This window comes from Flavobacterium sp. (assembly GCF_965657075.1).
Taxonomy (GTDB): Bacteria; Bacteroidota; Bacteroidia; order Flavobacteriales; family Flavobacteriaceae; genus Flavobacterium.
In genome coordinates this window covers 1-115,343 of the sequence record NZ_CBFHMV010000002.1, presented here as the reverse complement: position 1 = coordinate 115,343, position 115,343 = coordinate 1, and the positions used below count along the sequence as shown (strand labels likewise).

Below are 115,343 nucleotides of genomic sequence, written 5' to 3'. Positions count from 1 at the left end.
ACTTATAAAATATACCAACCTGATAACTATTTTGGTGAAAATATTGTTACTTCTGGACAAAATTTTGACAGTTTAAATGCCAGTTGGTTGGAATTAGTTGGTGGATTAAAAGCGGAACTTTTTTCTAACTTTTATGCTGGATTTTCTGTTCGATTGAATTATTTAATTTCCAATAAAAAACCAGATAATTTTGATAATTTATACATACCTGGTTACAACAGAACTTATGACGGTAAATTTGGAGTTGGTTTCAATTATACCATCAGTTACATGATTCCTATTTTTAAGAAAGATAAAAAGTAGTTTCAACTCAAAACTAATGTTATTAAATTATAAATTGTTTGGTAAAATTATTAATTTACAATAAATCTTGTGTAGCTTTACCTAAATTTTAGACCTAAATGAACAAAAAAATCAATATTTTTCGAAGAAAATTAACCAAATCATTAACGGGTAATATAGGAAATCCACTAACATCTTTATCTCAATTAAATAAGATTGAAGATGTTTCCAAAATAAAAAAAATAATTATCATAAGACCTAATCATCGTTTAGGAAATATATTATTAATTACACCTTTGGTTCAAGAAGTTCAAGAAATTTTCCCAAATGCATCTGTATCATTTTTTGTAAAAGGTGGTGTTACTCCAATTATCTATCAAAATTATCTAAACATAGACGAATATTTGATTCTTCCAAAAAAACACTTTAAAGAATTTTTTACTTATATAAAGAGCTGGTTTACACTTATTACAAAAAAATATGATTTAGTCATTAATATCGATTCTGGTTCTTCTTCTGGTAAGTTAGCGACTAAATTTTCAAAAAGTAAGTATAAATTTTTTGGAAATGAATTTGATAATTTAATTGAATTTTCTGAGGAACAAAGACATTTTGCTAAATTTCCAGTTTACAAATTGAGAAATTACATTTACAGTTCAAACCATGATATCAATGAAAAACCAATAAAAGAATTAAATTTAAAACTGAATGAAACGGAATTGAAGCATGGAAAAAGTCAATTAAATACTATCATTTCAGATTCATCAAAAGAAACAATAGCAATTTTTACTTTTGCTACAGGTTCTAAATGCTATGATGAAACTTGGTGGAATGAAATGTATTCAAAACTATTGGCAACATTTCCAAATTATAATATAATTGAAGTTTTGCCTGTTGAAAATGTTTCGCAAATTAATTTTAAAGCACCAACATTCTACAGTAAAGATATTAGAGAAATTGCTGCATTTATTGCTAATACAAAACTATTTCTTGGAGCAGATAGCGGAATGATGCACTTAGCATGCACCACTGAAACTGCTGTCATTGGATTGTTTTCTGTTACTGATGTAAATAAATATAGTCCTTTTGGAAAAAATAAATTTGCCATCAATACCAACGAAAAATCAATAGATCAATGTATTGAAATGATTGAAAAAACACTAGAAAAATAATGCTATTTTAATTCTCTAAGTCCTTTTATAAAAATCCATTTCATGAAAAGTTTTTCGCCTTCATTAGTATTTACAGTTTGAAATTTTGGAGCTAAAATAGTTGAAATTACAAAACTTGTGACAGCAATCCAAAGTCCTTGCAAACCACCAAATGTCATGATTAATGCATAAGCTATGATGTAGAAAAATGAAAAACCTAAAAGGTTAAATAAAAATGCTTTTGTCTTTTTACTCATTTTTGAATGTTGATAGTTAGTTGTTAATAATTTATTGTTATCTGAAAATCTAAAAAATATCTTAATACTTAATACTCAAATCTTAATACTAATCAACTTGAAACTTCGTTCTCTTGCTTCCAGCGTACATTTCGTATTTTACTAATCTTGCTTCTAATTTTCCATTAAATAATTTGATTTTTCTTGAAGGCCTTAATCCTACAAATTTCAAAGCTTCTAAATTAGCTGTGATAAACCAAGCATTGGTATTAGAATAATTATTTTTCAAAGTATCTCCAATTTCTCTGTAAAAACGTTCCATTTCAATATTCAAACGTTCGCCATAAGGTGGATTAAAAACCATGTGTAATGGACCTTCAGTTTGTTTTTCAGTTTCAAAAAAGTTGGCTTCTTTAATTTTTACAAACTCGTCTAAATTAGCATTTTTTATGTTGTCTTTAGCTTTGATTACTGCACTTGGAGCTTTATCATAACCTGTAATGGTGTAATGAAAATCTCGAGTTTTCTTTAATAACGATTCTAAAATGGTATCAAATAATTCGCTATCCCAATCGCTCCATTTTTCAAAAGCAAATTCTTTTCTGTTAATATTAGCTGGAATATTACATGCAATCATAGCAGCTTCAGCCAAAATAGTTCCACTTCCACACATCGGATCAATAAAATGAGAAGTTCCATCCCAACCTGATAACAACAACATTCCTGCTGCTAACACTTCGTTTATTGGTGCAATATTTGTAGCTGTTTTATAACCTCTTCTGTGTAAAGATTCTCCTGAAGTATCCAAAGAAACAGTAACCAAATCTCTATCGATATGTACATGAATTTTTACGTCTGGAAAATCTTTATCAATGTCTGGTCGTGTTCCTGTTTTTTCTCTAAATTGGTCTACAATCGCATCTTTTGATTTTAAAGCCACAAACTGACTATGATTAAAATGATCCGAATGCAATGTAGTTTCGATTACAAAAGTTTGATGTTGAGTTAAATACTTACTCCAATCGATTCTTTGAATTCCATCGTACAAAGATTTATCATTAAAAGCTTTGAATTCATGAATTGGTTTTAAGATTTTTAAAGCCGTTCTTAAAGCTAAATTCGCTTTGTACATGAATCCTTTATCACCATAAAACGTCACAACACGTGTACCAACTTTAACTTGTTGAGCACCTAGTTGCGTTAATTCCTTTTCTAACAGTTCTTCAAAACCAAATAAGGTTTTGGCTACCATTTTAAAATTATCTTCCATCGATAAAAATTCCAATTATTAAATTTCAAATCCCAAATAAATCATAAATCATAAACATCAAACTTAAATTTGGAATAAGTTCAGCAAAAATACACTAATTTTGCCACTTGAAAGAAATGAAATCAGAATAAATGTCAGAAATCAACAATCAGCAATCAGCAATCAACAATCAACAATCATCTAGTTGGTTTGCCTCATGGTTTGATACCAAGTATTACCACATTCTATATAAAGATAGAGATTATAAGGAAGCACAAGTTTTTATGGATAATTTAACCCATTATTTGAACTTGCCAGAGGAAGCTAAAATATTGGATTTAGCCTGTGGAAAAGGCCGACATTCCATCTATTTAAATTCTTTAGGTTATGAAGTAACGGGTGCAGATTTATCAGAAAACAGCATTAAAGAAGCTTCTAAACATGAAAATGAAAAATTGCATTTCAAAGTGCATGACATGCGTGATGTTTGTGATAGTAAATACGATGCTATTTTTAACTTATTTACAAGTTTTGGTTATTTTGAAAATGATGAAGATAACCTTACCACTTTAAAAGCTATTAAGCATAGTTTAACTGAATACGGATTTGCATGTATTGATTTTATGAATGCAGATTATGTCATTGAAAATTTAGTTCCTGAAGAAGTAAAAACCGTTGAAAATATTGATTTTAATATCAAAAGATACGTAAAAGACAATCATATTTTTAAAGAAATTTCTTTTGAAGATGAAGGTAAACATTTTCATTTTACAGAACGAGTACAAGCTTTACGATTATCAGATTTTGAAAGAATGATGGAAGAAGCTGAAATTTATTTACTAGATATTTTTGGAAACTATAAATTACAACCTTTCTACAAAAATCAGTCAGAACGTTTAATTTTGATTTTTAAATAATGAATTACTCCATTTACATATTTCCATTTATCGCTGTTTTAATTGGTTATTTGATAGCTAATTTCATTCAACCTAAAAACAAAAAAAATCTAAAATTACTGTTAGCTTTTAGTGGTGCTTTTTTACTTTCCTTAACAGTAATGCATTTATTACCAGAAGTTTACGAATCGGAAAGTCTTTTACATGAAGGACATAATCACGAAGGACATTCCCATGGAACAAATACTATTGGAATTTTCATAATGATTGGTATTGTATTTCAAATTATTTTAGAATATTTTTCAAAAGGAGCAGAACACGGTCACGTTCATGGTCATGACAAAATGAATACGATACCTTGGTTGTTGTTTTTTAGCTTGTGTTTGCACGCATTGTTGGAAGGAATGCCAATAAGTCAACACAACGAATTAGCTTACGGAATCGCAATTCACCACTTCCCTATTGCTATAATTTTAACTTTGTTTTTCATAAATGCAGAACTGAATAAAAAAGCCATCTTATTCTTCATGTTGATTTTTGCTTTTATGACTCCTTTAGGAACATATATTTCCTCAAATTTAAGTTTTTTGACCGAATATTATACGCAGATTTCTGGTGTTGTAATTGGTATTTTATTTCACATATCTTCAACCATTATTTTTGAAAGTAGCGAAGGACATAAATTTAATTTAACCAAACTTATTGCTATAATTTTAGGAATAGTTTTGGCTGTTTTTGTTTAAACAATGAAAATATTTTTAAATGCAGTAATGTTGAGCACAATTATACTTTTTTTAATCGTATTTTCATTTATTTTCCTTGGAGATGAAGAAGAAATGCCTGAAATAAAAGAGAATTCTTTAATTAAATTTATATTTATAAGATTTCTAATTAACTTATTTATTATTTGCATTGGTAGTATTTTACTTTATACAATTAATAGATATATTTTTGAAAGTAAAACTGATTTGAATTATTATAAAAATATGTTTGTAGTACTGAATCTGATTTCAATTTTAATATTAATTTACATTTATGTTTTCTAAACATTGACATGTCTATGAGTAAATCGAACTTCACTAAAACCACAGAACAAAATTCCAAATACGAACATTTAGAAAAAATGTCGGTATCGGAATTACTTTCCAATATCAATAACGAAGATAAAACTGTTCCACTAGCTGTGGAAAAAGCCTTACCACAAATTGAAAAATTAGTTGAAAAGATAGTTTCTAACATGAAAAATGGTGGTCGTTTGTTTTACATCGGAGCAGGAACATCTGGCAGACTTGGAATTGTTGATGCTTCGGAATGTCCTCCAACTTTTGGTGTTCCGTTTGATATGGTAATAGGATTGATAGCTGGTGGTGATACTGCCATTAGAAGAGCTGTTGAAAATGCAGAAGACGACACCCAACAAGCTTGGCATGATGTAAAGGAATGTATGATTACAGACAAAGATGTTGTGGTTGGAATTGCTGCTTCTGGAACAACTCCTTATGTAATTGGTGGTTTGGAAAAATGCAACGAAAATAACATCACAACTGCTTGTATTACTTGTAATGAAGGAAGTCCATTAGCAAAAGTGGCTAAATTCCCAATTGAAGTTGTAGTTGGACCAGAATTTGTAACAGGAAGCAGTCGAATGAAAGCAGGAACGGCACAAAAATTAGTTTTAAACATGATTTCGACTGCAACAATGATTCAGTTAGGAAAAGTTAAAGGAAACAAAATGGTGGACATGCAATTGAGCAACAACAAATTGTTTGATAGAGGAGTGAAAATGATTATGGAAGAAATTAATATAGAGTATAAATTAGCATCTGTTTTGCTTAAAAAACATGGTAGTGTAAGAGCTGCTGTTGAAAATTATAAACCTTAAATTATATACCTTTATGAACAAGCTATTATTTATTTTAATTTTAATGCTTTCAAGTTCCAATTATGCTCAAGAACTTAAGTATGAAGACGGAAAGTTTTATCAAAATGGAAGAAAAATTTCTAAAAATGAAATAAGAGAAAAATTAGAAACTTACAATAAATCAATTGAGCTTTACTTAAAAGCTAAAGACAAAGGCACTACTGGTGGTTTCCTTTTAGGGTTTGGAATTGGATTAATAGCCACAGATTTAACATTAGGTTTAACTCAATATAATTACGAATATCCTAAAGCTAGCACATTTATAGGTTTAGGAGCAATAGCAATTTCAATTCCGGTTTTATCAGGTAGAAAAAAAATGATTCAAAAGAGTTTAGATTTATATACAGAATATAGAAAAGAAATGAATATGGATAGTGGTTATAACTATAATGTAGATTTTGTAACAAATCATAACGGTATCGGATTAAAAATTCAATTTTAAAAAATGTCAATTAAAAGAAAAATACTCATCAAAGGAATTAAATATTTATCTGGTGCTTTGCCACTTTTTTTTATGGGTCCAATTGTGATCAATAGTGCTTTTAAAAATAAACAACATATTATGTTTGAAGTCGTGTTAATTTTGGGCATTTTTCTTTGCTCATTATCTGTTTATTTTACTTTTAAAGGAATAAAAACTATTGTTAACGGAATGTTTGATGGAGATAAATAATTTATGCTTCAATTTCAAAATTTAATTAAATATTCAACTATGAAATTCAACCTAAAACCTATAACCTATTACCTTTTTGCAATAACCTTTTTACTAACTTCCTGCTACAATCAAGAACGCAATTGCAAAGATTTTAAAACTGGAAAATTTAAGTCCGAAATTGAAATTAACGGAAAAAAAATGGTATCTACTTTTGAACGTAATGATTCAATTCAAATAGAGAATTTTAACGGAATAACTGACACCTATGATGTACGTTGGACCAACGATTGTGAATATGTAATTAAAAACAGTAAACCAAAAAATAGAGCTGAAAAAAAAGCCATTCAAATGAAAATTTTGACAACAACAAAAAATTCTTATACATTTGAATACAACTTTATTGGCGAAACCTTAAAACAAAAAGGAATTGCTTACAAACTAGATTAAATATAAAAATTAACCCTCAATCAAATGGAAGTTTTTTTAAATGCTGATGCATGGATTGCCTTGTTAACCTTAACTTTTTTAGAAATTATTCTAGGAATAGATAACATCATTTTCATTTCAATAGTTACTGGCAAATTACCCGAAGAAAATCGTAAAAAAGCAACAAGAATTGGATTATTCTTAGCCATGTTCATGCGTATAGGTTTGCTGTTTGGTATAACATTATTAATTGCAATGAAAGCGCCTTGGTTTAGCTTTGATATTGGTTGGTTTTCGGCTCAAATTACTGGTCAAGCCATGATTTTATTGTTTGGTGGACTTTTCTTAATCTATAAGAGTACAAAAGAAATTCATGAAAAGGTTGATTATAAAGGTGAAGAAGAAAAAGAATTAAAAACCTCAGTTACAAAGTCATTTGCTAGTGTAATTGGGCAAATTTTATTGATAGACTTGATATTTTCAGTAGATAGTATACTAACAGCCGTTGGAATGACTAATGGTTTAGAGGGTGCTTTAACTATTATGATTACTGCTGTTGTAATTTCTGTAGGTATAATGATGCTTTTTGCTGTTCCAGTTGGAACTTTTGTTAATAAAAATCCATCCATTCAAATTTTAGGATTGGCTTTCCTAATTTTAATTGGTTTTATGTTAATTACAGAAAGTATGCATTTATCCAATGCAGAATTAGCGGGTCAGCATGTTGGTGCAGTTCCAAAAGGCTATTTGTATTTTGCCATAGCTTTTTCTTTAGCGGTTGAATTTATTAACATGAAAATGAGAAAAAGAAAATAATTGATCATGAAAAAAATAATTATACTTTTTTTATTAGTATATATAAAATCATTTGCTTGTTTAAATGGTGATACAAAAGTTTTGACTAATGGTGTTTTTATATATGAAGACCGAGAAGGAATAATTCCTTATGGTCATTTTTTTTATGCAGAAAATTTTGAAAAACTAAAAAAAGAACTAGACAGTTTATATACCAAAACTAACAATTTGGACTATCTATCTGATATTGGATATGTATTAACCGTTGAAAGAAAATATAATGAAGCTATACATTTATTTTTAGAGATTGAAAAAAAACAACCAAACAGATATTCCACTGCATCAAACATTGGAACTTTATATGAGCTCATAGGAAATAATGAAGAGGCTTTAAAGTGGATTACTAAAGCCGTAAAAATAAATCCAGATTCCCATAATAATTCAGAATGGTTACATGTTAATATTTTAGAAGCAAAAACCAAAGGAGCCACATTTTATAATGGATTATTTTTAATAGATGTAAATTTTGGAATTTATGATAAGCCTATTTCAACTTTAAGTTCAAATAAGGAAAATTCTTTAATTAATGCTCTCTTCTATCAGCTAAATGAGCGTATCACATTTATAAAAGATAAGGATGTAATTATTGCCAACCTCCTTTTTGAACTAGGAAATCTATGCATGATTCAAGAGCGATATAAAGATGCTTTAGAAATTTTTAAAATGTCCAAAGAATATGGTTTTACAAATCAAATAATAGATATTCGAATTTCATTTATTAATGGATATTTAGAAGCTAAATCTAATGGCTCAAATAATCATGTTAAAACTGTTTATTCTAAAGAAAAATACAATATCGAAAAAACTATTCTTCTTTTACTTTCAATTTGTATTGGATTAGGAGTTATACTTTATTTATTCAAAAGAAAAAAAGCTGTTTAACAAAACTTTTTAATACCATTTTGTTCTTAATTCAGTTCCTATTGGCATTTTTTCGGGCTTAAAATCGTAGCTATAAATCATTCCGAAACTTTTGTTTGACAAAACCGAATCAATCTCAATTAAAAACACTCCATCATATGTTTCAAAGGTCAATCGATTATAAATTCTGTCTATTTCTCCCTTATCTAGTTCAATTTTCCAAAAAATGTTTTCTTCATCATTTGGATCAATTATTTTTTTAATGCTTTTTACTCTTACAGAAATTGGCTCTTTTAGAAAATAACTTTGCCACCTTTCAGGGATTTGTTTTAAATCAAACTCTGATGTGATAGAATCTTTAGTTTTATTAACTAAATACATTCCATTTATTTTTGGCTCAAGACCTTTATTTAGATTGTATGCAAATCGTATATAATCGTTTTCTTTATCAGTACTCCAATCTAAATCATAGCTATCTGAAAATAAATATTCATTATTTTCCCATTTAACAACATGAAATTCAGTTTTGATTTTCAGTGAGTCAATTCCGTATTTAATTTTCGTAGTTTTTGGTTTTAGTCCGCTATATTCTGAATATACCATAAACTCTATACTTTCTGGATTTAAAGTCAGTTTTAAATTATCCTTTATATAGGTTCCAAAAACTTTTTTTACTTCTCCACCTCCCATACAACTAAACAAATAATTTTCATTGATAAAACGACCATCACTTAACAAATCCAATTTATTACCACTATTAAATCCGTCATAAGAATATCTCAATGTGTCTATATTTTGTGATAAAAATTTTTCTTCATTAGAGTTATTTTTATTACTAGTACAGCTAAAAATTGAAAACAATATAAAAATTGCAAGATATTTCATGTCTTTAATCAAATATTAATAATAACTATATACTTTTCTCAATATTTTGAAATTTTCACTTCTTTATATTTAGATTTATTTACAACGTTATTCCAAAGACAAAGTAATTTGACCATCATTATCTAAATCCGTTTTGATATCATCTGAAACATTGTCTTCACCATTTACTTCCATTTCTTCAGGAATTTCCTCCACTGGTTCTTCAAAAGGTAACGGTTCTAATAAATTGATTTGTTTCACCTTATCGGTTGTCAATTGATTTCCTAGAGCTTTTATACCTTTAACAGCAATAAAATCCTCCAAATTAACTTGAATAGTTTCTTTCTGTTCGCCTTTAACTTTGGCAAAAATAACCTCAGCCATAGGTTTCCAATCGGTTGAAACGATTTCTAATTGTGACTTATCATGTTCTGAAATAAAAACTTCTTCCTTGTTCTCATTCTCTACCAAGAAACGTTTTACATAATAACGATCTTTTTCTCCATCATAATAAACAGCTGAAATAGGCTTATTAGGATTCCATTTTTCCAAAATAATCATATCTTCATCAAAATGGGTTGATAATTCTGGTATAATGGTTTTTAATTTTCCAGCTTGATTGATAATTAACAATCTATCATTAGGTCTAAATTCACCCAACAACTCACCTCTTCCATCTACATTTAATCTTTGAACGGTGTCATCAAACCAAACTTTTCTTGGTCGAAGCGTTGAAATACCTTTCTCTTTTAATTCAATTTTCTTGATTGGATATTTAGTCACTGTGTTTCCTTTTGAACTTCTTCCTTTGATTAGAATTTCAGAAAAATCCATGTCCCATTTTAATTTCTTAACACTTCCAACTTGACGTAACAAAATAGTAACTGTTTCTGCTTCACCATTTGGATTAGCTGTGAAATATAAGATTTGTGAACCTGGTTTTTCTTGCGTTAAATGATAATCTTTATCACGAGTAACACCTGAAACATTAAAACGTTTTACAAAAGAAGCTCCGTTTTTTCCATCACGATAAATCACGTTGTAAATAGTTCGTTTATCATTTTTATCAAAAATAGCAGTGTGAATGATGTCTTTTCCAACGAATTTTTTCTCATCTACTTTTGTAATAATCATTCGACCATCACGCAAGAAAACAATCACATCATCAATATCTGAACATTCTCCTACGTATTCATCTTTTTTCAAACCTGTTCCTAAGAAACCTTCTTCTTTGTTTACATAAAGTTTTGTGTTTCTTAAAACTACTTTTGTTGCTTCAATGTTTTCAAAACTTCTCAATTCGGTTTGACGTTCGCGACCTTTTCCGTATTTGTCTTTCAACATTTGGAAAAAAGCAATGGTATAATCGATAATATGGTCCAAATCATGTTTCACCTTTTCCATGTCAGCTTCTAACTTGGCAATAGCATCATCTGCTTTATCAGAATCGAATCGTGTGATACGAATCATTGGAATTTGAGTTAACTTCTGTAAATCATCATCATTAATTTCACGAACAAAATCCTTTTTGAAAGGCTCAAAACTCTTGTATAAATATTGATATAATGTTTCTCTGTCAGAATATAATTTGAAGTCAATGTACATTTCTTCACGAATGAAGATTTTTTCTAAAGTAGAAAAATGCCATTTATTTTCGAGTTCATCCAACTGAATTTCAAGTTCACGCTTTAACAACTGAACGGTTCTGTTGGTCGAAATTTTCAACATATCAGAAACACCAATGAATAAAGGCTTATTGTTTTCAATCACACATCCTAAAGGAGCAATCGAAGTTTCACAGGCTGTAAAAGCATAAAGTGCATCAATAGTTTTATCTGGAGAAACACCTGGATGCAAATGAATTAAGATTTCAACCTCAGCAGCAGTGTTATCTTCAATTTTTTTAACTTTAATTTTTCCTTTTTCGTTAGCTTTCAAAATACTATCAATCAAAGTTGATGTATTGGTTGAAAACGGAATTTGATTAATGACTAAAGTTTGTTTGTCTAATTGCGAAATTTTAGCACGAACACGCACTCTTCCACCACGTAAACCATCGTTGTAATTAGAAACATCAGCAATTCCAGCTGTTGGAAAATCGGGATAAAGTGTAAAAGGTTTTCCTTTTAATATTTTGATAGACGAATCTATTAATTCATTGAAATTGTGTGGCAAAACTTTTGTGGAAAGTCCCACCGCAATTCCTTCTGCACCTTGCGCTAAAAGCAACGGAAACTTTACAGGAAGATTTATGGGTTCTGCACGACGACCATCATAAGACAAACCCCATTCGGTAATTTTTGGAGAAAACAAGATATCGTGACCTAATTTTGAAATTCGAGCTTCAATATAACGAGAAGCTGCTGCAGAATCACCTGTTAGGATATTTCCCCAGTTTCCTTGCATATCAATAATCAAGTCCTTTTGACCAATTTGCACCATCGCATCACCAATACTTGCATCACCATGAGGGTGATACTGCATGGTGTGTCCTACGATATTTGCTACTTTATTGTAACGACCATCATCCAACTCTTTCATAGAGTGCATAATACGACGTTGCACTGGCTTAAAACCATCTTCAATAGCTGGAACAGCACGTTCTAGAATTACATAGGAAGCATAGTCCAAAAACCAATCTTTGTACATTCCGGTTACTTTCGTAATCGTATCTTCTGGATTTTCGTTATTCTCATAGAAATGATGTCCTGATGAAACGTGAATATCATCAAAACCTTCCTCATTGATGGAATTATCTTGATTAGCTGAATTTTCGTCTTCGTTTGGAATGATGTTGTCTTCTTCTTCGTTCATTTATTCTGAATTTATTTCAGTTTTTTGGTAAAAAATTTTTCCGACACGATTAACGTGTTCAATTAAACTTTCAGATTGCAATTCATTATAAATGGAAATATCAAACAAATAAGGAATATAACTTTCGTCTAATTCATTTAGCAGTTGCATTAATTCATTATGTTTAATTGTTCCAAAAAGTATTAAATCAATATCTGAACCTTCTTTGTGATTTCCTTTTGCCCTTGATCCATAAATAATTACTTTTTCAATACTTTCATATTTTTGAAAAATTGAAATAATTTCTTTAAAAGAATTAGGATATAAACCGAACATTATAAAAAAGTTTTCATTTTGGTTTCAAAATCTTTAAAAATGGGTAAATATTCATTAAAAATGATTTCAAGAATCTTCAAAATTTCGCTTTCATCGTAAATATGAGACGTTTTATTTCTACTTTCAATTGTTTTTAACCATTGCTCACCATTAGAAATTAATCCCACATTAAAAGCTTCTCGCACTACAGTTTTACTACCAAATAAATCTGTTTTTCCTTGTAATTCTAAAAAATCTTTCATCACTTTCCAAGATAATTCTTGTGTAACCTCAAAAGCTTGCACTGCACCTTGGAGCTCCAATTCTGAAAACGATCTTTCTTTTCTTAAATCGTTGGCGTTATTCAATTGTCTTAATGCACCTAAAAAATGTTCAAATCTTTGTTTCCAACGAATATCTTGTTTATCCATTTTTTAATTATTTTTTTCAATCACATCTAATTCCACCTTCAAGTTATTAATAATAAACTCTTGACGGTCTGGTGTATTTTTACCCATGTAAAATTCCAGTAACGTTTCAATAGATGTGGCTTTGTCTAACATGATTGGATCTAATCGAATGTCTTCTCCGATGAAATGTTTGAACTCATCTGGTGAAATTTCTCCTAATCCTTTGAATCGGGTGATTTCTGGTTTTGGTTTTAGTTTTTCAATCGCATTTACTCGTTCTTCATCGCTGTAGCAATAAATCGTTTCTTTTTTATTACGAACTCTAAATAAAGGAGTTTGCAAAATATATAAATGTCCGTCTTTAATCAATTCTGGAAAAAACTGCAAAAAGAAAGTAATCAATAATAATCGAATGTGCATTCCATCGACATCGGCATCGGTTGCGATTACGATATTGTTATAACGCAAATCGCCCATGTCTTCTTCAATGTTTAGAGCTGCTTGCAATAAATTGAATTCTTCGTTTTCATAAACAATCTTTTTCGACATGCCATAAGAATTCAAAGGCTTTCCACGTAAACTAAAAACTGCTTGTGTGTTTACATCACGACTTTTAGTTATGGAACCAGAAGCCGAATCTCCTTCAGTAATGAAAAGTGTACTTTCTAAACTTCTTGGATTTTTGGCATCTGTTAAATGCACTCTACAATCTCTTAATTTTTTATTGTGAAGACTGGCTTTTTTGGCTCTGTCTTTAGCTAACTTACGAATGCCTGATAATTCCTTACGTTCTCTTTCAGCTTGTAAAATCTTACGCAATAAAGCATCAGCAACTTCTGGATTTTTGTGTAAGTAGTTATCAAACTTGGTTTTGATGAAATCATTGATGAACGTTCGAACCGTTGGCCCATTTGGACCTATATCAGTCGAACCCAATTTGGTTTTCGTCTGACTTTCAAAAACAGGTTCTTCTACTTTTACAGAAACCGCTGAAACAATCGATTTACGAATATCTGAAGCTTCAAATGGTTTGTTGTAAAATTCCTTGATAACTCTGACAATCGCTTCTCTAAAAGCACTTAAATGTGTTCCTCCTTGTGTGGTATTTTGTCCGTTTACAAACGAATGGTATTCTTCTGAATATTGCGATTTACTGTGCGTTACGGCAATCTCAATATCATCACCTTCCAAGTGAATGATTGGATACACCATATCCTCTTCAGCAATGTTTTCTTCCAATAAGTCTTTTAAACCATGTTCAGAAACGTATTTTTCTCCGTTATAATAAATGGCTAAACCACGATTTAAGTAACAGTAATTTTTAAGCATCTTGATGATGTACTCATTGCGATACTTATAATTTTTGAAGATGGTTTCATCCGCTACGAAAGAGACTTTCGTTCCTTTACGTTTGGTTGACTCTTGAACTTCTTCTTCTATGGTAAGATTTCCAGCAGAAAATTCGGCTGCTTTTTGTTGGTTATCTCTAACTGATTCTACTCTAAAATAATTGGAAAGTGCATTTACGGCTTTGGTTCCGACACCGTTTAAACCTACTGATTTTTTGAAGGCTTTGGAATCGTATTTTCCACCAGTATTCATTTTGGAAACTACATCTACTACTTTTCCTAATGGAATTCCACGACCATAATCGCGAACGGTAACCATTTTATCTTTGATGCTGACTTCAATGGTTTTTCCTGCACCCATGACAAATTCATCGATACAGTTGTCGATTACTTCTTTGATTAAGATATAAATACCATCATCTGGAGACGAACCATCACCGAGTTTTCCGATATACATACCAGGACGCATTCGGATATGCTCCTTCCAATCGAGTGAACGTATGTTGTCTTCGTCGTATCTAATTTCTACTGCCATGTGTTGTATAGGAATTTGTGCTAATATACTCAAATTGACTCCAATTTTAAAGGCTTTAAACTATAAGATATTAAGAATGTTATTCACAATTTTGAAGTCAGAAGTTAGAAGTTTGGATTTAGAAAAAAGAGGAAAGAAGCAAGAGAAAAGATTTTTGGATTGTAAAATTGTTTATATTTGGAGGTAATAACTTACAGATGATTATAAATTTTTCTATTAGTTTTAAATAATTAAATTAAATAATTTTATTAAAAAAATATGAAACCAAGAATTTTTGTTAGCTCAACATATTACGATCTCAAACATGTAAGAGAAAGACTTGAAAAGTTTATTGATAATTATGGTTTTGAATCTGTTCTCTTTGAAAGTGATAAAGTTACTTATGAGCTTGAAAAACCAATTGATGAATCTGCATATAATGAAGTTACATTATGTCATATAATGGTATTAATTATTGGAGGAAGATATGGTACTAATGTGAGTAGTGATAAAATTGAAGACCATAAAAAATATGAGCAAGAATATATTTCAATTACAAGAAGAGAATTTGATACTGCATTAAGTAAAAATATTCCAATTTTTATATTTGTTGACAAGAATGTATACTCTGATTATGAGACTTATAAGGAAAATCAAAATTTTTTCGAAAATTTTGAAGATTCACAAAAAAAGGATTCTAAACTTAAATTCAAATTTGCTCATGTAGATTCAATAAATATTTTTAAATTTATTGATGATGTTAAATCTAAACCCATAAAAACATTTGATAAAGTTGAGCAAATAGAAAACTATCTTCAAAATCAATTTGCTGGGCTATTTTACTTATATTTAGATGGTCTACAAAAGCAGAAAGAAGTTCAAAAAGTTTTGGACAGTGTAACGGAATTAAATAGTATATCATTAAGAATGAATGAAATGCTAAATAGTGTTGGAAAAAAAATACTAGGAACTGATCATGAAGAGTATGAAAATGTTATAAATACTCAATTAGAAATGATTGTTGACTTTTTTTGTAATCAAATTTATGATATGATTTCTATAAAGTTACAAGATGAAGAAAAGCCTGTTGAATTTGAAATTGAAGTATACAATAAAATAGCTGATGAGTTTTATAACGAATTTTTAAAAAATCTAGTAGAATTTAACACTAAGTCTAGAGTTGAGAGAAACAAGTCCATACAAAATTATAATATAGAAATGTCTGAGCGCATGGATTCAATATTAGCTTCAAATGGATTTCAATCATATAAAGTAGAAAAAGGACGTTTTTTTCAAGCAAATTTTTTATACCATAGAAGAGTTCATCCTTTTATAAAAACAGACAAACATCTAGAGATACTTTTAAATAGGTTTAGACAAGAATTTTATTTGATGATATAAATAATTAATAGAAACTTTTTTGTATATATTGAAAAACCTGCAATCAAAATCGCAGGTTTCTCATTCTTCCTTTCTCTTGCCTCTTTCTTCTAAGATTGCTATCAATTTATCTCCAACTTATACCCTACTCCATGAATATTTATTAATTTGACCGATTCATCTGCTTTCAGTTTAATGCGAAGTTTTGAAATATAAGTATCCAAACTTCTTCCCACAAAAACACCGTGATCTTCCCAAACCTTTTTAGTTAGTTCGTCTCTTTTTATCACTTGATTGGGTTGTTCCATAAAAATGGTTAACAACTGATATATAAAACGAAATTATCAAACCAAAAAAAAACCTGCAATAAAAATCACAGGTTTCTTGTCTTAATACTTAATACTCTAATCTTAATACTAATTACACATTAAAACGGAAATGCATCACATCACCATCTTTAACGATATATTCTTTTCCTTCTACTCTTAGTTTTCCAGCTTCTTTTACTTTGGCTTCTGTACCGTAAGTTACATAGTCTTCGTAGGCAATTACTTCTGCTCTAATGAATCCTTTTTCAAAATCGGTATGGATAACTCCAGCAGCTTGTGGTGCCGTGTCTCCAACGTTTATGGTCCAAGCACGAACTTCTTTAACTCCAGCCGTGAAATACGTTTGTAAGTTTAGTAATTTATAAGCAGCACGAATTAAAACCGCTGAACCAGGTTCAGTTAATCCCATATCTTCTAAGAATACTTGTCTTTCTTCGTAGCTTTCTAATTCTGTAATATCAGCTTCTGCTCCTACTGAAAGGATGATTACTTCCGCTTGTTCGTCTTTTACCAATTCACGAACTTGTTCTACGTATTTATTTCCGTTTACTGCAGAACTTTCATCTACATTGCATACATATAAAACTGGTTTTGTAGTAATCAATTGAAATTCTTCCATCAAAGCTTCTTCATCTGCATTTTGAGGAACAACAGTTCTTGCCGATTTTGCTTGCAATAAAGCTTCTCTAATTCTGTCTAATAAAGCTTTTTCAGTTTGTGCTTCTTTGTTTCCAGTTTTTGCTGCACGATTGGTTTTTTCTAGACGTTTTTCAACCGTTTCTAAATCTTTTAATTGCAATTCAATATCAATGGTTTCTTTATCGCGAATTGGATTTACGTTTCCGTCAACGTGCACAATATTATCGTTATCAAAACAACGCAACACGTGAATGATTGCGTTACATTCTCTAATATTTCCTAAGAATTGATTGCCTAAACCTTCTCCTTTACTTGCTCCTTTCACTAAACCTGCAATATCCACGATATCAACCGTTGCCATTTGCACACGTTCTGGTTTTACTAGTTCTTCTAGTTTTGCTATTCTTGGATCGGGTACATTTACTACTCCAATATTAGGTTCTATGGTACAAAAAGGAAAGTTAGCACTTTGCGCTTTTGCATTTGATAAACAATTAAATAAAGTTGATTTTCCTACGTTTGGTAATCCTACAATTCCTGCTTTCATATAATGCTGAATTTATTTCAGTATCTTTCGATGCTAATTTATTTTTTAAAAGTGTGCAAATATAGAAAATGTAAAATTACTTTTGAATCTTTTCTAAGATATCTTTTTCTGCTTGAGTTAATGCAATTCCTGAATCTAGATTCCAAAAATCAGTTAAAATGGTGTCAAATTTGTTAATCAACGATTTATCTTTAAAGGTTTCCATTTCGTCGTATTTAAAAATTTGAGTTCTAAATTCACTTGTAATGAGGTTGTTTTTGACTTCAATTTTAACTTCTTTATCGTCTTTAATTGCAGTAAAACCAATTACTTCTTGTGAATTGGCTAAGTAATAATCTTTATTTTCAATTCGATAAAAAGTTTTGAATTCCGATTTAAAAACCTTTCTGTTTTTGTAATCCAAAATACGTTTTTGTTTGTCTATTCTATCTTCTGGCAAGTACGAACTGACTTCAATAATCAGCTTATTTTTGACATCATAAATTATAGTGTATACGGACAAAGGTCCTTCAGATGTAGTGTATGGTCTGACAATCATTTTATTGATCGTACCATCTTTAGAGTGTTTTTCGATACTGAAATCGTATTTCTTTTTGGCATTTGAACCCAAAATTTCATCCAAATACTTGAATTGATAATAGTTTTCCATCAAATTATTGAGATTGTACCCTAAAATATCAAAATCTTTTTCATCAAAAAAACCAATGGAACGATTTTGTTCGACTAAAATATCTGTTGTGATTTTTTTGTAATCGCCTAAAATTTGAAAATTCATTAAACCATCATTAAAGTAGGTGTATTGGTCGTTTATTTTAAAAAATTCCCTTGTGTAAACTCTCAAATTACAAGGTACTGTGAGCTTTTTAGAAGAATTTTTAATTAACGAAATCAATGTTTTTTGAGAATCTTCTCCACCTAAAATAATTTCATTCAATTCAGTTCCAGAAAAATCCATAAAAACTTCATTTACATCTTCTTTAAGTGTACTGGATTTGATGTTTACTTTTTTGTAATCCGTATGATAAATTTCAATTAATGAAGGTCGATCCAAATTAAGAACAAAAACCCCTTCGTCATTACTAATCAAGCCTTGATTTGTTCTAAGAACAGTTATGGTAGCATTGGAAACAGGAATATTACTTTTGGAATCTAATAAAATAACAGTTATTTCTTTAGATTGAGAAAAAACAGAGAAGGAAAATAATACTAAAAAATAACAATATATTTTATTCATATTAATCGTACAGTTTGTATCAAATGTATAAAAAAAATACTATAACACAAACAATAGTAACTATTATTAAAAGAGTAAAAAAAAACTCTTCTAAAAAAGAAGAGTTATACTTTATTCGTTGTGTAAAAAAGATTGTCTGCTAAGAAGTGTTTCTTCACTTTCCACGTGATTGTCATCAGGAACACAACAATCTACAGGACAAACCGCAGCACATTGAGGTTCTTCGTGAAAACCTTTACATTCGGTACACTTTCCAGGAACAATATAATACAAATCGTCAGAAATAGGAGTTTGAGCAGCATCAGCATCTACTTCTGTTCCGTCAGGTAAAACTATTTTTCCAGAAAGTTTTGTTCCATCTTTATATCTCCAATCATCAGCACCTTCATAAATTGCAGTATTTGGGCATTCAGGTTCACAAGCACCACAGTTAATACATTCGTCAGTTATTATAATTGCCATCTGTTATTGAGTTAGAAATTAAAAGTTAGAATTCAGAAGTATTTATAATTACATCATAACCTTCCAACTTTATTGCTTATTTTTGTGCAAAATTACAATGTTATCTATTTAAAAACAAGTTACAGATGTTACAAAATGAATTAAAAAATAATTTTATTGCATTAGGAAAGTTCTTGAAACAGTTTTCTTTGGAAGGAAATAAGAAAGATGAAACTGTAAAAAATGAAGGTTCTTTTTTTAATGATTTTGAAGCACTGATTAACTTATCTCAATCCCATAACGGTTGGTTTACACCTGAACAAGTTTATTTTTCAATTCAATCTTGGGCGAATGCCTTAACGGAAGAAAACCTTACCCAATGGCTTTCTTCTTATGATTTTAAAAAAACTGATCCTAAAAAAATAGGCTTAATTTTAGCTGGAAATATTCCCTTAGTTGGATTTCATGATTTTTTAACGGTTTTAATTACAGGGAATGATGTTTTGGTTAAAACATCATCCAACGACCAACATTTATTAAAATTTTTAGCGCAATATTTAGTCAGTTTAGATCAAAGATTTAGTAAAAAAATAACTTTTGTTGAAGGGAAATTAGAAGGTTTTGATGCTGTTATTGCTACAGGAAGTAACAACACTTCAAGGTATTTTGATTATTATTTTAAAAATGTTCCCAGCATCATTCGTAAAAACAGAAATTCGGTTGCCATTTTAACAGGAAATGAAACCAAAGAAGATTTAGAAGATTTAGGCGAAGATATTTTTAGGTATTTTGGATTAGGCTGTAGAAATGTATCCAAGTTGTTTGTGCCTAAAAATTACGATTTCAAAGCTTTTTTTGAAGCCATTTTTAAATATAAAGATGTTATCTTTTATGAAAAATACGCCAATAATTACGATTACAACAAGGCTGTATTTTTAATGAGTTTATACAAATTATTGGATAATGAATTTTTAACACTTAAAGAAGATGAAAGCTATTCATCACCAATATCAAGTGTTTTTTACGAATTTTACGAGGATTTAGAAGCACTAAAATTAAGGTTAAAAGCGGACGAAGAACAAATTCAGTGTATTGTTTCTAATCATTTAGTTGAAAATAGTATCACTTTTGGGCAAACGCAAAAACCTAATTTATGGGATTATGCAGATAATGTTGACACGATAGCTTTTTTGAATAATTTATAAAAAACAAAAGAGAGTTTTCTTTCGAAAACTCTCTCAAAACAAAAAAACAAAACCTAACAGCCTTTATGATTTTGGTGTTACCACTGCATCAATAACATGAATTACTCCATTAGATTGATTAACATCTGAAATTGTTACGTTTGCTGAATTACCGTTTTCATCAGTAATTTTGATACCACTACCTTCCATTGAAGCCGTTAGTGTACCGCCGCTCACTGTATTAAGTGTAGCTTTTCCGTCTCCTTTTTTAATTGCAGCTGTAAGATCGCTTGCACTCATTTTACCCGAAACAACATGATAAGTCAAAATTGTTTGTAATAATTTTTTATTTTCTGGAATTAATAAAGCTTCAACCGTTCCTTCTGGAAGTTTGTCAAAAGCAGCATTTGTTGGAGCAAAAACGGTGAATGGACCAGCTGACATTAAAGTTTCAACTAAGTCAGCCGCTTTTACTGCAGCAACTAAAGTGGTATGATCTTTTGAGTTCACAGCATTTTCTACAATGTTCTTAGATGGATACATTGGAGCACCTCCAACAGTAACTGTTTTTTCTTTTTGTGCAAATGCATTTACTGAAATCATAAATGTTAAAGCAAGAAATGTAATAGATAAAATTTTTCTAGTTTTCATATTTTTTTATTTAAGTTATAATTGCATTTACGACGTATTCTTTATTTTGGTTTTAAAAAAAGAATTAAAAAAATAATATGTCTTTTTTGTTAAACTATAACGATATTGTTAATAAGATGGTGTTATTATTGCCTACTTTACCATTAATTTTCAGTAGGTATTTACGAAATTTGCAATTCAACATTAACTACTTTACATCATTTATAATGAAAAAACACAACTATAGCGCAGGACCTTGTATTTTACCACAAGAAGTTTTTGAAAAAGCATCTCGAGCCGTTTTAAATTTTAATAATTCAGGATTATCTATATTAGAAATTTCACACAGAAGTAAAGATTTTGTAGCTGTTATGGATGATGCAAGAGCTTTAACATTAGAATTACTAGGATTAGAAGGCAAAGGTTATCAAGCTTTATTTTTACAAGGTGGTGCTAGTTTAGAATTTTTAAGAGTTCCCTACAATTTAATGAAAACAGACGGAAAAGCAGCATATTTAGATACAGGAACTTGGGCAAGTGGCGCCATGAAAGAAGCTAAGCCTTTTGGGGAGACAATTGCTGTGGCTTCATCTAAAGAGAGTAATTATACATTTATACCTAAAAACTATAGTATTCCAATTGATGCAGACTATTTTCACTGTACTTCTAACAATACTATTTTTGGCACTCAAATGAAATCTTTTCCAAATACCAATGTACCCGTGGTTTGTGATATGAGTTCTGATATTTTTTCTAGAGTTTTAGATTTTTCTAAATTTGACATTATCTATGCAGGTGCCCAAAAAAATATGGGGCCAGCGGGAACTACTTTAGTGGTAATTAAAGAAGAAATTTTAGGAAAAACAGGTAGAAATATTCCAAATATTTTAAATTACGAACAACATATTGCTAAAGAAAGCATGTATAATACACCTGCCGTTTTTGCTGTTTACACTTCTTTATTAACATTACAATGGTTAAAAAATAAAGGAGGAATTGCTGCAATTGAAAAAGAAAACGAAGCAAAAGCAGCATTATTGTATAATGAAATTGATAGAAATCCTTTGTTTAAAGGAGTTGTAGCTACTGAAGATAGAAGCGTTATGAATGCTACTTTTACACTCAACAACTCCGAACATCAAGAAACTTTTGATGCACTTTGGAAAGCAGCAGGAATTTCTGGAATCAATGGACATCGTTCTGTTGGTGGCTATAGAGCTTCCATGTACAATGCCTTACCAATTGAAAGCGTTCAGGTTTTAGTTGATGTCATGAAAGAATTAGAAAATAGAGTTCAGTAAATAGTTTGCAATTGCAATTTACAGAAAAAAATAATTAACATTAAATACTTTGTGCCCTTGTGCCTTGGTAGAAAAAAAATAAAAAATGAAAGTATTAGCCAACGATGGAATTTCAGATAGTGGAATAAAAGCACTAGAAAAAGGAGGGTTTGAAGTAATTACAACAAAAGTAGCTCAAGAACAAGTAGCCAATTATATTAATACAAACCATATTGATGTAATTTTAGTAAGAAGTGCTACTAAGGTAAGACAAGATATTATTGACAACTGCCCAAGTATCAAAATTATTGGTCGTGGTGGTGTTGGAATGGATAATATTGATGTTGAGTATGCACGAAGCAAAGGAATACATGTAATTAATACACCAGCATCTTCATCGGAATCTGTAGCAGAATTAGTTTTTGCTCATTTATTTACAGGAGTACGTTTTTTACATGATTCTAACAGAAATATGCCTTTAGAAGGCGATACGAATTTTAATGGATTAAAAAAAGCTTATGCAGACGGAATAGAATTAAGAGGTAAAACAATAGGAATTATTGGTTTTGGAAGAATTGGTCAAGCTGTTGCAAAAATGGCTCTTGGTTTGGGAATGAAAGTTATTGCATCGGACAAATATGTTGGAGAAGCAGTAATTCGTGTTGATTTCTACAACGGTCAATTCATCAATGTTGATATCAAAACGGAACCAATGGAAGACTTATTAAAACACTCGGATTTTATTACATTACACGTTCCAGCTCAAGATGGATATGTAATTGATAAAGAAGAATTTGCAATTATGAGAGATCATGTAGGAATTGTTAATTGTGCTCGCGGTGGAGTTATTAATGAAGTTGCATTGGTGGAAGCTTTAGATAACAATAAAGTACTTTTTGCAGGTTTAGATGTTTTTGAAAACGAACCAACGCCGGCAGTACAATTATTAATGCATCCTAAAATTTCATTAACACCACATATTGGTGCTGCAACAAACGAAGCCCAAGACCGCATTGGAACAGAATTAGCAGAACAAATAAAAAGTTTACTTAAAAACTAAATCTAAAAAAGGAATGTATTTTGAAATACATTCCTTTTTTTATTCAAACAATAATTTAATATTCTCATAAGAATTTTCTAAAAGCTTTGGAATATCTCTTGGATGAATCCATTCTACTTTTTCAATTCCTTCATCTGCTTGTCCTTCTGGAGTTCCTTCAAAAGTTGACTTCATTTCGTACCAAGTCGTAATTTTCAACTTGTAACGTCCATTGCGTTTAAATACATGATACGTTTTTTGTAATTTTTCAACAATAGACAAACCATTTACACCAGTTTCTTCTTCCACTTCACGCATGGCTGTTTCTTCCATGGTTTCATTTTTTTCTGTTCCACCTTTAGGTAAATCCCATTTTCCATTGCGATAAATGAATAAAATTTCACCATTTACATTTTTCACCAACCCACCACCAGCTTTTACAACAGGTATTTTGGCCTTCAAAGTTTTTAACAACAAGGATTCATCTGGATGATACAAAAAGGCTTTTTGAATTTTATTTTGGAATATTTTAACTATAAGCTTCTTAATGTCAATGCTTTCTAAAAGAAATAATTGAAAGTCGGTTTCTTTTTCTATTTTATTTGTTAAAAAAAGAGGCTTATCGTTCACAAAAACTTTATACATTTGCAATATGATTTTTAATAACAACACCGCTCAAAAAACAGCCGAATTGCTTTTACAAATAAACGCAATTAAATTAAATACTGAAAATTATTTTAATTGGGCTTCTGGCTGGAAGTCTCCAATTTATTGTGATAACCGATTGGTACTGTCTTTTCCACCAATCAGAAATTACATTCGTGATGAATTTGCCAAACAAATTGAAAACCAATTTGGCAAACCCGATGTCATTGCTGGTGTAGCAACAGGTGCTATTGGAATTGGTATACTTGTTGCTGAAGAGTTAGGATTGCCTTTCGTATATGTTAGACCAGAACCAAAAAAACACGGTAGACAAAATCAAGTAGAAGGTTTTTTACAAAAAGGACAAAATGTTGTTGTTGTTGAAGATTTAATTAGTACTGGTGGAAGCAGTTTATTGGCTGTAGAAGCTTTACGAAATGAAGGAGCTAATGTAAAAGGTATGGCTGCCATTTTTACTTATGGATTTGATATTTCAAAAGAAAATTTCAAAAAAGCTAACATTGATGTTTACACTTTAAGCGATTACAGCACACTTTTAGCAAAAGCAATTGAAAAACAATATGTTTCTGAAAAAGAAATGGAATCTCTAATTGAATGGTCAAAAAGCCCTTCGACTTGGAATCAAGAATAATAGTCGTCAGTTTTAACTCGCTGATTACATTTTAAAGAAAGGATAAAAATACTTATAAATAAAAATACTTTGTGCCTTAGTGCCTTGGTAGCAAAAATAAAAAAAATGAATCTAGAAAGTCCAAAGGTTAACGTTGAAAAATCAGCTCAATATTTATTTGAACAATTATCTGATGTAAAGAATTTTGAAAAATTAATGCCCGAAAACATCGCAAAATTTGAAGTAATTGATGAAAATTGTTTCGAATTTGGTTTAAAAGGTATGCCCGAAATAAAATTGGTAAAAAAAGAATTTACTCCAAACTCTAAAATCGTTTTAGGAGCAGCTTCAAGCAAATTGCCATTTACACTAACAGGTAATTTAAACGAAATTGAAGCTAACAAAACCGAAGTTCAATTGCAGTTTGAAGGAGAATTCAACCCAATGATGGCAATGATGATAAAAGGTCCTATTGGAAAATTTATTGAAACGTTAGCTTCCAATATGGGGAAATTGTAATGTAAATGGATAAAAATCTTTACATAATTTCAGGATGTAATGGAGCAGGCAAAACCACTGCTTCTTTCACAATTCTTCCTGAAATTTTAAATTGTAAAGAATTTGTAAATGCAGATGAGATAGCTAAAGGTCTTTCTCCTTTTCAACCAGAAAGTGTTGGTTTTGAAGCTGGAAGAATCATGCTAAATAGAATCAATGAGCTACTAGAAAAAGAAATTACTTTTGCTTTCGAAACTACTTTAGCGACAAAAAGTTATAAATCAAAAATAATTGAAGCAAAAGCCAAAGTCTATAAAGTCAAAATATTGTTTTTTTGGTTACAAAATGTTAACTTAGCTTGTGAAAGAGTGAAAACTAGAGTTTTAGAAGGTGGACATAATATTCCAACAGAAATTATAAAAAGAAGATACATTAGAGGAATTAAAAATTTATTTGAAATATATTTACCTTTGATTGATGATGTAATGATTTTTGATAATTCATTTGGATTAAATGAAATAATTGCCGAAAAACATTTTAAAGGTGAATTATCAATAATTAACTTAGAAAAATTCAATTTACTTAAAAGTAAAAGAAATGAGTGATAAAGATAAAAGTAAAGAAGAACATAAAAAAATTGTGAAAGCAATGGAAAAAGTCTATGAAAACTTAATCCTATTCAAAAAGAAAATGAACAGTGATTTAGTTATTTTAAAAGACGATAAAATTGTTCGAGTAAAACCATAAACCTTTTCAAAATCGAAGAGGTTTTTTTATACCTATCACACTAAGAATAAAGTTGTACCTTTGCACAAAATTAGTACCATGAATTCTTTTTCCGACTTTGATTTACCAAAATCCCTACAAAAAGCACTTGACGAACTAGGTTTCGTTACTCCTACTCCTATTCAAGCAAAAGCCTACAAAGTTATACTTTCGGGCAGAGATGTTATGGGAATTGCACAAACAGGAACTGGAAAAACATTTGCTTACCTACTTCCCATTCTAAAACAATGGAAATTTGTGGCGGATTTGCATACACCAAGAGTTGTAATTTTAGTTCCAACACGTGAATTAGTAGTTCAAGTTGTAGAAGAAATTGAAAAGTTAACCACTTATATGAACATCCGAACTTTAGGAATTTATGGTGGTGTAAACATAAACACGCAAAAAACTTCAGTTTATACAGGAACAGATATCTTAGTGGCAACTCCAGGTCGAATAATGGACTTGGCACTAGATAATGTCGTTCGTTTTGATACGCTTCAAAAATTAGTGATTGATGAGTTTGATGAAATTCTAAATTTAGGTTTCAGAACGCAATTGACAGCTATTTTATCGATGATGCGCACTAAAAAACAAAACATTTTATTTTCTGCAACCATGACAGAAGAAGTAGATGAATTGTTGGAAGAATATTTTGATTTTCCTCAAGAAGTTTCCTTGGCTCCAAGTGGAACTCCTTTGGAACAAATTAGTCAATATATTTATAGTGTTCCCAATTTTCTAACGAAATTAAACATCTTACAACATATTTTAGAAAGTGATGAAACTACTTCTAGAGTTTTAATTTTTATAAACAGTAAACGTATTTCTGAATTAGTAGATGACTTTTTAGAAGAACATTTTCCGGGTCAATTTGGAGTAATTAATTCCAACAAAACACAAAATTACCGTTTAAATACTATGGAAAGTTTCCAAAGTGGTGAATTACGAGGTTTGATTACTACTGACATCATGGCTCGTGGATTAGATATTACAGATATCACTCACGTTTTTAACTTACAGTTTCCTGATGAACCAGAACGTTATATTCACCGTATTGGACGAACTGGACGTGCTGATAAAGAAGGTGTTGCGATAAGTTTTATTGCACCAAAAGAAGAAGAAATGCTTTTAGAAGTGGAAACTTTAATGAATCAAGAAATTGAAATCGCTGAAATTCCAGAAGGTGTTGTTGTTGAAGTTCGAAAGTTAGAGTTCGAAAAAGACAAAGTCAAAATGAAAGTGAAAAAGAAGAAAGAAGATATTGAAAGAGGAGCTTCATTTCATGAAAAAAGTGATAAAAATAAAAAAGTAAATCTCGGTGGACCAGGAAAACGTTACAAAAAAGTTTCAGGTTCAACAAACCGAAATATGGAACGTAAACGTGATGCTAAGAGAAAGAAGAAATAGTGTTCAGTGTTCAGTAATTAGTTGTCAGAAAGCAGTTTTTAGATTTCAGATAAAAAATATGAATTGCCGTTCGGCTTTAGCTAACGGTTTATTTATAAGATACAAATTGGCTTTAGCCAAAATTAATTTTTTACAATTGATATTGCTCTTGAATTTTGTAATTGATTTTTAAATCTGTACTTTTGAAAAATTAAATTTTTGATGCAATTTAAACACCCAGAAATTCTATACTTCCTTTTTTTATTGGTAATCCCAATTATCGTTCACTTATTCCAATTAAGACGATTTAAAAAAGAATATTTCACGAATGTCAAATTGCTGAAAGAACTCCAAATTCAAACCCAAAAAAGTGCTACAATTAAGAAATGGTTGCTTCTTGCGACTCGTTTGTTATTGCTTGCAGCTTTGATTTTTGCTTTTGCTCAACCTTTCTTTAAAGGAAAAGAGGATGATAAAAAAAATAACGAATTGGTTATTTTATTAGACAATTCTTTTTCCATGCAAGCCAAAGGAAATAAAGGAGAATTATTAAAAAGAGCCATTCAAGAATTGATTGAAGAAACTTCAGAAACCAAAACATTATCTTTATTGACAAGCAATGATGTTTTTTGGGACACTGATATCAAATCCATTCAAAAAGAGTTATTGAATCTAAAATACAGTGGAACACCTTTTGAAATTGATAATTTAATCACAAAAGTACAAGCTAAAAAACCAAACACTTCAATTGATTATGTAGTTATTTCTGATGCAATTAATGTAGAATCTAAGAAAACAACATCACTTAAAGAAGGAAATTCTCTTTATTTTATAGATGCCATTGCTCAAAACAAAAACAATGTAAGCATTGAAAATGTTACGCTTTCGCAGAATTTAGATCAGTTTTACGAAATAAAAATCACATTAAAATCATTTGGAGAACAAGAAAACGGAATTCCACTTTCTGTGGTAAATGGTGAAAAAAGTGTTGGAAAAACCATTGTAAATTTCAAAGAAAACGAACAAACCGTAACTTTCACTTTACCAAAAACTGATTTTCATGGGTATGCTCAAATTCAAGATAATGGTTTGAATTACGACAATACTTTCTATTTCAGCATTGAAAAACCAAAGAAAATTAAAGTTACAGCTATTGGATCTTCTGAAAAAAATATTTTTCTGAATAAAATTTATAATTCAGAAGAATTTGATTTAACCAATTACACCATCTCTGAAATTAATTATAGTGAACTTGAAAATCAACATACAATTATCTTAAATGAAATAGAGGAAATTCCAAGTTCATTGGCTACAAATTTAAGTGATTTCTATGCCAAAGGTGGCAATGTGATTATTATCCCATCAGCTTCAATTTCAGTTGATAAATTGAATAGTTTGACCAATAAAGTTGGAAACACCAATTTTACAACCATTCAAAACCAAGAAAAGAAAATTACGAAAATTAGTTTTTCACATCCATTATATCAAAATGTTTTTGAGAAAAAAGTTACTAATTTTCAATATCCTGAAGTCAAACAAAGTTTTGCTTTAGTTTCAAAAGGATTACCAATTTTACAATTTGAAGATGGAAGTTCGTTTTTGCAATCAACAAGCAATCAAGTTGGAAGTATTTATACGTTTTCAGCACCAATTAATAAGCAAAATTCCAACTTTCAGAATTCACCTTTAATTGTTCCTACGTTTTATAATATGGCTCAAACCAAAGGAAATTCAGGAAAATTATCTCACACAATTGGAGACAATGAAGTGGTTTTAATTGATGCTATTACCAGTAAAGATGAAGTAGTTTCCATTCAAAATGAAGAAGAAAGTTTTATTCCCATGCAACAAGTTTTGAATACAAAAATCAAATTATCATTAGGCGAATTACCAGCTAATTCAGGAAATTTTACCATTGAAAAGAAAGAACAAAATTTAAAAAACATAAGTTTCAATTATACACGAACAGAAAGTGATTTAGATCAAAAAAACGAAACCACTTTTAAAGATTTTACCAAAGTGAATGATATTTCAACCGTTTTCAACGAAATTGAATCCTCAAGAAGCTCTAAAGATTTATGGAAATGGTTTGTTATTATGGCCTTATTCTTTTTGATATCAGAAATGCTCATTCAGAAATTCGTGAAGTAATACATCATAACTAAACAACAACACAACTAAACAATTTTCAAATGAAAAATGTTATACTAAAACAAGCAACCATAATCGATACTGAAAGTAAATTTCACAATCAAAAAATGGATATTACAATTGAAAATGGAAAAATAACTTCGATTGACAAAACAGCCAAAAATGCTAAAAACTTAGAAGAAGTTTCTTTGGATAATCTTCATGTTTCACAAGGTTGGTTTGATTCTTCTGTAAGTTTTGGAGAACCAGGTTTTGAAGATAGAGAAACTATTAGTAATGGATTAAAAGTAGCTGCAAAAAGTGGTTTCACAGATATTGCTTTGCAACCTAACTCCTATCCTATCATCGATAATCAAACGTCTATTTCTTTTGTAAAAAGTAAAGCGAATGGTTTTGCTACGAATTTACATCCTATTGGAGCTTTAACTAAAAATAGTGAAGGTGAAGATTTATCCGAATTATTTGACATGAAAAACGCTGGAGCCATTGCTTTTGGTGATTATAACAAATCAATGGATAAAGCTAATATTCAAAAAATAGCTTTACAATATGTTCAAGATTTTGATGGTTTAATCCTTTCTTTTTGCCAAGAAAAAACCTTGAAAGGAAATGGTGTTATGAACGAAGGAATTGTCAGTACCAAATTAGGTTTAAAAGGAATTCCAGCCATGGCAGAAGAAATTGATTTAATTCGAAACCTGTCGATTTTAGAATATACTGGCGGAAAAATGCATGTTCCAACTATTTCAACAGCAAAATCGGTTGCTTTAATTAAAGAAGCCAAAAAGAAAGGCTTAAATGTAACTTGTAGCGTTTCAGTCCATCATTTGACTTTAAATGAGACGGTTTTAGAAGGATTTGATTCGAGATATAAAGTTGCACCACCTTTGCAAACAGAGGCTAACAGAAAAGCTTTATTAAAAGGAATTACAGATGGAACAATTGATATGATAACTTCAGATCATAATCCAATTGATATTGAACATAAAAAACTAGAATTCGATTTAGCCAAAAACGGAACCATTGGTTTAGAAACAGCATTTGGAATGTTACAAAATGTACTTCCAACTGAAACAATCATAGAAAAATTAACAAACGGAAGAACAGTATTTGGATTAGAAAAAAATGCGATTGAAGTTGGACAAAAAGCATGTTTGAGTTTATTCAATCCAAACGAAAAGTCAACTTTTGCTAAAGAAAATATCCTTTCAAAATCTAAAAATTCAGCGTTTTTAGGACAAACTTTAAAAGGAAAAGTGTACGGAATTTACAATAATGGAAAATTAGAAATATAATGACTCCTAACGAAGAAATCAAACAAGGAAAAACAACTGCTTTAGTTAGTTATATTTTAATTGTTGGCGTTTTAATTGCTATGTCAATGAATGCTGATGACAAAAATAAATTTGCAAGTTTTCATATCAGACAAGCTGTGGGTTTAAATATTCTTTTTATTTCATTTGGACTAATTTTATCCAATTTTAATAATCCTTACATCTTACTTGGTTTTTGGATTTTTGTTTTAATTTTAGTCGTTTACGGAATTTCTACAGCAATAAACGGTCAACAAACACCTGTTCCTTTTATAGGTAAATTATGCCAAAAATACTTCAAAAATCTATAATTCAAAACTCATAATTCAAAACTCATAATTCATAATTCATAATTAAAAATGTCATTACATCATTTAGTAAGAGAACCTAAAGTTAAATTAGATAAAAATCCTGTATTATTTCTATTGCATGGTTATGGCAGTAATGAAGAAGATTTATTTTCTTTTGCAACCGAATTACCAAACGAATATTACGTAATTTCTGCTCGTGCACCTTATGACATGACGTATGGAAGTTATGCTTGGTATGCCATAAATTTTGATGCTGATGAAAATAAATTTTCAGATTTAAATCAAGCCAGAAGTTCTCGTGATTTGATTGTTGATTTTATAGATGAATGTGTTTCAAAATATGCCATTGATGCCGAAAAAGTGACTTTAATTGGATTTAGTCAAGGTGCCATTTTGAGTAGTGCAGTTGCTTTGTCTTATCCAGAAAAAATAAATCGTGTTGTAGCATTAAGTGGCTATTTAAACTTAGATATTGCAACAGAAAATTTTAAAGAAAAAGATCTTACCCAAGTAAAATTCTTTGTTTCTCATGGAGTTGTAGACCAAGTAATTCCAATAGATTGGGCTCGAAAAACAAAACCTGTTCTAGAAGGCTTAGGAATTGATGTTCTTTACAAGGAATATCCTATTGGCCATGGAGTTGCACCACAAAATTTTTATGATTTTAGAGATTGGTTGAATAACTAAATTTTATTGTTCTTCTGCATCAGTACTAATTACAGCTTTATTAGCAGTTTTTGCCGCTTGAAAAAGTATCGAATCTTTTACAGAAAAGGTATAATCTTTTTTCAATGAGAATTTTAATTCTTTGTTGGTAAAATCATCATTAATACTATTTCTGTTTAACAAAATAGCATCCGAAACATTAGGTAAAAATACTTCTGCATTTAAATTTGATGCATCAAAAATAACAAAAGCACTTTTTGCAGCTTCTAAATTTGTCAAATTATCAGTAGGATTTAATCGATACCCTTCTTCGATCAGTTTTATACAATTTTGATTAATTCTAGACCATTTGAAACCCGCATCAGCCACACATCCATTTTTATCTTTTTCATCTTCAATAGCCATTTCTGGTAGTTTTTCATCAACAGTATTGACACTACTAGGCTTCAAAATGTAATCACATGAAGTGGTAATAAATAGGATAGCTAAAAATAAAAAACAGTTCTTCATGTAGTAATTGTAAAAATAATTGCATTTGTTTAAAGAGTTGCTTCAAATAAAACGGTGTCCATTAATTCAAATTCGGTTGGTTTATCATCAACAATAAAGTATTTCAAAACTACTTCACCCCAAATTTTACCATTAGAAAACTCTCCAATAACCCAACGATGATTAACAAATTTAACTCTATTGATTAAAAAAGGCTTACCATCAATTTTATCATAAGGCACTAAAGGATTTCCTTCTTTAACCGTATTCAATTCATTAATATCTTCAGTTACTTTTGTTATAATTTGATTATGATCTAAACCTTTATTGTAAAAATATTCTTGAGCATATTCGTTGTTTTTTAAATCAAATTCTTTTTCCAAATTCAATAAAGAATCATTGGCTTTATTTTTAGTTCTAACTAATTTAAGTTCTTTTTCTTTAGCATCTAAAATTTTATTTGAATTGACATACTGAAAAATATTAATCAATATTGAAAAAATTAATATGTACAAAAAAGTATTTTTCATTTTTTTAGTTTTTATTTATTGAAGTAATTAGTTCTATTTTTAAAATTGATGTTTGTTTTATATTGTAATCTCTAAATTATCGTAAGCCAAATAAATGTTTTCAGGAAGCTTTTTTTGAACTTCTTCATGAAAACCTAACAAATGACTAATGTGAGTTAGGTAAGCCTTTTTTGGTTGAACCAAATGTATAAAATCTAAAGCTTCTTTTAAATTAAAATGTGTATTGTGTGGTTCTTCTCTTAAGGCATTAATTACTAAAACTTTAAGTCCTTTTAGCTTTTCTATTTCTTGGTCTTCTATAGTTTTGATGTCTGTCAAATAAGCAAAATCATCAATTCTGTAGCCAAAAACTTGTAAATTTCCATGCATGGCATTTATAGGAATTATTGTTTTTGATTGAACTGAAAAAGGTTGATTTGGCACAACTGAAAAAACATTTACAGAAGGTGCTCCAGGATATTTATTTTCGTTTTGAAAAATATAATCAAATCTTTTAGTCAAATTATCTAAAACTCTTTGATGTGCATACACCGGAATATTTCCTTGTTTAAAGAAAAAGGGACGAATATCATCCAAGCCAGCAGTATGATCTGCATGTTCATGAGTAAACATTATAGCATCAATTTGACTGCATTTTGAAGTTAGCATCTGTTGTCTAAAATCTGGTCCACAATCAATAATTACCGAAAAATCAATATCTTCAATCCATACAGAAACACGTAATCGTTTGTCTTTTAAATCATTACTTAAACACACAGAATGATTACTACCTATTACGGGTATGCCTTGTGAAGTTCCTGTTCCTAAAAAGTGTATTTTCAAAATGTTATATTTATACAAAAATAGCTAAAAAAAGTCATAAAATAATTACCTTTGTTTTAACGTTATATCATAAAAAAAAATTGTTTTGACAGAAATTAAATTAAGAGGTGACAAAGTCATTGAACAAGTACCTTCATTAAAGGATAAAGCCTTACGCATCAACCTAAATGAAAACATTTATGGAACTTTTGCAGAAATAGGTGCTGGACAAGAAACTGTTCGTCATTTTTTTAGAGCTGGTGGTTCATCAGGAACTATTGCAAAGGCAATGTCTGCTTACGACAAAGACTTTAGTGATGCTATTTATGGAGATGAAGATGATGGCAGATATGTTACTGAAAGCAGGTTGCGTAAAATGTTGGCTCATGAAACTAAACTTATAGAGCAACGTTTAAAAAGAGAAAATCATCCAAATAAAATGTTTTTTAGTTACGCCAATACTGTAGCTACTATTGATTTTGCAAAAAAATTCAAAGGGCATGGTTGGGTAGGAATTAATTATCAATTGGATGCCAATGAAGGGTATAACGAAATTATTTTACATATTCGTTTTAAAGAAACTGATGCTCGTTTACAGCAAGAAACTTTAGGAACTTTAGGAGTAAATTTAATTTATGGTGCTTATTACAAATACAACGATCCAAAAAAATTATTGCGTTATTTATACGATCATTTAGATAAGGATCAAATTGAAATTGATTCTATTAACTTTTCTGGACCTGTTTTTGAAGATGTCGACAATCGATTGATGAGTCTTCAACTGGTAAAAAATGGTATGACGGATGCCGTAATGTTTAATCCTGAAGGAAAAAACATATTACCAGCTGCACAATTATACAAAAAGAATATTCTTGCGCTTAGAGGTAGTTTTAGACCTGTAACAAAGGTTAATATGGACATGTTTCATCGTTCGTATGAAATGTTCATAGAAGAAAATAAGGTTGATAAGGACAATACTTACGTAATTTTTGAAATTACACTTTCAAATTTACGTTCTGAAGGTGAAATTGACGAGCGTGACTTTATGGATAGAGCCGAATTACTTTGTTCCCTTGGACAAACGGTAATGATTTCCAATTTTCAGGAATATTATAAAGTTGTTGAATATTTTTCCACTTTTACTAAAGCACGAATGGGATTGGCAATGGGTGTGAATAATTTAGTAGATATATTTGATGAAAAATATTACCGCCATTTGAGTGGTGGAATATTAGAAGCTTTTGGAAAACTTTTTTACAGAGATTTAAAAGTATATTTATATCCAATGGAAGGTGAAAATGGCGAAATTATTAACTCTCAAAACTTAAAAGTACATCCTAGAATGAAAGAATTATATAAATTCTTTGCTTATAATGGAAAGGTAGTAGATATAGAAGTTTTTGATAAAGAAAATCTTAAAATATTTTCAAGAGAAGTTTTACGAAAAATATGCGATAATGAAGAAGGCTGGGAAAGTTGTGTTCCTGAAGGTGTTCCTGAATTAATCAAAAAAGATAACTTATTTGGTTTTTTAGATCATTGTGAATATAGAAAATAAAAACTGAATTAAAAATCCTCACTTTATAAAAATGAGGATTTTTTTTTACCTGTTACCCCAAAATTTGAACCGCATGTTCTTTGGTTTTCACTTTGTCAATTACATCATCAATAATTCCGTCTTCATTAATTATAAAAGTGGTTCTGTGAATGCCATCGTATTCTTTTCCCATGAATTTTTTTGGACCCCAAACTCCAAAAGCATTGATGACACTTTTATCTTCATCTGCCAATAATGGAAATGGTAAATCGTATTTTTCAATAAATTTGGCTTGAGCTTTTGCACTATCGGCACTTACTCCTAACAAAGCATAGTTTTGAGCTTCAAATTTATTAAAATTGTCACGCAAATCACAAGCTTCAGCAGTACAACCAGGTGTGCTTGCTTTTGGATAAAAGAAAACTACTAATTTTTTTCCTTTGTAATCTGCTAATGTATGTGATTTTCCATCTTGGTCTAATCCTGAAAAATTGGGTGCTTTGTCTCCTTGTTTTAGTGTTGTCATATTTATTATATTTATGGTTTGTAGTTAATGGTTTATAGTTTGCCCCAGATAGTAGTGAAAAGCTTTTTGTGAAAGAATGCTATTTTTTGTTGTTGTAAAAAAGCGACCTAAGAAGCTCTTTTTACGACTTACAAAAAAAGTGTTTTTTGCAAAAACTTGCAACGTATAGCTGGATTAGGCTCAAATAAAAAATAATATTAAAACATTAGATTGATTTTTGAAATTGTAATTACCATTGAAATTGCTTAATTTTACTCTTCAAAAATACAAAAATGACTAAGAAAGAGCGAGCAACTTTTGTTATAAATACGTTAAATGACTTATATCCTGAAATTCCGATTCCGTTAGACCATAAAGATCCTTATACACTTTTAGTGGCTGTTTTGTTGTCTGCTCAATGTACCGATGTACGTGTTAATCAGATTACGCCAATATTATTTGCTAAAGCTGATAATCCGTACGATATGATAAAAATGAGTGTGGAAGAAATTAAAGAAATTATTCGACCGTGTGGTTTGTCGCCAATGAAATCGAAAGGAATTCATGGTTTATCGCATATTTTGATTGACAAATATAATGGAGAAGTACCACAAAGTTTTGAAGCATTAGAAACATTGCCTGCAGTTGGTCACAAAACCGCTAGTGTTGTGATGAGTCAAGCGTTTGGAGTTCCTGCTTTTCCTGTAGATACCCATATTCATCGCTTGATGTATCGATGGAATTTGACCAACGGAAAAAATGTGGTTCAAACTGAAAAAGATGCAAAAGCTATTTTTCCGAAAGAATTGTGGAATGATTTACACTTACAAATTATCTGGTATGGAAGAGAATATTCTCAAGCTCGTGGTTGGGATTTAGAAAAAGACATTATTACCAAAACCATTGGAAGAAAAAGCGTTATTAATGAATATAATAAGAAATTGAAGTAATTTCTAATTTTGGCATCACAACTTTAAACCAAGTTTTTATTGTAATCATTTTTAAACTTTGTAGTGAGCTTGGGTAATTTCCTTTAAATCAATTAAAAATTATTATGATTATGAACTTGTTTGAAAATAAAAAAATCCTGATAGTTTCTATCAGGATTTTTATTTAATTAGCAATTAATTCAAAATTTTGCTTCCCTACTTTGACAACATTTAAAGCTGCGGAATAACTCAAAATAAATTTAACTGTTTCTTTTTTTGGTAACATTTTTGTAGCTGCTAATTTTTTCTTAGAGTATAGTTTTGCCATAAAAAAATTGTTTTGTTTTTATTAAAACGACAAACTATTTTTAATATTGTTTAATTTGTTAAAATTATTTGATTTTTCTCCATAACTTTTCTCAAATTCATAATTGCATAACGCATTCTACCTAATGCCGTATTAATACTTACACCTGTTTTTTCTGAAATTTCCTTAAAACTTAAGTCTTCATACATACGCATTACCAAAACTTCTTTTTGATCATCAGGAAGCTCTAAAATCATTCTTTTAAGATCGTTTTCAACTTGTTCTGTAATCATTTGACCTTCTATATTTGAAGAAGAGTCTTTAATAAATTCGAAAATAGAATACGTTTCAGTTTCACGATTCATAGGCATTTTTTTATCTTTACGATAATGGTCTATGATTAAGTTATGAGCAATTCTCATCACCCAAGGCAAAAATTTACCTTCTTCATTGTATGACTTAGTTTTTAGAGTTTTGATTACTTTAATAAAAGTGTCTTGAAAAATGTCGTCAGCAAGATCTCTATCATTAAGTTTTGAATAAATAAATCCAAAAATTCGTGATTGATGTCTTTCTATTAAAGTAGATAAAGCAGCTTCATTTCCTTCAATGTATTGCTGCACTAATAATGCGTCAGGAGTTTGATTAATAGCCATAATAATACCTTTTAGTTTTGGGGTTAAAAAAAATCTAAAAAAAGTATTGTTGCTTTATAGGCTAAAGAATATTAATCGTTTATGGGTCAAATGTAATACATTTTGTTTTTAAAAACCAAATATATTTAAAAATTTTGTTAAAAATAATACCAATTATGCACCTTTTAGATGAAAAAGGTACATAATTAGTAAGAAAAATCGATTATAGTTACTACTATTCTGTATGAAATTAGTTTTTAATAATCTTAATTAGTTTCTGTTCATTTTCTGAGTAAATGTTTACTAAATAAATTCCACTTAAAAGTTTTCTAAGATCAAAAACATTAGTTTCTGACGAAAGATTTAAAATGGAACTTCCTGATAAATTATAAATTTCAATTTTATTTATTTTTTGATTTGTATTAAAATATAAATAATCTGAAACTGGATTTAAATAAGTCACATCATCTAAATTTGAAAATTGATTGACTCCTAAAGAACAATCATTACCTACAACATAGTTAAAATATTTTGTTACTGATAATCCGCCAGCGTAAGCAAATTTGACCGCATAGCTAATTGTTTGTCCTGCTGTTAAATTAGTAACTGTACTCGTAAAAATGTTTCCGCTAACATTAGTCATTGTAGTTTCTGTAAATGGACTTTGTTGCCATAATATGCCCACAACCCCTACTTTATCAGTATCTAATAATTCAAAAGTAATTTTTACACTATTTCCAATGGTTTCAAAATCATAACTATAACCTATCGAAAATGCCCCTTGTTGCGCAATAGAATCGGTGCCATTACAACCTAAAACAGCTGTTGTTGTTGCATTTAATACAATTGGGTTATTCACTGCTGCGTTTCCTGTTGCATCAGTTGCTGTTACTGTAAAAGTATAAGTCGTATTAGGAACTAAATTGGGAATTACAATTGATTTTTGGACTCCTGATGGACTAAAAGTGTTAATTGTAGTTCCGTTATAAGTTATGTTGTATGAAACTGTTCCTGAGTTATCGTTCCCATTTAATAACAATTCAACAGAAGAGCCTGAAATTGTTCCTAAATTAGCTGTGAAACTGGTTGGAGCTTCTGTATCAACCACTGTGTTTTGATAAACCCTTACATAATCAATAACCATTGAAGTTTCTGTAAAGTTAGAAGGAATAGTTCCTGCAAAACCACCCATAGCCACATTTAATAATAAATATTGTTCTGCATCAAATGGCCAAGTAGCTGCGTTTTTAACAGAAGGGTTATAGGTGTAATAAATAACACCATCCAATAAAAAAGTAATTTGATTAGGCGACCAGTTCATGGAATAAACATGATAATTATTTTGAATGTCACTTGCTTGAATTCCTCCTTTATTTACTGTATTTCCTGAAGATGAAGTAGTGTGAATAGCTGAACCCACATAATTTAAAGGCTGATTTGGAAAAATTCCGTGTTCCATGATATCAATTTCACCACAAGCAGGCCAATTTGTGGTTCCAAACGCTGCATCAAAAAATCCGCCATCTTCATTGATGTTTTTACCTAACAACCATAAAGCAGGCCAGGTGCCTTGCCCATTTGGAGCTTTTGCTCTAATATCAACTCTTCCGTATTTAAAAGAAAATTTTGAATTTAAACGAGCTGATGTGTATTGTTTTGTAATACCTTGACTGGTATAAGGTTCTTTTTTGGCAACAATATTTAGATTTCCATTACTTACAAAAGAGTTTGTTAATTCATTAGTGTAATGTTGTACTTCGCCATTGAACCAACTTCCACCAGCTGGAATTTGAGTTTGATGAAACCAATTGGTACTGTTTACCGCTCCATTATCATTAAATTCATCAGACCAAACTAAATCGTTATAAACAACGTCAATTTGAGCCAAACAAATGTTAGTGAAAAGGAAATACATTAGGATAGTTTTTATTTTTTTTATCATTTTATTTTTTTTTAATATTAGATTCTTTACTTAAACAATCTTTTGCTGAATATAAAATACATGTTATTTACGAACTAATTATAAGTGAAATCTAATTTCATTTGAGTTGCTGAACTTCCTCCAACAAAAAGATGAAAATCTCCTGATTCTGCTCCAAACCGACCATTTGCTGTGTAAAATTCTATTGTTTTTTTATTAATTTCAAATTCAACTGTTGTGGTTTCATTTGGTTTTAAAGTAATCATTTTAAAGTCTTTCAATTCTTTTACAGGTCTTGTATAACTTCCAATTAAATCTCTTATATACAATTGAACCACTTCTTTTCCTTCAAAATTACCTTTATTGGTTAAAGTAACAGAAGCTTTAATTGAACCCTCATTAGAAAAAGAATTTTTATCTAATTTAAAATTAGAATATTCAAAATTTGTATAACTCAAACCGTAACCAAAAGGGAATAAAGCGTCATTTTTTTCGTCAATATAGTGCGACCAAAAAACGCTATTGGGTTCACTACTAATCGGTCTTCCTGTATTTTTATGATTATAGTATACAGGAGTTTGGCTAGAACTTCTTGGAAAAGACATTGGTAATTTTCCACTTGGATTATAATCTCCATACAATACTTGAGCAATTGCATTTCCGCTTTGCGTGCCCAATTGCCAAGACTCCACAATAGCTGGAATATGTTTTGCAGCCCATGGAATAGCTAGAGGTCTTCCGTTAGCAAGAACTAAAACTATATTTTTATTTACCTTGTATACTTCTTCTAACATTTCTTGTTGTAAACCTGGTAATCCTATTTCAGTTCTGCTTCTACCTTCACCAGATTGCAAACCGTGTTCTCCTAAAACCATAATAACAACTTCTACATTTTTAGCTAAATCAACCGCTTCATTTATTCCTGTTCTGTCAGATGTATTAATTGGTGTTTCAAAAATAAAATCTGTTTCTCCAGTGGTTAGTTTTACACCTCTTGAAAATTGTACTTTATTTAAAGTATATTTATTCATACCTTCTAAAACAGAAACGGCCGAATTTTCTTCAGCTGCAAGTCTCCAACTTCCTAACGGACTCGTTTTGTCATCAGCTAAATCACCAATTAAACCGATGGATAATCCAGATTTTTTTAGAGGTAATAATTGATTATCGTTTTTTAACAATACAATTGATTTCTTAGCCATATCTAAAACTCCCTCAAGAAATTCTTTTTTTCCTACAGTTTCAAGTTCTCTCTGTTCATTGCAATATTTATATGGATCATCAAATAAACCTAGTTCATATTTTACGGTTAAAACTCTTTTTACAGCTTCATCAATTTTTTTGATATCTACTTTTTTTTCAGCTACCAACTCTTTCAAGTAATCGACATAAGCATAAGATTCCATATCCATATCAGAACCAGCATTTATGGCTATTTCCGCTGCATGTTTACTATCTTTAGCATAACCATGATTTATCATTTCACTAATAGAACCCCAATCTGAAACTACAAAGCCTTTAAAATTCCATTTTCCTTTTAAAACATTTCTTTGTAAATATTTATTACCCGTTGCTGGAATTGCATTTAACTCGTTAAAAGAATTCATAAAAGTTTTTACATCAGCTTCAATAGTAGCTTTAAAAGGTGGAAAAATTATATTTTCTAGAGTTTCGTTATTTGTATCTACAGTATTATAATCTCTACCAGCTTCAGCAAATCCATAACCAGCAAAATGTTTAGCACAAGCTGCAATTGTTTTTTCTGAGGATAAATCATCACCTTGAAAACCTTTAACTCTGGCATATGCAATTTTACTTCCCAAAAAAGGATCTTCACCTGCACCTTCCATAACTCTACCCCAACGCGCATCTCTAGTGACATCAACCATGGGTGCAAATGTCCAGTTGATACCTTCTGCGGCAGCTTCTTCAGCAGCCATTTGAGCAGAATTTTTAATTGCTTCTAAATCCCAACTAGCAGCTTCTGCCAAAGGAATTGGACTAATTGTTTTATGTCCATGAATTACATCAAAACCAAACAAAAGTGGAATTCCTAAACGAGTTTGTTCCACTGCAATTTTTTGTAGTGCCTTAACTTCTTTTACCCCTTTTACATTTAACATGGCTCCTACCCAACCATTTTTTAGATGTTGGTGTTTTTTTGCTGCCTTTCCTTCAATTGGAGATGGTCCAGTAGCATTCCAAAATCCATTGTACTGATTTAACTGTCCTATTTTTTCTTCAATTGTCATTAATTTTAGTAATGAATCAACTTTAAATTCAATAGAAGAATTTGTAGTGGTTGACATAGTATTAACCGTAGAACAATTAATTAGAAGCAAAAATAAAAATGTGATAAAAATGTAATAATGTAATTTTCTCATTGAGTTGAGTTTGAAAAAGAACGATTCCATACTGTAAAAAATATGGAATCGTTATTAATAAATATAATTAATGATACTATTGGTAAACTCTCACGTAATCTATTTCCATATTAGACTGAGTAAATGCAGGATCTATTGCTCCTCCAAATGTTCCTCCCATAGCTACATTTAAAATTAAAAAGAAATCACTATTAAAAGGCAATGAATTATTATTTGCAACTGAATGATATAAAGTACCGTCTACAAAAATTTGTACCGAAGTTGGACTCCAAATTGCCGAATAAATATGAAATTCAGAACTGGCATTTGAAATGGTTGTTGTTGCAGTATTTCCTCCACCTGGTGAAACTCCTGGATAATGTAGCGTACCATGAATTACATTAGGTTCGTTACCTTTGTGCTCCATTATATCAATTTCACCACAAGCAGGCCATGTGTTTGTTGCATAATTTTCGCCTAACATCCAAATGGCTGGCCAAGTTCCACCTCCAACAGGAAGTTTTGCACGAACTTCTACTTTTCCGTAAGTAAATTCAAATTTATTTTCAGATTTTAATCTTGCTGAAGTATATTCAGAACCTGATTTAATTAAATTTATTTTTAAAGTTCCAGCTGAAACTGATGCGTTAGTTGCATTGTTCGTATAAGTTTGAACTTCTTGGTTTCCCCAACCACCTGCACCTAAATCATAACCCCATTTAGTTGCATCTGGTGGACCATCTACATCAAATTCATCAGACCAAACTAAGTTAGTGTAATCTACAGCAGGATTTTGAACTGGTGGCGAAGTTGAAAAAATATGGTACCACGCTAAGGCAGGGTTTCCTCCCATTACAGCTCTTACAACCATTCTGTTGTCCGTAATTGATAAAATTTCATAAGAAGATTGACCTATGTAATATCCCATAAATCCATTGTCAGAGAAATTCAACATAGTTCCTCTAGTTTGACCCGGCACATTATTAGCAGCTACTACAGATTCGGATGGACTTAGTATCACTGTTTTTTGACCAGAAGTGTCGTATGGATAACAAAAATCATAACCTGCGGTTCCACCTACTACCGATTGAAAATCAGCATTAAAAAAGGTACTGCCTCCGTTATCTAATTCATATTTCAATTGATTACCAACCAATGAAAAAATTAATTCATTATCATATAAACAACTACTTTCAGATGAAGCTGCTTTTTCAAAAGGTGATGCTTGATAATAGTTAGCGTAATAATTTAATAATTCATTATTATCATTTTGACCAACTCCCAAATGTCCCGGTTCAGCTGCTGCCCAATACCATGTTTTAGTTGAACCACCAGTTAAAAAATTAACAGCTTCGTTATCTTCAAACAAACTAAAAACATCTAAGTTGATAGTTGCTGTAGAAGATACACCTGCTGTACCTGATGCGATAACAGTAACTGTGTAGTTATTTATTCCTGGAGTTGCAAAACGCTTTGTTACAGTACCGCTTGGAACAGTAGATTCGGTACCATCACTAAAAATAAATTTATAAGATATAGCATTATCTGCAGTAGCTACAAAATCTACTTTTCCCGATCCATCACCATTAGGCAATGCTGTTGTAACACCTTGTATGGTGTAATTGATTTGTACATTTAAAGGTGATTTTATATCACCAAATGTTTCTAAATCAGATTGACAACTATTTAAAGCAAATATAATTGCTAAGACTGTTAGTAAACTTTTAATATTTTTCATATGTAACTTTTTATTATTTTTAAGGTCATTTGAAATCAATTTCGAGACAGAATTTACTGAAGTAAAATTGTTTTTAATTGTGATTTCTTAACTCTATTTTTTAATTAGATTGGATTATATCATCAAAATAATATGATGCTCCAGTTCCTCCATTTCCAAAATCGAAGAAAACTACTAGTCTTTGAAAATTACTTGCATTATCAATACCTGTAAAATCAAAAGTTATTTCTTGCCAACCATTTGCCAATGTAACTGTAGCATCTCTTTCTATATTGATGTTTGAATTAGCTAAATTTTCCAATTTCATTTTAACAGTTATACCAGCTTGAGGTGACCAAACTTTCATTTTGATTTTTTGCATAGTAGCAAAGTTAATTGGTGCGCCAAGTTCAAGAAATGAACCTGCCCAAACCTCTGAACCATTTCCTTTAACCAATTGCCCTACATTAGAAGAAGTGTTAATTCCACCATTATTAGGATTGGTAACTTTTGAACTATTTGCTCCACCAAAATTAGTAAAAGAATAAGTCAATACAGTAGATTCAAAATTTAATGGTAATTGTAAAATAGGTGCTCCACTTGTTAGTTGAACATCATCATAGTAATAATTACTTCCTGTTCCTGCATTACCAAAATCGTAAAATAATACTACTTTTTGATAATTGTTTGCCGAAACAACTCCGGTGAAATCAAAAATTAATTCTTCCCAAGCGTTTGCCACAGTTGTTGTAGCGTCAACCTCTAAAAAGACATTAGCGTTAGCACTATTTTCTAACTTCATTCTGATTGTTTTTCCTGCAGCAGGTGACCAAGATTTTATTTTAATTTTTTGAAGCGTTGTAAAATCGATAGGCTCACCTAATTCAATGAAAGAACCAGCCCAAACTTCTGAACCATTTCCTTTAACTAAATTAGCTACTTTTGAACTTCCGTTTGCAGCTGACACATCCGGATTATTGATGACTGATGTTGATGCACCACCAAAATTAACAAAAGCGTAATTTAAAGTGGAAGATTCAAAATCTAATGGTAATAATACAGGATTAGTAATTGTAATTGTTTGTGTAGTTTCTGCAAAAGCTGCACCACCACTTAAAGCAACAACTTTTACATCATAAGTCCCAACCGCAGCGTAACTGTGTGTAACTTCATCACCTTCATTAAAATCTATAGGTAATTGTGCAGGATCTTCACCAAAATATACTTGAAAATACGTTTCTAAATCAGCCGTTGCACTAACACTTATAGCTTGATTATTACCAGCTACAGGATTAATAGTAACTTGTAAATTTGTAGGTTGTAAAAAAGAAACGGTAAGCATTTCAGTAATTTCTGACTTTTCACCGTTGATAGCCATTCCAACAATTTTTACAGGAAAAGTACCTTCTGTATAAACATGAGTAGCTGATTGACCTGGACTAATAGTAGTACTTTCATTGGAAGCGTCTCCATAAAAAACTTCCAATTGAGTCAAACCCTCACCTTTGGGAGTTATTGTTACAAGCCCTGAATTGTCTTGTTTAATTGTAAATAATGCTGATAAATTTGTTGGCGCTTGAAGGCCTTCAATATTTATCAAATCATTTTCTGAAGTACATCCAAAAAAGATGGATATAAGTACTAGATAAACTATTTTTTTCATTTTTTGCGATTTTTTTTAATAATTAGGGTTTTGTTGCCAGTTTCCATTAGAAAATTGAATTTCTTCAAATGGAACAGGAAATAAATTATGTTTACCTTCAATAAAACCAGGAATTTTTGATGCAGCTTGACCTGTTCTAACCAAATCAAAGAAACGATGTCCTTCTCCAACTAACTCAAAGTTACGTTCAGCCAAAATGAAATCCGTTAATGCAGGACCAGAAGCATTAACATCGTGGTTTAAATCTCCAAAAGCTCTTCTTCGCACCAAGTTTAAGTAAGTTCTTGCTTTTTCATCATTGATTCCACCTCTATTGTATGCTTCAGCAGCCATTAACAACACATCAGCATAACGAATAGCTCTGTAATTGTTTGGGTTGGTAAGGTTTTGATCTCCAATATTTGAATCTCCTTGTCTAGCAATGTATTTTCTATTGTAAAAACCTGTATGCTTATATCCAGTTCCATAAGTTGCATTATTTGCAGCTGCCCAAGTTACGATATTTAGGATGGCAACATCTCTTCGGTTATCTCCTGCCTCAAACGAGTTATAAACAGCTTGAGTAGGTACATTGAAACTAAAACCAGAATCGAAAAAAGGACCTGAATAGTTACGAATTCCGTTGAAACCAACTGCTACATTTCCTTCACTACATTGAAGACAACCAAAACCAGCACCTTCTGCATCAGTATATTGTACTTCAAAAACCGATTCTGGACCATTTTCTCCACTGTTTTCAAAAATAGTATTGTAGTTTGAAACTAAAGAATAATTAGCATCTAATATTAAATCTTCAAAAACCAAAGAAGCTGGTACAAATTTATTTTGATATAGATAAGCTTTACCTAATAAGGCTTGAGCTGCACCTTTAGTTGCTCTACCTGCTTGTGAAGGCATTGGACTTAAATTAGCTACTGCAAACTGCAAGTCAGCTTCAATTGAAGCATAAACGTCTGCTACAGATGAACGCGGAATTGATTGTTCATCACCAATTTTAAAACGTTCATCATTTTTAATTGGAATAGGACCAAACCATTTAACTAACTCAAAGTTATAATAAGCCTTTAAAAATCTTGCTTCAGCGATAACTTGATTTTTGTTAGGAAAATCGGTTTTATCTTTAAATTCAAGAATATAACTTGCTCTGTTAACACCAGCAAACATCCAATTCCAAATATCTTTTAAATTAGAATTTACAGGAGTATGAATCATTTCATCTACTTGTTGAAATCCGATTACATCGTTAGCGCTTTCACCACCAGACAAAGTATTATCTGATGCAATTTCGCCTAACATTACATTTACGTATGAGGATTGCAACAAATCGTAAGCCGCAATTAACGCTCGGTTATAATCATCTTCTGAGTTGAAAAAATTCTCAGAATCAATAGAATAAGGTGGGTTTTCATTTACAAACTCATCTGAACAAGAAATAGTAACAGTGGTAAGTACTAGCACTATTAAAAATGTTATAATACTATATTTTTTCATTTTCTTTTAATTTTAAAAATTAACATTTAAACCTAACATATACGTTCTTGGTGTTGGATAAAATCCGTAATCAATACCACCACTAATTGGATCACCACTATTTGCAGCTGGGTCATAACCTTTGTAATTTGTAAAGGTATAAACATTATTAGCTGATGCATATAATCTTACTTTTGATAAGCCAATAGTTTTAATATATTTTAATGGTAAAGAGTATCCAATTTGAATGTTTTGGATTCTTAAGAACGAAGCATCTTCTACAAAATAATCTGAAAACAAATTATTTGCTGAAGGACCTGCAGTTACTCTTGGTACTTCGTTACTAGTTCCTTCTCCTGTCCATCTTCCTAAAACATAATTAAGTTTATTTAATTTATTTTCTGTTCTTTCGTAATTACGAATCATTTCGTTACCCACAGAAGCATAAGAATAAGCTACAAAATCAAAGTTTTTATAATTTAAATTCAGGTTGAAACCCAACGTATAATCTGCGATTGGATCACCAATGTAAGTTCTATCATCAACATCGATTTTACCATCGCCATTCACATCCTTAAAACGAATATCACCAGGAACAGCTACGGCACCTAAAGCTTCTTGAGAAGGATGTGCGTTTACTTCGGCTTGATTTTGAAAAATTCCATCTGTTTGATATCCATAAAATACGCCCATAGTTTGTCCCACTTCCATACGAGTTGGAGCTAATTGTCCAACACCAAATGCACCACCTTCAATGAAACCAGTAGAATTTTTAACTTCTGTAACTTTATTATTGATGGTTGTTATATTGAAGCCTAAACTATAATTGAATTCTTTTATATTGTTTTTATAATTTAATTCTAATTCAAAACCCGAGTTTTTAACTGTACCAGCATTAATAGTTGGAGTTCCTGACCCAGGAGCATTTCCACCATTTATTCCAGAAATTGGAGTTCCGGAAATTAACAAATCGTTTCTAGTATTGTTAAAATAGTCCGCTGTGATTTCCAATTTACTATTGAACATTTTTGCATCAATACCTACATCTAATTTTGTATCTGATTCCCATTTAACGGCCGTATTAGGTAAAACACCAATTGCTACACCATTAACTAAAGTGTTATCAAAAACATAGGTAGCTTCACCTGATAAGACAGATCTGAATCTATCATTTCCTATGGCATCATTTCCTAAAGTTCCGTAACTACCTCTTAATTTTAAGAAATTAACTTTACTTTCTTTATTAAAAAATTCCTCATCAGAAATAATCCAACCTCCTAAAACAGATTTAAAAAACGCTACACTATTATCAGGTCCAAATCTTGAAGATTGATCTCTTCTTAATATTAAAGAAAGTAAGTATTTCCCTTTATAATCATAATCTATATTTCCAAAAAGTGAAGGTCTTTTGTAAGGAGTTGCTTTATAGGAACCCACAGTTAAAACACCTTCTGGAGGTGCACCAGTTGCTAATGCAATATCAGCAAAATTCCAAGAGTTGTAAGGAACATCATAACCTGTAGCAAATAAACCTTCAGCATTTTCTTCGTATAGAGTTCCTCCTAATGATACTTTCAATTTATGATCTTCAAAAAGTCTTTTTTCGTATTCAGCAAATGCATCAAAAGTATAGTTATTGAATTTTTGAGTATTTTGAGAAACTGTACTTCTATCTACATTGTTAAATACCTTACCTTGTCCGTAATTAACCAACATACTGAAAGATTTTCCAACACTGTTTCCTCTTTCAAAACCGTATCTTGTTGTCAGTTTCAAATCTTTATAAACCTGATAATCAAGACTTATAGAACCGTTTAATTTTTCTAAATTATAACTGTTGTACGTATTGTTAATTTGTGCTAAAGGGTTGATTACTTCATTTCCAAAACCTGGTGTATCTGGAACTAAGGTAAAATTACCGTTAGCATCGTATGGAGATAAAGTGGAAGGAGTATTTATAGCATTAAATAAAACAGAACCTAAACCACCTTCATTTAAACCTTGACGATTGAAATCTGTGTAAATTAAATTAGTTTTTAATTTCATTTTATCATTGATATCTACACCAACCGATATTCTGGCAGTACCTCTATCAAAACCTGATTTTTCAAGTCCTACAATACCATCTTGTTTTAATTTTGAAGCACTAAAACTATAAGTAATTGTTTCAGAACCACCAGAAACAGCAATATCATTATTAATGATTGGAGCTTTTTCAAAAACTTCATCTTGCCAATTAGTTCCTTTACCAATTCCTGCCACTGATGAATAAGGAAGGGTTAAACCCGCATTTGCATAACTTTCATTTAACAACAAAGCATATTCTTGTGCATTTAGTAAGTCTAATTTTCTAGTAGTCTCTTGAAAACCAGTATAAGTGTTAAATGAGAATTGCGTCTTTGTATTTTTTTTACCTTGTTTAGTTGTTACTAAAATAACTCCATTGGCACCTTTAGCACCATAAACTGCAGCTTGAGCATCTTTTAAGATGGTATATGATTCGATATCTGATGGATTTAATAAATCCATATTTCCTTGATAACCATCAATTAACACTAAAGGTCCATTATCACCGTTAGAGGCTATACCTCTTATTCGAATGTTTAGACCTGCACCGGGAGCACCTGAACCAGATGAAACATATACCCCTGAAACTGTACCTTGTAAAGCTTGTTCTGCTTTAATAGGTCTTAAATCTTCAATTGTTTTGCTTGATACTACTGAAATAGAACCTGTTACATCTTTTTTGTCTTTGGTACTGTATCCAATTAATACAATATCTTTAAGAGCTTCAACATTTTCTATTAATGAAATAGTTACTACTTCAGAAGTAGTTATGACCTTTTTAAAATCATTGTACCCTAAATACCTAAAGGTTACTGTTGAACCAGCAGGATTGTTAGAAATTTTAAAGTTACCGTCAAAATCTGTGGTAACTCCATTCTTAGTTTCAGAATTAATAATATTAACTCCTAAAAGTACTTCACCTGTTTTTGAATCTACAACTTTTCCGGATAACTCATAATTTTGAGCAAATCCAAAAAATGAAAAGAGTAAAAATGTGAATACAAAAATGTTTGATTTCATATATACTAAATTTATTTTGTTTGTTGATTTAATTAATTGTTTAAATCTTGTAATGGTTAGTTATTAAAGTTGAAATTTATAAAAAGATTCTAATTTTAAATGATTTTCAACCACAACAAAAAACATACATGTATTAATTGCTGCTTTATGGGATATAATGCCTATAAATATGGTTATAAATGTAAATTACATTAAATTTAAAAACCGAATGTGTTGTGCCAATGTATAGTTTTCATTAGAATATTTTTTAATAAATTATCAATCATAATAAGTCAATAATCCATATTTGTAAATAGCTATTCTGGTTTTCACGAAAACGATATAGTTAAATTAATAAAATGTTAAATATAATATGAGATAAACCTCTAGAATTTTAATTTTTCATTTTTATCCCAAATTCCCCAATACGCACCAACAGTTCCTTCAGCACCAACTTTCCATGATTCATCAAAAGAAGAAAAATAAAATATGTCAATATTTTCATCTTTAGACCATAGCTGAGCATTTATAAAATATTTCATCGCATTTTCATAAGCTGGATGAGCATCTTTGAAACTTTCACCGTTACTTGGCCAACCTGTTTCGGTTATAATTACTTTTTTACCATTTGCTACACTTCTTGCTTGATGATACATGCTCTTCATATGAGCTAAAGAATAATCAATAGTACTTCCTTCCCAATAAGGATAACAATTGGTAAGAATAACATCACAAGCTGCTGTAATTCTTGGCTTTATAGTAAATTCATAATAAGCATCAACATAACCCACAGGAATATTGGAAGGAATATCATTTTTAACTTGAGTAATAAAATCTAGTAATTCGTCTTCCGACAAATCATTTCGATACATAACTTCATTTCCAACAGCAGCAATGTCAACATAACCTTGGTTGGCCAATTTAATTAAACCTTCAATTTCTTTTTTATTAACTTCATCGTCGTTTCCTAACCAAGCACCTACAAGAGTTTTAATTCCATATTCTCTTGCTATAATAGGAATAAATTCGTTTCCTTCAGTACATGAAAAAGAACGCACCCATTTTGTATAAGGCGCAATAATTTTCATACGTCTTCTAACTTGCTCTTCCGAAATAATGTCTCCAGGTTTTTGTCCATCTTCGTACAAACTGAAACAAAGTCCGTGCATGCCTTTTTTTAAAACATCACTAAATAAAATTTCAATTTCATCTGAAGTTTTTTCAGTAAAATCTAAACCAATACCAAAATCTGGATTTGAATAATCTACAGTATCTAGGTAATCTATATAATCCTTTCTAAATGACATATGTAGCGCTTGAATGTTTGAATTTTAATTTTTCATTTTTGTCCCATATTCCCCAAGCTGTTCCCACTGTTCCTTCTTGTTTTACTTTCCAAGATTCATCAAATGAAGAAAAATAGAACAATTCTGTATTAGTTATTTTAGCCCAATCTTGGGTTGCTACAAAATATTTCATAGCATTAAGTTCAGAAGGTTGTGCATCACCTACACTTTGACCTTTGCTTGGCCATCCCGTTTCTGAAATGATTATTTTTTTACCATTAGCTGCGTTTTGTGTCAATTCCATCATTATTTTCAGATAAGAAATAGCAAATTCAATGTTTGCACCTTCCCAAAATGGATAAAAATTAACTAAAAGAACATCACACGCAGCAACTAGATTTGGTCGCTCTAAAAATTGATAATAAGCGTCAACATAACTGACTTTGATGTTTGGAACTGCATTTTTTACTCTATTCATATAGTTTATGAGCTCCTGTTCAGAAATTTCATTACGATGAAGTACTTCATTTCCAACAGCTGCGATATCAACTAAACCTGCTTTTGCTAATTTTATTAAAGATTTGATTTCTTTTTCGTTTCGGATTTTATCATCACTAATCCAAGCACCAACTATGGTTTTAAGTCCTTTTTTATGGGCTATTTCAGGAATTAATTCGTTTCCTTCAGTACAAGAAAAAGAGCGTATCCAATGCGTGTGAGGAGTTATAATATCCAATCGTCTTTTAATTTGATCTTCCGACAAAATATCGCCTGCTTGTTGTCCTTCGACATAAGGACTAAAACATAGGCCATGCAGACCGTTGTTTAAAATGTTAGTATATTGTTCCTTGATTTCTAGTTCATTTGTAGTGCCAAAATTAGTGCCTTCAATAGAATTGATAACAGAATTATTGTTTAGTAATGATTTTAATTTTCCTTTTAAATAAGAAGAAGATTGATTGCCATTTATTTTTTTTCTGTCAGCAAGTTCAGCACTTATTTGCAATGCTTTTTCTTCTGTTAAATCGTAATTACGCATGATGTACATAGCACCAAGAGTACCTAATATTGGTAATCCAGAGAAAAATATTCTTAAACCCGTAATAGATTCAGGAGAATTTACAGCATCAGGTACAAAACCAACAAGATACATAATAAGCGGTGTAAGACCACCCGCAATAGCAAAACCGAATTTTACCATCCACCAGTAAATTGCTCCAAAAATTCCTTCTCTTCTTTTACCATTGGTTAATTCATCTAAATCGCAAATATCAGCTGTCATAGACATCATAAGTGTAAACAAACTTCCTATACCAAAAGAGAAAAATGGTAGAGCGAATAAAAATAAGTAAGGCTTACCGGGAACAAATAAGAACCAAAGTAAGATGTATCCAAATATCGAGATACCTTGAGAAACTAGAAAAGCTTTTTTCTTACCTAATACTTTAGATAATTTAGCTACAATTGGTATGACTAAAAAAGTAGTACAAAGTGCTCCAATACAACCAAATAAAGTAGGCCAAACTCCAGCAGAGCCAGTATCACCATTAAATAAATAATAAACAACAATGAAAAATGAAAATCCAGCAATTGTGTTAAAAGCATTAAAAATTAAAAAAGTAGAATAACAAAGTTTTTTAAAAGCTTTAATCTTGAAAGCTTCTTTAAATCCATCAATGATCTGTGTAAAGCTTGCTCCAATATTTTTTAATGTAAGTGGTGTTAAACTATCATCATCTTTAGTTGATTTACTCTTTATAAAAAAAGCTGGAATCATAGCTAAAATTGCACAGATTACACCAACCCAAATGGCTAAAGTTCTTGTTGCTACATCTGCACCACCTTCAAACCAGGTTGGATCGTACATAATCACCCAAAACCATGGAGCAATTACCCATGCCCACTGCCCAATCCATTGAGCTACAGCCATAATATTGGTTCTTTCATGAAAATCATCACTCATTTCGTAGCCCATAGCCACGTAAGGAACACTGAAAATTGTTAATCCTAAATAGAAGACCAATGACCATAAAAGGAAATATGTGAAATTGTAATTAATTCCATTTTCTTTGTAAAGTTGCCACATTAAAACGAAAGAAATACCCATAATTATAGCCCCTAAAAAAACATAATGTCTTCGTCTTCCCCAAACAGATTTTGTATTATCAGAAATAAAACCCATGATTGGATCAGTCACAGAATCAAAAACTCTAGGTAAAAAGAACAATACAGCCCACATCCATCTTGGAAAACCTAAATTTTGAACCAAAACCACCATAAATATTCCCAAGGCTGCTGGAAACATTTGGTTGGCTAACATACCTAATCCAAATGCAATTTTTTGCCCTATGGGTACTTTCGATTTTGAAGTAATATTTGACATATTTTAAATTTATTAATTATTTTATTACAACTGTTTGCAAAGCTTTTGCTGGAATTGTAATGCTACTTTTTTTGTTATTTAGCTTTATTTCTATCGAATAATTGGTTTCTGTTGGATTGAAAATAGCTACGGCAATACTTCCATCAGGATTTTGTACTGCTGTTGAAACTACCACGTTAGAACTTATTTTACAGCCAATTTTAACAGCACCTGGTCTCATAAATTTGCTAAAATGAGCCATAGTGTAATATAAAGGAGTGAAATATACTTCGTCTTTTTCAGCATCTACAATTACGGGAGCAACACACCAATTTTTGAACCAATTAGGTCCTCCTTGTCGGTCTAAAACCATGTTCCAATCGATCCAACCATCAACATGATTGTTTAAACAACCTATGATGTCATTGGCGTAGCGATTAACTGGAGCGTATTTTGGGTGTAAATATTTGTCTTGTTCACTTGCCCAATCCCAACCCCAATCGGTGGCTTCTTTTTTCCAATACCAAGCATCGTCTTTCCAATGTGGAATTTCCGAATCGATACAACCTTCAGTTTCAATTAAATATTTGTTGGGTGCTTTTTTATGAGCATACTGCAAATCTTCAGGAAAAACTTCATATGTACTTTCATACCAATGAATGGCCATTCCTGCAAAGTATTTTGATGCTTGTTCATCTCTATACATTTCATCAGCCCATTCTTTGATTCCAGCACGATTTTGGTCATAACCTAAAATTTTAGTATTTCCCCAACCGTCTTTTTCTAATTTTGGTCCTAAATGATTTTGAACAAAATCAGTCATTTCTTTTGGCGAAAAATGGGTGCTTTCCCAATTGTTTCCATTTCCATGAGGTTCATTGATTACGGTAACTCCCCAAATATCAATACCTTCTTTTTTGTAAGCGTCTAAATATTTGGAAAAATACAGTGCAAAAACATCATTGTATTCGGGCAATAATTTTCCTCCCACATAATTTTTGTTATCCTTCATCCAAGGTGGACAAGACCAAGGGGAAGAAATGATTTTAAATCCCTCTTTTGAAATAGCTTTTGCTTGTAAAATCATCGGAATTAAATCGTCTTTATCATCTTCAATTGTAAAGTTTTCTAAAGTCATGTCATTTTCAACTTTAGCATAGGTGTAATTGTTCAATGAAAAATCACATGAAGCTATATGTGTTCTGGTTAAGGAGTAATTGGCTCCTTCTTCACTAAAATAAGCTTCCAATACTTTTTTCCGGTTTTCTTCACTCAAACGATTGAGTAATGAGGCCGAAGCTTCCGTAAAAGAACCTCCAAAACCAGTAATGGTTTGAAACTTTTCATTTGGATTTAAATCAATAGTAATTAGACTGTCTGCTTTTGAAAATTCTGTAATTTTTTGCAGTGAATTTCCATTGGCAGAAGTTTCATAAACTTCTAGGGCAAAAGTCTCATTTTTTTTATCACAATTGATCATTGTCAAAATTAAAAAGGTAAAAAGTGTTTTTTTTATGTATTTCATAATTTTATTGTGTTGGTGGCACTAGAACATTTTTCATCAATTCTTCCTTATTTCCACCATACGTTTTAGAAATAGGGTTTTTATTTCGCTTTAGTTTTTCAAATACTTTTGAATCAACAATATTCCATAAAGCATATTTTGCATTTCCTTCAACAGTAAAAATTCCGAAATGATTTTCTGAACCTGCTGGGTTTCCACCGTCTTTCCATGGCTCATCAAAAGCTTCAAAAAAGAAACATGAAATTCCCTCTTTGTTGGTCCAATCTCTCATGCTGTTGTAAAAAAGAGCTTGTTTGTATTCATCTGAAGCTTTAGAACCGTCATTACCATAAAACCCATCAGAACTTGATGCCCAACCCGTTTCACCAATATGAACAGGCTTACTAGGATTGATACTTTTTACATAGTTTTTAACCGTATTATATTGCGTTTTTGCAAATTCCAATGAACGATTCATAGCTGCATTTACTTTTTCAATATCTGAAAGGGAACTTTCTTCTGTTGGTGTTTTCCAAAAAGCTGGATTATAATGTGAATTATGATAAGGATAAGTATGCATGGAAACGTAGTCAACAGCATTAATTAGAGCTTCTAAATCTTGAGTTTTATAACTGTCATCTGCTCCACCCCATGAGGCAAAATCATCGGAAGAAGTAATCCATAAATCTTGGTTTAATTTTCCTTCTTTTTTCAAATTTTGCAAATGATTAACCCATTTTAAAATCACATTAGGTTGTACATAATAACTGGTTGCCCATTTTACCATAGCTTCATTGCCAACAGCTATAACCTTAACAATATCAGGATATTTATTTGCTAATCGAGTTGCTTCATCGATTTCTATGGCATTTCTCTTACTTTCTTCCTCATGATTGGGTTCTAAATTGGTCCACGCATTTTTGCAATCTATCCAAGCACCTAACATTACATACATTTCAAAGTTTGGATTATCCTTTTTTAATTCAGAAATCGCAATTAAAACGTTTGAGGCATGTGCTAAATGAACGTTGTAGGTACGAATAACTTTAATATTCATAGCTGATAAAATCAGTAAATCTTCTTTTAATTGTGCTATTGAAGGTTGAATATCTCGTGAATTTTTTCGATAACCACCGTAACAGATGGCTTGATAATTTGGATTTCCTAAAATGTCTTTTGCAGTCACTATTTTGGGTTTTGAAGAATTTGTTTTTGTAACATCTTTACAAGAAAAAAAGGTCAATGTCAACAGCAAAAAAGCAATTGATTTTTTAATTTGATGGAATGTAAAGACTATATTTATCATTGTTATTTCAACTCGTTTTCTAAAATATGTACTTCAATATGATTGATTGTTCCTGTTCGTCCAAATACATGTTTGCTGGTTTCCAAATCTAATTGTAAACTTTCTGATTTTGTACTTGTTCCATCATTAAAATGAACTTCTATCGCTTTTTGGTTGGCAATTTTATAAATCACAGGAATTTGACAATACGTAAATGCCAGTGAATTTTCTGCTAATGTTATTGATTTATGTTGAAAGTCAATCGCTATGTAATTAAAGGATTTAGATTCTTTTAAAAACTCATTTTTACGTAACAAACATGGATTAAATACCAAACATCCATTTTTAACAAAAACACCTAACTCGCCAAAACGACTTAAAATATCTTCTTTTACCTGACCTGTCATTCCTGGTTGTTGAGCTCCTTTTCCTGCGGGTGTATGCGAATAAGCATCGGTTGGAAATGCACCGTATAAAGCTGGTGATTTATGTACTCCTATACCTTCGTTAATTTCATAATAATGCTCTAAAAGTCTTCCAATAACTTCTGGTGATTCGTTTTCTTCTACTGCTTTTACGCAACATTCTAAAACTGCTAATTGCAATTTAGAAACCATGTGCCAATAAATAGAACCTAATCCTTCATAACCATAGAAAGTTCCTGAACGACCTGTAAATCCTTTGTGATTGAATACTTCTTCAAAAATGGCTTCTACTTTTTCAGCTTCTTTTACTATCAAATTTTTATATTCGATGTGTTGTTTTAAATCTTCAAAAGCCTTTTTTAAATTACTGACATTATTGAAATTCCCATTAAAATGAAAATCGCCAACGCTATCTTTTTCAATAACTTGTTTATTATTATTTGCAACTAACAATGAAAGTAATTCTGAATTAGCAACCGCTTCTTTGGCAATTGTGTTTTTCTCTAAAAATTTTGGTAATTGCTTGTTTGGGTAAAGTAAATAACTGTATTGATCTTCTCTAAAAAGTTTACTGTTTTTTAAGCCATCTAAAACTTCTAAAGTCTGTTTTGATGTTAAAAAACCTGAACTTAAAACAGCCACTTGACCTTCTAACATTTCGCTTAAAAAAGACACAGAAACAGCATTCTTATTGTCAACTGACATTAAATTATATGCATGATATAACTTATCTTGTCGTTGGTTGGCTTGAATAGAATGTTCTATAAATTCTAAACTTACTTTGGTGAAAGTTTTTAAACCAGCCATTGAATGCGTTCTTTTTTTACCCCAAAAACCACTGTTGTAAATTTGATAACGATAATCAGAAGCTGCTTTTCCTAATTTATCTAAAATTGCTTTTCTAGATTTATCGTCAATAGAGCCCGAAAGCAAATGTTTGTTTTCTAATAATGTTTCTCTAATATTATGATAGAACTCTACCATTTCATTAGAAATTTTGATGTTCTCTAAAGAAGAACTTTCCAATAATTGATCAAAGAATTTTAAAAATCTTCTCAAATAATAAAGTGTAACCATTGAAACTCCGTTTCCAACTAAAGCGTTGTTGGCATCGTTCCATTCTGGTCGTTGAGTATTTAACCAAATTCCGGCTTCTGGAATAAAATTGGACATTTTAGACAATACAGTTGCCAATATTTTTTCTATGAAATTGACGTGATAAATTTCTTTATCGTTGCTATTTAATAAAGCACCGTCAGCTCCAAGTTCTTTTTTTCTATCATTAATAAGTGCTTCCCATTGATGGTTGTAGCCTATGGTATCTTTAGGATTCTTTAAAATATCTTCATAAGACTTTATGGTATAAGGCACAGCTGCGTAAACGAAACATTCTTTTTCAAAGTACGAATGCAGTTTTCCTGGTTGATGTTTTTCAATAAACTCTAAAAACTTTAACAAATAAATAATTTGATGATCACCCCAATAACCAATATATGACCAAGGATTGTCAGGTTCAATAGTTTCCCAATCAAATCCATCTTTAGTTACTCTGTACGGATTGTATCCATCAAAAGTAGAAGCATTTAGAAACTTGTGAATCATGCTATCAATGAAGTTTGGAAAAGAATGCGCCAAAGCTTCCCAATTTTGGAATATATCTCTCCAATTTCCCTCGTAATCTAATATTTTGGAACCATCAATTTCACTTTGTGTGTTGATGGAAAATTTGTTCCACGGACGACTTGGATCACCGTGTCTTCTACTGAATTTTAAGGGTAAATATTCTAAACACAAGCGTTCAAAATCAACATCATTTTGTAGAAAAGCAAATTCATTTAATTCTTCTAAAGTAAAAATTTCTGGTAATTGACTTAAATTTACAGCATTGTGAACTGCTTTATTTGCTTTCTTAATGTAAAGACTAAAATCTAGTTTTTCAATTTGGTAATTATTATCAAAAATACCACCACGCATGATGTTAAAAAGTGTGTTTGAAAAATGTCTGGTATCTCTTAAATTATCAGCAGTTACTTGTAAAGCGTCAGAAGAAGCGTTTAGTTCAATTAGTTTTTGCGTTCCTAATTCGATATCGTTACGAATATCTTCTGCTAAATTTTTATTATTTATGATGGTTTCTGTAAGAGCAATAATGTCAGAATGATCTTGATTTACATTGGCAACCATCATCCACTGCTCTTGATCCTTAGGATTTAGCTCTATTTCCGTATTTAAAAAATAAGCTCCTTTTTCGCCTTTAATATCATTTTCTGCAGCTAAAGATTTTCCATTTCTAAAATTATTTATCTGAAGAGAAGACACCAAATGTTTTGCATTTTTTAATCCTATTGACCAAACCACATTTGCTTTTAGAGCTTCACTTGGTTCGGCTTTATCCACAATTATAGCACTTAAAGCAAAAATTCCTAATCCGCTTTGCTCATGCAATTCACTTCTTTTGTAAGCATCAACTAAGTTGCTAGTAGCATTTTGTAAATCGCTACTTACTCCGAAAGGCATTATGTTTTGAAGTCCATCCAAAAGTGCAATATTATAAAGCCTATCAGAATCATTTAGTATTTCTGATTTTCTAATAAAACCGAATTTATTGCTTGAATTCCATTCGTACCTAAAAGTAAGTTTTAAGTCTTCATTTATTTCTTCAAAAATAATTTTGTTGCCGTAATAGTTTTTGTAAAGATTTCTGGTAATTTTGAATTTATTGGTAAAACGTTCCGAAAAAGGTTCCCAAACTACAACTTCTTCATTAGTATGGATTTGAAAAATAGTTTTACTTCCAGTAATATCGGCAGATTCCGTAATTTTATCATCAGTATAATAAGGAAAAAGGGCAAATTCTGCATTTTTTCTACCTGCTGATAATCCTCCATTACTTGAAATAAACATCCAATGGTTAGCATCACTTACAATACTCATAAAGAAAGGACGCATAGCATCATTATTAGCTATTTTGTAAAACATTTCTCCGTTCATTGAAACTTTATCCATAGTAACTTCTTTTGCGTTTGATAGAGTTTCTTTAGTAGCTAATTGTGTATGGATTTGGCTCATAAAAATTGTATTCTATTTTTGATTTTATGCATTTAATAACTCAATAGACTTTCGTTTGGAAAGCCTATTAAGTATTTGAAATTATTTGTTTGATTTATTATTGATAAACTCTTACGTAATCTACTAACATCTCTTGTGGAAAAGTAGTATCAGAGTTTGGAGAACCTGGTAAATTGCCACCAACAGCCATGTTTAAAATTAAATAAAATGGTCTGTTAAACACCCACTCTCCGGGTACATCAGCAGGAGTTATTTGATTGTATAAAACATCGTCAACATAATAATTGATGTAGTCTTTATCCCATTCAATACCAAAAACATGAAAATCGGTATCAAATCTACTGTTAGTAAGAGTATATTTTTTAGATATTGATTCTAAAGCAGAATAACCAGGACCATGAACTGTTCCAAAAACCGTGGTTGGATTATTACCTAGATATTCCATAATGTCGATTTCACCAGCTTGAGGCCAAGAAACTTGATCAATATTTGCACCTAACATCCAAAAAGCTGGCCATATTCCTTTGCCCCAAGGCAATTTAATTCTAGCTTCAATACGACCGTATTGTTGTTCAAATTTTCCTTTTGTTAAAATTCTTGCCGAAGTATAAGAAGATCCCATGTAGGCTTCGCTTATTGCAGTAATTTTCAACAAACCATTTTCAACTTTAATATTTTCTGGTCGGTCTGTATAATATTGTTCTTCATCATTACCCCAACCGTTACTTCCAGTACCAATATCGTAGGACCAAAAAGCACTATTTAAAACACCATCTGTGTCAAAATTATCTTCCATTACTAATTTAGTTTTGGTGACTACTGTTTGCTTTTCATCTGTGGTACAACTTATTAAAGTGAAAATATAGGCTACAAGTATTATGGATTTTTTATTTGTTATAAAAGATTTCATGTTTTGGTTTTTAATTAATTATGAAAATAAATGTTATCTACATAAATCACAGAACCATCTCCACCTTCTAAAATAAGTTGAGCAAGATGTGATCTACTAGCTAAATTTGGCATTGCAGAAAAAGGAATATCAATAGATATCCAATTTTGTGATACTACAGCTGTTGGAGTATTGGCTGTAAATGTTGTGGAATGTCTTGTGTCATCTCCACCACCAAAAACACCATCGGCACCAAAATCGACAACTAAAACCCTTAATTGTCTTCCAGGTGCAATTGGTCCAGGAATAAAAGCATCTAAATGAACGTGAGTCATAGCAGTAGCATTTACAGTTGGACTACTAAACTCAATTCCTACAAAATTGAAAATGGTGTAATTCAATATATTATCTACCACTCCATTGTTTGAAACAGAAAAATCGTTGGATACCGTAGTTTGCCATGGTTGCCAATAGCCATTGTAGTAATTTACCGGTACATTATTATAAGCATCAGAAAAGATAGAAATCACATTTGCTGGATTCAAAGTTGGTGTTGGAGCGTGAACAAAAGAACCAACGCAATTTATTGTTAGACTTCCAGCTGTAGCTTCATTTTCAAAAGTTGCTGTTATCACAGCAGTCCCAGCGCTTAATGAAGTTACAAGACCTGTATCATCTACAGTAGCTACAGATGTATCTGAAGAACTAAAATCTAGATATGCTGGACTGATAGTAACTGATTGATTAACACCATTAGGCATATTAAATGTGGCAATTACACCATCAACAGAAGAATTTACACCTACAAAAGTTGTTTCAGAGATGTTGTTTCCATTCATAATGGCTACTTGACCATGAGCAATGGTTCCTAATTTTTCAAACTTTAAATCATCAATCCATACAGAATAAGCCATACCATTTGTACCCTGAGTACCAGCTGCATATCTGAACATACCTCTTTCATTCAATAATTTAGATGCATTTGGAATTGGAATAATGTATTTCTTCCAATTTGTTGCCAAGGTTACATTGGTTAATGTTGTTTGATATTTATTATTCATAAAATCTTCACCAAAACCAAATTCACCAATTGTTACCCCTTGTGACGCTTTTGCCCAAAAAGTAAGTGCGTCATATTCAGTTAAGTTTCTACCAGCACCATCCACTCTAAAAATACCACCAGCATAAGCTCCTTCAGTATCATTATCATTTGGAACATCTATTCTGATAGAAGCATTACTGTTGTAACCTTCTGATCTATCCACAGAAAAGGCTGTGAATTTAGAATCTGCATAAGGAAAATAGAAATCGCTCCCCATAGCAACAAAATCATCAGTAAAAATTTCTGGAGTTTTAGGAAAAGTCGCTAATGTTGCTTCTTCCGACAATTCTCTTTCGCAATTGATATTAATAAACATTAGGAATACTAATAACAATGTCTTTTTCAAATAATTAATTTTTTTATTTTTCATTTTTTTCAATTTTTAAAATTATTTTCCAATATTGATATGAATGTAGGTTCTAATTTCCCATTCTGAACCGTTTGGAAACCCAACTGGACTTAAAACTGGAACTGCTGGGAACGTATTTGGTGGTACTGAAGTTGGTGTATATCTAGGAGAATACTGATCTAGTGAACGCCAAATTCCCATAATACCAATTCTTGTATCTGGTAAAATAAACCAACTTGGTTTTCCAACAGATGTTGATATGTCTAATGATGTTTGTAATGGATATGTTAAGTTGAAATCTCTATGATAATCAAAAGGTCCCCAATCGTTAACTTTAACAGAAGTTACAAATTTAACTTTGTTGTAGATTACTCTAACATCTGCACCTGCTCTATTAATAGTTCTATCTGAATCACCATTTGCTTGTCCGTTACCAAAATAAATATTGGCAATCATTCCTAATTCTGGACTAATTTTAGATACAATTCTGGTGTTAGATTCCCATAAATCTTGTGCTGGAGCAGATCTTTCAAAAGCGAATGAAGTACGATTAGCTAGGAAACCAATAGCAGCATCTTGCGTAGTTGGTAAATGACGGAAAACAAAACCTGAACTTATGGCAAATTTTGCATCTTCAACCATATCATTATTCCATTCGTACATCCACGTTCCTGGTGTTGGATCATAAGTCAATAACAATTCACCTCCAACGGTTTCTCTGTTGGCTCTAACTATAAATGGATCATCTAAAATATTTCTTAATCTTCCAGGTGCATTTACACCGTTGGGCATAGCTTCAACTAAAGGTTTTTGCCATAGAAAGTTTGGAGCAATTTGAAAATTAGTACTGGCATTGTATGTAAAACCAGTTAAAAAATTCATTTGATTACCACTTCCACTATCTTTTAATCTCCAACCTGTAAATGTTTGTACATTATCAGCACCTCCATTAGCTACTAAGCCCATAATGGCACCTTGAGTATAAACATTAAATCTTCCTTTTGAGAAAGTGAATTTTGCTTTACCACCCCAATTATCTTTATTATTTACCTTGTCATCATAAATGTTATAATTTCCTGGAGTTGTTTCTTCAGCAAATTGAAAAACTCTACCGTTTAAAGGTTGTCCTCCCCAAATACCTCCTAATTCTACACCAAAAGCACCTAATTGTGTTTTAAAATGTACCGTTGCACGACGAGTTTTAGGTACTGGAAAAGCAATTGAACTTTGTGCTACTGAAGCATTAGCAATATCCTCATGATATACTGCTGTTGCGTCAAAAATACCTATTTTTTTACTATATTTTAATAAGAAAGCTGGATTAGCACCCCACCAAAGTTGTGGACCAAATGCAGCTTTTAAACCACTTAAACTTCTTTTTCCATCAATTTCAAAACCAGAAGTTTCACCATTATATATATCTAAATTAGGACCATAATTTGCTTCAGGATATAAGGCAAAAAAATCTCCTTCATATCCCCAATGATAATGACCTGTTCTAAAAAAACCTCTTAAATCAAAATCTTTAGCATTCCATGAATAAGAAGCATTATACACTTGCACACGATTATTGTCGTTAAGCGTAACTGGTCCATCTGGTGTATTAACAATTTGAGTTCTAGCTCTGTTCTCGTAAAAAATTTCATTGATTGGATTTTCTGCAACCCTTCCAACAACATTTACATTAACATTAGCCTTCATATTTGGAGCAGGATTTCCTTCTACACCAATATAATAAGACTGCATGTGATCAAAGCCTAATTGATTGGGATAAGTAGTACTTCCTGCAGCAGCATTATCAGGAGTAGTTAATAAACTTCCCCCAGTATTAAAAGTTGTGAACTCAGCTCTTAAATTACTTATTTTTAATATATCGCCTTCACTACCACCTAAAGCTGCTTTGTCTGCTCTAGCTCTTAAAACTGCATCCATAAGATTAATATCATTGAAATAGTTGGCAATTGTTTCAGTTGTAGTTCCTGAATCAAAAGGACTCATACGGTGTACTTCTTTAAGTGCATAATAAGCAGCGCGCGGATATAAATCGTATAAACCTCTAGAATTAGTTGGTCCTTTTGCACAAATACCAAACCATTCCTCATTCATGTTATTTTCTCCAGGTGCTAGATCGATAGCATAACCACCGTTAGACCATGAAGCATTATTATCGTGAACCTCAAGGTTTTTTGTTTGACCAAATTTCCACCAACCATCACTAAATTGAAATGTAAAACCTCCAATTGAATTTTGAGATTTACCTAAACCAGCTGCATTTTCATAGATTTCTTTCCAATTCTCTACCATGTAATAGGCTTGAGATTTTTGATCTTCTTGATTTTGAATGGTATTGAAAGCATCAGCACCAAACTCTGTGAACATCAAAGGCTTGTCAAATTCTTTTTTAACTCTAGTAAATGCATCAGTAAAGGAAGCACCTCTATACATATTAACTCCCAGAATATCAATATCTTTACACTCTTTTGCAATAATATCCAAAAATAATAAATCACCGTTACAAATTGCCATTGGATGTGATTTGTCGATAGCCTTCATTTCTACTATGGCTTTATTGAAGATTTTGTACATGGCTTCAGCACGAACGGTAGATTTTCTATCTTCCATAGGAATATCTTCAGTTTCTGCACCATCCCAAAAAAGACCATAATTATTTTCGTTTCCTAGTAAGAACATTAAGACACCTGGGGTATTTTTATATTCAGTTACCATGTTCTTAACTTCTGACAATAATAATTCTTGTGTTCTTGCATCAGCATAATCTGTATTAGGAACCCAAGAACCGTCGATTGTTAAACCATATCTACCAAACGAATGATTCAACATGGTGTAAATACCGTATTTTTCGTAAATATATTTAATCCATTTTGGAGGAACCCCAGTATATTGTCTGATGGAATTTACGCCCATATTTTTAAGAAGCGCCATTTCTGAATCAAGAGCACTAATAATTAAATCGTCAGATTGTTTCCAAAGACTGTAATTGTAGTTTGTGCCTATTGGAAAATAATCCCAATTCATACCATTGATCATAAAGTCTTTTCCATTAACCTTTAATCTATGACCTGAATTATTACTTTCGATTATTACTTTTTCTGTTTGTGAAAACACAGAAGATGAAAAGCAACAAAAGATGAATATCAAAATAATTTTTCTCATACGTAACATTTGTTTTATTTAGTTAATTTTATTTTTTTCTGTTTAATTAAATATCAGTTATAAAATTAATTTAAAATACTAAAGAATAATCAATAAGAACTACAACAAAAAACATACATAATAAATAAAATGCTTTTTTTTTGTCATTTTAATATTAAAAAGCCTTATTTAACAATAAATTATTAGATATAAAAGAACGTAAAAAAATTAAATTATAAGAATCTACAACGTTAATGTTGTAATAATGTATAGGTAAATTTTGTATTTTGTATAGTTAGATGGATAAAATGTATTCTACTAAACCTTGCTCGTGAGGTAAATCCATTTTTTTTCTCAATCGATAACGTTTTATCTCAACACTTCGTACAGAAATATTGATCAATGGAGCTATTTCTTTAGAAGACAAATTCAATCGCAAATAAGCACAAAGACGCAAATCATTAGGTGTTAAACTTGGGTGAAGTTCTTTGACCTTTTTAATAAAATCCTTGTCGGCATTATCAAAAGCTTCTTTAAATACATTCCAAGTATCTTCTTCTTTTACATTTTTTGTAATTGTAGAAATTATAGTTTTAATACTTCTATTAGAGTTGTCTTCTGTAGAACTTTTCAAATCTTCCTTAATGATATTTAAAAGTTCCGTTTTCTTAATTAAATTCATGGTTGATACCGCTAATTCCTTGTTCTTTTTATCAACAGCTAGACTTAGTTGTTCATTTTTAATCTTCATAATTTCTTGTTCGCTTTCCAATTCTTTCAATTCCAATAAAAGATTGTTTTCTGCAATAATTTTCTCATGCTTTTTTTCATGAAAATTATGATATAATTTATTGATATAATAAGCTATAATTAAAAACAAAAATGTATAAAAAATCAAAGCAAAATTGTTTAAATACCAAGCTTTTTTAATCGTGAAACTGTAAGTAGCAATATTCTTTGTAACGGCATTAGTAACTTTAGCCCTTACACTGAAGACATAATCTCCAGAAGATAAATTTTTGAAAACAGAATTGGTTTTAGAACTCCACTCACTCCATTCATTTTGAATACCTTCTAACTTATATTGATATTCAGCATTGATGTATTTATCGTATTCTGGAATGGTAAAATTGAAAATTAGATTGTTATCATCATGATTAAAAACACCTTCTTCAGCAATAGAAGAACTAACTGCCTTTTTATTTAAAACATTTCTAGAAACTCCAGTAATGGAAACCTTATAATTAGTAAACTTAATTTCCTTATTTTTAAGCACATAATAACCGTCTGTAGTACCAATTAAATAAGTTTCACCACTAATTTGATTGATGTTTTCATAACCAGGCATCGAATTGGTTAAGGATGCTGGTATGGGTAAACTATTCTTCTTTAGGTCTTTTGTCATCTTGCCTGAAGAAAAATAATGAATGTAATTTTTGGTAAAAAACCACAAATTATTTGATTTATCAACTACCATTTTGCCCGTAACATATTCATCATTTTCAAATACGTTACTTAAAATTGAATCACGTTCAAATACTTTGCGTTTTACATCGAGTTTAAAAACACCTTTTCTTGAAGCGTAATACAATTGAGAATTATACTTGACAAGACTGGCATTTTTACCTTTCAAAGGTTTTTCATATTCATATAAATTGGAAGCATTTGTTAACTCTTTATTCAATTGAAATCTATAAATCCCTTTATATTCATGACTGACATAAATTTCATTATTTACAATCTCAAAATATCTTGAAGAATAGTCAAAACCTTTTATTTTATTTTTAAAAATCCATTTACCGTTTAAAAATTCTAAGACTGAAATTCCTAAATAGTTCCCTTGAAGAATGATGTTGTTGTTATTTGGTAAAACTTCAAACTTCCATGTTCCTGTTGCACTGTAAATCAATGAAGCTATGTCTTTTTTTATTAGGAAAGTTCCAGAATCATGACCACACAATAAAGTTTTATTATGAATAAATAAAGACCATACTTGTCCTTTTGTACCTTGGACGAAAGTAAAACCTGAATTGGAATTGATGGATTTGTAAAAAAGTCCTTGATTGGTTCCAATGTATAAGTTATCATCATAAATGACGGAGGTATAAACTGTTCCAATCAATCCCGTATTATCCGTATAACTCTTTATGGGCGATTGTAAATTAATGCAATTAATTCCGTTATCTAAACCAATCCATAAATTTTTATCGGCATCTTCAAACAACGACAATACAGTATTGTTATTGAGTCCTTCATTTTGGGTAATTTTATATTTTAATTTACCTTCATTATTCAATATGTAAATACCATTTGAAATCGTTCCCAAGGCAAAATTTCCATCTTGTAAAACTTCCGAACTATAAATACTACTTTGTCTTAATTCATTATCAACATTGGTTATATATTTATTGAATTCGCCATTAAGATAAGAATATACACCTTGTTTTTGAGTAATTAAAAGTAAACCTTCATTGGTGTCAATCAAATTAATGATTTTATTATCCTTTACAATTTGATTGCTTAAATATAGTTTGCTTTTTCCCCTTTCAATTTCGAACAACCCTTCGTTGGTTTGAAAAAAAATACCGTTGGAAGTTTTAAAAGCTTTACTGATTGTAGTTTTAGGATCTATTACAGAAAATTCTTTGGTCTTTGTGTTATAAGCATATATTTTTTGCAAGGATTGAAACAGAACCCAATTATCGTAATTAAAAATACCCCAAAATTGCTCGTCATCAACCAATTGATTTTTGATGTTTTTGCTTAAAGAAAAATATTTTAACTGACCGTTTTTTTGTCTGATCCAGTATCCAAATTCCATGTAAGAACCTGTATATATTTTATCGTCAATACATTTTACAGAACGAATGATGGTTTCATTCGGTGAAGGATACAATGTCCAAGCCGAACCATTGTATTCAAGCAAACCTTCGTTATTAGCAAAAAACATGAAATGATTTTCATCTTGTGAAATCATCCAATTTTGAATTCCTGCCTGATAAGTACTTTGTGTGTATTTAGTTATTGGTGGTAATTCTTGTCCAACCGAAATAAATGAAACTAATAAAAGAAAAAGTCTTACTTGAAATTTGAAATGCATCTTAAAAGATATTAGAGAATTAAAGGTATACAATAAAACTATTATATGAAAATAAATTATAAAAAAAAGACTGTCATTACTGACAGTCTTTGATAAATAGCTTTAATAAAAAGTTATTCTTTTATAAATTTTGTTGATGAAATTTTACCATCTACATTTGTTTTTACTATGTAAATACCTGCATTTAATTCAGATACATCCAAACGAACATTAGTACCAGAAACTTCTTTATTCATTACTTCCTGACCTAATGTATTATAAATTGCTAAACTTTGTACATTTCCAGAAGCTTCTATGTTTAGAACATTTGAAGTTGGATTTGGATAAATCTTAAATGAAGATGTTTCAAAAGAGTTGTTGTTTAATACTGAATTTACACTTAACAAAATGTTATCAACATAAACAAAACCTGCATTATTAACGCTATCTCCAAAAGGACTTACTTTCCATTGAAAAAAGTTTGTAGCTGCAAAACCTATACCTGTAAAATATGACATTGGAATTTCAACCTTTTTCCACTCACCAGTAACCAAAGTTTCTTGTGTACCAATTTCGTAAACATGCTCTGTAACAGCGCCATTATTACTAATCATTACAAATCTAAATCCGTTTGGCAAACCTGGTTGAGCCCAGTAATCAAAAGAAACAAAACCGTAAGTAGTAACATTAGCCATTGCTTCACCTTGTCCCCAACCTGCAATTCCAAAATTAAATTTATATGCCTTGTTTACAGCAGCAGTTTCATCTAAATCTGGTTCTCCAGCCAAAGTACCAAAAGAATAAACTACAGGAAAATTAGTTGTATAGGAATTTGTATCATTATATATACTATACACTTGATTATCTGGCATAGTAGGTATTGGTGCTGGTGAAGCAGGTGTTGGATCAGGAACTGTTGCAACAGCAGTACCTCTAATATTATCTACATAAAAAACTCTACCATCAGGAGTACCAAAATTATTAGTTGTACTGTTCCAATTTAAATAAATTACAAATGCTGTATAAACTCCGTTAGCAATAGTTGTATTATCTAATCCTTGATTAAATGTAAAAGACAAAGTTTCCCAACCCGAACCAGTGTGTGTTGCTGAGGCTGTTGAATCTGGTGCACCTGCTAAACCACCAATAACTTTAGGAGCTATTGTTATCGGTGAAGTAGAATAAACTTCCATTGTCATATTTTTGTTTGTAGTTAATTCTACATTTTGCAATAAACTGATATTTACACCCTGCCAAACTTCACCAGCATTTTGAGTTAACATGGCTACTTGAGATGTTCCAGAAGGATTAGCAGCTAAAACAGCAGATGAACCACCAAATGTTGAAGCTATACCACCAACTTCAAAATCCTGCACTAAGTCTAAAGTAGTTGGATTAGAGCTTGTAGTTTTCCAAAAATATATATTATCTAAATAAATGTCCACTGGCACTGTACTTCCAGGTCCATTAGCTGCAAACTTTAGTTGAAAAACAGAATCCCAAGTCATACCAGTAAAAGCACTTTTAGGAATATCAACACTATACCAAGAACCTTGAGTATGACTTAAAGTTACTAAAATTTCACCAACACCAGTACCGTTATTAATCGGTGATACTTGAACAATTGAAGTTGCAGGGTTTGCATTACACCAAATATCCACATGCAAAAACTCCATAGTTGAAAGATTTTGGGTAAGAATTTCGGTACCTTGATAATTAAAGTTTGTGTAAGCTAAAACTAAATCCGTACCTGTTCCAGTAGGATTGTATGTATTATTGACTGCTCCTGACTGCCCCCATCCGGGATTGTAATTAGTTGCTACGTTAGTGTATGCATCACTGTAAATTGACACCACATTTGTAGCATCAGTAGTTGGTGTTGGAGCATTTGTAGTTGGCTGAGCATATGCCAAACTAAAACCAAACATCAACATAAAAAAAGAAGTAATTTTTTTCATAATATCTATTTTTTTGAGTTAAATATTTTATTATTCCAAATGTATCCTTTAAATAAATGTGATATTAATAATTAGTGATATAGAAACTATACATAGCTTTAAATACTTAAAAACGCTAAAAAAGTCAATAAATAAAAGAAAAACAGCACTTTATAAAAGGCAATCCTTTTCACAAAAGAGCTAGCAAAAATACTATTACAACGGTTTCGTATAGGTAATGTATAGTTTATTTAAGCATATTTTAAAAGTAATTGATCTGTTGAAATACATATAATAGCTTGTTTGTACTTAAAATTAAAAAAAAATAAAAAAAAATGTGAATTGAACCATTAAGATTTTAGAAAATTTATGTTATTCCTTTTCTAAAAATCCCTCTCTTAAGGTTTAATTTATGTAAATTTGCATCTCTTTAGAAAAAGCTATGATTAAAACCGATATTACCAAATTAGAACCAAAGAAAAATATCCTAATAAAAGGTGCACAATTACACAATCTTAAAAACATTGATGTAGCTATTCCTAGAAATAAATTAGTAGTTATAACTGGTTTATCAGGTTCTGGAAAATCGAGCTTAGCTTTTGATACACTTTACGCTGAAGGACAACGAAGATACGTAGAAAGTTTATCATCTTATGCTAGACAGTTTTTAGGTCGTTTAGATAAACCTAAAGTAGATTATATTAAAGGAATTGCTCCAGCGATTGCCATTGAACAGAAAGTAAATACCACAAATGCTCGTTCCACAGTAGGAACTTCAACTGAAATATACGATTACTTAAAACTACTATTTGCTCGAATTGGTAAAACCTTCTCTCCTATTTCTGGAAATGAAGTTAAAAAAGATTCTTTAGCAGATGTTGTAAAATATATTCAAAAATTAGAACAAGATAGCAAATGGCTTTTAATTGCTCCAATTCATCTAGAAGAAGGAAGAGCTTTAGAAGACAAACTTAAAGTTCTTTTACAACAAGGTTTTGCACGAATTTTAGTGGATAACGAAATGATTCGTTTAGATGCTATTGAAGGCATGAATTTAGCTAAAAAAGAAGTTTTATTAATTATTGATAGAATTGTTGTCAAACAAAATGATGAGGAATTCATGAATCGCTTGGCTGATGCCATTCAAACCGCTTTCTTTGAAGGAAAAGGTACTTGTCATTTGCAAGAAGTCAATACGACAAAAAGAGTTGGATTTAGCAATAATTTCGACCTTGACGGAATGAATTTCTTGGAACCAAATATTCATTTATTTAGTTTTAACAATCCTTATGGAGCTTGTCCAACTTGTGAAGGTTATGGAAATGTAATCGGAATTGATAATGATTTAGTAGTTCCAAATACAGCTTTATCAATTTATGAAAATGCCATTTTTCCTTGGAGAGGAGAAAGCATGAGTTGGTATCGTGATCAATTGGTCAACAATTCACATAAATTTGATTTCCCAATTCACAAACCTTATTTCGAACTTTCGGAAGAAAACAAAGCTTTAATTTGGGAAGGCAATAAATACTTTACCGGATTAAATGATTTCTTCACCGAATTAGAAGAGAAAAATTATAAAATTCAAAATCGTGTGATGCTTTCTCGTTATAGAGGAAAAACCAAATGCCATACTTGTAAAGGAAAACGTCTACGATTAGAAGCAACTTACGTAAAAATTGCTGGTAAAAACATTTCAGATTTAGTGGATTTACCTATTTTGAAATTGATAACATTTTTCAAAAAAATAACATTAAACGAATACGATGCTATTGTAGCCAAACGTCTTTTAATAGAAATCAACAGTCGATTAGATTTTTTACATAAAGTTGGATTAAGTTATTTGACTTTAAACCGAAACTCAGCAAGTTTATCAGGTGGAGAATCGCAACGTATTAATTTAGCAACTTCATTAGGAAGTAGTTTAGTAGGTTCCATGTACATTTTAGACGAACCAAGTATTGGATTACATCCAAAAGATACTGAACAATTGATTGAAGTCTTAAAAAACCTTCGTGATTTAGGAAATACAGTAATTGTAGTCGAACACGACGAAGATATAATGAAAGCTGCAGATATGATTATTGATATTGGACCTGAAGCAGGAACAAATGGTGGTTATTTGGTGGCTCAAGGCACTTATGATGAAATTCTAAAAGCGGATTCGTTAACAGCAAAATATTTGAATGGTGAAGAACAAATTGAAGTTCCAAAAAAACGTAGAAAATTTAAAAATCATATTGATATAATTGGAGCTCGCGAAAATAACCTTCAAAATCAAAATTTTACATTTCCTTTAGAATGTCTAACAGTTGTTACCGGAGTTTCTGGAAGTGGAAAAAGTACATTGGTGAAAAAGATATTATTTCCAGCCATCAAAAAGAGTCTAGAAGGAATTAGTGAAAAAGCTGGACAATTTACTGAATTAGCTGGAAGTTATTCGCAAATCAAACATATTGAATACGTAGATCAAAATCCTATTGGTAGAAGTTCACGTTCCAATCCTGTGACATATATCAAAGCTTACGATGATATTCGTGATTTATATTCAAAACAATCGGTTTCAAAATTACGAAATTACCAAGCCAAACATTTCTCTTTCAATGTTGATGGTGGAAGATGTGAAACTTGTAAAGGTGATGGTTCAGTTACTATTGAAATGCAATTCATGGCAGATGTGCATTTGGAATGTGAAACTTGTGGTGGAAAACGTTTCAAAAAAGAAGTTTTAGAAGTCAAATTTGAAGAAAAGAACATTGATGACATTTTAACCATGACCATTGATGATGCTTTAGCTTTCTTTACAAAATATGACCAAAAGAAAATCGTACAAAAATTACAACCTTTACAAGATGTTGGATTAGGTTATGTACAATTAGGACAATCTTCATCAACTCTCTCTGGTGGTGAAGCACAACGTATTAAATTAGCTTCTTTCTTAGTTAAAGGAACAATTAAAGACAAAGCTTTATTCGTTTTTGACGAACCAACAACTGGTTTACATTTTCACGATATTAAAAAACTATTAGCCTCTTTTGAAGCTTTATTAGAAAAAGGGCATTCAATCATCGTAATCGAACACAATTTAGATTTAATCAAATGTGCAGATTACATTATTGACATTGGTCCAGAAGGTGGAGAATTTGGTGGAAAATTAATGGCTTTTGGAACTCCTGAAGAAATTGTAAAAAACAAAAATTCAGTTACTGGGAAGTATTTGAAGGAGAAATTATAAGTATTGTTTCAAATGTTTTCAGGTTTATTTTGTTTCAGATAGTTGAATATAATTTAGTTTTTTAAACAATCTGAAACTAAAAAAACAATCTGAAACAAATTTAACTTTCTAACTTCCAAACACTTAAAACTCATTAACAACTCATTGACAACTGCTTAACGTATTCTGGCACAGCTATTGGATTTAAGTAATCAAACAACAATAAAATTAAAATTGTTGTATTGTTTAACCTTAAATTATAGAAGTCATGAAAAAAATTACACTTTTAGTAGCAAGTTTATTACTTATGAGTAATGCAACTATCGCATCAGAGAAAAATGTATTTATTGGAAACGAAGAAGGTTATCGCTTTATTACAGATTATAGAGATGCTGACCCAATTGTATTCAAAGAGAGAGGAATTGAATTCTTTATCTTTTTAGATGGTCAATTTGATTTTAATACACAACCAACCGTTTCATCAACAAGAGGCCGCACACAAAGTATGAATCGTACTTATGGTGCTCCAGGGGTGCGAACAGTAACAGTTTCAAATTCATTTTATGGTCCAGCATCTGGAGTTCGTGTAGAACATGATAATCAAGGTCGTGTGAGACGTGTAGGAAACGTTTTCATAAACTATGATGCATATGGAAGAGTAAAAAGAGTTGGTTCTGTTTACATGAAATACAACAGTTTTGCGCTGAAACAAGTAGGTGGAATGAAAATTTTCTACAACAGAAGAGGTCAAATTATTGATGTAGTTGGATTTGTAAACAATTTTTCAACAGGAAATACTTACAACTTTGGAGGAAATTCAGGTTATGAAAATCATAATAGTTTCAATAATAACAATAATGAAGATTTTTATTATTACAAAAAAGATGGTAGTAAAGTAAAAATGGATGATTCAGACATTATTGAAATTAAAAAAGACGAAAAAGAGAGAAAAAGATAGTTTGGTTAGTTAGTTTGTTTTAAAAGTCCTGTTAACAAGAATGTTAGCAGGATTTTTTATTTCTTAAATTTATTTAAAACTACATCCACAACTAAATTAATATCATAAGATAATTTAAATTTGTAGCTTAAAAATGTATATACTATAGCAACTAAAACAGATTTTATTAAAATATTGAGAATGGGATGAAACGAAAATTCCCAGAAATAAAATCCTAAAAAACAAACTAATTCTATTCCAAAAGCTATGAGAGTATTCCATGTAAACGGAAATAAATTCATTCGTTTTACCACAAAAAGCAATTTAGCTAAACTGTATAAGGATATGGAAATTAAAGTTGCAAAAGCCGTTCCTTTTAGTCCGTAAAGTGGAATAAAAATCATGTTTAAAACCACCGTTAAAGTCACCAACAAAACTCCTAAAAATAAAACCGTTTTATAATATTTCGAATTGAAAATAATAGCATTATTATTTCCTAATATCAAATCGAAATATTTAGATAAACCAATGGTAAAAACAACAAAAATTCCTCCAGAATATTCTTTAGGTAATAATAAATACAACTGATTAATGTTTACCAAAATGCCTAAAAATATCAAACCACCAATAATTTGTAAGGTAATTGAAGTCTTTTTGTATAAGTCATTTAGCTCATCATGTTTGTTTTCACTCATTAATTTAGCAGTAATTGGATAGGTAATTTGATGCATGGCTCGACTTGGAACAGCTATTACAGTAGCAATAAAAATCGCAACAGAATAATAAGCAATGTTTTCTATCTTAACATAATTATTCAACATAAATTTATCGATTTCTAGAAATAGGTTGGCAATTCCACCAGTTAAAATAATGAACAAACTGTAAGTGATAATCGCTTTTGCATTTGTCGGAATTTTAAATTTAAACGAAGGAAATCTAACTTTATAAGCGTAAATTTTCATGACTAACATGGCAAAGAAATAAATACCCATTAATGAATACAAAAAATCTACAGGAGTTATCCAATTTAAATACACTGCAAAAAGACTGATAGTTACCAGAATTCTTAAGAAGACTTCTTTAATAAAATTTCCTAAAACCGATTGCAAATGGACTTTTACCCAAGCATAAAATATTTCAAAATATCCCATACAAAGTCCAATTACAGGAATTTGCCATACATAATCATAAACAATTGGATTTTCTTCAGATAAGAAAGTCGCCATTTGATGATAGCCAAAATATCCAATCAATGAAAACGGAAGAATCAATAATAAGGGTAAAAAAAGTACAAAAGTTAAAAAAATTGATTTTTCTTCTTCTGTTTTATATTCGTTAAAATATTTGACTAAGGTATTATGAACTCCAAAAGCCATCAAAGGCATCATAATATTGGCTACAGACAAGATATAACCCACCAATCCATAATAGGTATCGCCCAAAAACTGAACGTACATATACAACGTATTTATCGCTCCAATGGCAAAACCAATGTAAGTGATAACGGTGTTTTTTAAAGATTGATTCAGGACGATTCCCATTTTTTGAATTATGAATTATTAATAATTAATTATGAATTATGGGTTATGAGTTTGGCTAAATGTTCGGTTAGTTTTTTTCGGCTATATTTTTGTATACCAATCGCATTAACTTTTAACGTGTTTTCCTTGAATTGATTGTAATACGTCTCTATTTGTGATTTTAAAGCTTCATTCTCTTGATAGGTGAAAAATGTTCCTGTGTTGGTTTCTTTAATGATGTTTTTGAAATCTGCTTGTTCTGGTCCAATGGCTAAAATTGGTCTTTCCGAAACCATATATTCAAATAATTTTCCAGGAATGATGCAATTTGTATCTTCTGAATCAATTTCGATTAACAACAAAACTTGTGTACTTCTTTGTGCTTGTAAAGCTTCATTGTGCGAAACATAACCCAAATGATTTACATAATTTTCTAATCGAAATTCTTTTATAGTTTCCAAAACTTCTTTGCTAACTGCACCAATTAGTTTTAATTGAAAATCGTTTGCAAAGTCTTTATTTTCTTTGATTAATTCTGATAAAGATTTCCATAATATTCTTGGATTTCTTTCTGATAAAAACGAACCAATATGTGCTAATGTAAATTTTGAATCCATTGGTTTTTTGACAACATTTTCAATATCATAACCATTTGTAATGACTTCAATGGGTTTTGAAGTGATTTGTTTAAATTCAGTTTTTGTAGTTGGTGAAGTTACAATTAATTGGTCGCAACTGTTCATGACTTCTTTTTCTAAATCTTTATGCTTTTGAGCTGATTTTTTTGATAATTTCAAAGCTTTATGATAACCAATTGTCGTCCAAGGATCTCGAAAATCAGCAATCCATTGGATATTATTTTGTTTTTTCAAACCTAATCCAATCAAGTGAACACTATGAGGTGGACCAGTTGTAATTATCGTTTCAATATTATTTTCCATAATATATTTTTGAAGAAATTTAATAGATGGTTTTACCCAAAAAATCCGTGCATCTGGAATGAACATATTTCCTCTTATCCACAGCAAGGTTCTTTCTACAAAAGATTGTTTTTTCTTATTTGGTATAATTCCTGAACTGATTTTCTTAGTTTTATTTTTCGATAAAAAAGAAGCAAAGCCATAAGGTTCAAAAATGGGTTGACTTATAATTGTTGCTTTATCTGAAACTTCTTTAACCAAATTCTCATCCAACAAAGGGTAAGTCGGATTTTTTGGAATATAAACAATAGGTTCGATTCCGAAATCAGGTAAATATTTCACAAATTTTAACCAACGCTGTACTCCTGGTCCACCAGCTGGAGGCCAATAATAACTGATGATTAGTATTTGTTTTTTTTGTTTCAGGTTGTTTTGGTTAAAAGTTTAAAAGGTTATTAGGTTAAAAGGGTTTATGATTTAATCTTAAATCAAAAATCGTTATTCTTAAATCGTTAATCGATATTATCTTTCAAGCTGAACTTGTTTCAGCTTCTAAATTATTTTTGAGATGCTGAAATAAATTCAGCATGATAAGATTGTGTTTACTCTTTCTTCTTGCCTCTTTCTTCTTTAGTCTCTAAATATATTCCACCAATCAATAACAACAACATACCAATGGAACTAAACAATACAATCGTACTTCCAGTTTTTACCACTTGTGGTTCAAATTTGAATTCTATTGAGTGATTTCCAGCAGGAACTTCTAAACCTCTTAAAGCATAATTTACTCTATAAATTGGAGTTTCTTTTCCATCTATGGTAGCATTCCAACCCTTTTCATAATACATTTCAGAAAACACTGCTAAACCTTTATTAGAATTATTTGATTTGTATTTTAAATGATTGGGTTTGTATTCTACTAAATCAATTTTAGCTATGGAATCTCTTTGATAATTTTGATTTTTTATAAAACTATTAAACTCATTCTGACTTAAAGAACCAACATAACTATTAATATTTGATTGAACTACTGCTTCATCTTTAGATCTTAAACTATCTAAAGCTTTCATTTCTTCGTCAGCTGTTTTTACTACTTTCAATTTTTTAATAAACCAAGCGTTACCATTTGCATCTGGATTTAATAAAGCAACATCTTCCCCTTGATCATTAGTTTGTATGATATATTTGGTATTCAACATATTATACACTTGAAGGTTGTTTTTTGCAATTTGATAATCAAACATCTGTTGCATTCTTCTAGGCTTCACAGCACTGTAGCCTCCAAGCGATTTATGGAAATAAGAACTTCTGGCGCTACTCATGTTTCCTGCAGCTTCAAAAACCCTAAAATGTGTTGTGTCCTCTAAAATATTTCGATCGGCTTCTGTCATTTGGAAAGGCATATCGACTTCTCGTTTTGATTTAAAATTGTCTTTATTTACATAATTTTTGTCGGTAAAAAACAAGTCTAAAACCATTACCAAACCAACAAGAATAAGAGTAGTTTTATGAGAAAGTATATTTTTTATTCCTAAATACATTACTCCAAAAACTACGGATAAATAGCCTAAAGCTCGTAAAATGTCATTGACAAATAAAGAGGCTCGGTCTTCTTTTAAAACACGAACAAAGTCAGCTCCATAAGCCTCTGAAAAATAGCCATCCGAACCTCCAGTGAAATCAAAACTTCCTTTGAATAAAAATAAAGAAACTAAAATTCCTCCAACAAGAGCTGATGATTTCCATAATGAATTCCATTTTTTTGAATCATCTGCTTTAAAATATCCATACAATCCCAAAACAGCTAAAACAGGTAAGCATAATTCTAAAATTACTTGAATGGAAGATACTGCTCTAAATTTATTGTACAAAGGAACATAGTTGATGAAAAAATCGGTTAAAAGCGAGAAGTTTTTTCCCCATGAAAGCATTAAAGAAACTAAAACACCTGTAATTAGTACATATTTTATTTTTCGTTTTTCTACAAATAAAGATAAAATTGCTAGAAAGAAAACAATAATTCCAACATAAGCTGGTGCAGCAACAATAGGTTGTTCTCCCCAATATGCGGGCATTTCTGAAACTGCTTCTGCTGCTTGTTCGGGACTAGCACCTTTGTTTAAAATGAACTGATACATCTCAGAATCTTGTCCTAAATCTTCTCCATTAGATCCACCAAAAAGTCTTGGTGCTATTAAATTTAAACTTTCTGCAATTCCGTAACTGTATTCTGTAATATAATCATAACTCATGGCATTAGTTGATACTTTTTTGGAACCATCCGGCTCAAAAGTCAATTCACTTTCTCCACGAGTAGAAAATTTTGCATATTCTGAGGTGGCTAATAAAGCAGTTGCATTGGTACCTACAGCTAAAACTCCAGCAATTACAAATACTCCTAACACTTTTGCAAAACCTTTAAAATCTTTTTCTTTAATGAAATTAACCAAATAATAAATGGAAACGATTAAAAGCAATAACAACAAATAATAAGTCATTTGGAAGTGATTGGCATTGATTTCTAAAGCAGCAGCAATCATGGTAAGCAATCCACCTACAACGTATTTTTTTCTAAAAACCAAAAGAACTCCTGCTAAAACCATTGGCATGTAAGCTATGGCATGTGCTTTTGCATTGTGACCAACTCCTAAAATTATGATCAAGTATGTTGAAAACCCAAAAGCTAAAGCTCCAAAAAAGGCTTTTAGAGGATCTATTTTTAAAACCATTAACAAAATATAAAATCCTAAGAAGTATAAAAATAAATAATCGGCTGGTCTCGGTAAAAATCTTAAAACATCATCTAAACCTCCAACAAAATCATGGGGATATTTTGCTCCTAATTGATAAGTGGGCATGCCACCAAAAGCACTATTCGTCCAAAAAGGTTCTTGTTTTTCTTCCGCTCTAAAATCGTTTTGCTCTTTTGCCATACCCGTAAATTGAACAATATCGGATTGGTATATTTTTTGTCCTTTTAATATTGGATAAAAATAAAATACAGCTACTAATACAAAACCTAAAACGGCCATTAAATGCGGTAAAAACTTCTGAAGATTTTTCATAAATAATCTATAAAATAATATTTGTGCTAAAGTAAATAAAAAAAGGATATTGTTAAAATATCCTTTCTAGTAAACTTATATTTGAGGTTAATCTACTTCTTCGTAATCAATATATTCACCCACTTTCTTTTTTTCTTTAGGAAAAGAAGCTTCTTGTTTTGAAGAGTTTGTATTAGATTGATAGTTTGCTTGTTGCTGATTCATCTGATCTTCAACTTTTTGTTTGACTTTATTCAAAGCCTTTTGTACTAAAATAGGTGCAAAAATTCTAACAAAAAATTTAAATAAATAATAAACTAATATTATTATTGCTAACGTTCTTAGAAAGGAATAAAAATTTGCTTCTGCCAAGGGTATCATAATTTAAAATTCAAAAATACTACTATTAGTTACAAAAACATATTTTTTGTTTCTTAAAATTATTATAAATTAACTACTTTTGAAAAACCAATACTATAAATACGAAATCGCAATAAGAACACGTTGTTATAAACAAATAAAGCAGTTTAAAAACGATATCATAAAAAGACCTCTCACCAATGAATTATATAAACATAAAACCAAGGCTATTAGTTTTCTTACTCCTTACTTCTTTGGCAACTGTTAAAAGTTTTTCGCAGCATACTGATGTTATTAACTCCAACAGACCAGGAAAATCCATGATGGCTTTTTCTGTCGGTAAATCGGTTATTCAAGTTGAAACTGGAATTTTTGGAATAAAAGAAGAACACAGTTTATTGGGTTATAATGCCAACGGTTTTGGATTAGATTTTACTGCAAGATGGGGTGTTTTTAAAGAAGAATTAGAGGTTGTTGCTGAACTACAATATCAAAATGACACTTACCAAAGTCCTATTAGAAATTATGATAGAAGTGCCTTAAGAACTACTGTTTTTGGTGCCAAATATTTACTTTACGATCCCTACAAATATTATGTTGAAAAAGTCAACATCAAAAGTTGGAAAGCCAATCAAAAATTCAAATGGAGACAATTAATTCCGGCCGTTTCTGTATTTGTTGGAGCAAATATTAACTTTTCTGATAATCCTTTTAATTATAATTCAAGACTTGTTGAAGAAAAAATAAGTCCAAAAATATTAGTCGCAACGCAAAATACTTTTGGAACAAGGTGGGTTTTAGTAACCAATTTGATTTATGATAAATTTACATCTGATTACAAAAATCTAGGTGGTATTGTTACCTTAACTCATGGAATTAATCAAAAATGGTCGGCTTTTCTTGAAGCCCAAGCTTATAGCGGTAATTTATACAGTGATGGCGTTTTTAGAGTTGGCGGCGCCTATCTTCTTAATAAAAGCATGCAAATTGATGCCTCGTTTTCAAAAAATATCAAAGACACACCTGCTCTGACTTACGGAGGAATAGGTTTCTCTTGGAGATTTGAAAAAAACTATAAAGATGTACTTATCAAAACACCTGAAAACTATAAAAAAGACAAAGCCAATAAAAGTGCTAAGGGTGGAAAAGATAAAGAAGCTAAAGAATTACCTACAAAAGAAGAATAAATGATTGAAATAAAACAAGCTATTACCCCAAAAGAACTCAAACTGTTTGTTCAATTTTCTTTTGATTTATATAAAAATCATCCTTATTGGGTGCCCCCATTAAAAGCTGACGAATTAGAAACATTTGATAAAGATAAAAATCCAGCATTTGAAACAGCCGAAGCTTATTTTTATTTGGCCTATAAAAACAATAAAATAGTAGGCAAAATTGCTGCCATCATCAATTGGAATGAAGTCAATCTTCAAAACAAGAAAAAAGTCCGTTTTGGTTGGTGGGATGTTATTGATGATTTAGAAGTTACAAAAGCCTTACTCAACAAGGTGGAAGAATTAGGGAAAAAACACAAACTAGAACATATTGAAGGTCCTATGGGATTTTCAAATTTAGATAAAGTTGGTGTTATGACAGAAGGTTTTGATACAATTGGTTCGATGATAACTTGGTATAATTTTCCTTATTACAAAGATCATTTGGTGCATTTGGGCTATGAAATTGAAAAAGAATATGTTGAAAACAGAATGCTTTTTAAAAACATCAAGCCCGAATTTTTTTATAAAGCACAAGAATTAATTAAAAGAAGGTACGAATTGAAACCTCTAAACTTCACCAAAACCAAAGATTTAATGCCTTATGTAGATAAGATGTTTGATCTTTTTAATGATTCTTATGCCAGTTTATCTTCATTTGTAGCCATAACTGATATTCAAAAAGAATACTTCAAGAAAAAATACATCAGTTTTATTAATCCTGAATACATCAAGTTTGTTGTGGATAAAAATCAAGAAATGGTTGCCTTTGGAATTGTGATGCCAAGTTTTGGAAAAGCATTACAAAAAGCGAATGGAAAACTATTCCCTTTCGGTATATTTCATTTATTAAAAGCCAAAAAAGAAAGTAAAGAAGTATTATTTTATCTAATTGGTGTAAAACCTGACTATCAAAGCAAAGGAGTAACCGCTATATTATTTAATGAATTTCACGAGAATTTTACCAAAAAAGGAATTGAAGTTTGCGTTAGAACTCCCGAATTAGAGGATAATATAGCCATTCAACAAATTTGGAAACATTTTCAACCGGAAATATTTAGAAGAAGAAAAACCTACATCAAAAAACTATAAATGAAGAAGTTTACTTTGAAATTAATCCTGATTTTTTTAACAGTCGTAGTTCTATTTACGGTCATTATTTTACGTACAAGCTATAAAAATCATAAAAAAAGAGAAGCCAACAAAACATACAATGAGTTAAAGTATGAACTAGAAAACGCTGCCAGTAATAAAAAAATAGATTTTCAACTTTTTGGGAGCTTTTATGAAAAATATTCTAGTTGTGCTGATGAATTGTCGGAAGATCAAAAACGTGAATTATTACAATTAAGAGATAGTGTAATGAAAAAATCCAAAACTTCTATTAATGATAAAAACTTAGATAATTAAAGTATATTTACTACTCTTAAATTTGTCAATTCAAAGCACAAAAAAACCCATTAATTCTGCATTAATGGGTTTTTTGATATATTTCTGAATTCTAAATTCTGACTTCTAAATTCACTAAGCGTCTAAGTCAACTTTAGTAGCTTCAGCAATTTGTTTGTAAGTACCATTTACTAATTTCTCTCTAATGGCATCAAAAGCATTTAAAGTAATTTCAATATCTTCTAACGTATGAGAAGCTGTTGGAATCATTCTCAATAATATAATCCCTTTTGGAATAACCGGATAAACTACAATAGATAAGAAAATATTATAATTTTCTCTCAAATCATTTACCATAACCATTGCTTCCGGAATTGAACCTTCTAAATAAACTGGAGTTACACAAGTGTTGGTATCACCAATATTAAATCCTTTTTCTTTCAATCCATTTTGTAACGCATTTACATTTACCCATAATTTATCTTTTAAACCTGGATTATCACGTAATAATTGCAAACGTTTCAAAGCTCCAACAGTCTGAATCATCGGTAATGATTTTGCAAACATTTGCGAACGTAAATTATATTTTAAATAATCAATAATATCTTTGTCAGCTGCTAAAAAAGCACCGATACTTGCCATAGATTTAGCAAAAGTTGAAAAATAAACATCAATTCCATCTTGACATCCTTGTTCCTCACCTGCTCCAGCACCTGTTTTACCTAATGTACCAAAACCATGTGCATCATCAACCAACAAACGGAAATTGTACTTTTCTTTCATAGCCACAATTTCTTTCAACTTACCTTGTTGACCACGCATTCCAAAAACACCTTCAGTAATGAATAGAATTCCTCCACCTGTTTCAGTTGCCATTTTTGTAGCACGTTGCAAGTTTTTTTCCATACTTTCCAAGTCGTTGTGCTTGTAAGTAAAACGTTTTCCCATATGTAAACGCACACCGTCAATGATACAAGCATGAGCATCTACATCATAAACAATAATATCATTTTTAGTAACCAAAGCGTCAATACACGACATAATTCCTTGATAACCAAAATTTAATAAATATGCTGATTCTTTTTTAACAAAAGCAGCCAATTCGTTTTCTAATTGCTCGTGCATGTCCGTATGACCACTCATCATACGCGCACCCATTGGATAAGCAGCACCATATTGAAGTGCAGCATCAGCATCTGCTTTTCTTACTTCTGGATCATTAGCTAAACCTAAATAGTCGTTTATAGACCAGTTCAGTACTTCTTTACCTTTAAAAGTCATTCTTGGACCCAATTCTCCTTCCAATTTAGGAAAAACGAAATAACCTTCAGCTTGTGAAGCCCATTTTCCTAATGGACCTTTATTATCTTGTATTCTTGCAAATAAATCTTTTACCATAATATCTTAAAATATAGTTTTAAAAACGGTGCAAAAATACAAATAAAAAAAAGATTATAATAATTTATTTTTGGGAGTTTGCAAAACAGGACAAACGGTACTTAAAATCACTAACTGTTTGTTTTGCAACGTGCTGTCCACTATATCTTTTGCAGTTTGCTTTTTTTAAATAAAAAATCAAACCACAAAAGGATGCCGTTCCCATCACTAACTCGAAAAAAAGTTCAGAAAATTATAGAATTAATAAATAATGAACGTATATTTGCACCGAACGACACAGCAATGTGGTTACACGTTCATCATAAAAGTCGATCGCTCCAGGTCGGCTTTTGTACTTTTTAGGAAATTCCAAAACTAAAAAATTCCAAGTTCAAATACTTTTGAAACAACCTGAAACCAAAAAAGAAATGAAATTAGTTTTCGCATCCAACAATCCAAATAAAATTAAAGAAATTCAGCAAATGCTTCCTGAATCTATTACTATTTTGAGTTTAGAAGATATTGGTTGTACAGAAGATATTCCTGAAACAGCTGATACTATTGAAGGAAATGCGATTTTAAAAGCCAATTACGTCACCGAAAAATACGGTTATGATTGTTTTGCAGATGATACTGGTTTAGAAGTTGATGCTTTGAATGGTGAACCTGGAGTTTATTCAGCCAGATATGCAGGAGAACAAAAAGATGCTAATGACAACATGGATAAATTACTTTCAAATTTGGAAAACAAATTCAATAGAAAAGCGCAATTTAAAACCGTTATTGCATTAAACATTAATGAAAAACAACATCTTTTTACAGGAATCGTAAAAGGAAACATCATAAAAGAAAAAATCGGAACCAAAGGTTTTGGTTACGACCCAATTTTTGTAGCAGAAAATGACACTCGCACCTTTGCTCAATTATCTTTAGAAGAAAAAGCTATCATAAGTCACAGAGGATTAGCCGTTAAGCAATTAATTGAATATTTACTAAATATTTAATCTTTTTTTTGATAAAAAGCCAATAAAAGATACGTAAACTAAAATTGTATTTTACAACTTATTGAAAATCAATTACAAAGAAATTAGTTTATCCGATTTATAAAGCCTACCTTTGCACCCAATTTAAAATACTTTATGAATAAATTTGAACAATTAGGTCTGAATGAATCGTTACTGCTGGCGATCAAGGATCTAGGATTTGAGAATCCGTCAGAAGTGCAAGAAAAAGCGATTCCAGTACTATTGGAACAAAACACAGACTTAGTCGCATTAGCACAAACAGGAACAGGGAAAACAGCAGCATTTGGTTTTCCGCTAATTCAAAAAATAAATGTTGAAGACAGAAGCACTCAAGCTTTAATCTTATCTCCAACTCGTGAACTTTGTTTACAAATTACCAACGAAATTAAACTGTATTCAAAATACATCAAAGGTTTAAACACGGTTGCAATTTATGGTGGTGCGAGCATTACAGAACAAGCTAGAGAAATTAAACGTGGTGCACAAGTAATTGTAGCAACACCTGGTAGAATGCAAGACATGATTAATCGTGGATTGGTAAACATTAAAGACATAAATATTTGTGTTTTGGATGAAGCTGATGAAATGTTAAACATGGGTTTCTATGAGGATATTGTTTCCATATTATCGGATACACCAGAAGACAAAAACACTTGGTTATTTTCTGCAACAATGCCTGCTGAAGTAGCTCGTATTGCTAAAAAATTCATGAACAATCCAGCTGAAGTTACTGTTGGAAGTAAAAATTCTGGTTCAAAAACCGTTTCTCATGAGTTTTATTTAGTAAATGCTCGTGACAGATACGAAGCCTTAAAGCGTTTAGCAGATGCTAATCCAGATATTTTCTCAGTAGTTTTTTGTAGAACAAAACGTGATACACAATCTGTTGCAGAAAAATTAATTGAAGACGGTTATAGTGCTGCAGCTCTACACGGAGATTTATCCCAAGCACAACGTGATGGTGTAATGAAATCTTTTAGAGGAAGACAAATTCAAATGTTAGTAGCTACAGATGTTGCTGCACGTGGAATTGACGTAGATGATATTACTCACGTAGTAAATTATCAATTACCTGATGAAATTGAAACGTACAACCACCGTTCAGGAAGAACTGGTCGTGCTGGAAAAACGGGTACATCAATCGTAATTATCACGAAAAGTGAGTTGCGTAAAATTTCTTCAATCGAGAGAATTATCCAACAAAAATTTGAAGAGAAAACAATTCCTTCAGGTATAGAAATTTGTGAAATTCAATTATTACACTTAGCTAATAAGATAAAAGATACAGAAGTTGATCATGAAATTGACAACTACTTACCTGCTATTAATGATGTTTTATCCGATTTAGACAAAGACGAATTAATTAAAAAAATAGTTTCTGTAGAATTTAATAGATTTTTAGAATATTACAAAAAGAAACGTGATTTATCAGGTTCTGGAGAAAGAAGTGAAAGAAGCAGTTCTGAACCGAGAGACTTCAAGGCTGGTGATGCTGTTAGATATTTTATCAACATTGGATCGAGAGATGATTTTGACTGGATGCAGTTAAAAGATTTCTTAAAAGACACTTTAGACTTAGGTCGTGATGACGTTTTCAAAGTAGATGTAAAAGAAGGATTTTCATTCTTCAATACAGATGCTGAACACATGGAAAAAGTGATGTCAGTAATCAATGGTTACGACATGAATGGAAGAAGAATCAACGTTGAAATTTCAAAAAATGATGGCGGTTCTAGAAACTCTGGAAGAAGAGATCACAACGGAAGAAGTGGCGGCGGAAGAAGTTCTGGTGGTGGATTTAGAGGCAGTCGTGATAGCGGAAGCCGCGATTCTGGAAGCAGAAGTTTCACAAAAAGAGATGGTGCTGCTCCAAGTGGTGAAAGAAGAAGAAGCTCTTCATCAGATGCTCCAAGAAGAGAAAGAAGAAGCTCCGAAGGAGAATCTAGAGGTTTTTTTGAAAAAGCAAAACGCTCAAGAAGAAGCGAATAAATAGTTAAATTTTATTAAAAAACTGCAAAATATCTCTTGTAGATTTGTATTTTTACAATCTATTCCTAAGAAATGAGATATTTTGTAGTTTTTTTATTTATGCTAACTTTTAACTTAAGTTTTACTCAAACTGAAGTTAAAAAAGACACCTTAGTGCCTGTTGCTAAAATTAAAGGGGTTGTTCTGAATGAAGAAACTTCTTTTCCCTTAGGAAATGTTCATGTCATAAATACTACAAAAATCAAGGGTGTTGTATCTAATAATGATGGATCTTTTGAAATTGAAGGAACAGTTAATGATACCATCATGTTTACTTATATCGGATTTGAGACTGTGAAAACAATTGTAACTAATGATTGGGTTAAAAGAGGTGATACGAAAGTTAAAATGACTGAAAAAATCTACATTTTAGATGAAATAACCGTTTCGCAATACAATTTAACAGGTTATTTAGAAGTAGATACCAAACTAATTCCTGTAAACGAAAATTACATTGCCAATATAGCTGGTTTAAAGTTATTGTATGAAGTTGGAGAAAAATCTCCTTCAGCAATGAGTAGAGTTTTAGGTTCTATTTTAAATCCAGTGGACTTTCTTTACAATACTTTTAGCAAAAAAACAAAGCAAATGAAAAAGCTAAAAGAAATGAAGGCTAATGATGACATTAGAGCTCTTTTATCCACAAAATTTGACAGAGAAGCATTGGCATCATTATTAGAAATTAGCAAAGAAGATATTCCCCAAATATTGGAAAAATGTAATTATTCTGAATCATTTATCAAATCAGCCAACGATTTACAAGTTTTAGATGCTATAAATGGTTGCTATGAAGAATATAAGGCATTAAAAAGAAATTAAACTTTAAACCTGCTTTCAACGTTTTCAATATCACGAATAGTTTTTCGTGTCCAATCCAAGCGTTTTTCTAAAATTTCTGATGCACTGAGTTGCCATTCAATATCCGAATTTCTTAATCTATTGGTAATATCTTGAATTATAATTGCAGCTGAAACAGAAATATTCAAACTCTCAGTAAAACCAACCATCGGAATTTTTAAATAACCATCAGCCTGATTAATTACCTCATCAGATAAGCCTTCTTTTTCCGTTCCAAAAAACAAAGCAGAAGGTTTAGTAATATCAAAATTTTCTATCGTACAAGAATCGTTATGAGGTGTTGTAGCGATAATTTGATAGCCTTTTTCTCTTAAATTATCCATACAAACCTGACTTGATGAATGTTCAATAATATCAACCCATTTTTGAGCTCCCATGGCTATTTGTTTGTCAATTGACTTACCGTATTTTTGCTCAATAATATTTAATTCTTGGATACCAAAAACTTCACAACTTCGCATTACAGCACTTGTATTATGCATTTGATAAACATCTTCAACAGCAATTGTAAAATGCTTTGTTCTAAACTTTAAAACTTCTATGAAGCGTTGTTTTCTATTCTCAGAAATAAAACCTTCTAAGTAGTGTAATAATTCGTCATTTTCCATCTGTTCAAAGATAAAAAAATAAGATTTATATCAAAACTAAAAAAAAACGCCAGCCCAATATGCCGAAACATAATTGAACTGACGAAAACAAAACAAAATATTCACACCAAAAAACGGCATATTAAAAAGTATATGTCACTTTTAGTCTACTGAAAAATGGTGTACCTGGAGTGAAATGAATTTCTTCAACGGATTGAGGTTCGTTTTGCAACCTTGATTCCGTTAAAAATTGAGTCTCATTCCACTCTGCATTAAAAATATTTTCGATAACTAACCCAATATTTAATCTGCTTATTTTATAATTTAAGTTTAAATCTGAAACAAAATAACCTTTTGCAACTACAGAGTTATCTTCATTGGCTGCTCTGTCGCCTAAATATCTGTATTTGATTGCTGCAGAAAATCTTTTGTAATCTTTTAATGTTATTCCTCCTGTCGATGAAAATTTTGGTGCTAAAGGGATGAATTCTTCAAAATCAGTTCCAGTTCTAGCATGTGAATAATTTCCATCAAAATCAATAAAAACATAGTCACTTAATTGATATCTAAATCCTAAATCTAAACCATATCTTCTAGATTTTCCTGAAGCTTCCACTACTCCTTCATCACCCACATAAACAAATTCTTGTTGCGAATGTAAAGTCCATAAAGCAGTTTGTATAAACAAGTTTGAAATTGGCTTAAAAACTGCTCCAACATCTGCACCAAAAACACCAGGAACCATATCTTTATTTTGCTGTAATACTACTCTAGAATCGTTAGAGTGAAATCCAAAACCTGTTTTTACGAAATATTCTACAGCATTATTTTGAGCATAAATGAAATTTAGTTTTGGAGAAAACTTTAAAACATCTGCATTTAAATTAGCATATAAAGTAGCCAATTGATCTTGATAATTGAATTTAAAATAATCCAATCTAAAGGCAGGAGCTACTTTTAATTTTCCAAATTTAAATTCGGAGTTAAAATAACCGTACATGTTTATTTCATCTACATTACCAAGTTGAATTTGTTCTAAATTAGTTTTGCGATTTAAAGTTCGAGACAATTCAATATCTGAGATGTTATCAGCTCTAAAACCAACACCAGATTGTAAGGCCAAATCAAATGTTTTAAAATATATTTTTTTATTTAATTCAGAAGAACCTCCATACAAATTGCGACTTTCCGTTTGTTTAATTTGGTCACCATTTACAGGATCATTTAAGAAAAATGTAAAATTTGAAAACAAAGTAAAATCGTAATTAGAATAAAACACATTCGATTTTATATACGTGAAATCATCTATTATTTTTTCCGATGAAGCTATAACATTGGTTCTTGATGTATATCCGCCTTCTGTATCGTCTACAGCACCAAAACGAGAAATGGAACCATTTTGAACTAAACGATTGGGTATTTGACCAGAAGCATCCCATTTACTTGAAAATCTTGAAGCTTGAATGGTAAATTTAGAGGTATTTGAAACTTGATTGGAATATTTACCAAATAAATTCAAACGATTAAAATTTTGAGGTGAATCAAATGGTCCATCGGTTGAAATATATTCAGTAGCTATGTATGCACTTTCCCTTTTATTAGCTTCTAACAAATTGAACATACTCATCAATCTTTTCGTGTTAAACTGACCAAAATCAACCGATATCTTATTATTGTCTAATTTATCAATGGTGCTGAATGCGACATAACCCGCAGTAGCAAAATTTCCTTTATTGGCTTTGTATGGCCCTTTATCAAAATCGATTTTACTGATAGTTTCTGGAATTATAAAATGTAAATCTGAATAACCTTGACCATGTGCATGAGATACATTATTAATAGGCATTCCATCAACACTTAGCGCAATATCCGTTCCATGATCTACATCAAAACCTCTAAGGAAAATTTGTTCTGCTTTTCCACCACCAGCATGCTGTCCGATAAATAAACCAGGAACTTTTCGTAAAATTTCTTGAGAAGAATTTACAGGATTGGTTAACAAGTCAATTTTAGCAACAGTACTGCTTGTATTTAAAGAACCATTTAAAACAATTTGATCTAATTGTATAGACTTAGATTGTAAGATGATTTCAATTTTTTCGATATTTACAACAGTAAATTCTTGTGTTTGATAACCTAATTTGTAACATTTTAAAACATCATTAACTTTAGTGTTATTCAATACAAATTCACCAAACTCATTGGTATGAGAATGTGTCTGAGAATTAGTATTAAACAAATAAACATCATTTAAACATACCGAAAATTCATCTAACACCTTTCCCTTAACTACTTGTGCCGAAGAGAGAAAACTAAACAACACAAATGATAATAAATAATATATTTTCATTATGTATTACAGTTTTAGTATTTCTTTTTCGGTCACTGGTCCTAATTCATACACACTTGCTAATAATTCCTTTTTTATCTCAGGATGTTTATCTAATATATTATTGGCTTTTAAAATTTTAGCATTATGAAACATAATTGAAGGTTCAAAAGACTTATTGATTGTATGCATTTGAGCCACTTCAAGAGCTTTTTTGAAGTCGCCTTTTTTGTAATAACTCCAAGCTAATAAATCATACGATTCAGGTGTTGGGCGATTTTCAATTTCTTTTTCAGAAATTTTTATGGCTTCATCTATTTGAATAGGATTTTCAGACATAAGTAAAACATTGTATTTGTTGTACATATCTCCATAGTCATTAGATGCTAAAACCTTTTTGTATTTTTTGATTGCATTATCTTTTTCAGAAAGATTATTCTGATATTCTGCAATTTCTGCTTTCAATAAAAATAAGTCAGGAACTTTATGTTTAGCTTCCAACACTTTAACTATTTCCATAGCTTTTTCTGTATTTCTTTCATGTGAGAAAGCGATCCAAGCAATTCCCTTTAGGGCATAAGAATTGTTATTATCTATTTCTAAAGTTTTTAAATAATGGGTATAGGAATCTTGAATTCTTCCGGCATGACCATAAAAATCAGCAATATTAGAATAAACCCAAACCTTTAACGCTTCATTTTTATCGTCTTCGGCAATTGTTTTTGCTTTTTCCATTAATGTAATGGCATCATCTAATTGTCCTTTGTGATCGTTCCATTTTGCAGCTCTAATCAAATAATCAAAGTCTTTAAGATTTTTTATTTTATTTAAACTTTTATAAGCTAAATCATAGTTACCCAATTCCATATGGACATCAAAAAGCATTTTTTCGGTTTCCATTTTCTTTTCTCCCAATTCGTAGGCTTTTTCTAACTTGCTCAAGGCCTCTTTAAAACGATGTTGGCTGATGTAATTTTTTGCAATAGCTCTTAAAACTCCTGAGTTTTGTTCAAATAATTGTTTGTTTGCTTCTAAAAAAAGCTCTTCAGCAATGTAAAGGTCATTGATGTTTCCAGCCACTTCAAAAAGAAGAGAAAATTGATTGGCTAATTTTATTAAAAATGTAGGTTGATTTGGAGAAGCATTATCTTTGGATTGCCAAAATTGAATTTCTTTTTCAATTTCACTGATTTTATGAGATTCTAAAACCATCAAATAACTTTGATAATCGTCTCTGTTGGTTATATCATTATTTGGATTTGAATTACAACTTAGTAGTAAAGCTGAAAATAATAATCCTAAAATAAATTTTAATGATTTATTAGTTTTCATATTATTGTTTTGTTTTTGTTTTTGTTTTTGTTTTTAAAAAAAGAGTGCATACTCGACACACTCTTTTTTCTGAATTTTATACTACCATGGAGTAGCTAAATAAGGAAATGAATTTAAAAATGGCTTATCGTTAGAATTAACATTATCGTTCGTTAATTGAGGATTTGAGCCACCTGTAGGTCCACCAAAGATTAATAACAATTCAACATTGATAACATCATCTGCTAAATTTCTACCTGTTAAAACATTTTGACCGTCAAAAAATGTGGTTGTTCCAGTGGTAGAAACACCTAAAACGTCAGTTGCTAAAACTCCTGTGAAAGTTGCAGCATCTAAACCTAATGCATTTGTTGTGTAATTAGGATTTAAAGCTAATAGTTTAGTTTGAAATGCCGATTGATATGTAGCTCCCATAGTTGAAGGAGTCGTGGTGTTGAAGGCATCTTTTTGACCTGCATTAACAAATACTGTATTAATTGCTGGTCTACCCATTTGATCTTGTTGTGTGAATGTACCACTAAAATCGGGAGCAGTTATCATGTTATTGTCGTCATCTGTACAACTTACTAAAAATGTTGCGGATAATATGGCAATAATTGCGAATTTATTTTTTATTGATTTCATTTTTCTGAATTTAAAATATTGATATTATTGTTTCTTTTTAGTTTCAACCCAAGTATTAAGTGTTCCTGAACCACCTAAAGCAGACTTTGGTACTTCAACTACGATTGACATTACATTACTCCCAGCAAATGTATCTGTACCCGGATTATTAAATGAAGAAGCTGTTCCACCAATAATTGCTGAATACTGACCAAAATCAAAATAAAAAGGATCATCTCTTAAACCTGCAAACATACTTGCTCCATTTTCTGATGAAACAATTGCATTAGTTCCATAAGGTGTGATGGCTACACTTCCTAATGCATTAGAAGTTTTAACTGTACTTGTAGTACCTGCTGTTCCTGGTGCAACTGGACCAAAGAAATACATTTTTCCATTTCTTGGAACGGCTTGGATTACTAAATCCTCAACGTTATCACTATTATTATCAATATTAAATTCTACCATAACGTTTTCGTCAAACGATGCTGCAGCACTTGCCATTGGAGAAATCAAACCTTGAACGTTTGCAACAAATACCATGTTACTTGTGTTGGTTCCTTGAAAGGCATAAAAATCAGTAATGTCTGATTTTCCTCCTTGAACAGCTGGAGCATCAATGTGGTCCGCTGCGATTAAAGAAATAGCAATAACTCCTGTTAAAGCTAATCCTAAGAAAATTTTTGTCTTTTTCATTTTGTTTTATTTATAAAGATTTATAACTACAGTTACGCTGAATTCATTTTCTTGGATTTAAAAACTAAAAAAATAAATTAATTATTTATTTTTTTTATTACTTTTACGGATATGGAACAAGAAGAATTAATCAAAGAATTATTAAAGAAAGACGACAAGTCATTTACACTGTTATATGACAACTATTCAAAGAGTCTTTATGGAGTTATATATAACTTGATACGAAATACCGAAGAAGCAGAAGATGTACTGCAAGAAGTATTTGTGAAAATCTGGAAAAACATAGATTCTTACAACGAATCTAAAGGACGTTTATACACTTGGATGCTTAATATTGCTAGAAATTCATCCATTGACAAACTCCGTTCTAAAAACTTTAACAATAGTCAAAAAAACTTATCTTCAGATAATTTCGTACATATACTCGAAGATAGCTCAAAAACTACCAGCAAGATAGATGCCATAGGTATTAAAGAGTTTATCATGAAGCTAAAACCTAAATGTATTCAAATTATTGATTTGTTGTTTTTTAAAGGGTACACCCAACAAGAAGCTTCAGACGAATTAGAAATGCCATTAGGTACAGTGAAGACGAACAATAGAAATTGTATGAACGAATTAAGAAAATTGATCCATGACTAGTAAAGAATACATCGAATCAGGAGTGCTCGAATTGTATGTTTTTGGAAAACTTTCAGAAACAGAAAACGGAGAAGTCCAACAAATGATAGCTGATCATCCTGCAGTTAAACAGGAAGTTGTAGCTATAGAAGATGCTGTAATTAATTTATCTCAAAGTGTTGCACCTAGATTATCTGCAATAAACTATCAGAAAATTAGAAATCAGATTTTAGAAAAGCGAAAGGTAATTGATATGAAATCTAAATCGAGTTGGGCATCTTACACGGGATGGGCAGCAGCAGCCGTTTTTGTGGTTGGATTTGGATTGCAATACAATAAATTAAATGAAACAAATCAAGTTATAGATAAATTGGATACTGAAAAATCAGTAATGCAAGAATCTATTGTTGATTTAGAGTTCAAGAAAAATGAAGCAGAAAATGTTTTAGCGATTGTTAGAGATAACAATAACCAAGCGGTGGCACTTGCAGGACAAACAGTTGCTCCAGACTCTTATGCAAAAGCATATTACAACAAAGTAACTAAAGAGGTTTATGTAGATGTAGCTGGTCTACCAACTCCTCCAAAAGGAAAAGTATATCAAGTTTGGGCTTTAAAATTGAGTCCTTTAACACCAACAAGTATTGGAGTTTTAGACAACTTTACAGCTGCAAATACAAAAGTATTCAAAGTTGATAACGCGGAAGATGCGGAAGCTTTCGGAATTACCTTAGAACCTGCTGGTGGTAGTTTATCGCCAACATTAGAACAACTTTACACTTTAGGAAAAGTTTAAATTTTAAAATAAGACCATTAATTCCCTCAAATAATTTTTATTATTCTGAGGGATTTTTTTTTATATTTGACTAAATAAAAAGTTTAAAAACAAAAGATTACCGATTACTCCGAAATAAATATGAAAAAAATAGTTGTACTTACTGGTGCTGGTGTAAGTGCCGAAAGTGGCATCAAAACTTTTAGAGATGCAGATGGATTGTGGGAAGGACATGACATCATGGAAGTTGCCTCACCTGTTGGTTATCAAAATAATCCTGAATTGGTATTGGATTTTTATAACAAAAGAAGAAAACAACTTTTTGAAGTACAACCCAATTTAGCACACACTATTTTAGCGGAAATGGAAACCGATTTTGATGTAACTATTATCACTCAAAACGTAGATGATTTACATGAACGAGCGGGAAGCTCAAAAGTGATTCATTTACATGGAGAATTATTAAAAGCCAGAAACGAACAAGATGTAAATTCTATTATCGAATGGAATAAAGATATTGTTTTAGGAGATTTAGACGTAAATAACATCCAAATGCGACCTCACATTGTATGGTTTGGAGAAGAAGTACCAGAAATGGAAAGAGCCATGGAAACCATACAAGAAGCGGATTATTTATTAGTTATTGGAACATCTCTTCAAGTTTATCCTGCTGCTGGATTGATTAATTATGTTAACGAAGATGTTTTAGTTTATTATATTGATCCAAAACCGGCTACTATTTATGATTTAGACAATCCTCTAAAAGTGATTCCGCTTTCTGCTACTGAAGGAATGAAGATAGTGAGTGAGGAGTTTAGAAGGTTGAAATAATAATTGATTGAAGTCTATTTCAAGTTATAAAAACAGATTAAGAAAAATAAAAAAATTAAAATTTGGTCATTATTATATTATTTTTTTTGTGACTTTATTTGCTATATTGGGAATTCGTGGATATTTAATTCAAGAAAAAATTAAAAATCATGGAAAAGATATAATTGTAAAATTTATTAAAAAAAAGAGCAAACCTAAAACGACTCATTTTTACTTTGGATACTATTTTAAAGGAAAATATATTGAAACTTTAAGCTCTGGAATTAAATACTCTATTTTGAATTCAAAAGAAGAAACTAATTTGATAAATAATCTAGAAATAAATGCTTTTTACGAAGCAAAATTTAATGAAAATTATCCTGAATCCATAATTGTTAATCCTTCAAAAAAAATTACCGATACATTAAAAATTAAATTAGAAGGTTTTGAGTTTACTCAATAAGTACTTTGTAAACTATTTATAAAAAGTTTTAAACTTATAACACATAACTAATCACTAATCACTAAATTTGCATTTCTTTAAAACACAACACACACAAAAATGCAAAATCTTACTGAATTAAACGCTATTTCGCCAATTGACGGTCGTTATAGAAACAAAACAAAATCATTAGCTCCTTATTTTTCGGAAGAAGCGCTTATCAAATATAGAGTTTTAGTTGAAGTGGAATATTTTATTGCTTTGTGCGAATTGCCTTTGCCTCAATTAGAAACTGTAGATGTAAAGAAGTATGCTGCTTTACGAGATTTATACAAAAACTTCAGTACAGAAGACGCACTTTGGATTAAAGAAACCGAAAAAACTACGAATCACGATGTAAAAGCGGTTGAATATTTCATCAAAAGTAAATTTGATGCTTTAGGGTTAGAAGCTTACAAAGAATTCATCCACTTTGGATTAACTTCTCAAGATATTAACAACACTGCGATTCCCCTTTCTACAAAAGAAGCTTTTGAAGATTGTTATTTACCAACTTTAATTGCTTTAGTTCAAAAATTAAAAGAACTAAGTGTGGAATGGAAAGACATTCCAATGTTAGCAAGAACACACGGACAACCAGCTTCTCCTACTCGATTAGGAAAAGAGATTTTAGTTTTTGTGGAACGAATTGAAGAGCAAATGCGTCAGTTGTTCAATGTGCCTTTTGCTGCTAAATTTGGTGGTGCTACTGGAAATTATAACGCACACAAAGTAGCTTATCCAAACCAAGACTGGAAACAATTTGGAACTTCATTTGTAGAAGAAGCTTTAGGATTACACCATTCATTTCCAACAACTCAAATTGAACATTATGATCATTTTGCTGCCTTTTTTGATGCTTTAAAGCGTATTAACAATATCATCTTAGATTTAGATAGAGACATTTGGACGTATGTTTCTATGGATTATTTCAAACAAAAAATAAAAGCTGGAGAAATTGGTTCTTCTGCCATGCCACATAAAGTAAACCCAATTGATTTTGAAAACAGTGAAGGAAATTTAGGAATTGCTAATGCCATTTTCGAACATCTTTCAGCTAAATTACCTGTTTCAAGGTTGCAACGCGATTTAACAGATAGTACTGTTTTAAGAAATATTGGTGTACCGATAGGACACACTTTAATCGCTTTTGAAGCTACATTGAAAGGTTTGAATAAATTATTACTAAACGAAGCTAAATTTGCAGAAGATTTAGAAAAAAACTGGGCTGTTGTTGCTGAAGCTATTCAAACAATTTTAAGACGTGAAGGGTATCCAAATCCTTATGAAGCTTTGAAAGACTTAACTAGAACTAACACCGTTATCAATAAAGATTCTATTCATGCTTTTATACAAACGTTGAAAGTTTCTGATGAAATCAAAACTGAATTAATGCAAATTACTCCAAGTAATTTTATAGGAATATAAATTTATACGCATAAAAACATTGAAAATCCTGTTATTCATTTAGCAGGATTTTTTTTGGTTAAAAAGTTAATTAAATTTAAAAATATTGTCTAAATTTAAACGAATATCTAACTTTAGAAAAAAACTTTATGCTAACACCATTAGTTGCAAACACTACTGTTCACATTCCAAATTTAATTAATGATTTAGGTCTAATCCTAATCACAGCGGCTATTGCAGTTTTGATATTCAGAAAATTAAAACAACCTTTAGTTTTAGGGTATTTAGTAGCTGGTTTTTTAGCTAGTTCACATTTTTCATTTTTCCCAACAGTAAAAGACACAAATAGCATTACTGTTTGGGCAGAAATTGGAGTAATATTTCTTTTATTTAGTTTAGGATTAGAATTTAGTTTTAAAAAATTACTAAAAGTTGGTGGAACGGCTTCGATAACAGCATTAACCCAAATAATCTGCATGATAATTTTGGGTTATTATGCAGGAAAATTTATGGGTTGGAACGAAATGAACTCCATATTCTTAGGTGTAATTTTATCCATATCTTCAACTACAATCATTTTAAAAGCTTTTGATGAATTAGGTGTAAAATCTCAAAAATTTACTGGAAACGTAATTGGAGCCTTAATTGTTCAAGATATTGTAGCGATTTTAATGATGGTTTTACTTTCTACAATTGCTGTGAGTCAACAATTTTCGGGAACAGAATTAATTCAATCGTTATTTAAATTAGCTTTCTTTTTAGCTATTTGGTTTATCTCTGGTATCTTTTTTATTCCTACTTTATTAAAAAAATTAAAACCTCTTTTTACAGATGAAATGCTATTAATCATTTCATTAGCTTTATGTTTATTCATGGTGATTTTTGCGGCTGGAGTTGGCTTTTCTCCTGCTTTAGGAGCATTTATTATGGGTTCAATTATTGCAGAAACCAATGAAGCTGAACACATAGAACATTTAGTAAAACCTGTAAAAGACTTATTTGGAGCCGTTTTTTTTGTGTCTGTCGGAATGCTTATCAATCCAGAAACGTTAGTAGAATATGCTTTTCCAGTGATGATTTTGACTCTAGTAACCATTTTTGGTCAATCTATAACCTCAACAATTGGAACTATAATTTCTGGACAACCTTTGAAAGAATCTGTACAAACTGGAATGAGTTTATCACAAATCGGGGAATTTTCTTTTATCATTGCAACCCTTGGAGCTTCTTTAAATGTTACAAGTGATTTCTTATATCCTATTGTTGTTGCCGTTTCAGCAGTTACTGCCTTTACAACACCTTTTATGATAAAGTATTCCACACCAGTTGCAGGTTTTATTGAAAAGAAACTACCCAAAAGATGGGTCAAAAGAATTGAAATTTATAGTGCCAATGCTCAAGCCATAAAAACAGTAAGTACTTGGAGAAAAGCCATAAAAGAATACATTTTTCAAGTTACTATTCATTCCATTGTATTGTTTGCCATCATCCAAATGTCAAAACGATTTTTAATGCCTTTGATGGATGAGTATAGTTATGGAAATATTGTCACTGCGGTAATAACATTTATAATTATTGCTCCTTTTTTATGGGCTGTTGCCTTGCGTAGAATTGCAACAGAAGAAGTACAAGAATTATTAAAAAACAAAAAACACCATGGTCCAATTTTAGTGTTAATTTTCATTAGAATGGTTATTGGATTATTCTTTATTGGAATGATGTTAAACAATTTCTTTTCACCAGGTATTGCCGTTTTAGCATTTGTGGTTTCAGTTGTAATAATCATGTTGTTTCCAAAAAAAATAAATAAACTCTACTTAAAAATTGAAAATAGATTTGTCAAAAATTACAACCAAAGAGAACTTTCTGTCAAAAAAATAAATCGCAACAACTTATCACCATGGGATGGTCACTTGGCTAATTTCCTAATTGTTCCAGAATCTGATTTGGTGGGAAAACCTTTGGAAGAAATCAAAATTAGAGAAGATATTGGTGTAAATATCGCTTACATCAAACGTGGAAATTTACACATTAATGTTCCAACCAAATATGAAAAACTATATCCTAGTGATGAAATTTTTGTTATTGGAACAGATGCTCAAGTCAAGGAATTTGGAGATTATTTGAAAAAACATGAAGTAAAAGTCATTGAAGAAGAAGATTCAGATATTATTTTACAACAATTTGAATTAGAACACCAAGATTTCATTGGTTTAACTATAAGAGAATCTGAATTAAGAGAAAAAACAAAAGGCTTAGTTGTAGGAGTTGAACATAACGGAAGAAGAATCTTAAATCCAGAATCTAATTTTATTTTGAGTAAAAATGATATTGTTTGGGTAGTTGGTGATCGAAAAAAGATTGCTTCATTCTTTAATTCATCAAATTAACATCTCATTAACAAATGGCATAAGATTTGATTAAAAATCAACCAAAAAACAATTTCATGAAAAAAATTATTCTCTTTTTTGTTGCAATCATTTTCATTTCTTGCCAAGAAGAAAAAAAAGTTGAGACCGACAATACTCCTATTTCAAAAGTCAAAGATTTAGCAAATTCATTTAAAACAGATAAACTTCAAACCTTTGAATTTATATTGAAAGAAGATACATTATTTACAGGTAAAGAAGGAACTAAAATTTTTATACCAAAAGACTTATTTGAGAATTACACCAATGGTAAAATTACTTTTGAATTAAAAGAATTTTACACAAAAGAAGATATTATTTTAAACGGTTTATCAACGATTACAGACAAGGACGAGCTGTTAGAGTCATCAGGAATGTTTTATATCAATTTTAAAGAAGAAGGAAAACAATTAAACATTAAAAAAGGGAAAAATTACAAAGTAGAAGTTGCAAACAAACCTTTATCAAATAGTAATATCTATTATAATGATAATGATTCCATTTTTAGATGGAAGTTGAGTGATGAAAAAATATTCACTGAAATTCCAGACATAGTTAGAAATTTAAAATTATTCTTATCACCCACATGGAAATATGATAACATTCCTGATAAATATTTCAAAACAGTAAATTTAGATAGTATCAAAGTTATTAAGAAGAAAGATTCAATTGAATATTATAGATTACTTGAAATTGAAAATAAAAGAATAGTACAAGAAAATGAAATTTTCTGGGACAATAATTGGGATAAAGGTATTGAAGATGAAAAGCTAACACCAGTTGAAAAAATTGCAAAAAGAAAAAAATTGCAAAAAATTTATAATATAAACAATGAATTATATAGTTTTTCTTCGAATAAATTAGGATGGATAAATATTGACAAAATATTAAATGTTGAAGTAGAAAAAGAAATCTACTTTACGATTAGAAATAAAGAAGAGCTAGATATATATTATGTTTCATATGTCTATTTAAATAACAATACAGTCTTAAATGATTTTTTAAACAATAAAAGTTTAAAATCTTACATTAAAATATCTGGAAAAATTAAAGCTATAATTTACACTAGTAAAAATGAAAAAATCTACTACGATACTTTCTACATTGATATAAATAGTAAACCTAATTTCGAACTTAACCTAAAAGAAACAACATTAGAAAAACTAAAACAAGAATTAGTTACACCATAAATAAAAATCCATTAGAAACACTAATGGATTTTTAACTTTTCTACAAACACAAAACCTCCAATTCCTACTTTCAAAACCAACCAAAATAACGTAACTTGCAGCCTGAATTAAATGAGAAATAATGCAAGACAACACCATACTAAATTTCATAAAAAACGTAATAAAAAATATGCCAAAAGGTTGGTTGGAAATTACAACCCATAGATTGGATATTTACAACGAAGCCTTAGCTAAAACTGAATTTTTAGAGGGTTTTGAAAAATTATACAGCAACAATATTTACGATACTGAAGCTTTAAACGAATTGCCAACGGCTTACGATTACATTCGTTTAGGACATCCATTATCTTGTGTTTTAGAATGGGGAATTGCTAAAATTAACGATATAAAACCTGAAAACGTAATCAGTTTTCAATCTAAGACAGTTCCTGTTTTAGCGATTTTGAGAAAAAATTTGTTGGAAACCAAAAAAACTCAAATCGTTTATACCTATGAATTACCAGAATCTTTCAATGCAAAAATTATAAGAACTGTTTATGGTTATAACTTTGAACTAAACAAAGTTGCAAATCCAAATGAAATTACAAAATTTGACGGAAGCACTGTTTTTGTTTCAAATCAAGAAGATTTTGCACCAATAAATTTCAATCCCAATATTGATTTTTACATTTCTAATTATGCCCATTTAGGAAGTATTTTATTGGTAAATGGAACACAAAACGAAAATTATATTTCAGAAATCCAACACGTTAGAAGAAGAGAAACCGTTGCAATAACACCTTCCAATTGTTTAGAAGCTTTGGAAATTTTAGTAGAAAATTCTAGTTTTAAAGCTACTACAAATACAGCTGAAGAAAACAAAAAATCAGTTTTAAATTCCATTAAAAAAATTACGGATACAAATTCAAAACCTTTGGTGGCTTCTAGTGGTTTGTCGATTCAATATGCGATTATGATGGGTTTAATTCATGATGCTTTGGAAAATCACAAAGGAAAAGCCATCAAATTCATAGTTCCTCCGAATTGTTATGGTGGTACAAACGATCAAGCCAGACGTGTTGCAGCGTGTATCGGTAATGTCGAAATTGTAGATTTACCCGTAGATGGTGAAAACGATATGGTTCAAAGCACCGAAAAAGTCTTAAACCAAATTGCCCATGAAGATGCCATTCCATACATCATTGCAGAAATTCCAACCAATCCAAGAGTTGAAGTTCCAGATTTAGAGCAACTAAAAGAAGTTTTAAGCAAAGAAAGAAAAACTTCAACTGGAGAAATTGCTATAGCTCCTGTTTTTATTTTAGATCAAACATTTTGTCCAAATGTGCACTTTTTAGGAGAAGGTAAATTACTTTCAACTGTTAGAGGAATTTCTTATGCAAGTGGTTCAAAATTTCCAAGTGGTGGAAAATGTACAGCTGGTTATTGTGTTGGGAACGAAAAAGCCCAAACTTTAATGACCAAAATCGAAGAACATTTAATCCTTTGCGATAATGAAGCAACGGCTTTACAATATGGAATATTAGCCGAACAATTACCTTCCATGAATCAACGAATTAGCAATGCTTACAAAAATACACGCGAATTTGTAAACTATATTCACGAAGTGTTACCTACTGCAAAAATCAATTTTGTTTCAGAAGAATTGGCTAATCAAGGATTTACACCTTCTGTTTTTTCATTAGATCTTCCTACCAAAGGAGCAACTGATGCAGAAAGAGAAGTTTACAAGAGAGATTTGAATCATAAATTAATTAATTTAATGATAACCGAAATCCCAAATGAAAGCAAATATTGTGTAAGTTATGGCCAATTAAAAGGTTGCTATTGGACGATTCCTGCAACTTCAACACAAGGAACAACCAAAGAAGGTGATAAAGATTATATTGCTCGTGTAGCTCTCTCAGCCAATATGGATTTAGAATTGCACAAAAAAGTGTTTTTAGATTTTGTGAAATCAATTTAAGGCTAAAATTATATTATGTCTCCGTTGGCTGAAGCCAACGGCAATGAATATCAAACAATAAATTATCTCAATAAAACTCAATCATTGCAGTTGGTTTCAACCAACTGGATTTAGAGAAAAATAAAATCATTAAAATTATCTATTGGCTGAAGCCAACGGCAATGAATATCAAACAATAAATTATCTCAATAAAACTCAATCATTGCAGTTGGTTTTAACCAACTGGATTTATAGAAAAATAAAATCATTAAAATTATCTATTGGCTGAAGCCAACGGCAAAGAATATTAAACAATAAATTATCTCAATAAAACTCAATCATTGCAGTTAGTTTTAACCAACTGGATTTATAGAAAAATAAAATCATTAAAATTATCAATTGGCTGAAGCCAACGGCAATGAATATTAAACAATAAATTATCTCAATAAAACTCAATCATTGCAGTTGGTTTCAACCAACTGGATTAAAAGAAAAAACACAAAAATCAACACAAGCATTAACTAAAATATTTTATATTTGATTTCATAATTATATTTATATGTCATTTGTCAAAATTTGGGTTCATTTAGTGTTTTCAACAAAAAAGCGGCAACCATTTCTTAAAAAAGAAATCAGAACAAAAATGATTAAACACATAATTGACAATTGTAAAGAAAAAGGAATCTTTTTACAAGCCATAAATGGATATGATGATCATTTACACTGTTTAATCTCATTAGGAAAAGATCAAAGTATTGCAAAAGTGAGCCAATTGATAAAAGGAGAATCTTCATTTTGGTTGAATAATCAGAAGTTATTATTAGATAAATTTCAATGGCAAGATGATTATTTTGCTGTTTCAGTAAGTCAATCCCAACTTTCCACAGTGGTGAATTACATCAAAAAGCAAGAAGAAAAACACAGTAAAAAATCATTTTTAGACGAAGTCGATGAATTTGTAAAGATTTATGGATTCGAAAACATAAAAGATTAAAATAAAATAAAGAACCAAAACAAATTGAAAACCGCACAAAACAATAAAGCCCATTGGAAAGTTTGTCCCGAATGCAAAGGTCGAGGCAAAAAAAGCCAGAAGCTTAAAAAGAAAGTGCGTTTAAAGTATCAAAGAGAACTAGAAGCTTTTGAAAAATCGGACAAACAAGGAATTGCACCAATTAAACCAAAAGCGCACTTAAGTTCATGTTTAAATTGTTCAGGTTCTGGATTGATTCCAAGTGAAAATCCTCCTGTTCCAGATGCAGAAAATTATCCACATGTTGCTATTATTGGTGGTGGAATTGGAGGTGTAGCTTTGGCTGTTGCTTGCTTACACCGTGGCATTCCTTTTACACTTTATGAACGTGATGCCAACTTTGAAGCACGTTCACAAGGATATGGTCTGACGTTACAACAAGCGAGTAAAGCCATTCAAGGTTTCGGAATTTTTTCTTTAGATGAAGGTGTCGTTTCCACAAGACATTTGGTACATACTCAAGAAGGAAAAGTCGTTGGAGAATGGGGAATGCGAAAATGGATGCAATCCGATTCCAAAAAAACTCCAAAAAAAACCAACATTCATATTGCACGACAAGCGTTGCGTTTGGCTTTGTTAGAACAATTAGGTGGAAATGATGCTGTGCAATGGAACCATCAATTAGTTGATTTTAAGGAAAATGACAACAAAACTATTGACCTAACTTTTCAAGTTGATGGAAAAATAAAAAACACCAAAACTGATTTAGTAGTTGGAGCCGATGGCATTCGAAGTGCTGTGCGAAAATTATTAATTGGTGATAAAATTACTCCTTTGCGTTATTTGGATTGCATAGTGATATTGGGCATTTGTCCTTTGTCAGCTCTTGAAGGTGTTGAAAGTTCTTTGTTGGATTCAGCTACGGTTTTTCAAACAGGAAATGGCAATGAGCGTATTTACATGATGCCTTATGATGCTAATTCAGTGATGTGGCAATTGAGTTTTCCAATGACAGAAGAAGAAGCCAAAACCTTAAGTGCCAAAGGTTGTGAAGCTTTAAAAGAAGAAGCCTGCAAAAGAACCCAATGGCACTCCCCTATTCCACAAATTGTTAAAGCTACACAAGCCACACAAATTTCTGGTTATCCTGTATATGACCGAGAACTTTTGCAACCCGAATTATTAGCAAAAGGAAACCAAATAACCTTAATTGGAGACGCAGCACATCCCATGAGTCCTTTTAAAGGACAAGGAGCTAACCAAGCGTTGTTAGATGCACTTTCTTTAGCAAGAGAAATCTACCAAGGTTGTGGCCCATTTTCTAATTGGAAAGAAAAAGGAATTAGAAAAACTATCTTAACGAATTTTGAAACTGAAATGCTAAAACGAAGTGCCAAAAAAGTAAAAGATTCAGCCGAAGCAGCCCAATTTTTACATTCTGATATTGTATTACAAGAAAATAATCAACCTAGAGGTAGTTGTTTGAAGGGGAAATAGTTCTTAAAGCAATTAAAATTTTGATTTCACCTAATTGTTAAGATTTTTATTATATTTGAAATAACAAATAAAGAATGACGTATGTCAGACCAATCTACCTAAATAAAGATGTATATGTCTGATAGAGTCACACATATTTACAAGTTGCCAGTAATTTGAAAAACGAACCTAACATAAGCAGAACAGTAATAAACGGGAAAGGAGAAATAGTTTTCTTTGGACTTAAGCATTTTTTAGATGATATAGCTAATGGTGATTGTTGCTTTATTTGTGGTGCAAAACCTGACTCTAAAGAATTTAATGATGAACATATTATTCCCGATTGGATTTTAAGAAAACACAACCTTCATAATGAATACGTAACCTTGCCAAATGGCACTAAATTTAAGTATAGTCAATATAAAGTTCCCTGTTGCAAAGAATGCAACTCTGAATTAGGTAAAACTTATGAAGAACCAATCAGTGAATTGTTGGGCAAATCTTACACCGAAATTGTAGAAGAAATAAATAAAGACCCAAAAATTATTCATTTTTTGTTTAGATGGTTGAGTCTAATATTTCTTAAAACTCATTTAAAAGACAAAACATTGCTAACAGAAAGAGACAAAAGAATTGATTCTGGATTTTTATCAGATGATTATTACTGGGAAGATATTCATCACATTCATTGCATCGCCAGAAGTCATTATACTAAAGCTAAAATAGATAGTAATGTTTATGGAACAATATTTATTTTACCAGCTATGGCGATTGATAGATTCGGTGGTTTTGACTTTATAGATAACCAAGCAGGAAAAGCAATAATGTTACAATTGGGTGAATTCTCAATAATTTCAGTATTAAATGATTCTTGTGCAGGTTCTACAATTTTTATGGAGCAAATGGAAAAAATTACTGGACCACTTTCCCCATTTCAATTAAGAGAAATAGTTGCACATTTAAACTTTATCAATTTAAGTCTAAAAGAAAGACCTGTATATCGTTCTTTTATGACTTACCAAGGTGAATACCAAATAAAAGCTAACGTTCCAAAAACACTATATTTATTGGACGAAGAAGAACGTTTTGTCTCACCAGGACAGTTTTTGAAATATTATGTTGAGCCAATGATTGGAGATGTAGAAAATCGAGACAAAGTTCTGCAAGAATTAGAAGAAGGAAAACGGAATTATCTATTTGACGAAAATGGTGATTTTATTAAGCACGAATTATAAAAACTACTGGCAACAATGTATATATAAAATAGGCAAAATAGCAGTAAATTCAAGAGTTTTGGTTCGCGTCAAACTCTGTGCTTAACCGAAAATTTAGTGCTTCGTAATCGCCTACTTTTCATAAACTAAACGTTAGCAAACAATTTCAAAAAGACATATATCTACTACTCACACATTTTATAGAGTATAAACAAAAAAGTGCTCAATCAAGAAGCCTTTTATATTTCTATCATCCACTGAACACTAAAAACTGAACACTGCCAACTAAATAAACTAATACTCACTAAACTGCAAACTACTCAAATTCTTATAAATTCCGTTTTTTATTTCTAGCAATTCTTTGTGGGTTCCTTGTTCTACTATTTTTCCATCGTTTAAAACCAAAATGGCATCAGCACTTCTAATGGTTGAAAGTCGGTGTGCAATGATAATGCTGGTTCTGCCTTTCATTAAATTTTCTAAAGCTTCTTGTACCAATTTTTCACTTTCGCTATCTAAAGAAGAAGTAGCTTCGTCTAAAATTAAAATACTTGGGTTTTTCAACAAAGCACGAGCAATGGCAATACGTTGTCTTTGTCCACCAGAAAGTTTAATACCTCGTTCTCCAACCAAAGTATTCAATTTTTCTGGGAAACCATTTATAAATTCATAAGCGTTGGCTTGTTTGGCTGCAAGTACTATTTCTTCTTCAGAAGCATCAGGTTTTCCATAAGTTATATTTTCACGAATACTTCCTCCAAAAAGAATGACATCTTGTGGAACAATACTCATATTGCCACGAAGATTTTCTAAATCATAGTCGTAGATGATCTTATCATCAATTAAAATTTCACCTTTATCAATCTCATAAAAACGCAATAAAAGAGACGAAATAGTCGATTTTCCGGCACCACTTGGACCAACAATAGCAATTTTTTGACCAAAACCTGCTTCAAAGTTTACGTCTTTTAAAACCTCAATTTCTGGTCGTGAAGGATACGAAAAACCAACGTTTTTAAAACTTACTGTACCTTTTATTTTTTGAGTAGAATGATTTTGAGTCGCATTTATTTTTTCAGGAACTTCATCTAAAAGTTCAAAAACACGTTCGGTTGCTCCAACGGCTTTTTGAATTTGAGCATACAATTCGGCAATTCCACCAAAAGAAGCTCCAATAAAAGTAGAGTACAATACGAAAGAAATTAATTCTCCAATACCTTTTATTTCACCATTTATACACAAAGTAACCCCATACCAAACCACAGCTACAATAGCTCCAAACAAACAAAATATGATAAAAGACGCAAAATAACCGCGATAAATTCCACCTTTGATGGCTAATTTTACGACTTCATTGATTTTTCCTTTGTAACGAGCAATTTCGTACCATTCATTAGCAAAGGCTTTTACATTTGAAATTCCTTGCATCGTTTCTTCCACAATCACCTGACTTTCGGCTACTTGATCTTGTACACTTTTAGAAAATTTTCTAATAAATCTTCCAAAAATTACAGCTGCAACCGCTACAACAGGAACAATGCAAAGCATCATTAAAGTAAGTTTTAAACTTATGGTTGCTAGAAAAATAACACCACCAATAATTAAAATAAATTGCCTTAAAAATTCAGCAATAGTTGTCGTTAAAGTATCTTGAATTTGTGTAATATCAGAACTAATTCTACTGTTCAATTCTCCTACTCTTTTCTGTGAGAAGAACGTCATGGGTAATTTAATCAGGTTACTGTATAAAGCCAATCGAATATTAGCTAAAGTATTTTCGGTAAAATTAATAAACAGCGATAATCTAAAAAAAGAGAAAAAGGATTGCAATAATAAAATGACCATCAATCCTAAAGCAATATTTTTAGCTTTCACTAAATCTTTATCATTCACACAATCGACCAACATTCCTAATAACTTTGGGAAAGCCAAAGCAGTTCCACCTGTTAAAAGCAGAAATAGTAAGCCTAGATAGAATTTCCATTTATGATTATTGGCATAGTTGAATATTTGAAGTGCTTTGCTTAAGGTACTAGCATTAAGTTTTGATTTGGGTAAATCATTCTCTTTAAATCGAGCCATTTAGTGTTTTAATTTTTTGATTTTTCTTTCATTTTCCTATACTTCAAATATAAAGCTAAAAATGAGATTCTAAAGTCTGTAAAAAAGAAAACTTCCCGAAAAACGAGAAGTTTTAATTTTTATATAATTTCTGAATTCTAAATTTATAATCTATCTAGAATAATTAGGAGCTTCTTTGGTAATAGTCACATTATGAGGGTGACTTTCTCCTATACCACTAGCTGTAATTCTAACAAAACGACCAGATTCTTGTAATGTTGGAATATCTTTTGAACCACAATAACCCATTCCAGCTCTTAAACCACCAACGAATTGTTGCATGCTTTCGTTTAATTCTCCTTTATAAGGAACACGACCTACAATTCCTTCTGGAACTAATTTCTTCACATCATCTTCCACATCTTGGAAGTAACGGTCTTTTGAACCTTCTTGCATAGCTTCCACAGAACCCATTCCTCTGTATGATTTGAATTTTCTACCTTCAAAAATTATTGTTTCACCAGGAGATTCTTTGGTTCCAGCTAATAACGAACCTAACATTACACAATCAGCACCAGCAGCAATCGCTTTTGGAATATCACCTGTGTAACGAATTCCACCATCAGCAATAACTGGAACACCACTACCTTTGATAGCAGCAGCGACTTCAATCACAGCAGAAAATTGAGGAAATCCAACTCCAGCTACAACGCGAGTTGTACAAATTGAACCAGGTCCAATTCCAACTTTTACACCATCTGCACCATTTTCTACTAAATATTTAGCAGCTTCTGGAGTAGCAATGTTTCCAACCACTACATCTAAATTAGGGAAAGAAGTTTTAACTAGTTTTAAAACATCTACCACACCTTTCGTATGTCCGTGAGCTGTATCGATAATTACTGCATCAACACCAGCGTTTACTAAAGCCGTTGCACGTTCAACAGCATCAGCCGTTACTCCAAGAGCAGCAGCTACACGTAAACGTCCGTATTGGTCTTTATTTGCGTTTGGTTTTTGGGTTAATTTTGTAATATCTCTAAATGTAATTAATCCAGCTAATTTATTATTTTCGGCAACGACTAATAGTTTTTCAATTTTATGATCTTGTAGAATTTCTTCGGCTTGTTGCAACGTTGTACCTGCTTTTGCCGTAACTAAATTTTCCGAAGTCATCACTTCCGTAATTGGACGATCATTTTTACGTTCAAAACGCAAATCTCTGTTCGTAACAATTCCTTTTAAAGTCATCTCTTCATCCACAACAGGAATTCCACCAATTCCGTGTTCTTTCATGGCTCTTTTGGCATCACCAACAGTTGCTGATAAAAGTAACGTTACAGGATCGATGATCATACCAGATTCAGCACGTTTTACTTTACGAACTTCAGCGGCTTGTTTTTCGATTGACATGTTTTTGTGCAAAACACCAATTCCTCCTTCTTGAGCCATAGCAATTGCCATAGCACTTTCGGTAACGGTATCCATAGCTGCAGATACAATAGGAGTGTTAAGCGTAATATTTTTAGAAAATTTAGATTGAATACTAACTTCTCTTGGTAAAACTTGAGAGTAATTAGGAACTAATAATACATCATCATAAGTAAGACCTTCTCCGATGATTTTTGTTGTGTGTGCGTTCATTGCAATTTAGTTTATGCTGAATTAATTTCAGTATTGTAGTAGTTAAATTGCATGCAAATATAGTAAAAAAAAGTATTCAGTGGTCAGTTTTTAGTATTCAGTTTCAATAATTACGAGATTTTTTTAGCCCAGATAGGAATGGAAAGCATTTTTTTGAAGAATTCTATTTTTTGTTGTTGTAAAAAAGCGACCAAAGGAAGCTCTTTTTATGACTTACAAAAAAAGAATTGTTGAAAAAATCTTGTAATGGATAGCTGGAAATAGCTTCTTGAGAAAGTGTTCAGTGTTCAGCTTTTTAGTGTTCAGTCGCGGTTGACGGTAATTAGAAAATAAGATATGATACTGAAATACTGAAATAAATTCAGCACAAGCAAGTTTAGCATGACAAAGAACCAGTTTAGTTAGATTCCCAATCAAGTTGGGAATCTAATGATAATTTGTAAAAATCTTCAAAGCTTCATTATACGAACTTTCAAAACTCATAGCATGACAATTTGTATCGGCTTTTGCTGCTGTGAAATAGGATAATAATTTTTCGGTAGGCATATTTCCTGTTAAATCGTCAGCAGCCATTGGACAACCACCAAAACCTTGAATGGCTCCATCAAAACGATGGCAACCTGCTTTGTATGCTGCATCTACTTTTTCATGCCATTTGTCTGGAGTTGTGTGCAAATGTGCTCCAAACTCGATGTTAGGATATTTTGGAATTAAGTTTGAAAACAAATAATCAATCACTTCTGGATTTGAAGTTCCAACTGTATCAGAAAGTGAAAGGATTTTTACACCCATTTTGGCTAACTTTTCGGTCCAATCACCAACGATTTCCACATTCCAAGGATCACCATAAGGATTTCCAAAACCCATGGACAAATAAGCTACGACTTCTTTGTTGCTTTTATCAGCAATTTCAAGAATTTCATTTAATGTCACTATCGATTCAGCAATAGTCTTATGTGTATTTCGCATTTGAAAATTCTCTGAAATCGAAAAAGGAAAACCTAAATATTGAATTTCATTGTGTTCAGCAGCCATTTCTGCACCTCTTGTATTGGCAATAATTGCTAGAAGTTTACTTTGGGTTTGTGACAAATCTAATTGAGCCAAAACTTCAGCTGTATCAGTCATTTGCGGAATTGCTTTTGGAGAAACAAAACTTCCAAAATCAATCGTATCATAACCTACACGCAATAAAGATTGTATATATTGTACTTTCTTTTCTGTAGGAATAAATGCCTTAATGCCTTGCATGGCATCTCTTGGACATTCGATTATTTTAACTTTTGGATTCAATGATTTGCTTTTAAAGTGCTAAGGTATGAAGAATTTGATTGATAAAAAAAAATAGAATATTCCATATTATTGGAATAAATTATAATATTCCATAAATATGGAATAACTGACAATATTCCATATTATAGGAATAATTAAAATAAATATCTATATTTGAATTCTATTTTAACTCATTTCATATCATGAGTTGTAAAAATTTAAGTCATGATTTGTATCATAACAGGAGATATAAAAGGTTCACGTAGAGCAAAATCGGCCAATTGGTTAGAAGGTTTAAAGAAACTTTTTCTTCAATTTGGTAAAAACCCAACGGATTGGGAAATCTATCGTGGAGATGAATTTCAAATTGAAATTAAAAATACCGAAGAAGCATTATTAGCCGCATTTTTAATAAAAGCCCATCTAAGAACTATTTCATTAGATGCTAGAATGAGTATAGGTTTTGGTGATAAAACGTTCAAATCCAAACGAATATCTGAAAGTAATGGAAGTGCTTTTGTAAATTCGGGTGAAGCCTTTGATTTGATGAAGAAGAACAAAACAAATTTAGTTTTACAATCTTCCAATAAAGATTTCAATAAGGAAATGAATTTGCTATTGCGCTTAGGACTTTCATTTATGGATAATTGGCTTTCTCAACAAGCTGAATTTGTGTTTTTAGCAATTCAAAACCCAAATATCTCACAAGAGGAAATGGGTGAAAAATTAAATATAAATCAAGCAGCAGTGAGTAAAAGAAGAAAAAGAGCTAATTTTGATTTGTTGATAGAACTAAATTCGGCTTATGTTGAAAAATTAAAAATGCTTGAAGTATGATGCTACTATTTACAAAACTTTTATTAGCTCATTTGATTGGTGATTTTATATTGCAACCAAGCAATTGGGTAAGTGATAAAGAAAAAAAGAAAGAGAAAAGTATTTATTTGTATTTGCATACCGCTTTACATTTAGCATTGATGTTACTTTTTGTAGCTGAAGTTGATTTTATCGTTTATGGAATTATTTTAGCTGCTTCTCATGGAATCATTGATTTCATGAAATTAAAATACCAAAAGAAAAAAACGAAACGCATTTGGTTTTCAGTAGATCAAGTATTGCATTTAGTGATGATCTTTATAGTAGTTTTGGTTTATTATAACCCTTCTATAGACTTCCAAAACATAGATAATAGGCTCTGGATTTTTATAACTGGAGTGGTTTTATTAACGAAACCAACTTCGATAATTATTAAAAACATAATATCCATTTGGACACCAGAAAGCAAAAATAAAGAAGACAATTCGTTGCAAAATGCTGGAAATTACATTGGGATTTTGGAACGCTTATTTGTATTTTGTTTCATTATTACCAATCATTTTGAAGCTATTGGTTTTTTATTGGCTGCAAAATCTATTTTTAGATTTGGTGATTTGAAAGAAGCGAAAGACCGAAAACTTACAGAATACGTTCTAATTGGAACATTATTAAGTTTTGGAATTGCAATTTTAGTTGGACTACTTGTGGAATTTGGAACTCGAATTAATTTTTATTAAAATAATTTGAACCACATAGAAAAAATAATAAATACGAAAAAAGACGCTTCGCATTACATAGAAAACAAAGTTATGGGAAAAATATAATTTCTTTTAAAAATCTATTTTAGAGAAAATCTATGTAGACTATGTGGTTTAAATTAAAGCAAAGCCTTATTAATATCCTTAATCAATTTTGGTCCTTCATAAATAAATCCTGTATACAATTGTAATAAACTTGCTCCAGCATCTAGTTTTTCTAAAGCATCTTTTACGGAATGAATGCCTCCTACTCCAATAATTGGAAAGGATTTATTACTTTTTTCCGAAAGAAAACGAATGACTTCTGTAGAACGATTCGTCAAAGGTTTTCCTGATAATCCACCCATTTCTGATTTATTATCTGAAAATAATCCATCACGTGAAATTGTTGTATTCGTCGCAATTACACCAGCAATTTTGGTTTCGTTTACAATTTCAATAATGTCTAATAATTGTTCGTTTGTTAAATCTGGAGCAATTTTTAAAAGAATTGGTTTTGGATTCCCTTTATTTAAATTAAGATTTTGTAACGTATTCAATAAAGCTTTCAAAGGCTCCTTTTCTTGAAGTTCTCTTAAGTTGGGTGTGTTTGGAGAACTTACATTCACAACAAAATAATCCACGTAATCAAACAGAGCTTCAAAACAGATTACATAATCATTAACAGCTTCTTCGTTTGATGTAATTTTATTTTTTCCGATATTTCCACCAATCAGAACACCTTTGTTTTTTCTAAGTCGAATAATGGCTTCTTCAACACCACCATTATTGAAACCCATTCGATTAATGATTGCTGAATCTTCTTGCAATCTAAAAAGTCGTTTTTTAGGATTTCCGTCTTGAGGTTTTGGAGTTAACGTTCCGATTTCAATAAATCCAAATCCGAAATTGGACAATTCTTGGTATAATTTAGCATCTTTATCAAATCCTGCAGCTAATCCAACAGGATTTTTAAATTTCAATCCGAAAACTTCACGTTCTAATTTTGGACTTTTTACTTCGTAATACGAATTGATTAAACTTCCCACGAAAGGAACTTTATGTAAAAAACGAATTAATGAAAAGGTAAAGTAATGTACTTTTTCAGGATCAAATTGAAATAAAATCGGACGAATTAATAAACGATACATAGTGTTGTGTTGAAGTGCAAAAATAAGCATATGAGTTGTCCTAAAAAAGGTTGACTCGTTAATAATTCAAATATAGTTAAATCGTAACAGAATTAATTCTGTTACGATTTAATTTTTTCCATTGTTTTAATTTTATTGTTTTTTGTTGATGTGCTTGGTTTGGAGTTATCATATTAATTGACATATGTATTCTAAAATTGTTATATAAAGTTATGGCCTGTGTAACTTGCTTATTCAAATTTTGATAGTTTTCAAAGATTTCATGTAAACCAAATTCTTCCTTTAAAATTCCGTTTACCCTTTCAGCTATTGCATTTTCATATGGGTCGTACTCTTGCGTCATACTAATTAAAATGTTGTTTTTCTTTAGCAAATCAGTATACTCTTTACTACAATATTGTAAACCTCTGTCAGAATGGTGAATGAGTTTATTTTGTGTTTTTCTGTCAATTAAAGCCATTTGTAAAGCTTTTAATGTTGTTGAACTCATTAAGTTATCTGATAGTTGATAACCTACAATTTTCTTTGAACAAGCATCAGTGAGTAAATGCAAATAATATGTTTTCTCTTTTGTTCGTAAATAAGTTATATCAGCAACCCAAACTTGCTCAGGTCTATTAAGAGTTAAATTGCTTATTAAATTCGGATAGCGTTTCATCCAATGTCTTGAGTTTGTTGTTTTATAATACCTACGAGCTTTAGGAACT

General features: G+C 30.8%; 95 protein-coding genes and 1 pseudogene (1 of these 96 running past the window's edge). 46 read left to right on the top strand and 50 right to left on the bottom strand.

From position 1 onward, the window contains the following. Both ACTF56_RS02045 and ACTF56_RS02040 read left to right on the top strand, forming a co-directional pair. Positions 1-303: the 3' portion of a DUF6048 family protein gene (locus ACTF56_RS02045; RefSeq protein WP_438965242.1), read on the top strand. The gene continues 384 nt to the left of window position 1, outside the view; the window shows 303 of its 687 coding nt (coding positions 385-687); its start codon lies beyond the left edge, outside the window; its stop codon occupies positions 301-303. A gap of 98 nt (positions 304-401) precedes the next feature. Beyond that, entirely contained in the window at positions 402-1,454 is a 1,053-nt protein-coding gene (locus ACTF56_RS02040) for a glycosyltransferase family 9 protein (protein ID WP_438965241.1), read from the top strand. Between the two features lie 2 nt (positions 1,455-1,456). On the opposite strand, the gene ACTF56_RS02035 is transcribed toward ACTF56_RS02040, so the two are convergent. Together ACTF56_RS02035 and ACTF56_RS02030 are read right to left on the bottom strand one after the other, a co-directional pair. Next, on the bottom strand, positions 1,457-1,690 hold the full coding sequence (locus tag ACTF56_RS02035; protein ID WP_438965240.1) for a hypothetical protein: 234 nt from the start codon (positions 1,688-1,690) through the stop codon (positions 1,457-1,459). 88 nt (positions 1,691-1,778) lie between these two features. Further along, entirely contained in the window at positions 1,779-2,939 is a 1,161-nt protein-coding gene (locus ACTF56_RS02030) for a THUMP domain-containing class I SAM-dependent RNA methyltransferase (RefSeq protein WP_438965421.1), read from the bottom strand. A gap of 131 nt (positions 2,940-3,070) precedes the next feature. Here ACTF56_RS02030 and ACTF56_RS02025 point away from each other — a divergent pair, with 131 nt between their 5' ends. From ACTF56_RS02025 to ACTF56_RS01990, 8 genes are all read left to right on the top strand, one after another. Beyond that, on the top strand, positions 3,071-3,835 hold the full coding sequence (locus ACTF56_RS02025; RefSeq protein ID WP_438965239.1) for a class I SAM-dependent methyltransferase: 765 nt from the start codon (positions 3,071-3,073) through the stop codon (positions 3,833-3,835). Continuing rightward, entirely contained in the window at positions 3,835-4,557 is a 723-nt protein-coding gene (locus ACTF56_RS02020; protein ID WP_438965238.1) for a ZIP family metal transporter, read from the top strand. Before ACTF56_RS02025 ends, ACTF56_RS02020 begins: the two co-directional genes overlap by 1 nt. Positions 4,558-4,874: 317 nt before the next feature. Then, the gene (gene murQ / locus ACTF56_RS02015; RefSeq protein ID WP_438965237.1) at positions 4,875-5,696 is read left to right on the top strand and encodes an N-acetylmuramic acid 6-phosphate etherase; all 822 of its coding nucleotides are present in this window, start codon (positions 4,875-4,877) and stop codon (positions 5,694-5,696) included. A 13-nt stretch (positions 5,697-5,709) separates the two neighbouring features. Further along, positions 5,710-6,177, top strand: coding sequence for a hypothetical protein (locus tag ACTF56_RS02010; RefSeq protein WP_438965236.1), 468 nt, complete (start codon positions 5,710-5,712; stop codon positions 6,175-6,177). Between the two features lie 3 nt (positions 6,178-6,180). Next, positions 6,181-6,408: a DUF6095 family protein gene (locus tag ACTF56_RS02005; protein ID WP_438965235.1), complete on the top strand. Its 228-nt coding sequence runs from the start codon at positions 6,181-6,183 to the stop codon at positions 6,406-6,408. Between the two features lie 39 nt (positions 6,409-6,447). Next, entirely contained in the window at positions 6,448-6,837 is a 390-nt protein-coding gene (locus ACTF56_RS02000; RefSeq protein ID WP_438965234.1) for a DNA topoisomerase IV, read from the top strand. Positions 6,838-6,861: 24 nt separating this feature from the next. Next, positions 6,862-7,632, top strand: a complete 771-nt coding sequence (locus ACTF56_RS01995) for a TerC family protein (protein WP_438965233.1) — start codon at positions 6,862-6,864, stop codon at positions 7,630-7,632. 6 nt (positions 7,633-7,638) lie between these two features. Further along, positions 7,639-8,553, top strand: a complete 915-nt coding sequence (locus ACTF56_RS01990; protein ID WP_438965232.1) for a tetratricopeptide repeat protein — start codon at positions 7,639-7,641, stop codon at positions 8,551-8,553. A 9-nt stretch (positions 8,554-8,562) separates the two neighbouring features. On the opposite strand, the gene ACTF56_RS01985 is transcribed toward ACTF56_RS01990, so the two are convergent. The 5 genes from ACTF56_RS01985 to ACTF56_RS01965 all read right to left on the bottom strand — a co-directional run bounded on the left by ACTF56_RS01985 (position 8,563) and on the right by ACTF56_RS01965 (position 14,798). Continuing rightward, positions 8,563-9,315: a hypothetical protein gene (locus ACTF56_RS01985; protein WP_438965231.1), complete on the bottom strand. Its 753-nt coding sequence runs from the start codon at positions 9,313-9,315 to the stop codon at positions 8,563-8,565. 189 nt (positions 9,316-9,504) lie between these two features. Continuing rightward, positions 9,505-12,210 carry a DNA gyrase/topoisomerase IV subunit A gene (locus ACTF56_RS01980; RefSeq protein WP_438965230.1) on the bottom strand — a complete coding sequence of 902 codons (2,706 nt, stop codon included), beginning with the start codon at positions 12,208-12,210 and terminating at the stop codon, positions 9,505-9,507. Continuing rightward, positions 12,211-12,525 (bottom strand): nucleotidyltransferase domain-containing protein, encoded by a 315-nt coding sequence (locus ACTF56_RS01975; protein WP_438965229.1) that lies wholly within the window; start codon positions 12,523-12,525, stop codon positions 12,211-12,213. It abuts the gene before it with no gap. Next, a complete protein-coding gene (locus tag ACTF56_RS01970) occupies positions 12,525-12,935 on the bottom strand; it encodes a nucleotidyltransferase substrate binding protein (protein ID WP_438965228.1) in 411 nt (136 codons plus the stop codon). The genes ACTF56_RS01975 and ACTF56_RS01970 overlap by 1 nt, the downstream gene beginning before the upstream one ends. Before the next feature lie 3 nt (positions 12,936-12,938). Then, entirely contained in the window at positions 12,939-14,798 is a 1,860-nt protein-coding gene (locus tag ACTF56_RS01965) for a DNA topoisomerase IV subunit B (protein ID WP_438965227.1), read from the bottom strand. 258 nt (positions 14,799-15,056) lie between these two features. Here ACTF56_RS01965 and ACTF56_RS01960 point away from each other — a divergent pair, with 258 nt between their 5' ends. After that, the gene (locus ACTF56_RS01960) at positions 15,057-16,178 is read left to right on the top strand and encodes a DUF4062 domain-containing protein (RefSeq protein WP_438965226.1); all 1,122 of its coding nucleotides are present in this window, start codon (positions 15,057-15,059) and stop codon (positions 16,176-16,178) included. A 101-nt stretch (positions 16,179-16,279) separates the two neighbouring features. On the opposite strand, the gene ACTF56_RS01955 is transcribed toward ACTF56_RS01960, so the two are convergent. The 4 genes from ACTF56_RS01955 to ACTF56_RS01940 all read right to left on the bottom strand — a co-directional run bounded on the left by ACTF56_RS01955 (position 16,280) and on the right by ACTF56_RS01940 (position 19,368). Further along, a complete protein-coding gene (locus ACTF56_RS01955; RefSeq protein WP_438965225.1) occupies positions 16,280-16,480 on the bottom strand; it encodes a helix-turn-helix domain-containing protein in 201 nt (66 codons plus the stop codon). A 97-nt stretch (positions 16,481-16,577) separates the two neighbouring features. Continuing rightward, a complete protein-coding gene (ychF, locus tag ACTF56_RS01950; protein WP_438965224.1) occupies positions 16,578-17,672 on the bottom strand; it encodes a redox-regulated ATPase YchF in 1,095 nt (364 codons plus the stop codon). A gap of 76 nt (positions 17,673-17,748) precedes the next feature. Then, positions 17,749-18,906, bottom strand: coding sequence for a hypothetical protein (locus ACTF56_RS01945; protein WP_438965223.1), 1,158 nt, complete (start codon positions 18,904-18,906; stop codon positions 17,749-17,751). A 111-nt stretch (positions 18,907-19,017) separates the two neighbouring features. Next, positions 19,018-19,368 carry a 4Fe-4S dicluster domain-containing protein gene (locus tag ACTF56_RS01940; protein WP_438965222.1) on the bottom strand — a complete coding sequence of 117 codons (351 nt, stop codon included), beginning with the start codon at positions 19,366-19,368 and terminating at the stop codon, positions 19,018-19,020. Between the two features lie 125 nt (positions 19,369-19,493). Between ACTF56_RS01940 and ACTF56_RS01935 the strand changes: the two genes are divergently transcribed. Next, complete coding sequence (locus ACTF56_RS01935; protein ID WP_438965221.1) at positions 19,494-20,552, top strand: acyl-CoA reductase; 1,059 nt, start codon at positions 19,494-19,496, stop codon at positions 20,550-20,552. 63 nt (positions 20,553-20,615) lie between these two features. On the opposite strand, the gene ACTF56_RS01930 is transcribed toward ACTF56_RS01935, so the two are convergent. Next, positions 20,616-21,182 (bottom strand): fasciclin domain-containing protein, encoded by a 567-nt coding sequence (locus ACTF56_RS01930; protein ID WP_438965220.1) that lies wholly within the window; start codon positions 21,180-21,182, stop codon positions 20,616-20,618. A 206-nt stretch (positions 21,183-21,388) separates the two neighbouring features. On the opposite strand from ACTF56_RS01930, the gene serC reads away from it, so the two are divergent. Then, complete coding sequence (gene serC, locus ACTF56_RS01925) at positions 21,389-22,462, top strand: 3-phosphoserine/phosphohydroxythreonine transaminase (protein ID WP_438965219.1); 1,074 nt, start codon at positions 21,389-21,391, stop codon at positions 22,460-22,462. Between the two features lie 85 nt (positions 22,463-22,547). Further along, positions 22,548-23,501 carry a D-2-hydroxyacid dehydrogenase gene (locus ACTF56_RS01920; protein WP_438965218.1) on the top strand — a complete coding sequence of 318 codons (954 nt, stop codon included), beginning with the start codon at positions 22,548-22,550 and terminating at the stop codon, positions 23,499-23,501. Positions 23,502-23,540: 39 nt separating this feature from the next. On the opposite strand, the gene ACTF56_RS01915 is transcribed toward ACTF56_RS01920, so the two are convergent. Then, positions 23,541-24,125 (bottom strand): NUDIX hydrolase, encoded by a 585-nt coding sequence (locus ACTF56_RS01915; protein WP_438965217.1) that lies wholly within the window; start codon positions 24,123-24,125, stop codon positions 23,541-23,543. Positions 24,126-24,132: 7 nt separating this feature from the next. Here ACTF56_RS01915 and pyrE point away from each other — a divergent pair, with 7 nt between their 5' ends. From pyrE to ACTF56_RS01870, 9 genes are all read left to right on the top strand, one after another. Beyond that, positions 24,133-24,777: an orotate phosphoribosyltransferase gene (gene pyrE, locus ACTF56_RS01910; RefSeq protein WP_438965216.1), complete on the top strand. Its 645-nt coding sequence runs from the start codon at positions 24,133-24,135 to the stop codon at positions 24,775-24,777. 105 nt (positions 24,778-24,882) lie between these two features. Next, positions 24,883-25,275 (top strand): SRPBCC family protein, encoded by a 393-nt coding sequence (locus tag ACTF56_RS01905; protein WP_438965215.1) that lies wholly within the window; start codon positions 24,883-24,885, stop codon positions 25,273-25,275. Positions 25,276-25,280: 5 nt separating this feature from the next. Beyond that, positions 25,281-25,859, top strand: coding sequence for a zeta toxin family protein (locus tag ACTF56_RS01900; protein ID WP_438965214.1), 579 nt, complete (start codon positions 25,281-25,283; stop codon positions 25,857-25,859). Beyond that, positions 25,852-26,001: a hypothetical protein gene (locus ACTF56_RS01895; protein ID WP_438965213.1), complete on the top strand. Its 150-nt coding sequence runs from the start codon at positions 25,852-25,854 to the stop codon at positions 25,999-26,001. Before ACTF56_RS01900 ends, ACTF56_RS01895 begins: the two co-directional genes overlap by 8 nt. Before the next feature lie 78 nt (positions 26,002-26,079). Next, a complete protein-coding gene (locus ACTF56_RS01890) occupies positions 26,080-27,429 on the top strand; it encodes a DEAD/DEAH box helicase (protein ID WP_438965212.1) in 1,350 nt (449 codons plus the stop codon). 201 nt (positions 27,430-27,630) lie between these two features. Next, positions 27,631-29,559, top strand: coding sequence for a BatA domain-containing protein (locus tag ACTF56_RS01885; RefSeq protein WP_438965211.1), 1,929 nt, complete (start codon positions 27,631-27,633; stop codon positions 29,557-29,559). A 41-nt stretch (positions 29,560-29,600) separates the two neighbouring features. Next, positions 29,601-30,854 (top strand): dihydroorotase, encoded by a 1,254-nt coding sequence (locus ACTF56_RS01880; RefSeq protein ID WP_438965210.1) that lies wholly within the window; start codon positions 29,601-29,603, stop codon positions 30,852-30,854. Beyond that, positions 30,854-31,183 (top strand): hypothetical protein, encoded by a 330-nt coding sequence (locus tag ACTF56_RS01875; RefSeq protein WP_438965209.1) that lies wholly within the window; start codon positions 30,854-30,856, stop codon positions 31,181-31,183. The genes ACTF56_RS01880 and ACTF56_RS01875 overlap by 1 nt, the downstream gene beginning before the upstream one ends. A gap of 48 nt (positions 31,184-31,231) precedes the next feature. After that, the gene (locus tag ACTF56_RS01870; protein WP_438965208.1) at positions 31,232-31,870 is read left to right on the top strand and encodes an alpha/beta hydrolase; all 639 of its coding nucleotides are present in this window, start codon (positions 31,232-31,234) and stop codon (positions 31,868-31,870) included. Positions 31,871-31,873: 3 nt separating this feature from the next. Here ACTF56_RS01870 and ACTF56_RS01865 read toward each other — a convergent pair whose 3' ends face one another. Genes ACTF56_RS01865 through ACTF56_RS01855 form a run of 3 tightly spaced genes read right to left on the bottom strand, consistent with a single transcriptional unit; the run spans position 31,874 to position 33,690 of the window. Then, the gene (locus tag ACTF56_RS01865) at positions 31,874-32,359 is read right to left on the bottom strand and encodes a hypothetical protein (protein WP_438965207.1); all 486 of its coding nucleotides are present in this window, start codon (positions 32,357-32,359) and stop codon (positions 31,874-31,876) included. A 29-nt stretch (positions 32,360-32,388) separates the two neighbouring features. Next, positions 32,389-32,868, bottom strand: a complete 480-nt coding sequence (locus ACTF56_RS01860; protein ID WP_438965206.1) for a hydrolase — start codon at positions 32,866-32,868, stop codon at positions 32,389-32,391. A 57-nt stretch (positions 32,869-32,925) separates the two neighbouring features. Then, positions 32,926-33,690 carry an MBL fold metallo-hydrolase gene (locus tag ACTF56_RS01855; RefSeq protein ID WP_438965205.1) on the bottom strand — a complete coding sequence of 255 codons (765 nt, stop codon included), beginning with the start codon at positions 33,688-33,690 and terminating at the stop codon, positions 32,926-32,928. A gap of 85 nt (positions 33,691-33,775) precedes the next feature. Here ACTF56_RS01855 and ACTF56_RS01850 point away from each other — a divergent pair, with 85 nt between their 5' ends. Beyond that, positions 33,776-35,227: a TonB-dependent receptor gene (locus tag ACTF56_RS01850; protein WP_438965204.1), complete on the top strand. Its 1,452-nt coding sequence runs from the start codon at positions 33,776-33,778 to the stop codon at positions 35,225-35,227. 52 nt (positions 35,228-35,279) lie between these two features. Here the strand turns inward: ACTF56_RS01850 and bcp are convergent, their stop codons facing one another. Beyond that, positions 35,280-35,732 (bottom strand): thioredoxin-dependent thiol peroxidase, encoded by a 453-nt coding sequence (bcp, locus tag ACTF56_RS01845; protein ID WP_438965203.1) that lies wholly within the window; start codon positions 35,730-35,732, stop codon positions 35,280-35,282. Between the two features lie 272 nt (positions 35,733-36,004). On the opposite strand from bcp, the gene ACTF56_RS01840 reads away from it, so the two are divergent. Beyond that, positions 36,005-36,661 (top strand): endonuclease III domain-containing protein, encoded by a 657-nt coding sequence (locus tag ACTF56_RS01840; RefSeq protein WP_438965202.1) that lies wholly within the window; start codon positions 36,005-36,007, stop codon positions 36,659-36,661. A gap of 163 nt (positions 36,662-36,824) precedes the next feature. On the opposite strand, the gene ACTF56_RS01835 is transcribed toward ACTF56_RS01840, so the two are convergent. The 18 genes from ACTF56_RS01835 to ACTF56_RS01750 all read right to left on the bottom strand — a co-directional run bounded on the left by ACTF56_RS01835 (position 36,825) and on the right by ACTF56_RS01750 (position 70,243). Further along, on the bottom strand, positions 36,825-36,968 hold the full coding sequence (locus ACTF56_RS01835; protein ID WP_438965201.1) for a hypothetical protein: 144 nt from the start codon (positions 36,966-36,968) through the stop codon (positions 36,825-36,827). 50 nt (positions 36,969-37,018) lie between these two features. Further along, positions 37,019-37,603, bottom strand: coding sequence for an RNA polymerase sigma factor (locus ACTF56_RS01830; RefSeq protein WP_438965200.1), 585 nt, complete (start codon positions 37,601-37,603; stop codon positions 37,019-37,021). A gap of 229 nt (positions 37,604-37,832) precedes the next feature. Then, on the bottom strand, positions 37,833-39,524 hold the full coding sequence (locus ACTF56_RS01825) for a family 16 glycosylhydrolase (RefSeq protein WP_438965199.1): 1,692 nt from the start codon (positions 39,522-39,524) through the stop codon (positions 37,833-37,835). Positions 39,525-39,598: 74 nt separating this feature from the next. Then, positions 39,599-41,812, bottom strand: coding sequence for a beta-glucosidase BglX (gene bglX, locus ACTF56_RS01820; protein WP_438965198.1), 2,214 nt, complete (start codon positions 41,810-41,812; stop codon positions 39,599-39,601). A gap of 151 nt (positions 41,813-41,963) precedes the next feature. Then, positions 41,964-43,604 (bottom strand): family 16 glycosylhydrolase, encoded by a 1,641-nt coding sequence (locus ACTF56_RS01815; protein WP_438965197.1) that lies wholly within the window; start codon positions 43,602-43,604, stop codon positions 41,964-41,966. A 100-nt stretch (positions 43,605-43,704) separates the two neighbouring features. Continuing rightward, positions 43,705-45,246 carry a hypothetical protein gene (locus tag ACTF56_RS01810; RefSeq protein WP_438965196.1) on the bottom strand — a complete coding sequence of 514 codons (1,542 nt, stop codon included), beginning with the start codon at positions 45,244-45,246 and terminating at the stop codon, positions 43,705-43,707. 15 nt (positions 45,247-45,261) lie between these two features. Then, the gene (locus ACTF56_RS01805; protein WP_438965195.1) at positions 45,262-46,737 is read right to left on the bottom strand and encodes a RagB/SusD family nutrient uptake outer membrane protein; all 1,476 of its coding nucleotides are present in this window, start codon (positions 46,735-46,737) and stop codon (positions 45,262-45,264) included. A 12-nt stretch (positions 46,738-46,749) separates the two neighbouring features. After that, a complete protein-coding gene (locus tag ACTF56_RS01800; RefSeq protein ID WP_438965194.1) occupies positions 46,750-49,803 on the bottom strand; it encodes a SusC/RagA family TonB-linked outer membrane protein in 3,054 nt (1,017 codons plus the stop codon). 365 nt (positions 49,804-50,168) lie between these two features. After that, positions 50,169-51,089: a glycosyl hydrolase family 17 protein gene (locus ACTF56_RS01795; protein WP_438965193.1), complete on the bottom strand. Its 921-nt coding sequence runs from the start codon at positions 51,087-51,089 to the stop codon at positions 50,169-50,171. Then, positions 51,079-53,451 (bottom strand): MFS transporter, encoded by a 2,373-nt coding sequence (locus ACTF56_RS01790; protein WP_438965192.1) that lies wholly within the window; start codon positions 53,449-53,451, stop codon positions 51,079-51,081. Before ACTF56_RS01790 ends, ACTF56_RS01795 begins: the two co-directional genes overlap by 11 nt. 16 nt (positions 53,452-53,467) lie before the next feature. Further along, positions 53,468-54,955: a glycoside hydrolase family 30 protein gene (locus tag ACTF56_RS01785; RefSeq protein WP_438965191.1), complete on the bottom strand. Its 1,488-nt coding sequence runs from the start codon at positions 54,953-54,955 to the stop codon at positions 53,468-53,470. A 4-nt stretch (positions 54,956-54,959) separates the two neighbouring features. Further along, on the bottom strand, positions 54,960-56,240 hold the full coding sequence (locus ACTF56_RS01780) for a glycosyl hydrolase family 17 protein (protein ID WP_438965190.1): 1,281 nt from the start codon (positions 56,238-56,240) through the stop codon (positions 54,960-54,962). Positions 56,241-56,242: 2 nt separating this feature from the next. After that, a complete protein-coding gene (locus ACTF56_RS01775) occupies positions 56,243-59,713 on the bottom strand; it encodes a hypothetical protein (RefSeq protein ID WP_438965189.1) in 3,471 nt (1,156 codons plus the stop codon). Positions 59,714-59,810: 97 nt separating this feature from the next. Continuing rightward, positions 59,811-60,623, bottom strand: a complete 813-nt coding sequence (locus tag ACTF56_RS01770) for a glycoside hydrolase family 16 protein (protein WP_438965188.1) — start codon at positions 60,621-60,623, stop codon at positions 59,811-59,813. 14 nt (positions 60,624-60,637) lie between these two features. After that, positions 60,638-62,074, bottom strand: a complete 1,437-nt coding sequence (locus ACTF56_RS01765; protein ID WP_438965187.1) for an Ig-like domain-containing protein — start codon at positions 62,072-62,074, stop codon at positions 60,638-60,640. A gap of 18 nt (positions 62,075-62,092) precedes the next feature. Beyond that, positions 62,093-65,227 carry a glycoside hydrolase family 2 TIM barrel-domain containing protein gene (locus ACTF56_RS01760; protein WP_438965186.1) on the bottom strand — a complete coding sequence of 1,045 codons (3,135 nt, stop codon included), beginning with the start codon at positions 65,225-65,227 and terminating at the stop codon, positions 62,093-62,095. Between the two features lie 274 nt (positions 65,228-65,501). Then, the gene (locus ACTF56_RS01755) at positions 65,502-68,306 is read right to left on the bottom strand and encodes a triple tyrosine motif-containing protein (protein WP_438965185.1); all 2,805 of its coding nucleotides are present in this window, start codon (positions 68,304-68,306) and stop codon (positions 65,502-65,504) included. Positions 68,307-68,419: 113 nt separating this feature from the next. Next, positions 68,420-70,243, bottom strand: coding sequence for a T9SS type A sorting domain-containing protein (locus ACTF56_RS01750; protein ID WP_438965184.1), 1,824 nt, complete (start codon positions 70,241-70,243; stop codon positions 68,420-68,422). A gap of 421 nt (positions 70,244-70,664) precedes the next feature. Here ACTF56_RS01750 and uvrA point away from each other — a divergent pair, with 421 nt between their 5' ends. Next, the gene (gene uvrA / locus ACTF56_RS01745; RefSeq protein WP_438965183.1) at positions 70,665-73,457 is read left to right on the top strand and encodes an excinuclease ABC subunit UvrA; all 2,793 of its coding nucleotides are present in this window, start codon (positions 70,665-70,667) and stop codon (positions 73,455-73,457) included. Between the two features lie 247 nt (positions 73,458-73,704). Continuing rightward, entirely contained in the window at positions 73,705-74,394 is a 690-nt protein-coding gene (locus ACTF56_RS01740) for a hypothetical protein (RefSeq protein WP_438965182.1), read from the top strand. Between the two features lie 56 nt (positions 74,395-74,450). On the opposite strand, the gene ACTF56_RS01735 is transcribed toward ACTF56_RS01740, so the two are convergent. The 4 genes from ACTF56_RS01735 to ACTF56_RS01720 form a co-directional block, all read right to left on the bottom strand. Beyond that, entirely contained in the window at positions 74,451-75,914 is a 1,464-nt protein-coding gene (locus ACTF56_RS01735; RefSeq protein WP_438965181.1) for a lipopolysaccharide biosynthesis protein, read from the bottom strand. A gap of 29 nt (positions 75,915-75,943) precedes the next feature. Continuing rightward, on the bottom strand, positions 75,944-77,239 hold the full coding sequence (locus ACTF56_RS01730; protein ID WP_438965420.1) for a glycosyltransferase family 4 protein: 1,296 nt from the start codon (positions 77,237-77,239) through the stop codon (positions 75,944-75,946). Positions 77,240-77,415: 176 nt separating this feature from the next. Further along, on the bottom strand, positions 77,416-79,878 hold the full coding sequence (locus ACTF56_RS01725; RefSeq protein ID WP_438965180.1) for a YfhO family protein: 2,463 nt from the start codon (positions 79,876-79,878) through the stop codon (positions 77,416-77,418). Positions 79,879-79,965: 87 nt separating this feature from the next. Then, positions 79,966-80,115 (bottom strand): hypothetical protein, encoded by a 150-nt coding sequence (locus ACTF56_RS01720; protein ID WP_438965179.1) that lies wholly within the window; start codon positions 80,113-80,115, stop codon positions 79,966-79,968. A 302-nt stretch (positions 80,116-80,417) separates the two neighbouring features. On the opposite strand from ACTF56_RS01720, the gene ACTF56_RS01715 reads away from it, so the two are divergent. The 3 genes from ACTF56_RS01715 to ACTF56_RS01705 are packed head-to-tail and all read left to right on the top strand — an operon-like array spanning position 80,418 to position 82,841. Continuing rightward, entirely contained in the window at positions 80,418-81,404 is a 987-nt protein-coding gene (locus ACTF56_RS01715; protein ID WP_438965178.1) for a transporter, read from the top strand. Then, positions 81,405-82,523, top strand: coding sequence for a GTP cyclohydrolase (locus tag ACTF56_RS01710; protein ID WP_438965177.1), 1,119 nt, complete (start codon positions 81,405-81,407; stop codon positions 82,521-82,523). Beyond that, positions 82,524-82,841: a hypothetical protein gene (locus ACTF56_RS01705; RefSeq protein ID WP_438965176.1), complete on the top strand. Its 318-nt coding sequence runs from the start codon at positions 82,524-82,526 to the stop codon at positions 82,839-82,841. Between the two features lie 114 nt (positions 82,842-82,955). Here ACTF56_RS01705 and ACTF56_RS01700 read toward each other — a convergent pair whose 3' ends face one another. Continuing rightward, entirely contained in the window at positions 82,956-84,218 is a 1,263-nt protein-coding gene (locus tag ACTF56_RS01700; RefSeq protein WP_438965175.1) for an aminotransferase class I/II-fold pyridoxal phosphate-dependent enzyme, read from the bottom strand. Positions 84,219-84,625: 407 nt separating this feature from the next. Between ACTF56_RS01700 and ACTF56_RS01695 the strand changes: the two genes are divergently transcribed. From ACTF56_RS01695 to ACTF56_RS01685, 3 genes are all read left to right on the top strand, one after another. Beyond that, positions 84,626-85,201 carry a non-canonical purine NTP diphosphatase gene (locus ACTF56_RS01695; protein WP_438965174.1) on the top strand — a complete coding sequence of 192 codons (576 nt, stop codon included), beginning with the start codon at positions 84,626-84,628 and terminating at the stop codon, positions 85,199-85,201. A 135-nt stretch (positions 85,202-85,336) separates the two neighbouring features. Continuing rightward, entirely contained in the window at positions 85,337-87,211 is a 1,875-nt protein-coding gene (locus ACTF56_RS01690; protein WP_438965173.1) for a DEAD/DEAH box helicase, read from the top strand. A 72-nt stretch (positions 87,212-87,283) separates the two neighbouring features. Further along, positions 87,284-88,069, top strand: a complete 786-nt coding sequence (locus ACTF56_RS01685; RefSeq protein WP_438965172.1) for a carboxypeptidase-like regulatory domain-containing protein — start codon at positions 87,284-87,286, stop codon at positions 88,067-88,069. Here the strand turns inward: ACTF56_RS01685 and ACTF56_RS01680 are convergent. From ACTF56_RS01680 to ACTF56_RS01660, 5 genes and pseudogenes are all read right to left on the bottom strand, one after another. Further along, on the bottom strand, positions 88,066-88,716 hold the full coding sequence (locus ACTF56_RS01680) for a TrmH family RNA methyltransferase (protein WP_438965171.1): 651 nt from the start codon (positions 88,714-88,716) through the stop codon (positions 88,066-88,068). The two genes, ACTF56_RS01685 and ACTF56_RS01680, sit on opposite strands and share 4 nt — an antisense overlap. Before the next feature lie 121 nt (positions 88,717-88,837). Then, positions 88,838-91,045, bottom strand: a complete 2,208-nt coding sequence (locus ACTF56_RS01675; RefSeq protein WP_438965170.1) for a TonB-dependent receptor plug domain-containing protein — start codon at positions 91,043-91,045, stop codon at positions 88,838-88,840. 6 nt (positions 91,046-91,051) lie between these two features. Continuing rightward, on the bottom strand, positions 91,052-92,356 hold the full coding sequence (locus ACTF56_RS01670; RefSeq protein ID WP_438965169.1) for a tetratricopeptide repeat protein: 1,305 nt from the start codon (positions 92,354-92,356) through the stop codon (positions 91,052-91,054). Positions 92,357-92,437: 81 nt separating this feature from the next. After that, positions 92,438-92,770: a DUF4331 family protein gene (locus ACTF56_RS01665; RefSeq protein ID WP_438965419.1), complete on the bottom strand. Its 333-nt coding sequence runs from the start codon at positions 92,768-92,770 to the stop codon at positions 92,438-92,440. Further along, positions 92,744-93,655 (bottom strand): annotated as a pseudogene (locus tag ACTF56_RS01660) (DUF4331 family protein); the annotation flags it as partial. The pseudogene ACTF56_RS01660 and the gene ACTF56_RS01665, both read right to left, overlap by 27 nt. 111 nt (positions 93,656-93,766) lie before the next feature. Between ACTF56_RS01660 and ACTF56_RS01655 the strand changes: the two are divergent. From ACTF56_RS01655 to ACTF56_RS01605, 11 genes are all read left to right on the top strand, one after another. Next, on the top strand, positions 93,767-94,297 hold the full coding sequence (locus ACTF56_RS01655) for an RNA polymerase sigma factor (protein ID WP_438965168.1): 531 nt from the start codon (positions 93,767-93,769) through the stop codon (positions 94,295-94,297). Next, the gene (locus ACTF56_RS01650) at positions 94,290-95,072 is read left to right on the top strand and encodes an anti-sigma factor (protein ID WP_438965167.1); all 783 of its coding nucleotides are present in this window, start codon (positions 94,290-94,292) and stop codon (positions 95,070-95,072) included. Before ACTF56_RS01655 ends, ACTF56_RS01650 begins: the two co-directional genes overlap by 8 nt. A 120-nt stretch (positions 95,073-95,192) precedes the next feature. Next, entirely contained in the window at positions 95,193-95,882 is a 690-nt protein-coding gene (locus ACTF56_RS01645) for an SIR2 family NAD-dependent protein deacylase (protein ID WP_438965166.1), read from the top strand. A 7-nt stretch (positions 95,883-95,889) separates the two neighbouring features. Continuing rightward, a complete protein-coding gene (locus ACTF56_RS01640) occupies positions 95,890-96,324 on the top strand; it encodes a hypothetical protein (RefSeq protein WP_438965165.1) in 435 nt (144 codons plus the stop codon). Positions 96,325-96,423: 99 nt separating this feature from the next. Next, on the top strand, positions 96,424-97,770 hold the full coding sequence (purB, locus tag ACTF56_RS01635) for an adenylosuccinate lyase (protein WP_438965164.1): 1,347 nt from the start codon (positions 96,424-96,426) through the stop codon (positions 97,768-97,770). A 128-nt stretch (positions 97,771-97,898) separates the two neighbouring features. Then, entirely contained in the window at positions 97,899-100,139 is a 2,241-nt protein-coding gene (locus ACTF56_RS01630) for a cation:proton antiporter domain-containing protein (protein WP_438965163.1), read from the top strand. Between the two features lie 56 nt (positions 100,140-100,195). Beyond that, entirely contained in the window at positions 100,196-101,347 is a 1,152-nt protein-coding gene (locus tag ACTF56_RS01625) for a hypothetical protein (RefSeq protein WP_438965162.1), read from the top strand. Between the two features lie 121 nt (positions 101,348-101,468). Next, positions 101,469-103,313 (top strand): cystathionine beta-synthase, encoded by a 1,845-nt coding sequence (locus tag ACTF56_RS01620; RefSeq protein WP_438965161.1) that lies wholly within the window; start codon positions 101,469-101,471, stop codon positions 103,311-103,313. A gap of 538 nt (positions 103,314-103,851) precedes the next feature. Then, on the top strand, positions 103,852-104,286 hold the full coding sequence (gene tnpA / locus ACTF56_RS01615; protein ID WP_438965160.1) for an IS200/IS605 family transposase: 435 nt from the start codon (positions 103,852-103,854) through the stop codon (positions 104,284-104,286). Between the two features lie 24 nt (positions 104,287-104,310). Further along, the gene (locus ACTF56_RS01610; protein ID WP_438965159.1) at positions 104,311-105,762 is read left to right on the top strand and encodes an FAD-dependent oxidoreductase; all 1,452 of its coding nucleotides are present in this window, start codon (positions 104,311-104,313) and stop codon (positions 105,760-105,762) included. Between the two features lie 155 nt (positions 105,763-105,917). After that, a complete protein-coding gene (locus ACTF56_RS01605) occupies positions 105,918-106,976 on the top strand; it encodes a hypothetical protein (RefSeq protein ID WP_438965158.1) in 1,059 nt (352 codons plus the stop codon). A 273-nt stretch (positions 106,977-107,249) separates the two neighbouring features. Here ACTF56_RS01605 and ACTF56_RS01600 read toward each other — a convergent pair whose 3' ends face one another. The 3 genes from ACTF56_RS01600 to ACTF56_RS01590 all read right to left on the bottom strand — a co-directional run bounded on the left by ACTF56_RS01600 (position 107,250) and on the right by ACTF56_RS01590 (position 111,953). Continuing rightward, the gene (locus tag ACTF56_RS01600; protein ID WP_438965157.1) at positions 107,250-109,037 is read right to left on the bottom strand and encodes an ABC transporter ATP-binding protein; all 1,788 of its coding nucleotides are present in this window, start codon (positions 109,035-109,037) and stop codon (positions 107,250-107,252) included. A 150-nt stretch (positions 109,038-109,187) separates the two neighbouring features. After that, positions 109,188-110,660: an IMP dehydrogenase gene (gene guaB, locus ACTF56_RS01595; protein WP_438965156.1), complete on the bottom strand. Its 1,473-nt coding sequence runs from the start codon at positions 110,658-110,660 to the stop codon at positions 109,188-109,190. A 426-nt stretch (positions 110,661-111,086) separates the two neighbouring features. Beyond that, entirely contained in the window at positions 111,087-111,953 is an 867-nt protein-coding gene (locus ACTF56_RS01590; protein WP_438965155.1) for a hydroxymethylglutaryl-CoA lyase, read from the bottom strand. Positions 111,954-112,157: 204 nt separating this feature from the next. Between ACTF56_RS01590 and ACTF56_RS01585 the strand changes: the two genes are divergently transcribed. Both ACTF56_RS01585 and ACTF56_RS01580 read left to right on the top strand, forming a co-directional pair. Further along, on the top strand, positions 112,158-112,769 hold the full coding sequence (locus tag ACTF56_RS01585; RefSeq protein WP_438965154.1) for a SatD family protein: 612 nt from the start codon (positions 112,158-112,160) through the stop codon (positions 112,767-112,769). Continuing rightward, entirely contained in the window at positions 112,766-113,485 is a 720-nt protein-coding gene (locus ACTF56_RS01580; protein WP_438965153.1) for a DUF3307 domain-containing protein, read from the top strand. The genes ACTF56_RS01585 and ACTF56_RS01580 overlap by 4 nt, the downstream gene beginning before the upstream one ends. A gap of 140 nt (positions 113,486-113,625) precedes the next feature. On the opposite strand, the gene ACTF56_RS01575 is transcribed toward ACTF56_RS01580, so the two are convergent. Both ACTF56_RS01575 and ACTF56_RS01570 read right to left on the bottom strand, forming a co-directional pair. Beyond that, positions 113,626-114,636 (bottom strand): quinone-dependent dihydroorotate dehydrogenase, encoded by a 1,011-nt coding sequence (locus tag ACTF56_RS01575; RefSeq protein ID WP_438965152.1) that lies wholly within the window; start codon positions 114,634-114,636, stop codon positions 113,626-113,628. A gap of 76 nt (positions 114,637-114,712) precedes the next feature. After that, positions 114,713-115,343: IS3 family transposase (locus tag ACTF56_RS01570; RefSeq protein ID WP_438965151.1), on the bottom strand; the 631-nt coding region annotated here is incomplete at its 5' end.

Coding starts and splice junctions, on each gene's coding strand:
- ACTF56_RS02040 (WP_438965241.1), top strand. CDS start 402: ATGAACAAAAAAATCAATATTTTTCGAAGAAAATTAACCAAATCATTA.
- ACTF56_RS02035 (WP_438965240.1), bottom strand. CDS start 1,690: ATGAGTAAAAAGACAAAAGCATTTTTATTTAACCTTTTAGGTTTTTCA.
- ACTF56_RS02030 (WP_438965421.1), bottom strand. CDS start 2,939: ATGGAAGATAATTTTAAAATGGTAGCCAAAACCTTATTTGGTTTTGAA.
- ACTF56_RS02025 (WP_438965239.1), top strand. CDS start 3,071: ATGTCAGAAATCAACAATCAGCAATCAGCAATCAACAATCAACAATCA.
- ACTF56_RS02020 (WP_438965238.1), top strand. CDS start 3,835: ATGAATTACTCCATTTACATATTTCCATTTATCGCTGTTTTAATTGGT.
- murQ (WP_438965237.1), top strand. CDS start 4,875: ATGAGTAAATCGAACTTCACTAAAACCACAGAACAAAATTCCAAATAC.
- ACTF56_RS02010 (WP_438965236.1), top strand. CDS start 5,710: ATGAACAAGCTATTATTTATTTTAATTTTAATGCTTTCAAGTTCCAAT.
- ACTF56_RS02005 (WP_438965235.1), top strand. CDS start 6,181: ATGTCAATTAAAAGAAAAATACTCATCAAAGGAATTAAATATTTATCT.
- ACTF56_RS02000 (WP_438965234.1), top strand. CDS start 6,448: ATGAAATTCAACCTAAAACCTATAACCTATTACCTTTTTGCAATAACC.
- ACTF56_RS01995 (WP_438965233.1), top strand. CDS start 6,862: ATGGAAGTTTTTTTAAATGCTGATGCATGGATTGCCTTGTTAACCTTA.
- ACTF56_RS01990 (WP_438965232.1), top strand. CDS start 7,639: ATGAAAAAAATAATTATACTTTTTTTATTAGTATATATAAAATCATTT.
- ACTF56_RS01980 (WP_438965230.1), bottom strand. CDS start 12,210: ATGAACGAAGAAGAAGACAACATCATTCCAAACGAAGACGAAAATTCA.
- ACTF56_RS01975 (WP_438965229.1), bottom strand. CDS start 12,525: ATGTTCGGTTTATATCCTAATTCTTTTAAAGAAATTATTTCAATTTTT.
- ACTF56_RS01970 (WP_438965228.1), bottom strand. CDS start 12,935: ATGGATAAACAAGATATTCGTTGGAAACAAAGATTTGAACATTTTTTA.
- ACTF56_RS01965 (WP_438965227.1), bottom strand. CDS start 14,798: ATGGCAGTAGAAATTAGATACGACGAAGACAACATACGTTCACTCGAT.
- ACTF56_RS01960 (WP_438965226.1), top strand. CDS start 15,057: ATGAAACCAAGAATTTTTGTTAGCTCAACATATTACGATCTCAAACAT.
- ychF (WP_438965224.1), bottom strand. CDS start 17,672: ATGAAAGCAGGAATTGTAGGATTACCAAACGTAGGAAAATCAACTTTA.
- ACTF56_RS01945 (WP_438965223.1), bottom strand. CDS start 18,906: ATGAATAAAATATATTGTTATTTTTTAGTATTATTTTCCTTCTCTGTT.
- ACTF56_RS01940 (WP_438965222.1), bottom strand. CDS start 19,368: ATGGCAATTATAATAACTGACGAATGTATTAACTGTGGTGCTTGTGAA.
- ACTF56_RS01935 (WP_438965221.1), top strand. CDS start 19,494: ATGTTACAAAATGAATTAAAAAATAATTTTATTGCATTAGGAAAGTTC.
- ACTF56_RS01930 (WP_438965220.1), bottom strand. CDS start 21,182: ATGAAAACTAGAAAAATTTTATCTATTACATTTCTTGCTTTAACATTT.
- serC (WP_438965219.1), top strand. CDS start 21,389: ATGAAAAAACACAACTATAGCGCAGGACCTTGTATTTTACCACAAGAA.
- ACTF56_RS01920 (WP_438965218.1), top strand. CDS start 22,548: ATGAAAGTATTAGCCAACGATGGAATTTCAGATAGTGGAATAAAAGCA.
- ACTF56_RS01915 (WP_438965217.1), bottom strand. CDS start 24,125: ATGTATAAAGTTTTTGTGAACGATAAGCCTCTTTTTTTAACAAATAAA.
- pyrE (WP_438965216.1), top strand. CDS start 24,133: ATGATTTTTAATAACAACACCGCTCAAAAAACAGCCGAATTGCTTTTA.
- ACTF56_RS01905 (WP_438965215.1), top strand. CDS start 24,883: ATGAATCTAGAAAGTCCAAAGGTTAACGTTGAAAAATCAGCTCAATAT.
- ACTF56_RS01900 (WP_438965214.1), top strand. CDS start 25,281: ATGGATAAAAATCTTTACATAATTTCAGGATGTAATGGAGCAGGCAAA.
- ACTF56_RS01895 (WP_438965213.1), top strand. CDS start 25,852: ATGAGTGATAAAGATAAAAGTAAAGAAGAACATAAAAAAATTGTGAAA.
- ACTF56_RS01890 (WP_438965212.1), top strand. CDS start 26,080: ATGAATTCTTTTTCCGACTTTGATTTACCAAAATCCCTACAAAAAGCA.
- ACTF56_RS01885 (WP_438965211.1), top strand. CDS start 27,631: ATGCAATTTAAACACCCAGAAATTCTATACTTCCTTTTTTTATTGGTA.
- ACTF56_RS01880 (WP_438965210.1), top strand. CDS start 29,601: ATGAAAAATGTTATACTAAAACAAGCAACCATAATCGATACTGAAAGT.
- ACTF56_RS01875 (WP_438965209.1), top strand. CDS start 30,854: ATGACTCCTAACGAAGAAATCAAACAAGGAAAAACAACTGCTTTAGTT.
- ACTF56_RS01870 (WP_438965208.1), top strand. CDS start 31,232: ATGTCATTACATCATTTAGTAAGAGAACCTAAAGTTAAATTAGATAAA.
- ACTF56_RS01865 (WP_438965207.1), bottom strand. CDS start 32,359: ATGAAGAACTGTTTTTTATTTTTAGCTATCCTATTTATTACCACTTCA.
- ACTF56_RS01860 (WP_438965206.1), bottom strand. CDS start 32,868: ATGAAAAATACTTTTTTGTACATATTAATTTTTTCAATATTGATTAAT.
- bcp (WP_438965203.1), bottom strand. CDS start 35,732: ATGACAACACTAAAACAAGGAGACAAAGCACCCAATTTTTCAGGATTA.
- ACTF56_RS01840 (WP_438965202.1), top strand. CDS start 36,005: ATGACTAAGAAAGAGCGAGCAACTTTTGTTATAAATACGTTAAATGAC.
- ACTF56_RS01835 (WP_438965201.1), bottom strand. CDS start 36,968: ATGGCAAAACTATACTCTAAGAAAAAATTAGCAGCTACAAAAATGTTA.
- ACTF56_RS01830 (WP_438965200.1), bottom strand. CDS start 37,603: ATGGCTATTAATCAAACTCCTGACGCATTATTAGTGCAGCAATACATT.
- ACTF56_RS01825 (WP_438965199.1), bottom strand. CDS start 39,524: ATGATAAAAAAAATAAAAACTATCCTAATGTATTTCCTTTTCACTAAC.
- bglX (WP_438965198.1), bottom strand. CDS start 41,812: ATGTCAACCACTACAAATTCTTCTATTGAATTTAAAGTTGATTCATTA.
- ACTF56_RS01815 (WP_438965197.1), bottom strand. CDS start 43,604: ATGAAAAATATTAAAAGTTTACTAACAGTCTTAGCAATTATATTTGCT.
- ACTF56_RS01810 (WP_438965196.1), bottom strand. CDS start 45,246: ATGAAAAAAATAGTTTATCTAGTACTTATATCCATCTTTTTTGGATGT.
- ACTF56_RS01805 (WP_438965195.1), bottom strand. CDS start 46,737: ATGAAAAAATATAGTATTATAACATTTTTAATAGTGCTAGTACTTACC.
- ACTF56_RS01800 (WP_438965194.1), bottom strand. CDS start 49,803: ATGAAATCAAACATTTTTGTATTCACATTTTTACTCTTTTCATTTTTT.
- ACTF56_RS01795 (WP_438965193.1), bottom strand. CDS start 51,089: ATGTCATTTAGAAAGGATTATATAGATTACCTAGATACTGTAGATTAT.
- ACTF56_RS01790 (WP_438965192.1), bottom strand. CDS start 53,451: ATGTCAAATATTACTTCAAAATCGAAAGTACCCATAGGGCAAAAAATT.
- ACTF56_RS01785 (WP_438965191.1), bottom strand. CDS start 54,955: ATGAAATACATAAAAAAAACACTTTTTACCTTTTTAATTTTGACAATG.
- ACTF56_RS01780 (WP_438965190.1), bottom strand. CDS start 56,240: ATGATAAATATAGTCTTTACATTCCATCAAATTAAAAAATCAATTGCT.
- ACTF56_RS01775 (WP_438965189.1), bottom strand. CDS start 59,713: ATGAGCCAAATCCATACACAATTAGCTACTAAAGAAACTCTATCAAAC.
- ACTF56_RS01770 (WP_438965188.1), bottom strand. CDS start 60,623: ATGAAATCTTTTATAACAAATAAAAAATCCATAATACTTGTAGCCTAT.
- ACTF56_RS01765 (WP_438965187.1), bottom strand. CDS start 62,074: ATGAAAAATAAAAAAATTAATTATTTGAAAAAGACATTGTTATTAGTA.
- ACTF56_RS01760 (WP_438965186.1), bottom strand. CDS start 65,227: ATGAGAAAAATTATTTTGATATTCATCTTTTGTTGCTTTTCATCTTCT.
- ACTF56_RS01755 (WP_438965185.1), bottom strand. CDS start 68,306: ATGCATTTCAAATTTCAAGTAAGACTTTTTCTTTTATTAGTTTCATTT.
- ACTF56_RS01750 (WP_438965184.1), bottom strand. CDS start 70,243: ATGAAAAAAATTACTTCTTTTTTTATGTTGATGTTTGGTTTTAGTTTG.
- uvrA (WP_438965183.1), top strand. CDS start 70,665: ATGATTAAAACCGATATTACCAAATTAGAACCAAAGAAAAATATCCTA.
- ACTF56_RS01740 (WP_438965182.1), top strand. CDS start 73,705: ATGAAAAAAATTACACTTTTAGTAGCAAGTTTATTACTTATGAGTAAT.
- ACTF56_RS01735 (WP_438965181.1), bottom strand. CDS start 75,914: ATGGGAATCGTCCTGAATCAATCTTTAAAAAACACCGTTATCACTTAC.
- ACTF56_RS01725 (WP_438965180.1), bottom strand. CDS start 79,878: ATGAAAAATCTTCAGAAGTTTTTACCGCATTTAATGGCCGTTTTAGGT.
- ACTF56_RS01715 (WP_438965178.1), top strand. CDS start 80,418: ATGAATTATATAAACATAAAACCAAGGCTATTAGTTTTCTTACTCCTT.
- ACTF56_RS01710 (WP_438965177.1), top strand. CDS start 81,405: ATGATTGAAATAAAACAAGCTATTACCCCAAAAGAACTCAAACTGTTT.
- ACTF56_RS01705 (WP_438965176.1), top strand. CDS start 82,524: ATGAAGAAGTTTACTTTGAAATTAATCCTGATTTTTTTAACAGTCGTA.
- ACTF56_RS01700 (WP_438965175.1), bottom strand. CDS start 84,218: ATGGTAAAAGATTTATTTGCAAGAATACAAGATAATAAAGGTCCATTA.
- ACTF56_RS01695 (WP_438965174.1), top strand. CDS start 84,626: ATGAAATTAGTTTTCGCATCCAACAATCCAAATAAAATTAAAGAAATT.
- ACTF56_RS01690 (WP_438965173.1), top strand. CDS start 85,337: ATGAATAAATTTGAACAATTAGGTCTGAATGAATCGTTACTGCTGGCG.
- ACTF56_RS01685 (WP_438965172.1), top strand. CDS start 87,284: ATGAGATATTTTGTAGTTTTTTTATTTATGCTAACTTTTAACTTAAGT.
- ACTF56_RS01680 (WP_438965171.1), bottom strand. CDS start 88,716: ATGGAAAATGACGAATTATTACACTACTTAGAAGGTTTTATTTCTGAG.
- ACTF56_RS01675 (WP_438965170.1), bottom strand. CDS start 91,045: ATGAAAATATATTATTTATTATCATTTGTGTTGTTTAGTTTTCTCTCT.
- ACTF56_RS01670 (WP_438965169.1), bottom strand. CDS start 92,356: ATGAAAACTAATAAATCATTAAAATTTATTTTAGGATTATTATTTTCA.
- ACTF56_RS01665 (WP_438965419.1), bottom strand. CDS start 92,770: ATGGGAGCTACATATCAATCGGCATTTCAAACTAAACTATTAGCTTTA.
- ACTF56_RS01655 (WP_438965168.1), top strand. CDS start 93,767: ATGGAACAAGAAGAATTAATCAAAGAATTATTAAAGAAAGACGACAAG.
- ACTF56_RS01650 (WP_438965167.1), top strand. CDS start 94,290: ATGACTAGTAAAGAATACATCGAATCAGGAGTGCTCGAATTGTATGTT.
- ACTF56_RS01645 (WP_438965166.1), top strand. CDS start 95,193: ATGAAAAAAATAGTTGTACTTACTGGTGCTGGTGTAAGTGCCGAAAGT.
- purB (WP_438965164.1), top strand. CDS start 96,424: ATGCAAAATCTTACTGAATTAAACGCTATTTCGCCAATTGACGGTCGT.
- ACTF56_RS01630 (WP_438965163.1), top strand. CDS start 97,899: ATGCTAACACCATTAGTTGCAAACACTACTGTTCACATTCCAAATTTA.
- ACTF56_RS01625 (WP_438965162.1), top strand. CDS start 100,196: ATGAAAAAAATTATTCTCTTTTTTGTTGCAATCATTTTCATTTCTTGC.
- ACTF56_RS01620 (WP_438965161.1), top strand. CDS start 101,469: ATGCAAGACAACACCATACTAAATTTCATAAAAAACGTAATAAAAAAT.
- tnpA (WP_438965160.1), top strand. CDS start 103,852: ATGTCATTTGTCAAAATTTGGGTTCATTTAGTGTTTTCAACAAAAAAG.
- ACTF56_RS01600 (WP_438965157.1), bottom strand. CDS start 109,037: ATGGCTCGATTTAAAGAGAATGATTTACCCAAATCAAAACTTAATGCT.
- guaB (WP_438965156.1), bottom strand. CDS start 110,660: ATGAACGCACACACAACAAAAATCATCGGAGAAGGTCTTACTTATGAT.
- ACTF56_RS01585 (WP_438965154.1), top strand. CDS start 112,158: ATGATTTGTATCATAACAGGAGATATAAAAGGTTCACGTAGAGCAAAA.
- ACTF56_RS01580 (WP_438965153.1), top strand. CDS start 112,766: ATGATGCTACTATTTACAAAACTTTTATTAGCTCATTTGATTGGTGAT.
- ACTF56_RS01575 (WP_438965152.1), bottom strand. CDS start 114,636: ATGTATCGTTTATTAATTCGTCCGATTTTATTTCAATTTGATCCTGAA.